Annotated in this window: 114 protein-coding genes and 7 pseudogenes (3 of these 121 running past the window's edge); 31 read left to right on the top strand and 90 right to left on the bottom strand. The window is 53.2% G+C overall.

What is annotated here, in order from left to right; all coding sequences use genetic code 11:
• A protein-coding gene (locus ADH66_RS07840; RefSeq protein ID WP_066533755.1) for a recombinase family protein crosses the window boundary here: on the bottom strand, positions 1-28 show its beginning. Its footprint begins 1,616 nt before the window's first position; only the first 28 of its 1,644 coding nucleotides appear in the window; it begins with the start codon at positions 26-28; its stop codon lies beyond the left edge, outside the window.
• Positions 1-887, bottom strand: partial view of a recombinase family protein gene (locus ADH66_RS07835; RefSeq protein ID WP_066533759.1) — the 5' portion only. Its footprint begins 40 nt before the window's first position; 887 of the gene's 927 nt are visible here — the first part of the coding sequence; its start codon is at positions 885-887; the stop codon falls past the left edge of the window. Before ADH66_RS07835 ends, ADH66_RS07840 begins: the two co-directional genes overlap by 68 nt.
• Positions 884-2,437: a recombinase family protein gene (locus ADH66_RS07830; protein ID WP_066541560.1), complete on the bottom strand. Its 1,554-nt coding sequence runs from the start codon at positions 2,435-2,437 to the stop codon at positions 884-886. The genes ADH66_RS07835 and ADH66_RS07830 overlap by 4 nt, the downstream gene beginning before the upstream one ends.
• Positions 2,438-3,019: 582 nt before the next feature.
• Positions 3,020-3,523: a sigma factor-like helix-turn-helix DNA-binding protein gene (locus ADH66_RS07825; protein ID WP_066533761.1), complete on the bottom strand. Its 504-nt coding sequence runs from the start codon at positions 3,521-3,523 to the stop codon at positions 3,020-3,022.
• Between the two features lie 324 nt (positions 3,524-3,847).
• Between ADH66_RS07825 and ADH66_RS07820 the strand changes: the two genes are divergently transcribed.
• Positions 3,848-4,195: a helix-turn-helix transcriptional regulator gene (locus ADH66_RS07820; RefSeq protein WP_066533763.1), complete on the top strand. Its 348-nt coding sequence runs from the start codon at positions 3,848-3,850 to the stop codon at positions 4,193-4,195.
• On the opposite strand, the gene ADH66_RS07815 is transcribed toward ADH66_RS07820, so the two are convergent.
• The 8 genes from ADH66_RS07815 to ADH66_RS07780 all read right to left on the bottom strand — a co-directional run bounded on the left by ADH66_RS07815 (position 4,192) and on the right by ADH66_RS07780 (position 11,731).
• Complete coding sequence (locus tag ADH66_RS07815) at positions 4,192-4,383, bottom strand: cysteine-rich KTR domain-containing protein (RefSeq protein WP_066533764.1); 192 nt, start codon at positions 4,381-4,383, stop codon at positions 4,192-4,194. The two genes, ADH66_RS07820 and ADH66_RS07815, sit on opposite strands and share 4 nt — an antisense overlap.
• A gap of 71 nt (positions 4,384-4,454) precedes the next feature.
• A complete protein-coding gene (locus ADH66_RS07810) occupies positions 4,455-5,093 on the bottom strand; it encodes an ABC transporter ATP-binding protein (RefSeq protein WP_066533767.1) in 639 nt (212 codons plus the stop codon).
• 14 nt (positions 5,094-5,107) lie between these two features.
• Positions 5,108-6,496, bottom strand: a complete 1,389-nt coding sequence (locus ADH66_RS07805; RefSeq protein WP_066533768.1) for an ABC transporter permease — start codon at positions 6,494-6,496, stop codon at positions 5,108-5,110.
• Positions 6,497-6,507: 11 nt separating this feature from the next.
• Entirely contained in the window at positions 6,508-7,671 is a 1,164-nt protein-coding gene (locus ADH66_RS07800) for an ABC transporter permease (protein ID WP_066533770.1), read from the bottom strand.
• 93 nt (positions 7,672-7,764) lie between these two features.
• Positions 7,765-9,135: a sensor histidine kinase gene (locus tag ADH66_RS07795; RefSeq protein ID WP_066533772.1), complete on the bottom strand. Its 1,371-nt coding sequence runs from the start codon at positions 9,133-9,135 to the stop codon at positions 7,765-7,767.
• Entirely contained in the window at positions 9,132-9,797 is a 666-nt protein-coding gene (locus ADH66_RS07790) for a response regulator transcription factor (RefSeq protein ID WP_066533774.1), read from the bottom strand. The genes ADH66_RS07795 and ADH66_RS07790 overlap by 4 nt, the downstream gene beginning before the upstream one ends.
• Positions 9,798-9,940: 143 nt before the next feature.
• A complete protein-coding gene (locus ADH66_RS07785; RefSeq protein WP_066533776.1) occupies positions 9,941-10,819 on the bottom strand; it encodes a radical SAM protein in 879 nt (292 codons plus the stop codon).
• Between the two features lie 12 nt (positions 10,820-10,831).
• On the bottom strand, positions 10,832-11,731 hold the full coding sequence (locus tag ADH66_RS07780) for a radical SAM protein (RefSeq protein ID WP_066533779.1): 900 nt from the start codon (positions 11,729-11,731) through the stop codon (positions 10,832-10,834).
• A gap of 128 nt (positions 11,732-11,859) precedes the next feature.
• Here ADH66_RS07780 and ADH66_RS07775 point away from each other — a divergent pair, with 128 nt between their 5' ends.
• Both ADH66_RS07775 and ADH66_RS07770 read left to right on the top strand, forming a co-directional pair.
• Positions 11,860-12,195 (top strand): winged helix-turn-helix transcriptional regulator, encoded by a 336-nt coding sequence (locus ADH66_RS07775; RefSeq protein WP_066533780.1) that lies wholly within the window; start codon positions 11,860-11,862, stop codon positions 12,193-12,195.
• A 15-nt stretch (positions 12,196-12,210) separates the two neighbouring features.
• Entirely contained in the window at positions 12,211-12,531 is a 321-nt protein-coding gene (locus ADH66_RS07770; RefSeq protein ID WP_066533782.1) for a multidrug transporter, read from the top strand.
• 558 nt (positions 12,532-13,089) lie between these two features.
• On the opposite strand, the gene ADH66_RS07765 is transcribed toward ADH66_RS07770, so the two are convergent.
• The 4 genes and pseudogenes from ADH66_RS07765 to ADH66_RS07735 form a co-directional block, all read right to left on the bottom strand.
• Positions 13,090-13,788 (bottom strand): hypothetical protein, encoded by a 699-nt coding sequence (locus ADH66_RS07765; protein ID WP_157130560.1) that lies wholly within the window; start codon positions 13,786-13,788, stop codon positions 13,090-13,092.
• 455 nt (positions 13,789-14,243) lie between these two features.
• Positions 14,244-14,459, bottom strand: a pseudogene (locus ADH66_RS21980) (transposase domain-containing protein); the annotation flags it as partial.
• Positions 14,460-14,477: 18 nt separating this feature from the next.
• Positions 14,478-15,498: pseudogene (gene tnpC, locus ADH66_RS07750) on the bottom strand (IS66 family transposase).
• Between the two features lie 86 nt (positions 15,499-15,584).
• Complete coding sequence (locus tag ADH66_RS07735; protein ID WP_088364396.1) at positions 15,585-15,818, bottom strand: hypothetical protein; 234 nt, start codon at positions 15,816-15,818, stop codon at positions 15,585-15,587.
• 110 nt (positions 15,819-15,928) lie between these two features.
• Here ADH66_RS07735 and ADH66_RS07730 point away from each other — a divergent pair, with 110 nt between their 5' ends.
• Entirely contained in the window at positions 15,929-16,252 is a 324-nt protein-coding gene (locus ADH66_RS07730; protein ID WP_066533798.1) for a DUF4314 domain-containing protein, read from the top strand.
• A gap of 100 nt (positions 16,253-16,352) precedes the next feature.
• Positions 16,353-16,778, top strand: a complete 426-nt coding sequence (locus tag ADH66_RS21975) for a DNA cytosine methyltransferase (RefSeq protein ID WP_066533800.1) — start codon at positions 16,353-16,355, stop codon at positions 16,776-16,778.
• A gap of 6 nt (positions 16,779-16,784) precedes the next feature.
• Here ADH66_RS21975 and ADH66_RS07715 read toward each other — a convergent pair whose 3' ends face one another.
• Complete coding sequence (locus tag ADH66_RS07715) at positions 16,785-17,420, bottom strand: hypothetical protein (protein WP_066533802.1); 636 nt, start codon at positions 17,418-17,420, stop codon at positions 16,785-16,787.
• 182 nt (positions 17,421-17,602) lie between these two features.
• Here ADH66_RS07715 and ADH66_RS07710 point away from each other — a divergent pair, with 182 nt between their 5' ends.
• Genes ADH66_RS07710 through ADH66_RS07700 form a run of 3 tightly spaced genes read left to right on the top strand, consistent with a single transcriptional unit; the run spans position 17,603 to position 20,199 of the window.
• On the top strand, positions 17,603-18,331 hold the full coding sequence (locus ADH66_RS07710; protein WP_066533805.1) for a dihydrofolate reductase family protein: 729 nt from the start codon (positions 17,603-17,605) through the stop codon (positions 18,329-18,331).
• A gap of 12 nt (positions 18,332-18,343) precedes the next feature.
• Entirely contained in the window at positions 18,344-18,997 is a 654-nt protein-coding gene (locus ADH66_RS07705) for a hypothetical protein (protein ID WP_066533809.1), read from the top strand.
• Positions 18,998-19,017: 20 nt separating this feature from the next.
• Entirely contained in the window at positions 19,018-20,199 is a 1,182-nt protein-coding gene (locus ADH66_RS07700) for an MFS transporter (RefSeq protein ID WP_066533811.1), read from the top strand.
• 66 nt (positions 20,200-20,265) lie between these two features.
• On the opposite strand, the gene ADH66_RS07695 is transcribed toward ADH66_RS07700, so the two are convergent.
• From ADH66_RS07695 to ADH66_RS07670, 6 genes are all read right to left on the bottom strand, one after another.
• A complete protein-coding gene (locus tag ADH66_RS07695; protein WP_066533813.1) occupies positions 20,266-21,618 on the bottom strand; it encodes an MATE family efflux transporter in 1,353 nt (450 codons plus the stop codon).
• A gap of 77 nt (positions 21,619-21,695) precedes the next feature.
• Positions 21,696-22,817, bottom strand: a complete 1,122-nt coding sequence (locus ADH66_RS07690) for an aldo/keto reductase (RefSeq protein WP_066533815.1) — start codon at positions 22,815-22,817, stop codon at positions 21,696-21,698.
• A 63-nt stretch (positions 22,818-22,880) separates the two neighbouring features.
• On the bottom strand, positions 22,881-23,975 hold the full coding sequence (locus ADH66_RS07685) for an aldo/keto reductase (protein WP_066533817.1): 1,095 nt from the start codon (positions 23,973-23,975) through the stop codon (positions 22,881-22,883).
• 15 nt (positions 23,976-23,990) lie between these two features.
• Complete coding sequence (locus ADH66_RS07680) at positions 23,991-24,512, bottom strand: flavodoxin family protein (protein ID WP_066533818.1); 522 nt, start codon at positions 24,510-24,512, stop codon at positions 23,991-23,993.
• Between the two features lie 215 nt (positions 24,513-24,727).
• Entirely contained in the window at positions 24,728-25,468 is a 741-nt protein-coding gene (locus ADH66_RS07675) for an alpha/beta hydrolase family protein (RefSeq protein WP_201448071.1), read from the bottom strand.
• A gap of 179 nt (positions 25,469-25,647) precedes the next feature.
• Positions 25,648-26,526 (bottom strand): LysR family transcriptional regulator, encoded by an 879-nt coding sequence (locus ADH66_RS07670; RefSeq protein WP_066533820.1) that lies wholly within the window; start codon positions 26,524-26,526, stop codon positions 25,648-25,650.
• 227 nt (positions 26,527-26,753) lie between these two features.
• On the opposite strand from ADH66_RS07670, the gene ADH66_RS07665 reads away from it, so the two are divergent.
• The 10 genes from ADH66_RS07665 to ADH66_RS21695 all read left to right on the top strand — a co-directional run bounded on the left by ADH66_RS07665 (position 26,754) and on the right by ADH66_RS21695 (position 34,988).
• Positions 26,754-26,984: a hypothetical protein gene (locus ADH66_RS07665; protein WP_066533821.1), complete on the top strand. Its 231-nt coding sequence runs from the start codon at positions 26,754-26,756 to the stop codon at positions 26,982-26,984.
• Between the two features lie 21 nt (positions 26,985-27,005).
• Complete coding sequence (locus ADH66_RS07660) at positions 27,006-27,860, top strand: DUF3737 family protein (protein ID WP_066533822.1); 855 nt, start codon at positions 27,006-27,008, stop codon at positions 27,858-27,860.
• 1 nt (position 27,861) lies between these two features.
• On the top strand, positions 27,862-28,473 hold the full coding sequence (locus ADH66_RS07655; protein WP_066533823.1) for a LysE family translocator: 612 nt from the start codon (positions 27,862-27,864) through the stop codon (positions 28,471-28,473).
• A gap of 17 nt (positions 28,474-28,490) precedes the next feature.
• Complete coding sequence (locus tag ADH66_RS07650; RefSeq protein ID WP_066533825.1) at positions 28,491-29,495, top strand: cyclophilin-like fold protein; 1,005 nt, start codon at positions 28,491-28,493, stop codon at positions 29,493-29,495.
• A gap of 8 nt (positions 29,496-29,503) precedes the next feature.
• Positions 29,504-30,598, top strand: a complete 1,095-nt coding sequence (locus ADH66_RS07645; protein WP_084384166.1) for a carcinine hydrolase/isopenicillin-N N-acyltransferase family protein — start codon at positions 29,504-29,506, stop codon at positions 30,596-30,598.
• Positions 30,599-30,611: 13 nt separating this feature from the next.
• Complete coding sequence (locus tag ADH66_RS07640) at positions 30,612-31,973, top strand: phenylacetate--CoA ligase family protein (protein ID WP_088364395.1); 1,362 nt, start codon at positions 30,612-30,614, stop codon at positions 31,971-31,973.
• Positions 31,970-32,707, top strand: a complete 738-nt coding sequence (locus ADH66_RS07635) for an ABC transporter ATP-binding protein (protein WP_066533828.1) — start codon at positions 31,970-31,972, stop codon at positions 32,705-32,707. Before ADH66_RS07640 ends, ADH66_RS07635 begins: the two co-directional genes overlap by 4 nt.
• A gap of 2 nt (positions 32,708-32,709) precedes the next feature.
• Complete coding sequence (locus tag ADH66_RS07630; protein WP_066533832.1) at positions 32,710-33,477, top strand: hypothetical protein; 768 nt, start codon at positions 32,710-32,712, stop codon at positions 33,475-33,477.
• 23 nt (positions 33,478-33,500) lie between these two features.
• Positions 33,501-34,496 carry a cyclophilin-like fold protein gene (locus ADH66_RS20960; RefSeq protein ID WP_236757216.1) on the top strand — a complete coding sequence of 332 codons (996 nt, stop codon included), beginning with the start codon at positions 33,501-33,503 and terminating at the stop codon, positions 34,494-34,496.
• Positions 34,497-34,610: 114 nt separating this feature from the next.
• Complete coding sequence (locus ADH66_RS21695) at positions 34,611-34,988, top strand: hypothetical protein (protein ID WP_066533833.1); 378 nt, start codon at positions 34,611-34,613, stop codon at positions 34,986-34,988.
• 512 nt (positions 34,989-35,500) lie between these two features.
• On the opposite strand, the gene ADH66_RS21690 is transcribed toward ADH66_RS21695, so the two are convergent.
• The 6 genes and pseudogenes from ADH66_RS21690 to ADH66_RS07590 form a co-directional block, all read right to left on the bottom strand.
• Positions 35,501-36,391: a hypothetical protein gene (locus tag ADH66_RS21690; protein ID WP_066533834.1), complete on the bottom strand. Its 891-nt coding sequence runs from the start codon at positions 36,389-36,391 to the stop codon at positions 35,501-35,503.
• A 550-nt stretch (positions 36,392-36,941) separates the two neighbouring features.
• Positions 36,942-38,303, bottom strand: a pseudogene (locus ADH66_RS07610) (VirD4-like conjugal transfer protein, CD1115 family); the annotation flags it as partial.
• 228 nt (positions 38,304-38,531) lie between these two features.
• Positions 38,532-38,699: pseudogene (locus ADH66_RS21475) on the bottom strand (helix-turn-helix domain-containing protein); the annotation flags it as partial.
• 413 nt (positions 38,700-39,112) lie between these two features.
• Complete coding sequence (locus tag ADH66_RS07600; RefSeq protein ID WP_066533836.1) at positions 39,113-39,892, bottom strand: MBL fold metallo-hydrolase; 780 nt, start codon at positions 39,890-39,892, stop codon at positions 39,113-39,115.
• Between the two features lie 94 nt (positions 39,893-39,986).
• Positions 39,987-41,660, bottom strand: a complete 1,674-nt coding sequence (locus ADH66_RS07595) for a type 2 periplasmic-binding domain-containing protein (protein ID WP_066533838.1) — start codon at positions 41,658-41,660, stop codon at positions 39,987-39,989.
• Positions 41,661-41,727: 67 nt separating this feature from the next.
• On the bottom strand, positions 41,728-42,030 hold the full coding sequence (locus ADH66_RS07590) for an ABC transporter permease family protein (RefSeq protein WP_157130561.1): 303 nt from the start codon (positions 42,028-42,030) through the stop codon (positions 41,728-41,730).
• Between the two features lie 21 nt (positions 42,031-42,051).
• Here ADH66_RS07590 and ADH66_RS07585 point away from each other — a divergent pair, with 21 nt between their 5' ends.
• On the top strand, positions 42,052-43,311 hold the full coding sequence (locus tag ADH66_RS07585) for a sensor histidine kinase (RefSeq protein ID WP_066533842.1): 1,260 nt from the start codon (positions 42,052-42,054) through the stop codon (positions 43,309-43,311).
• Positions 43,312-43,357: 46 nt separating this feature from the next.
• A complete protein-coding gene (locus tag ADH66_RS07580; protein WP_066533846.1) occupies positions 43,358-44,401 on the top strand; it encodes a response regulator in 1,044 nt (347 codons plus the stop codon).
• Between the two features lie 107 nt (positions 44,402-44,508).
• Here ADH66_RS07580 and ADH66_RS07575 read toward each other — a convergent pair whose 3' ends face one another.
• Both ADH66_RS07575 and ADH66_RS07570 read right to left on the bottom strand, forming a co-directional pair.
• On the bottom strand, positions 44,509-45,666 hold the full coding sequence (locus ADH66_RS07575; RefSeq protein WP_066533849.1) for an iron-containing alcohol dehydrogenase: 1,158 nt from the start codon (positions 45,664-45,666) through the stop codon (positions 44,509-44,511).
• Between the two features lie 81 nt (positions 45,667-45,747).
• On the bottom strand, positions 45,748-46,617 hold the full coding sequence (locus ADH66_RS07570; RefSeq protein WP_066533851.1) for a LysR family transcriptional regulator: 870 nt from the start codon (positions 46,615-46,617) through the stop codon (positions 45,748-45,750).
• A gap of 142 nt (positions 46,618-46,759) precedes the next feature.
• Here ADH66_RS07570 and ADH66_RS21685 point away from each other — a divergent pair.
• From ADH66_RS21685 to ADH66_RS07550, 4 genes and pseudogenes are all read left to right on the top strand, one after another.
• Positions 46,760-47,020, top strand: a pseudogene (locus ADH66_RS21685) (IS110 family transposase); the annotation flags it as partial.
• Positions 47,021-47,078: 58 nt separating this feature from the next.
• The gene (locus tag ADH66_RS07560) at positions 47,079-47,531 is read left to right on the top strand and encodes a winged helix-turn-helix domain-containing protein (protein WP_084384168.1); all 453 of its coding nucleotides are present in this window, start codon (positions 47,079-47,081) and stop codon (positions 47,529-47,531) included.
• Positions 47,532-47,546: 15 nt separating this feature from the next.
• Positions 47,547-48,122, top strand: a pseudogene (locus ADH66_RS07555) (IS630 family transposase); the annotation flags it as partial.
• Between the two features lie 22 nt (positions 48,123-48,144).
• Positions 48,145-48,645, top strand: coding sequence for a transposase (locus ADH66_RS07550; RefSeq protein ID WP_157130562.1), 501 nt, complete (start codon positions 48,145-48,147; stop codon positions 48,643-48,645).
• Here the strand turns inward: ADH66_RS07550 and ADH66_RS07545 are convergent.
• The 14 genes from ADH66_RS07545 to ADH66_RS07480 all read right to left on the bottom strand — a co-directional run bounded on the left by ADH66_RS07545 (position 48,640) and on the right by ADH66_RS07480 (position 59,957).
• A complete protein-coding gene (locus ADH66_RS07545) occupies positions 48,640-48,945 on the bottom strand; it encodes a S41 family peptidase (protein ID WP_066533856.1) in 306 nt (101 codons plus the stop codon). The genes ADH66_RS07550 and ADH66_RS07545 overlap by 6 nt on opposite strands.
• Before the next feature lie 180 nt (positions 48,946-49,125).
• Positions 49,126-51,837: a DNA translocase FtsK 4TM domain-containing protein gene (locus tag ADH66_RS07540; RefSeq protein WP_066533858.1), complete on the bottom strand. Its 2,712-nt coding sequence runs from the start codon at positions 51,835-51,837 to the stop codon at positions 49,126-49,128.
• Positions 51,838-51,887: 50 nt separating this feature from the next.
• The gene (locus ADH66_RS07535) at positions 51,888-52,829 is read right to left on the bottom strand and encodes an undecaprenyl-diphosphate phosphatase (protein ID WP_066533860.1); all 942 of its coding nucleotides are present in this window, start codon (positions 52,827-52,829) and stop codon (positions 51,888-51,890) included.
• Positions 52,830-52,894: 65 nt separating this feature from the next.
• Entirely contained in the window at positions 52,895-53,671 is a 777-nt protein-coding gene (locus tag ADH66_RS07530) for a ClpP family protease (RefSeq protein ID WP_066533862.1), read from the bottom strand.
• A gap of 178 nt (positions 53,672-53,849) precedes the next feature.
• Positions 53,850-54,422, bottom strand: a complete 573-nt coding sequence (locus tag ADH66_RS07525) for a SpoIIIAH-like family protein (RefSeq protein ID WP_084384170.1) — start codon at positions 54,420-54,422, stop codon at positions 53,850-53,852.
• Positions 54,423-54,477: 55 nt separating this feature from the next.
• Positions 54,478-55,035, bottom strand: a complete 558-nt coding sequence (locus tag ADH66_RS07520; protein ID WP_066533866.1) for a hypothetical protein — start codon at positions 55,033-55,035, stop codon at positions 54,478-54,480.
• On the bottom strand, positions 55,025-55,489 hold the full coding sequence (locus tag ADH66_RS07515; protein ID WP_066533869.1) for a hypothetical protein: 465 nt from the start codon (positions 55,487-55,489) through the stop codon (positions 55,025-55,027). The genes ADH66_RS07520 and ADH66_RS07515 overlap by 11 nt, the downstream gene beginning before the upstream one ends.
• Positions 55,490-55,507: 18 nt before the next feature.
• Entirely contained in the window at positions 55,508-56,614 is a 1,107-nt protein-coding gene (locus tag ADH66_RS07510) for a stage III sporulation protein AE (protein WP_066533872.1), read from the bottom strand.
• Positions 56,611-56,829 (bottom strand): stage III sporulation AC/AD family protein, encoded by a 219-nt coding sequence (locus ADH66_RS07505; RefSeq protein ID WP_066533873.1) that lies wholly within the window; start codon positions 56,827-56,829, stop codon positions 56,611-56,613. The genes ADH66_RS07510 and ADH66_RS07505 overlap by 4 nt, the downstream gene beginning before the upstream one ends.
• Complete coding sequence (spoIIIAC, locus tag ADH66_RS07500; protein ID WP_066533875.1) at positions 56,826-57,020, bottom strand: stage III sporulation protein AC; 195 nt, start codon at positions 57,018-57,020, stop codon at positions 56,826-56,828. The genes ADH66_RS07505 and spoIIIAC overlap by 4 nt, the downstream gene beginning before the upstream one ends.
• Positions 57,021-57,040: 20 nt before the next feature.
• A complete protein-coding gene (locus tag ADH66_RS07495; protein WP_066533877.1) occupies positions 57,041-57,517 on the bottom strand; it encodes a stage III sporulation protein AB in 477 nt (158 codons plus the stop codon).
• Positions 57,514-58,437, bottom strand: a complete 924-nt coding sequence (locus ADH66_RS07490) for a hypothetical protein (protein WP_066533879.1) — start codon at positions 58,435-58,437, stop codon at positions 57,514-57,516. Before ADH66_RS07490 ends, ADH66_RS07495 begins: the two co-directional genes overlap by 4 nt.
• 255 nt (positions 58,438-58,692) lie before the next feature.
• Positions 58,693-59,256: a hypothetical protein gene (locus tag ADH66_RS07485; RefSeq protein ID WP_066533880.1), complete on the bottom strand. Its 564-nt coding sequence runs from the start codon at positions 59,254-59,256 to the stop codon at positions 58,693-58,695.
• The gene (locus tag ADH66_RS07480) at positions 59,253-59,957 is read right to left on the bottom strand and encodes a hypothetical protein (protein ID WP_066533883.1); all 705 of its coding nucleotides are present in this window, start codon (positions 59,955-59,957) and stop codon (positions 59,253-59,255) included. The genes ADH66_RS07485 and ADH66_RS07480 overlap by 4 nt, the downstream gene beginning before the upstream one ends.
• A gap of 220 nt (positions 59,958-60,177) precedes the next feature.
• On the opposite strand from ADH66_RS07480, the gene ADH66_RS07475 reads away from it, so the two are divergent.
• The gene (locus ADH66_RS07475) at positions 60,178-61,782 is read left to right on the top strand and encodes a peptide chain release factor 3 (protein WP_066533886.1); all 1,605 of its coding nucleotides are present in this window, start codon (positions 60,178-60,180) and stop codon (positions 61,780-61,782) included.
• Between the two features lie 58 nt (positions 61,783-61,840).
• Here ADH66_RS07475 and ADH66_RS07470 read toward each other — a convergent pair whose 3' ends face one another.
• From ADH66_RS07470 to ADH66_RS07455, 4 genes are all read right to left on the bottom strand, one after another.
• Positions 61,841-63,754, bottom strand: coding sequence for a hypothetical protein (locus ADH66_RS07470; protein ID WP_157130563.1), 1,914 nt, complete (start codon positions 63,752-63,754; stop codon positions 61,841-61,843).
• Positions 63,729-64,631, bottom strand: a complete 903-nt coding sequence (locus ADH66_RS07465; RefSeq protein WP_066533889.1) for an ABC transporter ATP-binding protein — start codon at positions 64,629-64,631, stop codon at positions 63,729-63,731. Before ADH66_RS07465 ends, ADH66_RS07470 begins: the two co-directional genes overlap by 26 nt.
• Positions 64,628-65,008, bottom strand: coding sequence for a GntR family transcriptional regulator (locus tag ADH66_RS07460; RefSeq protein WP_066533891.1), 381 nt, complete (start codon positions 65,006-65,008; stop codon positions 64,628-64,630). The genes ADH66_RS07465 and ADH66_RS07460 overlap by 4 nt, the downstream gene beginning before the upstream one ends.
• A gap of 166 nt (positions 65,009-65,174) precedes the next feature.
• Complete coding sequence (locus ADH66_RS07455; RefSeq protein ID WP_066533894.1) at positions 65,175-66,638, bottom strand: sulfatase; 1,464 nt, start codon at positions 66,636-66,638, stop codon at positions 65,175-65,177.
• 112 nt (positions 66,639-66,750) lie between these two features.
• On the opposite strand from ADH66_RS07455, the gene ADH66_RS07450 reads away from it, so the two are divergent.
• Positions 66,751-67,842, top strand: coding sequence for an anaerobic sulfatase maturase (locus ADH66_RS07450; protein WP_066533896.1), 1,092 nt, complete (start codon positions 66,751-66,753; stop codon positions 67,840-67,842).
• Positions 67,843-67,855: 13 nt separating this feature from the next.
• On the opposite strand, the gene ADH66_RS07445 is transcribed toward ADH66_RS07450, so the two are convergent.
• The 39 genes from ADH66_RS07445 to ADH66_RS07255 form a co-directional block, all read right to left on the bottom strand.
• Positions 67,856-68,893, bottom strand: coding sequence for a lipid II:glycine glycyltransferase FemX (locus tag ADH66_RS07445; protein ID WP_066533897.1), 1,038 nt, complete (start codon positions 68,891-68,893; stop codon positions 67,856-67,858).
• 138 nt (positions 68,894-69,031) lie between these two features.
• Positions 69,032-70,459 (bottom strand): glycogen synthase GlgA, encoded by a 1,428-nt coding sequence (gene glgA, locus ADH66_RS07440; protein WP_066533898.1) that lies wholly within the window; start codon positions 70,457-70,459, stop codon positions 69,032-69,034.
• Positions 70,460-70,507: 48 nt separating this feature from the next.
• The gene (glgD, locus tag ADH66_RS07435; protein ID WP_236757215.1) at positions 70,508-71,623 is read right to left on the bottom strand and encodes a glucose-1-phosphate adenylyltransferase subunit GlgD; all 1,116 of its coding nucleotides are present in this window, start codon (positions 71,621-71,623) and stop codon (positions 70,508-70,510) included.
• Positions 71,624-71,669: 46 nt separating this feature from the next.
• Entirely contained in the window at positions 71,670-72,881 is a 1,212-nt protein-coding gene (locus ADH66_RS07430; protein WP_066533899.1) for a glucose-1-phosphate adenylyltransferase, read from the bottom strand.
• 85 nt (positions 72,882-72,966) lie between these two features.
• Positions 72,967-74,997 carry a 1,4-alpha-glucan branching protein GlgB gene (glgB, locus tag ADH66_RS07425; protein WP_084384171.1) on the bottom strand — a complete coding sequence of 677 codons (2,031 nt, stop codon included), beginning with the start codon at positions 74,995-74,997 and terminating at the stop codon, positions 72,967-72,969.
• A 437-nt stretch (positions 74,998-75,434) separates the two neighbouring features.
• Complete coding sequence (locus ADH66_RS07420; RefSeq protein WP_066533901.1) at positions 75,435-76,910, bottom strand: B12-binding domain-containing radical SAM protein; 1,476 nt, start codon at positions 76,908-76,910, stop codon at positions 75,435-75,437.
• Between the two features lie 46 nt (positions 76,911-76,956).
• Entirely contained in the window at positions 76,957-77,895 is a 939-nt protein-coding gene (locus tag ADH66_RS07415; RefSeq protein WP_157130564.1) for an FkbM family methyltransferase, read from the bottom strand.
• Positions 77,896-78,118: 223 nt separating this feature from the next.
• Positions 78,119-79,324, bottom strand: coding sequence for an HAD-IIIA family hydrolase (locus tag ADH66_RS07405; protein WP_084384173.1), 1,206 nt, complete (start codon positions 79,322-79,324; stop codon positions 78,119-78,121).
• Between the two features lie 2 nt (positions 79,325-79,326).
• Positions 79,327-79,974, bottom strand: coding sequence for a D-sedoheptulose-7-phosphate isomerase (locus ADH66_RS07400; protein WP_066533906.1), 648 nt, complete (start codon positions 79,972-79,974; stop codon positions 79,327-79,329).
• A complete protein-coding gene (locus ADH66_RS07395; protein WP_066533910.1) occupies positions 79,968-80,975 on the bottom strand; it encodes a GHMP family kinase ATP-binding protein in 1,008 nt (335 codons plus the stop codon). Before ADH66_RS07395 ends, ADH66_RS07400 begins: the two co-directional genes overlap by 7 nt.
• A 22-nt stretch (positions 80,976-80,997) precedes the next feature.
• The gene (locus tag ADH66_RS07390) at positions 80,998-81,936 is read right to left on the bottom strand and encodes an NAD-dependent epimerase/dehydratase family protein (RefSeq protein WP_066533916.1); all 939 of its coding nucleotides are present in this window, start codon (positions 81,934-81,936) and stop codon (positions 80,998-81,000) included.
• Positions 81,937-81,952: 16 nt separating this feature from the next.
• Positions 81,953-83,119, bottom strand: a complete 1,167-nt coding sequence (locus ADH66_RS07385; protein WP_066533918.1) for a DegT/DnrJ/EryC1/StrS family aminotransferase — start codon at positions 83,117-83,119, stop codon at positions 81,953-81,955.
• Positions 83,120-83,121: 2 nt separating this feature from the next.
• Positions 83,122-84,069, bottom strand: coding sequence for a GDP-L-fucose synthase family protein (locus tag ADH66_RS07380; protein WP_066533920.1), 948 nt, complete (start codon positions 84,067-84,069; stop codon positions 83,122-83,124).
• A complete protein-coding gene (locus tag ADH66_RS07375) occupies positions 84,053-84,868 on the bottom strand; it encodes a thiamine pyrophosphate-dependent enzyme (RefSeq protein ID WP_066533922.1) in 816 nt (271 codons plus the stop codon). Before ADH66_RS07375 ends, ADH66_RS07380 begins: the two co-directional genes overlap by 17 nt.
• Before the next feature lie 30 nt (positions 84,869-84,898).
• Positions 84,899-85,828 carry a transketolase family protein gene (locus ADH66_RS07370; protein WP_066533929.1) on the bottom strand — a complete coding sequence of 310 codons (930 nt, stop codon included), beginning with the start codon at positions 85,826-85,828 and terminating at the stop codon, positions 84,899-84,901.
• A gap of 48 nt (positions 85,829-85,876) precedes the next feature.
• A complete protein-coding gene (locus ADH66_RS07365; protein ID WP_066533931.1) occupies positions 85,877-86,866 on the bottom strand; it encodes an alpha-1,2-fucosyltransferase in 990 nt (329 codons plus the stop codon).
• A gap of 5 nt (positions 86,867-86,871) precedes the next feature.
• Positions 86,872-88,272 (bottom strand): radical SAM/SPASM domain-containing protein, encoded by a 1,401-nt coding sequence (locus ADH66_RS07360; RefSeq protein ID WP_066533933.1) that lies wholly within the window; start codon positions 88,270-88,272, stop codon positions 86,872-86,874.
• Between the two features lie 48 nt (positions 88,273-88,320).
• A complete protein-coding gene (locus ADH66_RS07355) occupies positions 88,321-88,872 on the bottom strand; it encodes a hypothetical protein (protein ID WP_066533934.1) in 552 nt (183 codons plus the stop codon).
• A gap of 4 nt (positions 88,873-88,876) precedes the next feature.
• Entirely contained in the window at positions 88,877-89,845 is a 969-nt protein-coding gene (locus ADH66_RS07350) for a glycosyltransferase (protein ID WP_066533935.1), read from the bottom strand.
• Positions 89,832-90,866, bottom strand: coding sequence for a dTDP-glucose 4,6-dehydratase (gene rfbB, locus ADH66_RS07345; protein WP_066533938.1), 1,035 nt, complete (start codon positions 90,864-90,866; stop codon positions 89,832-89,834). Before rfbB ends, ADH66_RS07350 begins: the two co-directional genes overlap by 14 nt.
• Before the next feature lie 40 nt (positions 90,867-90,906).
• On the bottom strand, positions 90,907-92,004 hold the full coding sequence (locus tag ADH66_RS07340) for a class I SAM-dependent methyltransferase (protein WP_066533939.1): 1,098 nt from the start codon (positions 92,002-92,004) through the stop codon (positions 90,907-90,909).
• Positions 92,001-92,723 (bottom strand): WbqC family protein, encoded by a 723-nt coding sequence (locus tag ADH66_RS07335; RefSeq protein WP_066533940.1) that lies wholly within the window; start codon positions 92,721-92,723, stop codon positions 92,001-92,003. The genes ADH66_RS07340 and ADH66_RS07335 overlap by 4 nt, the downstream gene beginning before the upstream one ends.
• A 57-nt stretch (positions 92,724-92,780) precedes the next feature.
• Positions 92,781-93,665: a glucose-1-phosphate thymidylyltransferase RfbA gene (gene rfbA / locus ADH66_RS07330; protein ID WP_066533941.1), complete on the bottom strand. Its 885-nt coding sequence runs from the start codon at positions 93,663-93,665 to the stop codon at positions 92,781-92,783.
• A gap of 10 nt (positions 93,666-93,675) precedes the next feature.
• On the bottom strand, positions 93,676-94,782 hold the full coding sequence (locus tag ADH66_RS07325) for a DegT/DnrJ/EryC1/StrS family aminotransferase (RefSeq protein WP_066533942.1): 1,107 nt from the start codon (positions 94,780-94,782) through the stop codon (positions 93,676-93,678).
• Complete coding sequence (locus ADH66_RS07320; RefSeq protein WP_236757214.1) at positions 94,775-95,863, bottom strand: NAD-dependent epimerase/dehydratase family protein; 1,089 nt, start codon at positions 95,861-95,863, stop codon at positions 94,775-94,777. The genes ADH66_RS07325 and ADH66_RS07320 overlap by 8 nt, the downstream gene beginning before the upstream one ends.
• The gene (locus ADH66_RS07315) at positions 95,851-96,567 is read right to left on the bottom strand and encodes an IspD/TarI family cytidylyltransferase (RefSeq protein ID WP_066533944.1); all 717 of its coding nucleotides are present in this window, start codon (positions 96,565-96,567) and stop codon (positions 95,851-95,853) included. The genes ADH66_RS07320 and ADH66_RS07315 overlap by 13 nt, the downstream gene beginning before the upstream one ends.
• Positions 96,564-97,076, bottom strand: a complete 513-nt coding sequence (locus tag ADH66_RS07310) for an adenylyl-sulfate kinase (protein WP_066533946.1) — start codon at positions 97,074-97,076, stop codon at positions 96,564-96,566. Before ADH66_RS07310 ends, ADH66_RS07315 begins: the two co-directional genes overlap by 4 nt.
• Positions 97,077-97,868: 792 nt before the next feature.
• Positions 97,869-97,976 carry a transposase gene (locus ADH66_RS21680; protein ID WP_084384175.1) on the bottom strand — a complete coding sequence of 36 codons (108 nt, stop codon included), beginning with the start codon at positions 97,974-97,976 and terminating at the stop codon, positions 97,869-97,871.
• 442 nt (positions 97,977-98,418) lie between these two features.
• On the bottom strand, positions 98,419-98,607 hold the full coding sequence (locus ADH66_RS20525) for a hypothetical protein (RefSeq protein ID WP_201448070.1): 189 nt from the start codon (positions 98,605-98,607) through the stop codon (positions 98,419-98,421).
• 177 nt (positions 98,608-98,784) lie between these two features.
• Positions 98,785-100,746, bottom strand: coding sequence for an ABC-2 transporter permease (locus tag ADH66_RS07295; protein ID WP_207653050.1), 1,962 nt, complete (start codon positions 100,744-100,746; stop codon positions 98,785-98,787).
• Positions 100,747-100,775: 29 nt separating this feature from the next.
• Positions 100,776-101,996, bottom strand: a complete 1,221-nt coding sequence (locus ADH66_RS07290; protein ID WP_066533948.1) for a hypothetical protein — start codon at positions 101,994-101,996, stop codon at positions 100,776-100,778.
• The gene (locus ADH66_RS07285) at positions 101,974-102,861 is read right to left on the bottom strand and encodes an ABC transporter ATP-binding protein (protein WP_066533951.1); all 888 of its coding nucleotides are present in this window, start codon (positions 102,859-102,861) and stop codon (positions 101,974-101,976) included. Before ADH66_RS07285 ends, ADH66_RS07290 begins: the two co-directional genes overlap by 23 nt.
• A 1-nt stretch (position 102,862) precedes the next feature.
• Positions 102,863-104,029, bottom strand: a complete 1,167-nt coding sequence (locus ADH66_RS07280) for a WD40 repeat domain-containing protein (RefSeq protein ID WP_066533955.1) — start codon at positions 104,027-104,029, stop codon at positions 102,863-102,865.
• A gap of 2 nt (positions 104,030-104,031) precedes the next feature.
• Positions 104,032-105,060 carry a hypothetical protein gene (locus tag ADH66_RS07275; protein ID WP_066533957.1) on the bottom strand — a complete coding sequence of 343 codons (1,029 nt, stop codon included), beginning with the start codon at positions 105,058-105,060 and terminating at the stop codon, positions 104,032-104,034.
• Between the two features lie 149 nt (positions 105,061-105,209).
• Positions 105,210-105,731: a VanZ family protein gene (locus ADH66_RS07270; RefSeq protein WP_066533959.1), complete on the bottom strand. Its 522-nt coding sequence runs from the start codon at positions 105,729-105,731 to the stop codon at positions 105,210-105,212.
• 85 nt (positions 105,732-105,816) lie between these two features.
• Complete coding sequence (locus ADH66_RS21675) at positions 105,817-106,011, bottom strand: ATP-binding protein (protein ID WP_157130565.1); 195 nt, start codon at positions 106,009-106,011, stop codon at positions 105,817-105,819.
• The gene (locus tag ADH66_RS07265) at positions 105,948-106,490 is read right to left on the bottom strand and encodes a DUF6609 family protein (RefSeq protein ID WP_066533961.1); all 543 of its coding nucleotides are present in this window, start codon (positions 106,488-106,490) and stop codon (positions 105,948-105,950) included. Before ADH66_RS07265 ends, ADH66_RS21675 begins: the two co-directional genes overlap by 64 nt.
• Before the next feature lie 95 nt (positions 106,491-106,585).
• On the bottom strand, positions 106,586-107,818 hold the full coding sequence (locus tag ADH66_RS07260) for a HAMP domain-containing sensor histidine kinase (RefSeq protein WP_236757213.1): 1,233 nt from the start codon (positions 107,816-107,818) through the stop codon (positions 106,586-106,588).
• Between the two features lie 26 nt (positions 107,819-107,844).
• On the bottom strand, positions 107,845-108,519 hold the full coding sequence (locus ADH66_RS07255) for a response regulator transcription factor (RefSeq protein ID WP_066533964.1): 675 nt from the start codon (positions 108,517-108,519) through the stop codon (positions 107,845-107,847).
• 441 nt (positions 108,520-108,960) lie between these two features.
• On the opposite strand from ADH66_RS07255, the gene ADH66_RS07250 reads away from it, so the two are divergent.
• Positions 108,961-109,671 (top strand): DUF3991 and toprim domain-containing protein, encoded by a 711-nt coding sequence (locus ADH66_RS07250; RefSeq protein ID WP_157130566.1) that lies wholly within the window; start codon positions 108,961-108,963, stop codon positions 109,669-109,671.
• Between the two features lie 7 nt (positions 109,672-109,678).
• On the opposite strand, the gene ADH66_RS07245 is transcribed toward ADH66_RS07250, so the two are convergent.
• A complete protein-coding gene (locus tag ADH66_RS07245; protein WP_066533968.1) occupies positions 109,679-110,644 on the bottom strand; it encodes a uroporphyrinogen decarboxylase family protein in 966 nt (321 codons plus the stop codon).
• A gap of 100 nt (positions 110,645-110,744) precedes the next feature.
• On the opposite strand from ADH66_RS07245, the gene ADH66_RS07240 reads away from it, so the two are divergent.
• Positions 110,745-112,493, top strand: coding sequence for a type IV secretory system conjugative DNA transfer family protein (locus tag ADH66_RS07240; RefSeq protein WP_084384176.1), 1,749 nt, complete (start codon positions 110,745-110,747; stop codon positions 112,491-112,493).
• A 100-nt stretch (positions 112,494-112,593) separates the two neighbouring features.
• On the opposite strand, the pseudogene ADH66_RS07235 reads toward ADH66_RS07240, so the two are convergent.
• A pseudogene (locus tag ADH66_RS07235) lies at positions 112,594-112,965 on the bottom strand (transposase); the annotation flags it as partial.
• A 42-nt stretch (positions 112,966-113,007) separates the two neighbouring features.
• Here ADH66_RS07235 and ADH66_RS07230 point away from each other — a divergent pair.
• From ADH66_RS07230 to ADH66_RS07220, 3 genes are all read left to right on the top strand, one after another.
• Complete coding sequence (locus ADH66_RS07230) at positions 113,008-113,118, top strand: winged helix-turn-helix domain-containing protein (protein WP_407922914.1); 111 nt, start codon at positions 113,008-113,010, stop codon at positions 113,116-113,118.
• Positions 113,119-113,700, top strand: coding sequence for a hypothetical protein (locus ADH66_RS07225; RefSeq protein WP_066533972.1), 582 nt, complete (start codon positions 113,119-113,121; stop codon positions 113,698-113,700).
• A gap of 12 nt (positions 113,701-113,712) precedes the next feature.
• Positions 113,713-114,324 (top strand): IS5 family transposase gene (locus tag ADH66_RS07220; RefSeq protein ID WP_088364387.1). Its coding sequence is split into 2 segments (ribosomal slippage): positions 113,713-114,034 and positions 114,034-114,324, totalling 759 coding nucleotides (it continues 146 nt past the right edge of the window); the frame shifts between segments, so codons are not numbered across the junction.

The raw sequence follows: 114,324 nt of genomic DNA, 5'->3' as shown, positions 1-114,324 counted from the left end.
TCTGCGGAGTAGCTGTCGTTGGTTGCATCTTCATCTTCCTTTCTGATGGTTTGATTGTTTATTAAGGTGATACTTACTGTGCCGTCTTTTTCGAGGCGGAAGGTCTGAACTGTCCTCTTAAAAAGTGCCAGTGAAAAAGCTGAAAGCGGCTCCGCATCGGCAAGAGTCGCTTTCAACCTATGGGCTATATATGGAGCGGAATCAATGTCTGTATATTTCAAGGACACACATTCCAACATCTTTTCTCTCAAGGTGTTTTTATCGTAATCGAGCGTGTCTAATGTCCGCGCAATCTCATTTCCAGCTTTTAGAGTCTGCACACTTATGGACTCGTCTACAAGTGGAATTTGCACCAACCCAGGATTGACAATCACCCGGTTTAGCAGTACAGTTATATCATCCAGCAGGTCGCTGTCTGCCTTGTAAATTGCCATGTGGCACTCCGCATTTGAACATATCCATCGCTGCTGGCACTTCTTGAACCGGCTGTCATGCCTACGGTTCATTTTGGAACCGCAAACCGGGCAAATCACCGACACATCTATATGGAAAATTTCAGAGCTGCGGTCGGTACCGTGCTGGGTGTTCTTGTGGGCTTTCATCTCGACTATGGCCTGGTGCGTTCCCTTATCAATAATTGCTGGAAAATTGTCCTTGCCGGTGTATCGCTCATCCTCGATCAGGCGCATGATGCGGGATTTGTTCCAGCCGGTAACGCCGGGCTGGTACTCGATATTTTCATCGTTCAGTTGGTTAGCGATATCCAGCAGAGACAAGCCTTTTTGGTACTCACTAAAAATGCGATTCAGCACAGCAACCTCTTGCGGATGGGTAGTTATCATGCCGTTCTGATACTGATACCCGAACGGAATATTCCTCTTTTTCATGCAGTGCGACACCTCGCATTCTCTGGAATCTGCTCGGTGAGTGCCAGCCCGCCAATGAGATGAAAGTTCAGTTTTGAGTTGTCCACAACCGTGATGCTCTGCACGATTTTCTCGAACAAGGCTTGGCTAAAAACTGCGCCCGGTACGTATCCTGCCAGGGTATCATCCAACGATTTCATCGTGTATATCAACTCATCGTCCTCATCTTCAGCTAATGCCTTTTTGCGGTCGAGCCGCAGGGCGTTGATTTTATTGCTGATTACCGAGGATTGTGCGGCAAAGTCGGTAGCGTTCAGAACTCCATTGGTATGGAGCCGGGCAACTACCAGATTCTGTGCGCTCAAATCCGCTATCTGTTTGTCAATCTGGCGTATTCTCTCCTGGTTTTCGCTGCCACGATTCTGCATCACCTCCAGTTGATGGATAATCGTGCCCAGCAGGTCTTGCCGGTGGGAGGCCAGCTTGTCCACCATCAAGCAGAAGGTGTCGTAAACGGCGTTTTCTCGCACACGCCTGCTTTGGCAGTTTGTCGCACCTGCTGCTTTATCACTGCACATCCAGTACATGGTTCCGCGCAGTAGCTGTCGGCGGAAGGTGCTCCCGCAGTCGGGGCAGCGCAGGATACCAGACAAAATTGAGTTGTTTTCGCGACTTGTGGTCGTAATTCTGGATTCCTGCAACCTTTGTGCTGCTTGGAAAACTTCCCGGCTGACGATGGCGGGATTACTGTTTTCCACGTAGTATTGAACTTTTTCTCCATGATTGCGCTTTTTGCGGAAGGGCACCGTATCCGTAGTGTACTCCTTTTGCAGGAGTGCATCGCCCATATACCGTTCGTTTTTGACCACATAGTCAACCGTAGTGTGGTGCCATTTTTTCTGTCCATATCGCCGTGGAACTCCTTCTGCATTGAGGATATTCGCAATGTTTTGCTTTCCCACGCCTTGCAGGTAAAGGTCAAAAATGCGGCGAATCACAGCCGCCTCATCCTCTTTGACAACCATCTGACCATCCACTATCTCGAAGCCATAAGCAGGAGCATTACAGTTAAACTCCCCGGACTCCATGCGCATTTGATAACTCCTTCGAAGGTGGTCGGAAATGTTCACGCTTTCTTGCTGGGCAGCCATGCCGGGGAAAGTCACCAGCATTTCCATGTTCATCTTGTCGCTGTCGATGCCTTGTTCCTCGAAGTAGATGCTCACGCCCAACTCCTTGAGGGTGCGCAGGGCCACCAGTAACTCCTGCGTGTTCCGGGCGAACCGCGATACCGATTTTGTGATTATCCGGTCGATTTTTCCCAGCTTACAGTCACGGATGAGCCGGTTCTGTTCATCGCGCTTTTTCATGTCCGTGCCGCTCAAGCCCTCGTCAGCGTACACGTCCACTAGCTTGTATTGCGGATTCTTGCACTCGTAATCCTTGTAGTAGCGAATCTGAGCGGCAAAGGAGTGTAGTTGGTCGGCAGACTTACTGGATACCCGGCAGTAAGCTGCAAACCGGATAATTTCAGGTTTCTGCGGTTCACGGCTGATGTCGGTTACAGTCATTTGCACCATCCCTTTCTTTAAATTTTTGCCTTTCGGCACCACCAACAATACCACAAGAGTTCAGATACATCCAGCGAAAATGGCCAGAGTTTTCACTTCAGACATATCTTTTTGCTCCATCCTGCAACGCTGATCTGACAAATTAAACTTTTATATAATGAAGTGGCCGCCCAAAACGGACGGCCACGTTATCCTATCAATCGTTTTGCTTGTCCATATTTGTTCTCAACTTCCCTGGACAGGGAACACACCTCCCGGCTATGCATTTAACCTCATTGGAATCTCACCACCTGCGGGATCTCCGCAGGGCGCCCTCCTTTGCTGCGACGGGTCACGCTCGGCTTTAGGACTGGACGCAAGTATCATTATCCCTTCTGCTGGTCATCGCCGTTGATGGATGTGCGTTCCATCGTCTGAGCCTGGAGGCCAAACTAGTGGCGTCCGCTCATGTAGCTTGCCGCTCCTCACGGCGGCAGAAGGAAAGTAAAAGATGCGCTGAATATTCAATTTTCAAAGAGCAACGGAGGGCAGAAAAAAGTCCTCTCGCTTTCCATGCCGAAAAACGAAAGGGCTGACAACCAATTATTTCAAATTTTTGGCTTTCCGTAGCTTCGCCAGAATCTGTACTTTGCGCCGGTGGATGGCGTTCTGGGATACATGAAAACGCTCCGCGACAGCCCGTTCACTAAGCCGTTGACCATAGATGAGATATAGGATTTTCTGCTCATCCTCAGACAACCTCTTGACCTCAAGCCGGAGGTTGTCCAACATGATTTCATTTTCTACGTCACCAGCCGTATCGGATGCCATGTCAACCAGAATATCCTCACCATTGAACTCATCCGTGGTGAGCATATCGTAGGAAAAATCGCCGTTCTTTGCAGAGCGCTCGTCCAGATATTTCTGGCGGCGTTTGTCTTTGTAGAATGCTTTATAGTCACCCTCAGACACTTCCATCAGCATACCGTGCAGGGGTATGAATCGCCTGCCTTGGTATGTATCTTCTCGCTGTCGGAACTCGATATAGCTGAGCTCCTCATACACTCCATCTTCTAAAACAAATACTTTTCTTGGTGGGTATTTCACCGTTGATTCCTCCAATCAATCTGTTTTGGGTTTGGCAAAACGATTGATTGGGGTGGGCTACGACAGCCTACAAAAGAACAAAAAGCAAGGCCAAAAACGGCGTTCTTGCGGGAAATCAAACCCGTAAGAACGCCGTTAGTGTACTGTGATGCGTATTTAGATGTGTGGAACCTTACAGCATGGAGACGAAATGTACTTCAATAGCACAAATATGCAAGAGTGATTTCCCTTCCTTCGTAGTGAATTAAAATACACTATTAAGCGTATTTACAAACATTCCATGTTAGCATAGTGTATTGTAAAATGCATATGAGGTGAATTTTAATGCCAGAGTATGCAAAACCATTAGGAGATACTATCAGACAGGCCCGTGTCAGCCACGGATTTTCCCAGCGAGGTTTAGCGGAGCAACTCGCTATTGACTCCCGCACGATTCTGAACATAGAAAACTATAACGGAAATCCAAAGATGACAATTCTCTATCCCTTAGTTCGGGAGTTGGGGATAGATCCATGGGACATCTTTTATCCCGAACTAAAGCAGGACGAGTCAGCTTTCCGGAAGATGCAAATTCTGCTGAAAGAGTGCAGCGATGACGAGATCGCCGCACTGATTCCAGTCGTTGAGGCTGCGCTCAACATTGTAAAGGCCAAGCGGGGTCAAAAGGTCTAATCCACGTTCTTGCCCGGTTCATTATTTACAACCATTTTAAGGTTAATCACGCCAATTCGGATACTTCTCTTGCATTTGGAGCAGTAGAGCGGGAAGTTCAGCAGAACTGTATCCGGGTCAACTTTGGTATGCGTTTTTGCTCTACAGATGGGGCAATGAATCCAATGTTCCTCTTTCTTTTTGTCCATATTCACACCTCCTGCGGCGCTGGCTCTGTATCTGGTAACTGGCTCGGGCCGCAATCTAGAAGAGCGCCTCATCAGGCTATTTCTAGAATATCTAAAATACCTTTCTTCAGCCGCATAACCACATCCGCTTGCTTTGCCAATTCTCTGGAGTGCGTCACAATCACCACGCATTTGCCGGATTTATGCGCGCTTTCTTTTAGAATAGCAGTAATTTCAGCGGCGGTGTCCTCGTCCAGATTTCCAGTCGGCTCATCGGCAAGAATAACCTGTGCGTTGCTGGCCAGGGCGCGGGCAATGGCTACACGTTGCTGTTGACCCCCGGACAGTTTCAGCACATTACGTTTGCTTTCCTCTGCGGTCAATCCTAACTGCTCCAGGATGGGCAATGGCGGCTGTTTGGAAGTCAGTGCTACATTTTCCATCGGCGTAAGGTAATCGATCAGGTTGTAACTCTGGAAGATAAACGCCACATGACTGCGCCGGTGGTCGGCAAGGCCTGTGCTTGCAATGTCCTCTCCCTGGTACAAAATCTGCCCATCAGAGGGGCTGTCCAGCCCGCCCAACAAAGACAGTAAGGTTGTCTTGCCGCACCCGGAGGGGCCAAGGATAGCGTACATCTTGCCCTGCTCCATCTTCGCGTTGATCCCCCGTAGCACAGGCTTATTGTTTTCGTAGGAATACTTGAGGTCTTTAACTTCCAAAATGCTCATTCGATTGTCCTCCTTTAGCTCATTTGTGATAGGATATTTTTCGGCTGCATTTTTATCACTGGCAGAGATGCCAGCGTGACAGCGGCTGTGCATATGACGATTCCCAGTAGGGTGACCCATAGCAGGCTGGCTGGCGTGACATGGACTTCCACATTGTCAGGCGTTACCATATCAGATGTGTCATAAGGGATATACTGGCCCGTAATGTCCAGATATTCCGTCCCATCATCGGGCAGATCAATTTCTACTTCCGGCTGGTTCTGTATTGCCTGTGCGAACAGCAGATTGCTTGTGCCCTGCGCAATTGTTCCACTGGTAAAGTTGGATAATCCGAAGGCGATTATGGCAATCATCAGCGTTTCAAGGATATACTGCGCCACGATTTTGACCTTGCTCACGCCAATAGAAAGCAGTATGCCGGTTTCGTGAGTACGTTGCTTAATCCACATATTGAGTATCAGCGCTAATATGCCAATGCTGACAATCACAATCCCGATAATCAGCCCTGCCACCATGCTCTGCATAGCCGTTAAAGGGGACGCGACCGCCTCATACGCCGTATTGTCCACCGTCAGTTTGAAACAGTTCCAGCCCAAATCTAATTTGCGTATTTCAGCGGCTATTGTGTCGATGTTCTTAGGGTCGTCCACAAAAAACTCCACGCCGTTGTCGTACTGTATACTGTCGCGCTGCATGATTTCCTGCATGGCCTTGTGGTCGATAATCAGGCGATTCCGTTTGTCTGTTGACGTGGTGTTAAATTGTCCATCGCCCATAGTAACTTCATATATACCGACAATTTTCAGTGACACGTCAGGATAGCCGCCTGCGTCATAGCTGCATTGCACCGTGATGGTATCACCCAGCTTCAAGCCGTTTCTTTTAGCAAGTGCGGTGCTGATCAGGACGACGTGATTGTCCTCCGGGGTGATGTGACGGCCCTCGACCAGTTGGAAAGCCCCTCGCCGGAAGTAGTTGAAATACTCGGAATTAGAAACGGAGGGGAGGCGGCTGTAATCTCTCGTTTGTCCGAAGTTAATGCCTGGAATAAACGAAAAATCCATTGCAAAGACGCTGCCATCACCTATACCGTTATAGTCACGGATGCCTTTGACGCTCATAACCTTTTCAATATCTGCGTCAGTGATCGGCGCACCTGTGTAGTCTACCAGCACACCGCCAACGCCCTGCTGGTATGTCCAGTTCGGGCTGTTTTCGTCCAGCTCCAGCTTGATACTCCCGCCAACAGACTGCCGTAGGCTCAAGGCGGATTGCTCTGCCGCTGTCAGTATAGACAGCCCGGTGAGGACAAAGGTAGAGATAACCAGCAGTGTGAGAAGTAGGATTAGTGATTTTCCACGCTTTCGGAATATGTACAGAAATGCTCGTTTTGTGATGTTCATGGCATGACCTCCTAACTCATTTTTGATAAGATTTCTTTGGGTTGCAGCCGCATGATAGGATAGCCAGTTACCAGTATTGCCACCACTACAACTGCCATTTCGACTGCATATTGCAGCAGGATATTTCCCGCCGGAATTGCTACGGTGACTGCTCCTATCATCTCCCGCAAGTATACTTGAAACTGTGCTGTTGCGGCGTAACTGACCGGGCAGGACACCAGCATAGCCACTGCTAAAAGCAACATGGTTTCCATGATCAATTGTGCGAGAATCTGGCTTTTGCCGATTCCAATGGCTATCAAGATTCCCACCTCATGGGTGCGGCCACGGACACGCATAGCTAGTATCAGTAGCAGTACCGTGGCGCTGACCGCGATGGCGGCAATTATCAGTACTGTGGTAAGCCGCCCTATGGTGGCAAGCTGTGTGGAGATAGCGTCATACTCTGTTGTGTTCGCTTGCAGAGTGTAGTTATCACTCTCAATTCGGGCCATGACGGTTTCCAGTTCGGCGGGGTCAGTGACGAAAAAATCTACTCGCTCTATGCTGCCACCAGCCCATTCGAGGTCTGTAAAAATCGTGTCAGTATCAAATTCCATGCTGGGGTCGCTCTCATAGATGCCGATGATTTTTACGTTTGTTGACGGCTCAGCAAATGACAGTTCATCACCCAAGTACAAGCCATTTTCTTCTGCAAGTTCCCGGCTAATGAGGGCTGCATCTTCATCTTTTCGATTGATGTGCCGCCCCTCTGCCAGCGTCAGAATGCTGCTGGTAAAACCTTGATTCCATGCGGATTCTGTGTTCCCGGAAACCGGGCCGGAGGGCATACCCGATGGATAAATAAACCCATCCGCCGTTGCCAAAGTAGTGCCCTGGGCATTGCAAGCCTTGATTTCGGGATTACTTGCAATCTGCTGAACATCCTGTAGGGAGATTTTTGCAAACTCCATGGAATAGCCGTTGTCGTCCGCGTCAATCTCTAATGGCTTTCCCCGCAAGGTAAAGGATGCGCCCGCGGTTTCCCGCAAGCTGCCGGCGGCGTTCTGCACTGCGTCCAGCACGGCAAAACTCATGGTGCAGAATAGCGTTATCAGCAGAAAAAGCAGGAACAGGGTCAGGCTTTTACTGGGCTTGCGTATGTCGTACAAAATGGCTCGTCTGAGTACGTTCAAAAAAAGATACCTCCAATCTTTTGGGTTGAAGGTATCATATCACGCCAATATGGAACGATTATGGAGCAAATGTGGAGCTAATATGGAGTTGGCTCAGAAGTTGATTTCAAATGACATTCCGGTCATGTTTTCAGATGGGGAAAATGTGAATGGAATGTCTAGCGATTTCAATATTGTTGCGACGAGATATAGTCCTAAACCGTTCCCGCCGGTTGCACGGTTGCGGCCATAATCAGGGCGGTAGAACGGCTCAAAAATGTGGGCAAGATGTTCCGGCGGGATGGGCGTACATTCATTTTCTACCACAAGTTTTTGCCCACTGCAAGATACGATGATGATACCATTAGGCTTTGTATAGGACACCGCATTGGCCAGAATATTGGAGATGACTTTTTCAATCATTCCCCGCGGCAAGTGCACGGTATCAGTTTCATCCAGATTCACATTCATGGTAAGCCCTTTGGCTTTTGCAATGATTTGATACGGTTCAATCACTGCCCTAATCGCCTCTGCTATGGGAAAATCTGTGCATTCCTGGTTCCCGGCAAATTCAGCTTTGGAAGCGTCGAGAATCTCCTTTATCATCAGCGCCAGACGGTCAGTCAAATCCTTGCATTTAGCGAGATAGGTATCCCTATCCTTGTACTTGCCCACATTAAGAATCATATTTTCCAACATGGCGCTGACGGCGGTAACCGGCGTTTTCAGCTCATGGGACGCGGCCCGGAGGAATTTGATCTGTTGGGCGAAGGCGGCTAACAAACTCTGATACAGATTGTTGACGTTTTCAGCCAGCATACCAATTTCGTCCTGAGTATCTGTTTTACAGCGCACGTCTGGTTTTAGGCTCTGCATTTGCTCTGTTGTAGCGCTGATTTGCTTGATTGGTCTAGTGAACATTTTTGAGTAAGCCAGAGCGAACGCGACAGAAATCACAACACAGAGGACAGCAGTAAACGGCAGTATCATCAGCACTGCGCCAACGGCATCTTCAATATGCTGGCGGGAAACGGTGGCGGTAAGGCTCCCGGTTCCACCTGCAAAAACCTGTTCAACCCTAAAGAAGTCTGCCCCACCGTAGGGGTTGTTAGCAAGAGTAATTTTTAGCCCATCTTCCGTAGTGTCGGCTATAATGGTAAAGTCAGATTTACCATTTGAATTTGGAGGAGCACCGGGTTCTGCTTTCAGCAAATCCACAGTAAATGAAAAATCGTCATAGGTAATGGTGACATTGGAGTTCCATTTTGCGGCGAAATCTGTGACACAGGTTACCCTCTCGTCTGGCGTAGCAGATATGATTTTATCAGCCAGCGCATTTGCGTCTGCCTCCAACGTCTTTTCCTGCTGGTAGTTATAGGCGCGCGGCATGAGAAAGTATATCAGCGCGTGGGACAGCAGCACAATAATCAGCATGAGCCCCAGCGTATAGAGGAATGTTTTCGGGAAAATCTTTAGCTTTTTCATGGGTCGACCTCCAGCTTGTACCCGATTCCCTTGACTGTTTTGATGCAATCCAGGTGCAGTTTCTTCCGCAAATTTTTGATATAAGTGTCCACAAGCCTGTCCAGGACTTCTGCGTTATCTCCCCACAGATTGTCCAGGATTTGCGAGCGCGACAGCACAAGCCCTTGATGCTCCACCAATAGCTTGAGCAGGTCGATTTCTTTTGCGGTGACCTCCAGTTCGCCGGTAGAATCATGAGCAGAGTAGCCGGAGAAATTGACGGTCAGGTCGCCGTGCGTCCATACGTTTACTGGCGCTTGTGGACTGCTCCGGCGTAACAGAGCGGCAATGCGTTTCCCCAAAATCACCATGGAAAAAGGCTTTGTCATGTAATCGTCCACTTGGCTGTCAAAGCTGGTAACTTGTGTATATTCGTCCTCCAGGGCTGTCAGCATGAGCACCGGGACTTGGCTCGCTTTGCGGATGGAGTTCAGCACCACCAGTCCGGTAACGGTGGGGAGCATGATGTCCAGCACAACAAGGTCTATTTTCTGCGCGGCAAATAAGGTGATGGCTTCGTCCCCGTCAAGGGCGGGAATTGTGGTATGACCGGCCTCTTGCAGGTATTCGCAGATGGCTTCGTTGGTGTCGATATCGTCCTCGACGATCAGTATGGTTGCCATTGGCGCACCTCCTTTTTACGTAGTATAACATGGCAATGTGGAGCCTGTATGAAATTTCTCGATTTTTACAAGGATTATAGCCGCAGGCGGGTAATAAATCAAGTGGCTAGATGTTAACAAAGGGATAAATACTTACTGATTTTTCAAAGCGACCGAAGCCCCTGCCGGTATCCCAGCATTTCATCTTCCTCCGTACCGTCGAGTACATCTTGCAATTCGCCAATCGCCTTTTCTCTCTCATATGGCAGACGTGCCGTAAAGGGAAAGTAATTGGACACGGAGTTTGCAAAGAGATGGGTGCGAATGTGCAAATTTTCAATCAGCGTTTGCAGTTCTTCGATGCGCTCTTTTTCATCTGCCGGTGTAAACTTACCCTGCTTTGCCAACTGGTACAGCTGCGTATCCGGAAAAAGCGTCAATGAATCTACCGAGATAAAATATGGGTTAAGCTGACTGAACACCTTTGCAGAATTGACAGCGTTGCGCCGCCCATTACCTTTCCCAGCCAGCCCGGTCATATAGACAAAATAATACTCGATGCCAGCCTCGTCCAGCTTGCGGCACTGCTCCAAAATATCATCGGCGGTATAGCCTTTGTTTGCCAGCGCAAGGGTGGCCTCATCGCCGCTCTCCGTGCCGATACTCAGCCCATTGATACCCATGGCCCGGAGCTTTTTGAGTTGCCAGACCTCCTTGTTCTTGATGTCCCGGATACTTGCAAACATGGCGATGGACTGACACTTAATGAGATACTCGCGAACGGTCAGGGCGCGCAGCTTGAGGTTCTCATAGGTCATAGCAAAGGGGTTCGCGCCAGTGAGAAACACCCGCCGGGCGTTGGGCTGATAGCTCTTGACCTCCGCTAAATCCTCCTCAAACTCATCCATCGGGGACATCCGAAACTTCTCGTCTTTGTAGAGGCTGCAAAAGGTGCATTTGTTGTGGGTACAGCCGGAGGTTGCCTGCAAAATGACAGACTGTGATTTATACGGCGGCCGCCATGTTCTTCCTGTGAAATGCACGAGAATACCTCCTTACAGATGTCGAAGATTTTTGCGGTAATCCCGCAGCTTTTCTTCGCCTACTCTATCAATAATTTGGTCGATTGCCGCTACCAAAGCGGCTTTATCTTGGGGCAAAGTGCCGTGAAGTTGAAACGCATTGGAGGCTCCCAGCGCGGCAAATTCTGTTGTAATATCCAAACTTTCAATCAACGTGCGGATTTCATGGTACTTCTCCACTTCGCTTTCCTCCTGCCAGTTGCCCCGCTGGATCTCCTGATAGAGTTCAGAGTCTGGATAGATGGTAAGCATATTGGCACCGATGAGTTGTGGGTGCAGCTGATTGCACACAGCGGCGGTAGCTTTCGCGCTGATCTCGCCCCGTCCCATACCGGAAATGCCCACCAGATAGAAGAAATTGTAGTGAATACCAGCTTTATCCAGCCGGGTGCACTGTTCCACAATGTCGACAGCAGCGTAGCCCTTGGTCATAAAGCGCAGAGCCTCGTCATCGCCGGTTTCGATACCGATGGTCAGGCCGTCAAATCCCGCCTGTGCCAGCGCGTTCAGGTCGCTGTCAGACTTTAAGGTTACATCGGCAATCCGCGCAAAACAGCCTATGGTCTGCACCGTGGGTACATATTTGCGGATAAGTTCTGTGATTGCCAGCAGACGCTCGGTTTTCAGCACAAATGGGTTCGCTCCGGTGAGGAAGGCCCGGTCAAACCGAAAGCCGTGCCACTGTTTCAGCGTGTCGGCAACCTCCTGTAAATCGCACTCGATATCCTCCATTGGTGACATTCTAAACTTGAACGGCAGGTCGTTGTATAGCGTACAGAATTTGCACTTGTGATGGGTACAGCCTGCCGTGACTTCCAACAGCATCGAGGACGCTTCATAGGGTGGACGCCAAATAGTGCCGGTAAATTTCATTGTGAAAACCTCCCTTGTTTTCACCCATTATAGCCTGATACAGAATTAATTCAAGTACGGTACTTTTTTGTAGTACCTTGATTCATGCGGCCCTATGCGTTATAATGTTAGCAAAGAGGTGTTGTCCTATGAGAAAAACCGAGCAAGCGGTTGAACGCTGCAAGACCATGTCCACGCTGCAAAAAATTCTTGGCGGCAAGTGGAAGTTGGAGATTCTCTATTATATTGCCTTTCATGATATCCGGCGCTTCGGCGCGTTGCGGCGGCAGTTGGGGGAGATTACGGAATCCTCGCTGACGAAGCAGCTGCGGGAGTTGGAGGCGGATGGGTTCCTTGTCCGCCATGACTTCCATGAGGTACCGCCGCGTGTGGAATACACATTGACGGAGTTGGGCAGGAGCTTTATGGATGTGATAGCCTATATGAAAACATGGGGCGATGAGAATTTGCCAGAGAACAAATGATAGGGGGATATTGTTGTGGAGGATGGGAGATTCACAAAACAGGACTGGAAACTTTTCAAGGAAAAATTATCCGGTTGGCAGGAAGCCTACATGGACAAGCTCAACCGAGAGTACATGGAGATTTTGAACGGAGAAGGTAATCCGTCCGATAAATTTTGGCACTTGGAAAAGCGCATAAAAACGGATAAACGGAGCCCGGGTGTCCAACTACAGTTGACCCGGACTGATATGGTTTGGAATATTATTGCGCTGATAAACAATGAGGTTATTTCCTTGGAAGATTTGAATGGGTTTAGTGATACGCTCAAGGAAACTGTTGACCGCATTTTAGCTTGATAGCGAATGCTTAATCAGGTTGATTGTATGTGGTTTTTCTTTTCTGCAGTATACCTTCTTCTATTGGGTAGTTCACTAGACCTATCATGGTGACAGGTACCACCTTCCACCGAGAGGGCGCACTCCACTCTTGGCGGGAGGTGTTTTTTTCACAATTTATATAGCAACCCTATTTTATTTTGCAATCCCGAAAGCCCGGAATCCCCTGAAACGACCGGCGTTGCCGGACGTTGTGACCCGGAGGTGGGGAGCATAGCAACCCCACCTCCTTTCTCCTGCTTGCTTTTCGGCCTTGCCCAAAGCCGGTCAAATCCCCTCGAAATCAGTGCCTTTCCAAACCGGGCCGACATTGCCCCGACACGGCCCTCGCCGGTGCAGGGCCGTGTGTTTTCCCGACCCAGCCCTGCAAGCCCCGACACGGGGCCACGCAGGGGCCGACAGGTGGCGATGAGTAGCAAAGAAAAAGTGCACCGCGATTTGCGATGCACTCAGGGCTGGCATTCATTTTTCTGTCAAGCGTACCCGATATAGATGTCGTAGCAGTTCCCATCAGTGGACTCATACAGAGCAAATCTTCGATTTGCTCTTATCCACAACATCGGTGATGTCCTGGTCGTTGGCATACCGGTTCAGTCTGCTGGCGATGTCCCTCTCAAGACAGGTGCTGTGCGGCCCGGCCCCTATGGGGTTGTCCCAGCAATCTACCGCGCTGCTCTCCAGCCGCAGGCCAAGGCCCTGGGCATAGCTTTGTGCGTAGCCTATCCAGTAGCCAATGTCGAAGGAGGGCTCCTCTATGACCGGCTCCGGGGTTGGAGCGGGAGGTATAGGAGTGGGTGCTGGTGGCTCGGGTGTGGGCGTAGGAGTGGGTGTAGCTACTGGCGTGGGAGTTGCTCTCACGGTAACTGTCAGGGTGGCATCAGGCTCGGTGTCTGGCTGCTTTGGCGCAGGCGTTGGGTCTATTGTCTTTGGTTTTGTGCCCTGCGTATCGGTGTCTTCTACGCTGGAGGTGGATGCGTGTGCGCTTTCTTGTTTCGTGTGTGGAGAGGTGGTTTGACTATTGTTTTCATCTTTGCTGACGAATTTTCTGCGTACGGATACCGTCGGTTTGAAATTTATTCCAGCGATGATCTGCTCAAGGGTGGCAGCTATATTGATAGCAGCTTGGTCAGATTCCGTGGTTGATTCTGACTTTACTATGAGGGTCTGCTGTGCAGGCTCATAGTCTGGAGGTGCTGTCTTGCACCCATTAACGCTCACTAAGAGGGCTGTGGTCAGGAGGCAAGTTAGGATTTTCTTCATGGATCACATCCTTTCTTGGATTTTTTCTTGACCACAAGGATACCACAAGATTTTGAGAAGTCCAGACCGAACTCAAAGAAATACCCACTAAAGATGCTTTTGAATCTCTTGTCCGAATTGGGCAGAGCGCGGGCAGGGAACAGACAATGCTTTGCGGTTATCTTGATTTTTATCAACGCCTTTCTCTTGAAAATGAAAAAGCTGATCGCTTATTTGTGAGAGCTAACTCCCAGCGTCCGACTATGTATTTCTCGCCCTATTCTGTCATTGTGAGGGTTCGAATCTATTTTTTGCTGACTTACATCCGTAAGCGAAAAATAGATACGAACCCTCGTAAAAAAGGAAAAAAGCAAGAGCGGTTCCCATAAGGAGCCGCTCTTTGAAAGAATTAATGCATTAAATTGGCCAACTGGTTATCGGCACAAGTCTTGTGCCGCATCATTCCAAGGCGCGCAATCGTCAGCAGAGGTTCCTACCGGCAGCCGTTCCAATAAGAATTGGAAGTACCGGAAAGGCCGCAGGCCGTTGGCTTTAGCAGTCTCCACAATAGAATAAGCGACTGCACTGGCGCTGGCTCCTCTGGGCGTGTTGGAAAACAGCCAATTCTTCCGGCCCACGGCAAAGGGCCGATAGTAACCGCAAGGTTACTATTCAGCCCGCTCCGCACGGTTGTTGGACAGTTCCAAGCGCCCATCCAGGAACACGTGCATCAACCACTCTTTTTGCTTTACGGTATAAGTCAGCGCCGCGCCATAGGCAGACTTTGGCACGGGGTTGCGGTCATATTCATTTTTAGCCCAGGCAAAAAACTCCTCTGCTATGGGTACAGAATACTCTTTCCTTGCCTGGAACCGCTTGTGGAAGGAGAGCCTTTTCTCCGTGTATCCAGCTTCCAGCTCAAACAATTTGTTGCAGTAACGCAATCCAGTCTGTGCCGGATGCTTTTCCCTCGCGTCTTTGGGCAGAGTTTTGAGAGTATCTGTGAATTTTCTCCTCATGTGGGCCCAACACCCAACCGCGGTTATGTCCGGCGGCAGCTTACAATGGTAGGCCTCATACCCATCGGTGTGGAGAAATCCTGAGAAACCCGTCAAGAAAGCCTTGGCGTGTTCCCCGGTCCGGCTGGGCTGGTAGTCATACAACACCACCGGCCTTTCACTGTCCCCAGAGGTCCGGTAGACCCACACATAGCTTTTTTGTGTAGCTTTCCTGCCATCCTCCCGCAGCACGGTCAGTGTGGTCTCGTCCGCGTGGAGTATCTCGTTAGAGAGCAGTTCACTGCGCAAACGCTGGAAGAAATCCTCAAACCATCTCTCGTGGGTGGCGATCACCCAGTTTGCCATTGTCTGCCGGCACACCGATCCGCTGAAATTCCTGTTCCTGCCGGTACAACGGCAATGCCAGCGCATATTTGTTGTTCAAAATGTGCGCAAGCAGGCTGGGCGAAACGATCCCGCTGCCAGGGAGGAGCCCCGCTGGGACTTCGCTCTTTTTCATGGGCGTGGCTAACGCGTTTTTCTCGCAATTCCGGCAGCTGTAGGCCGTCTGGACGTGCTCCACTACCTTATACTGCGCCGGGACATACCGCAGTTCCCTCCGAACAACCTCGTGGCCGCAGGCGTGCATCTCCCCGCCGCATACCGGGCAGACACGTTCTTCCTCTGGCAGCTCGTGAACAATTTGCTCTGTTGGCAGCTTAGAAAAGTCCAGTTCCCGTTTCCCAGCCTGCTTTTTCCTCTTGTATACGATCTGCTCTAAATCAGGCTCCCCCGTCTTGGGGGTGGGGATTTTTTGCTGGCCTCATGCAGCTGTTCCTTCCAATCCTCCGCACTGGTGTACCGGATGCGCCTCATGCCCCGTTTGTGGCCAGGGTCATGCCGGGCTGCTGCCGCGCATTCCCGGCTGCAGTATTTCTGCTCTGACTTGACAAACGTGCTGAATCCCTCTCCGCACCAGCCGCAGACCCTATCCTCCCTCGTCTGTGCCATGGCCTGCAAATAACACTCCCGGCTGCAGTATTCGCCACCCTGCCATCTATCGCTGCTAAACTCTTTTCCACAAAACGCGCATGGGCGGTATGTAAAAGGAGGTTTTCAAGATGAACGAATGGGATAGACTGCACAGGATGGCAGAGTATTACAAGGCCGAATACCCCATCGGTACCAGGATCATGCTGAAAGTTAAACAAAGTTTAACTTTTGAGTATCTGGGAGAGGATATGCACCGGGTCGATGACAACACCCGCGGTACAGTGCTTACCGTGGATGACACCGGCACTCTGCACTGCAAGTTTGACAATGGCCGGTCGCTGGGGCTTATCCCCAGCGAGGATTCTTTCCACAAGCTGACGGAGGAAGAACTGGCAGAGGAACAGGAGCCGGACATGGATGAGGACGAAGATGAAGATTTCGGCATGAGATGATGTGAAAAAGATTGAAAAGCTGCGCTTTTCAACTTTCCAAGTTTTATCTCCACTCTTTGCAGAGTGAAGATAAAACTTTTTGGCGCAAAAGGAAGTGGATATGATAATTCGATTTTTTGATATGTTCGCGGGGATCGGCGGTTTCCGCTCCGGCCTGGAGGCTGTAGGCGGCTTTGAGTGCGTCGGTCACTGCGAGATAGATAAGTATGCAAACCAGGCATGGCGAGTGCTGGCCTGCCATTCCTACTATTGCCAGGGAACTAAAGCTATCGCAGTCTACGGTGCGCAGGGCATTGCAGGATTTGAGGAAAGCAGAACTGTTAGACACGGAGCAGCGTTACCGAACAAAGGGCGGCAAAAGCAGTTTGCTTTTTCGACTGAAGAAGATATGACAGAAAACACCTGCCGCCAAGGGGGTACTATACTCTCTCGGTGGCAGGTACCTCCTGTCATGGTGGCGGGTGTAGGAAACTATCCAATTGAAGAATGGAATACAGCAGAAAGAATAGGAAAGCTCACAAGATGACTCTGCTCACGTCATCTCCAACCTTCCATCCCGCATGGCCAGATCAATCATTCGGGAATCCAACTCCAGCCGTTCTAACTCCTTCGCGTCTGCATAGCAGATTTCAGACGTGACCTCCAACCCTAACAACGTGTGCCCGATCACCGCCGCCGAAAGGGAAGCTCCTAATACAGAGCTGTGTTCGCCATCGGCAAAGTAAAGTTCCTCGTCCGGATGGGCGCTTGCCACCTGCCACCAGATGCGCCCCACCGGGCAGACAGCCGCGCCTATCTTCTCTGCCAGGGCCTCGTAAGCCTCGCTCATAACTGCTTGGCCCTGGGGGTTATTCTTCTCACTCCAGGTCATGTACAGATAAATTCTTGTGCCTTCCGGTGCCAACGCAGCCATTTTCTCCCCGGCTTCCAGCAGGGAATCTTTTCCGGGAAACGGGTGGGCGTTGTGCTGCAAAATCATAGCATCATAACCGCCGCACATAAGGTTAAAGTAAGTCTGGGACTGCTCCAGGTGCCAGTCCAGGCCAATGCCGGGGTGGGTGAGCATCACCGGCTTGATGGGCTGGCCGTGGCTTTCACAAAACGCCTTCACCCGGGCGGGTACATAGTGTACAAAGGTGTGGCTGTTGCCAATAAATAACACTTTCATAAGCGGCTCCTTTTTAAGTAGATGAGTTCCGCCTGCATCATAACACATGAAGCCCACTCCATGTCAAGGATTTTCTCAAAGACTTCATATACTTTTGAGGCATACCGTGCTATAGAAACTAAGTATTTGATTTTCCCCAACTCCGTTGTTATAATGAGGAAAACAGAGGACAGGAAGGATGGATGGATACCATGACAAGGCCCTACACCATCTGCTATCTGAATGTCAGCGCCGAATGCCACATCGACGGCGATTTTGGGCGACTGCCGGAAGCTGCCCCAGCTACGGAAATTTTCCGGCAGCGTTGGTTGGATATGTACGCGGACGCCACCATCTACGGCGCGGTAACGATGGCGCTGTTCACAGCCGGTCGGGTAGTCGAGCTGCCTAAAGCAAAGCATACTTATTCCTGCGAGGACTATGCCGCCCCCTGTGAAACATGCCGCTACTATGTCTGCATCAGCCCGGACGGCGGCATTGCCTACGACAGCCCTACTATCGAAGTGCGGAGTCGGGGCGTGCATGGCATTATCCATGTGCTTACCGAGGACATCTCCGATGATTACCTGGAGTACCTGCGGGAGCAAGGCATCTCCTACATTTTCTGCGGGAAGGAAAAGCTCGACCCGGTGCTGATGATGGAAAAACTCTACAGCAAATTTGGTATCAAAAAAGCCATTATTTCGGGCGGCGCTTATGCCGATTGGACGCTTTTGCCCCACGGCTTGATTGACGAAATCAAGACTATGCTGGTGCCCGTTGTGGACGGTGATCCCCACTCCAACACTCTGTTCAAGAGGTTCGAGGGTGATGAATCCCAGCCTGTGGCACTGTCCCTGGCGGATGTGGAGAGAGTGGAGGGCGACGGCCTGATGATCACCTACAAGCCCAAAAACGTGCGTGAAAACTGAGGAGGATGCATTATGAAAATCGGCATTATCCAAACCGCCCCCAACAACTGTGCAGCGCTGGACAAGATTGCAAAGAAGCACCCTGGCCTGGAGATCGTCCACTATGTAGACGGCTGCCTGTGGGAGCACTTCGAGGCGGCGGGGAATACGGTAAATGACAAGGTAAATGAAATTCTGGCAGGCGACTTCAACAAACTGATAGATGCAGGATGCGGGAGCATCGGCCTGCTATGCAACCAAATCAAAGGCGGTATCGAAAAAGTGCAGGAGAGCGTGGCGCTGCCCATTTTGGTCTATGATGATGTGCTGGCCCGGCGCGCCGTGGCGGTCACCCCAGAGGGAGGCGAAATTGCAGTGGCGGCCATGAATACCGCAGCTCTTGGCCCCACCAAGTTGGCAGTAGAATTTGCCGCCCGGCAGGTAGGAAAGAACATAGAAGTTGAACCCGTCTGCGTAGAAGCTGCTAAAAACTGCCTTGCGGAAACCGGTAGTACCGAGCTGGCAGACCAATATTTCGAGCGCTGGCTGCGGACGAACCAGCAGAAATATAGCGCCTTCCTGTTGCCCCAGGTGCCGCTGACCCGGCTCATGCCCCGCCTGCGCGACATGGCAACGCCAGTGTTTGACAGCATGGAACCGTTTGTGGACGAATTGGCAAAGATGTGATATTATTTTGGAGGGGTATTGTGTTCGCAAAAATGTTTTCCCGGCGCTTGTGGAACCGAGACTTTATCCTGGTGCTGCTGGTCTGTTCCATTGCGTCCTACACCAACAGCATCTTCATTTCACTGCTGCCGGTCTATGTACTGGACTTGGGCGGCACCAACGCCCTTACCGGCATGATGATGACCGGCCTGACCCTGCTGGGCATGGCCACCCGTGTGGTGGTCGCTCCGCTTATCGACAAGATAGGCCGCAAGAAACTGCTGGTCATCGGCAGCGGGCTTTACGCGCTGAACGCCCTGGCCTTCTGCTTCACTAAAGATTTGAACGTCCTGTTCGCCCTGCGGGTAATCCACGGCTTTACCCAGGGCATCTTCTTCCCGGTGCCGCCCACCATGATAGCCGACATCTCCCCGGAGGATCTGCTGGTGGACGCCATGGGATTCTTCGGCATCAGCAGCTCCCTGGTGTTTGCGGTGACGCCTACAATCGGCCTTGCGATTTATAACAACCTCGGCCCGGAGGCCATGTTCTGGTCGGCGGTGGTGATGGGGGTTCTCTCCTTCGCTCTGACCCTGCCCATCAAAGAACACTACCAGCGCCCCGTTCAGCCCGAGAAGGGCGAATCCAAGCCCAAAATTGGCCTGCGCTTGGATAAGGTTTTCCTGACCTTGGTGCTGCTGCCCTCCATGATAAGCCTGTTCATTTACATAGGCAATTCCTCCATCATGAGCTTCCTCACCCCCTGCGGCCTGGAGAGAGGCATTGAACAAATCAGTCTCTATTTTCTGGTGAACAACCTGGCGGTCATCGTCTCCCGCTTGACCGTAGGCCGGGCAATCACTTACATACCCAAGCGCACCTGCATCCTGTTCGGCATTATCCTGTGCGGGCTGGGCACAGGGCTGATTGCAGTGGCCTACAACCTGGCGCTGATGATGCTCTCTGCCGTGCTGGTGGGCGTGGGTATCACGGCGGTCACCCAACTTTTGCAGGTGGAAGTCATGCTTGCCGTGCCCAGCGAGCGCCGGGGACTGGCCAGCACCATCTTCATGCTCATGGGCGACATCGGCAACGGCGCAGGCGCGGCCATTTGGGGCGCGGTCTCCGCCGGGGCGGGGTATGTGCTGACCTACGCGCTGGCGGGGGCGTCTACTTTGATGGGGTGCTTGTTCCATGGGGTGTACTGGAAGAAACGGGGATAAAGAGGCAAAAAGAAAGAAGCTGGCGGTTATGAAATCTTTTAACCGCCAGCTTCTTTCTGTTCTCACCTAAAATACTCCACGCCAGGCTTTTTTCCACAAAACCAGCGCCAAGGGAATCCCCGCTAATTCCGCCAGAATGAACCCAAGCCAGATCAGATTCAAGTTCCCGAAAAACTGCAAAAGCAGCGCGAACGCCACCGGCAGTATGGCCTGGCGGGTCATGGTCAGCACCATGCTGTAGGTGCCCAGGGAGAATCCCTGGAAGGACGCCGCCAGCACCAGGCTCGGGATGGACGCCAGCCAGGACACGGTCAAAATGCGCAGGGCGGGGACGGCGATCTGGCGCATATGCTCAGAGGTTTCAAAAATTTGCAGTACCAGCGCGGGGGCAATTTCCAGCACCGCAAAGAACAACAGAAAGAATAACGCGGAGTAGATCATCGCCCACTTTACCGCCTGGGAGATGCGCTCTTTTTTGCCCGCGCCATAATTGTAGGCCACGATGGGGATCAGGCCGTTGTCGATGCCATGCACCCCCACAGTCGATATGCCGAAAATGCGTATGCACACGCCGTATACCGCCACTGCCGTGGAGGAAAACCCCAGCAAGATCGTGTTCATCACCATGCTGACGAAGGAGGTCAGTACCTGCACCAAGGTAGATGGTACCCCCACCTTCAAGATGGCTTTCACACTGCCAAAATCCGGGCGCAAAGTGAAACCAAAGGATATTTCCGGGTTCCACCGGCGGTTGATGAAAATCCCCGCCAGCATCCCCATGCACTGGCCTATCACGGTGGCGATGGCCGCCCCCATGGTCTCCATCCGCGGCAGGCCGAAATAACCAAAGATAAAGATGGGGTCCAGAATCAGGTTGGTGACGGACGCCGCCGAAAGGGTGAACAGGAACAGGCTGGAACGCCCGCTGGCAATGACGTACCGGTCAAATACCCACTGGCCCATCTGCCCGAAGGAGAACAGCATACAGATGGTCAGGTAGTCCCTCCCATATTTCGCAATGGCCTCGTTGCCGCCGGACTGCCATTCGAAGTAAGGCCCCACCAGCGCCAGGCACATCACCACGATCACGCCCCAGGAACACAGCGCAATGAAAATAGCGGCGTCTGCGGCCCTGCGTACCTTTTCCGGACGGCGTTCGCCCAGGGCTTTGGAGATAACGGCGTTTAATCCTACCGCGTTCCCCAGCCCCAGGGCTGACACCAGCGTTTGGATGGGCGCCGCCAGAGAGAGGGCGGTCAACGCATCCTCAGACACCCGTGAAACGAAAACGGAATCCACAAAATTGTAGAGGGAATTGATGAGCAGGCTGAGCATTAGTGGGATGCCCGTGGTCAGGATAAGTTTGGCCATGGGGGCGTATCCCATGGGGTTTTCTTTTGCCGCAGAGGGCTGGTTCATAGCTGAACCTCCTTATCTTGAAAAATAGAGCGGGACAGGTATGGTCCGCCTGTTCCGCCCCGTTGAATACATGGCTTTCAGTGGTCAAAATGCGCCGAAACTTCTTTCAGCTTTTCGATGATTGGCAGGTGCTGGGGGCACATCTCCTCGCACTGACCGCAGGCTACGCAGTCTGCCGCCTTGCCGAATTTCTCCGTCAGGTTGGCATAGTTGCTGAAATTTACCGTCCAGCCCTTCTCCTCCAGATGCTCCCGCATATCCTCGTTGTACAAGGAGAAATACTGGGGGATGGCGATCTTCTGGGGACAGCCCTCTGTGCAGTAGGAGCATCCGGTGCAGGGCACGGCAATCTGGCTGTTTATGATGTCTGCCGCCTTGAACACCATGGCCTTCTCCTCCCCGGTCAGCGGCTGGAAGTTCTCCATAAAGCTGAGATTATCCTCCATCTGCTGGAGATTGCTCATGCCGGAAAGCACCATCATCACACCGGGCAGGCTGGCGGCAAACCGCACGGCCCAGGACGCGGGCGACGCGTCAGGCGCGTACTCCTTAAAGAGCTTCTCCACATCCTCCGGCACCCTTGCCAACGTACCGCCCTTGACCGGCTCCATAACGATGACAGGCTTATTGTGCTTGACCGCCACCTCATAGCAGGCCCTGGACTGTATCCACTGGCTGTCCCAGTCCAGATAGTTGATTTGAAGCTGGACAAACTCCATCTCCGGGTGCTTTGTCAGGATTTCGTCCAGCAGCGGGGCGTCGCCATGGAAGGAGAAGCCAGGGCTTTTTATCAGGCCATGGGCCTTTTTCTCCACCATCCAGTGAAAGCAGTCAAACTTCTCGAATTTGGGATAGGAATTTCCGTCGATGCCGTGGAGCAGGTAATAGTCGAAATAGCCCGCACCGGTCTTTTCCAGCTGCTGGTTGAAAACCTCGTCCCTGCCCTCCAGGGAATCAAAAAAGGCGGCGTTCAGCTTTGTCGCCAGAGTGAACTTGTTTCTAGGGTGGCGGCTGGTGAGCACCTCCTTTACCGTGGGCTCGCTCTGGAAGCCGCAGTACATCCAGGCGGTGTCGAAGTAGGTGAAGCCTTTTTCGATGAAAAGGTCTACCATCTTCTTGACCTGCTCCACGTCAATAGCAGCGGCATTGGCCGGGTCGGTGGTGGGCAGGCGCATCAGGCCGAAGCCAAAATTTTTCATAGTGTGTACTTCCTTTCCAAATTTTCTCAATTATACAAATTAGAGCCTACTCCATGTCAAGGCTTATTTCCCAAAATATCCGTCAATTCCCTCCATCCTCGCCTCCTGCTTCACATGGAAGGGGCACCGGCTCTCACAGTGTCCGCACTTTACGCAGTCGCTGGCATGGAGGGGCAGCTTCTCATAGTGGCCCTTTGCCAGCTCGTCACCAGCCAGAGCCAGGTCGTAATATTTGTTGATAAGCCCCACATTCAAGCCCTTGGGACAGGGCTGGCAGTGGTTGCAGTAGACGCAGATACCCTCGGCACTCTTGGGCGTGAACTCACCGATGACGGAGTAATCCCGCTCTTCGGAGGTAGAATCAACATACTTCAGCGCCACCTGCAAATCCTCCACGCTGCGCACGCCGGGCAGCACTGTCAGCACGGCGGGCCGGTCAAGGGCGTACTGGAGGCACTGGGTATGGGTAAGCGTCCGCCCAAAGAGTGACGTTTTCTCGTCCAGCAGTTGGCCCCCGGCAAAAGGCTTCATGACGGTGATGCCCACGCCCTCTTTCTCGCAGTCCCGATAAAGCTCCAGCCGCTCGGCAACTTCGCCCTTTGCATACTCCCCTTTTTGGTAGTCGTAGGCCGGGTTGATGCTGAACATGAACAGGTCAACAAGGCCCGTGTCCAGCAGGCGGCGGGCGATCCCCGGCTCGTGGGAAGAAAAGCCCAGGTGGCGGATTTTGCCCTCTGCCTTCAGAGTTTTCATGTACTCCCACACCCCGCCGGGTGCCAGGGCCTTGTCCAAGTCCTCGTGGGTATCGATACAGTGCAGGTAGCCGAAGTCCGTGTAGTCGGTGCCGATGGTCTTAAAATTCCAGGCAATCTGCTCCTTGATTTTGTCCAAGTCCTGCGTCCAGCCGTACTTGCCATTGCCGTACACCGCGCCGAAATGCATTTGGGTCAGCACCTTGTCCCTGCGACCGGCAAAGGCGTTGGCGAATGCGTAGAACGGTGGCTGGTAGGACGGGGCCAAGTCAAAGAAGTTGATGCCGTTGTCGATGGCGGCGCTGACGATCTCCGCCGCCTTGTCGATGTCCTCGGGCAGACTGCCGCCGCCCAGACCGATGACGCTGATTCGCTCGTTTCCGTGGGGCAATTTTCTGTATTCCATTTGAAACCCTCCTGTTTATTGCAATTTCCGTCCGGCTTCCCGCAATTCTGCCAGCTTTTCGTCGGACTTGTTCTCTTTCCCGTAGGCAGTAAAAATGCCCATATCCTCCAAATGCAGATAGTTGAGAAAGGACTGTTGGTACTCATAGAACGCGCCGCAATACACATGATTGCTACCGGAGCTTAAAATCAATGCCGCTTTTTTGAGGTTTTTCGGCTTATCCAGGGCATAAATGCGGTGGATAGCGCACTGTAACTGCCCGGTAAAGCTGTGATAATAGACCGGCGAGGCCAGCACGAGCATTTCCGCTTCTTCCAGCAGGGGGTAGACCTCCTGCATATCGTCCTGCTGAACACATTTGCCTTCGCCTTTCGTGTGGCAGTATTCACAAGCCAGACACCCGGCGATTCTCTTTTTGCACACGTCAATGACGGTGACCTCGTGGCCTGCCTCCCGGGCACCATCGGCGTAGGCGGCAACCATAGCCGCGGTGTTGCCCTTGGGCCGCGGGCTACCGTTCAGTATCAAAATCTTCATGAATAATCCCTCCCTGGTATGAATAGTTAACGCAGTTCAAAAGAGACATTCTGCCTTTTTTAACCAGGCGACAAAGTCACCCAGCTTGAAAATCGGTACATACCGATTTTCAAGTGCATTTACTATAATAAAACCATTCTATCACCAGAGAGGGAATAAATCAAATACCTATGCGCTATACCAAGATATACTCAAAAGGCATATATCTGTTTTCCCTACTGTATGCTCTTTTTTACAAAATCCAACGACAACTGGATTGCCCTCTCCTCGTCCACGCCGGAAAAACCATGCCCCGCGCCCTCAATCTCCACCAGTTCCGCCGAGGGGAACACCTCCGCCGCCCGGCGGGAATAGTCGATGGACACCAGCTGGTCGGCAGTTCCGTGGATGAGCAGTACCGGGCCGGGGTAATCCTTTATCACCTCGTAGATGTCAAAGGACAGAGCGTCCTCGGCATAGATACGCCCCAGCAGCAGACCCATGATCTCCTCGGTCTCCGGCAGCTCCCGGCCCTCCATGCGCTTTCTCGCGTCGTCCTGCAAAACGTAGGCCGGGAAAATGGCCACCAGTCCCCGCACCCTATCCGGCTGGGTGCCAGCCAGATAGGACGCCACAAAGCCGCCCTGGCTTTGTCCAGCTAGGAAGATATTCCGGCTGTCGATCTCACCCATAGCCGCCAGGCCGTCCAGCACCACCGCCATGTCCGCCGCCTCGGTGAGCACGGACATCTCTGTGGCCTTGCCATCGCTCTGTATGTCATTGCCCCCGCCGATGAAATCAAAAATGTAGGCGGCAATGCCGTTTTGGGCAAAGACCTCCGCATAGGGCCGGTTGTGGGCACAATGCCCGCCGAAGCCGTGGGCCATGATCACGGCAGGAAACGGCCCTTCGCCCGCTGGCAAATACAGTTCACCGTAGATTTTCTTGCCGTCACGCTCAAAAGTCATAATTTCCATTTTGCGTTCTCCCTCCATTTGTGTTTTTTCTGGCTCGGATGATTCTATCACAGCGGGTATTTGTGTGGAAGAAACAGGCGCTGGGCTGGACTCCGGCCGTGATTCGGGTGGGGCTTTTGGCTCTGTGCAGCCGCCCAAGCTGAACAGGCAGAATACCGCCAGCGCTGCAAAAATCCGTCTCATTCCTCCATCCCCCGCAGCTTCACCAAAAACTTCTCCGCCGCCTTCGTAAACACCTGATACTTCTTCCACAGCACGAACATAGGTGACTCATTCTGCCTGGACAGCGGTCGGAAGCACAGCTTGCTGTCCCCGCTGGTGTTGACGATCTTGTCGAAGGACAGCGCATACCCCATGCCCTCCTCCACCATCAACGAGCCGTTATAGAGCAGGTTGAACGTGCCCACCACATTCAGCTTTTTCTGGTCGCGGCCCAGCCACTCTTTCGTATCCTGGTCGCACATGGCCTGGCGGGAGAGGATAAGCGGCTTGTTCCACAGCTCTTTGGGGTCGATGGCTTCCTTCTCTGCCAAGGGGTCGTCCCGGCGCATGAGCACGCCGTAATGCTCCGGGCAGGGTATCTGGATAGATTCATATTTCGACGTGTCGAAGTCGCCGAATACCACGCCGAAGTCAAGAAGCCCGCCATCCAGCTGCTCAATGACGGAGCACTTGTCCCCGCTGACCACATGGAGGTGCACCTCCGGCCATTCCTCCCGCAAAGCCTGCACCGCCCGCACCAGCACCCGCAGGCCGTCCGTCTCCCCGGCTCCTACGGTGATATTCCCGGAAACCGGCTCCTCTGCCAAAGCGATCTCATCCTCGGCCTTTTTCACCAGTTCCATGATCTCCTCGGCTCGCTTGCGTAAGATCATGCCCTCTTCCGTGAGGGTGATGCTCCTGCTTCCCCGGATGAAAAGCTGCTTGCCCAGTTCCGCCTCCATGTCCCGTATCTGGCGGGATAAAGTTGGCTGGGAGAGGTTCAGAGACTCCGCCGCCCGCAGGATATTCTGCTCCCGGGTGACGGCTAAAAAGTATTGCAAAACCCGCAATTCCATTGAATTTTCCTCCTTTATATTGATTCATAAGAGTTTTTCCTGAAGTTTTCGGAGAAAAGCGAACCGTTTCACGGTTCGGGGAAAAACTTGGAATGCACACCCCATGTGCATTATATCATAGCAGAAAATAATATAGCTGTCAAGCATACCATGGTATAACTTCAAAGTATTTGCTTTTTCAATTTCGATGGGTTATAATAGGCCCATCAAGCAAGGGGGGTGGCAAAATGGGAGCCTATCAGACGAAAGAAGCCCTTGAACAGAACCTGCGGGACGCAGGCTGTGAGGAAAGGTGCGTCCGAGAATTCATGCAGGACCTGGAGCAGGACAGGATGCAGGCCGGGCTGCGGCTTTTGAACCAGCACCGCCGGTCGCTGCTGGACGCTATGCACCGGGAGCAGAAGCGTATCGACTGCCTGGACTATCTGCTCTATCAGATCAGAAAAAACAATATTTGACTCAGAAAGGAAGAACCTGACATGAGAGAAATCATTGAAAACAAGACATTTGACGAGGAGCGCGCCCTTTACAATTCTGACGGCTTGCTGCTGAAAAGCTGCCGTTTCGACGGTCCCGCCGATGGGGAAAGCGCCCTGAAAGAGAGCCGCAATGTGGAGTTGGAGAACTGCTTCTTCAACCTGCGCTACCCCTTCTGGCACGATGACGGTGTGAAGATCACCGATGCCGAAATGACCGAGATGTGCCGCGCCGCCATCTGGTACTCCCGGAACATGGAAATTGCCCACTCGAAGCTCTATGGCATCAAGGCCCTGCGGGAGTGTGCCAATATCAAAATGCGGGGCTGTGATGTGGTATCCCCGGAGTTCGGATGGTCTGTCCACGGCATGGAAATGCTGGACACCACCGTGCAGGGCGAATATTTCATGATGCGCTCAGACAATCTGCGGTTTGACAATGTGACGCTGAAGGGCAAATATTCCTTCCAGTACATCGAAAATTCCGAGTTCGACAACTGCAATTTTGACACCAAAGACGCTTTCTGGCACGCGAAAAACGTCACTGTCCGCAACAGCACCGTCAAGGGCGAGTACCTGGCTTGGTACAGTGAAAATATCACATTTATCAACTGCAAAATTATCGGCACCCAACCCCTTTGCTACTGTAAGGGCCTGAAACTCATTGACTGCGAGATGATCGACACAGACCTGAGCTTTGAGAAGTCTGAGGTGGAGGCCACGCTGACCGCACCCATCGTCAGCATCAAGAACCCGCTGTCAGGACACATCTATGTGCCCTGTGTGGATAAGATCATTCGGGACGATAAGGACTCCCATGGGGAGATCATCGTACAGTGCCAATGCCATTGTGCCTGATATGGGTTACCTGTTTCGCGGTATTTTGATCGGCCTGTTATTCGGCGTACCAGCCGGGGCTGTGGGTGCCATGACCGCCCAACGGGCGTACAGCTCCGGGCTGCGGGCCGGGCTGCTTACCGGGCTGGGCTCTTCGGTGGCAGACTGCATATACGCCTGTGTTGGAGCATTCGGGCTTTCGCTTATTTCCGACTTTCTGCTGGCACATCAGACTATTATCAACCTGCTGGGCGGGGCGCTCATCCTTACGATGGGCCTGGGGCTGTTGTTGAAGAAGAACCGCGCTGACACGCCTGAAACCCCAAATGGACAGAGGATAAAGCTGTTCCTGTCCTCCTTCGCGGTGGGCATCACCAACCCGGCGGCGATACTGACGTTCCTGTTTACGTTCTCATGGTTCGGGCTGGGCGGTGGGATGGCTCCGCTAGATGGGTTCCTGTTGGTAACCGGGGTGTTTACCGGGACGTATATCTGGTGGACAGCGCTATCTGCCGGGGTTGTCGCAATAAAAAAGCGAATGAAAAGATACAGCCTGCGGACGATAGAAAAGTGCTTTGGTGTGGTGCTGCTGGGGTTCAGTTTGGTGGTATTTGCCCGCGGTTTTTTATCTTAATAAGGAAGGGGAACGGCATGAAAAGACACATTCAAAAGCTGGTCAGTTTTATTCTGATTTTATCCATAATATGTGGCTTAGGACAGACTGCCTTTGCCGCGGCTTTTACAGATGTCAGCTTGTCTGCTTGGTACGCCCAGGCGGTGGAGTATGTTTTTGAAAACGGCTTGATGTCCGGCACCGGCGGCGGTAAATTCTCCCCTGGTGTACCCATGACCCGCGCCATGCTGGTAACGGTTTTATATCGGATGGACGGCTCTCCTGCCCCGGCTAAACCCCACGGTTTCTCGGATGTACCGAGCGGCGCTTACTATGAGCGGGCCGTGGCTTGGGCGGCGGAGAACGGGATCGTCAGCGGCATAGGCGGCGGGCGGTTTGGCTCGGAAAGCCATATCACACGGCAGGACTTGACTGTGATGCTCTACCGCTACAGCAATTTCAAGGGTTATGATATCTCCGCCGCTGACAGTTTAGCTGACTTTTCAGACAGCAGCCGGGTGGCGGGATACGCACGGCAAGCCATACAGTGGGCTGTAGGCGCTGGCATTATGCACGGCGATTCCGGCAGGCTGATGCCTTCCGGGGACGCAACCCGGGCACAGGTCGCTGTCATGCTCATGCAGTTTGCACAGAACGTGGTGAATGCAGAGCCTGCACCGGCCCCAGAGCGGAATCAACTGCAAATCACTGTGAATGGTCAGAGTTTCCACGGCGAACTTTACGATAACGAAACCGCAAAAGCATTCGCCTCTATGCTGCCCATGACCCTCAGTATGCAAGAGTTAAACGGAAATGAGAAATATCACTATTTCGACTCCTCCTTCCCTGCCAATCCATCCCGGCCCTCGGGCATCCATACCGGCAACCTGATGCTTTACGGCAACAACTGCCTGGTGCTGTTCTATGAGGATTTTACTACTTCCTATAGCTACACGCCCATCGGGCGGCTGGATAACCCCACTGGGTTGGAAAGGGCTTTAGGCTCTGACGGCGCACAAATCACTTTTTCAAGCGAAAGGTAATAATTTTCATGAAGCAAAAGATAAAAAAGCTTTCCACCCTTGTGCTGGCCTGCCTGCTATTATCCGGCTGCACAGGGCCAGACAGAACGGGGAATGGCACCCCACAGGAAGCCAGTTCCATGATTTCCGCCAGTGCAGCCGCGCCGGAAGATACTGTAAAGCCCACATTGGAAGTCGCTGAATTGAAGAATGGCCTCTCCGCCATCCGCTTCGAGGGCGATTCCGGCTTTGATACGTTTTTGGAGCAGGGCGGCGCGGCCTCCGACCAGGAGGCGGCCCAATACCTGACCGGGTTGATCAAGGAGAACATCTCCATGGGCGACCTGCTGTTCGGGTGCAGCACGATTTCTGTTCAGAATACTGAGGGCGGCTACTTCTTCGGACGAAACTTTGACTGGGAGCCCTGCAATGCCATGATCGTCCAGTCCGCCCCGGAGAGCGGGTACAAATCCATCTCCACGGTCAACACAGATGTCATCACCATGAGCGGCGTGGACTTATCCCAACTTCCTGACAAGTATCAGGCGCTCATCTGCTTATATGCGCCCCTGGACGGCATGAACGAAAAGGGCCTTGCTGTGTCCGTCAACATGATCCAGGACAGCGCCACCATCGCCCAAAACACCGGCAAACCGGGCCTGACTACTACCACTGCCATCCGTTTGCTGCTGGACAAAGCTGCCACCGTGGACGAAGCCCTCGGCCTGCTGGAACAGTACGATATACACGCCTCCATGGGCTACATGATGCACCTGGCCATTGCCGACAACGCGGGCCGGAGCGTGGTGGTGGAATATATTGATAATGAGATGGTTGTCGTGGAAACGCCGGTTGTCACAAACTTTTACTTGGCAGAAGGGAAAAAGAACGGCATCGGTACAAGCCAGTCCCATGAGAGGTATGACATCTTGATGGATGCCCTTCGTAATCATGAAACTATGAATGATGAAGAAGTCCGGGACACGCTGGACAGCGTGAGCAAAGATAACTTTAACGAGTTCGAGGCCACCGAGTGGAGCGTGGTCTTTGATTTGGGGAATTTGACCGCCCGGTACTACCATCGGGAAAATTATGCAGAAAGCTATACCTTTCAGTTAGATTAGGAGGATTTATATATTGATCAGGCCGAAATTATTGATAGAGCTGGCAAGGCTCAAGAGCCATGAGCACATGAAACCAGCCCGAATAAAGCGATATCAGGAAAAAAAGCTGCGGAAAATTCTGGTCTATGCGTTCCGGCACTCCAGTTATTATCACCGGGCTTTCGTAAGGGCTGGCATCGACGAGAGCATTATCCGCACCGCTCCTCTGTCTGCGTTTCCTGTTATAGATAAGCAAACCCTCCTGCACAACTTCGACCAGCTTATCACCGTACCCGACCTGACCCAAGACGAGCTGCGCCGCTTTGACGCGGAAACCGCCGCCGACAGGAGAGCTTACAAAGGCAAGTACCATGTGGTTCACTCCTCCGGCAGCACCGGAAAGCCCGGCTATTTTGTGTATGGCGAGGCGGCATGGAGAACTATGCTGTTGGGCATCATCCGGGCAGCGCTGTGGGGGATGCCCATGAAAGAGATCATAAAACTGCTGGGAGCAGGGCCGCGCATCGCCTATATTGCCGCCACAGATGGGCGCTACGGCGGGGCTATGGCGGTTGGAAATGGCATCGATGGAGTAGGGGCCGCTCAGATACACCTGGACATCAAGCAGCCTTTGGAGCAGTGGGTGGCGGAGCTGAACAAGTTCAAGCCCGACATCATCATCGGCTACCCATCAGCAATCAAGATTTTATGCGAACTGGTGGAGCAGGGCCGGGTGAAACTGTCCGCCATGCGGGTGATCTCCTGCGGAGAGCCTCTGGGCGCGGGCCTGCGCCGATATCTGGAGAAAGTGCTGGGCGGGGCGGTCATCAATGTGTACGGCGCCAGCGAATCCCTGGCCCTGGGGGTGGACGATGGCAACTGGATGCTCCTGTTTGACGACCTGAACGTGGTGGAGGTAATAGACGGCGAAATGTATCTGACCAGCCTCTATAACTTTGCCCAGCCGCTTATTCGCTATAGGATTTCCGATTCTTTGACATTGGCTGAACGGGTGAAAGGCAGCCCCTTCACCCGCGCCGTTGGGCTATTGGGCCGCTGTGAGGATATGCTCTGGTTTGAAGATGGCTTCGGCCACCGGGATTTCCTCCATCCCCTCGCCATCGAGGGCTTCTGCGTGGAAGGCCCGCGGGATTATCAGTTCTTGCAGACCAGTAGGGACAGCTTTGTCATGATAGCGGAGAAAACCTCTCAGGGGACGGAAAGCGTGATTCAAACGGAACTAACCGCGCAGATGCGGGGGATTCTGGAAGAAAAGGGGCTGGAATATGTTCGGTTCCAGGTGACATTTGTGGAGGAAATTCTCCCTGACCCGCGCACCGGCAAGAAACAGCTTATCGTGAAAAAAGACGCAGAAAGGTGGCGGGTCGCAGGATGAAGGATACGATTCTCAGGGGCAAGAGCCTGACAAAAAATTTTGGCGGCACTTCGGTTTTGCAAGGAATCGACGTGGATATTTACGCCGGAGATTTCACCGTAATCATGGACAGTTCCGGCGCTGGAAAATCTACCCTGCTGTACTGCTTAAGCGGTATGGACAGCCTGACCGGCGGCGAAGTGTTCTTCAGGAATCAGCCCATTACCGGTCTGAGCGAGAAGAAGATGGCGGAGCTGCGGGCCAAGGAGTTCGGCTTCGTGTTCCAGCAGACCCACCTGGTAAGCAATCTGACCCTCTTTGAGAATGTGGCGGTTGCCGGGTACGCAGGAAAATCTGCTGATGTAAACACCCGCACCCATGCCCTGCTGGAGCAGATGCACGTTGGGGACGCGGAAAGCCGCCTGCCCAACCAGGTCTCCGGTGGCGAGGCCCAGCGGGCCGCCATAGCCCGGGCTATGATAAACAGCCCCAGCCTGCTCTTTGCCGACGAGCCCACCGGGGCGCTGAACAAGGCGAACGGCCAGGAGGTCATGAACCTGCTGACCGAATTGAACGCCCAGGGACAGAGCGTCCTCATGGTCACCCACGACCTGCGGGCGGCGCTGCGGGGAAACCGTCTGCTCTATTTGGAGGATGGGAAAATCTTGGACGAATTAGTGCTTCCCCGCTACCGCACAGAAGAAAAAGAACGCGAAAACCAAGTCAGCAGTTGGCTTTCGGAGTTGGGGTGGTAAGCATGGAGAAACAGATTCTGATATGCGCCGGGCTGAAACGCCACCGTGGCGCACTTTTGGGGATATTCCTGCTTATTACGCTGACTGCAACTGTTACCGGCACAGTGTTGACCCTATGGGCCAACGCTGCCCACCATGAAGAAACCGGGCTGACCCAGGCGGGCTTTGGTGAGTTGACTGCCTGGGTATCCGGCGAAGCCGATACAGAAAGCCTGACAGAAGAAATAACCAATCTTGACGAGATAGACAGAGCGGAAACCCAAATGTTAGTGTTCACCAATTACACCGCCCTGGGGCAGGAATCTGACAGCGAGGGACAGCTCCTCCTCTATGAGCCGGAGCGTGAGCGCTACCTCTTTTTCACCGATGATTTGTCCGGCTACCAGCACGCACCTGAGAATATCCCGCCTGGGGAAGTGTATGTTTCCCCCTCGCTGGTGTCCATGTTCGGCCTGGGTATCGGAGATGAGATCACCTTCCCCATCGCCCGCTCCGGACGGGACATGGTACTGAAGGTGGCGGGATTTTTTGAAGACCCGGTGATGGGCAGCAGCATGATTGGCATGAAGGGCTTTCTCGTAAGTGAGCCGGACTATCGCGCCGCGCTGGATATCATCGAAAGCTCTGGTATTGCCATCTATAAAGCCATAGGCTTTGCCGATTCTGTCCAGAGGCTGGCCTTTGCCCTACGTTTCGGGGTGACGGCGCTGATAGGCTCGCTGGCAGGGAAAATCAAGCGCACTCAGCTGACAAGCCTGATAAACGAATAATTTATTTGGAAAGGAAAATCAACATGAAAAAAGTCCTTGTCTTTATTTGCCTGACCCTCTGTGCTTTAATTGCGGCAGGGTGTTCACAAACAGGGGACACAAGCTCCGCTCCTACCTCGACTACGGCTACGGCCTCCTCCACAGCGGAGAGCCAGCCGGAGAGCGGCCCGGAATCTGCCCCGGAGACCGCAAGCGCCGCTACGCTCACCGTCCGTTTTGGCGACCAGGGTGCTCCCTTCACCCTGCACCTCTACGATAACGACACCGCCGCGGCTATTGCCCGACACGTGGGTACTGCCGACTGGAGGCTGCCTATCTATCACTACGATGACTTTGAAAACAGCGAGGTCATGCAGTATTACGATATCCCCAGCCGCTATGAGATTCCCTCAAATCCGGAGAAAATCGCCAGCGAAAAGGTCGGGGAGGTCTACTACTCCGAGCCGAACCGCATCGTGCTGTTTTACAGCGAAGCACAGGTAAGCGGGGAGTATACCCCGGTTGGGTACTTTGACGCTACGGAGGATTTTGTCCGGGCGGTGGAGGAAAACCCGGTGCTGGAGGGCTGGGGGAACAAGATCGTGCAGATCGCGCCCGGTTCGAACGAGCCGGAGGTATCGCAAACATCCGTGATTACAACAGAAGAACAGGAGGAAAGCAACATGATAAACTTGCAGATTGGGGAACGGAATCTGACGGCGGAGTTGGAGGGCAATTCTTCGGCGCAGGCTTTCTTGGAGCTGCTTCAGGAGGGGCCGGTGACTGTGCAGATGCACGACTATGGCAATTTTGAAAAGGTTGGCCCGCTGCCCACCAGCCTACCGGAGAATAACCAGCAGATCACTACCGAACCGGGGGATATTATTTTGTATCAGGGCAACTCCATCACTGTGTACTATGATGTGAATACCTGGAATTTTACCCGGCTGGGGAGGGTGCAGGGGGTTACTCAGCAGGAGCTCAAGGATATTCTGGGAGAGGGGGATGTGGCGATCACGTTTACCCTTTCCAATTCATAACAAGGTGGGATTCTTTTGCAAAAACTGTTTCACACTATTTTCGCTTTTTGCTAATTGGTTTGTTGCTTACAGGTTTCGGGCAGTCTGCTCAACCCACAGCTAATTATTTACAGCATGGCCCTGGGGCCGACTGCCCTTGTTGTGCGCATCGTGTCTTGCTTCTTGTGCGGGATAGCTGCCGGGTTGCTGGTACGGTTCTTCTACAAGGACAAGGGGTTCTTTAACTTTACCGGGTTCGCCGAGCCTATACTTCTTGATTGGTATCATCCTGTCCGCCATATTCTAGCGGTATGTTCCCCAGGAGGCCATGACAATCTCGATATTGATACTTCGTATTATCTCAATAATGATGAAGTGGGAATGTTGAATGTTTTTGAAGAATATATGGTGCGTGTACTTACAGATGCGATTGTCAGTGGTAATGTTCCCGAAACCTTGGAGGTGTTTTTTGATCAAGAGATAAATCAATTCATGCGAACACCGCAAGTTTAACAGGTTGTCCAATGAACGCAATACACTGAGTACAAAACGTAGACTTGTGCGCGGGGTGTATTTCGCTCTCAAACGTCGAGAGCTTATTACCCGCCGAAAATGGTCCGACATTCTGATGAATAGTTTCCCTTGTTTCGGCTCATAAGGGCAAAAACAAGGGAATATATATCAGATTTGCACATTTAACAGGAAAAGCGCCCTGAAAACACAGGGCTTTCGGAGGATAACTAAGATAAATTAGAATTTGTAGAATTGCAGCCAGTTAAAAACTGAATAACCGCCGCTACATAGGACGGCACACCAAGACAGAAAATCAAGAGAAGGTTTCCTGTGTTTTTTGCGCCCATTTTTGGCATTTTTAAAAATCGCCAGTATTATGCCGTGCAAAGGGGATAGAAAGAAATTCCCTCTCCTGTTTGGCAAATACGCAAGTTATTTGTGGAGGGCGGGCGAAAAGAAATTTTCAAAAATTCCCGCCTATTCCGGCTTGTCCGACACAGCCCTCACAGGGGTTACAAGCGCTTATCTCGATAACAGGCACTCGTTGTGTTACTCAATTGCCCCTTGAATAGGGAGAATCGTAAAAACCAGATTGCAGTAGAGGAATTATCCCGCTGCCGCAGGCGTAGAGCGCTACTCCGATAGTCGCGGCCATCAGCACGCCAAAGGCTTCGTTGCCGCCGAACAAGGTTGGTAAAATTGCAACACAGAATTTCATCTTTCCGGTTCTCAACAATAGGGTGTACTATATGATGTATAAATTCGTGTATTACAGCTTCTTCTCTTAATGAACCTGAACAAAAAATAAAATTATTATCTTTTAAGTGATAATCTGCGGAATATACGCACTTTATTGGATTAAGAACAACTTGTATATTCTGAATAGGCGACTTAAACTTTTCCTTGCAAAGTGCGAGGATATTCCTAATTCTCTCTAATTCTTTCTTGTACTTTAGGTTCTGTTCTACTATCCAATCGTTTTCCCATTTTAGATAACGACTAAAGCTATTACTTTGCAAAACGAGTTTTAAGGCTTTCGGAAATTGAATAATCCAATCCCAAAACAAATGATTTCTTTCTATATCTGATATGTTTTTTGCTGACATAATACTGTTTTTATACGCATTAAAATCAACGAATTGTTCATGAGGTAAATCAATATAGAAGGTCGCTGTTTCCAACATAGCTGCTCTTGGCCAATATGGGTAAACTTCACACGTATTTTGTTTCACGTCAAGAAAGAAGTCACATTCCCTGCAATCAGATATGATAAAACTGCGCAGTTTATCTATCAGTAAAGTATCTCGTTCAATAGAATAAAAATCATATTTACATTGTAGCAGAGAAAAATAAACAGCTGAAATAGCCGGAATATTTGTAATAGAGAGTTCTTTATACTCCATTTGATAATCCCCCTTTTGAATTTTGCTTCCCTTGTTTTTGCCCTTATAAGGTGAGAGAGCAAGGGTAAACTTGTGTGAAATTGTATAATGTGATAAGGTGGCCAAACTGCGATAAATCCTTTGTCTTCAAGGTCTTTGGAGGATTTTAATATCACCTTATAACGGGCGGTGACAGCCTAAGATTTTAACGGGTTCAAATTCCGATTTGTCGATGGCTTTATTATAGCACTTCATTCCCCAAAATAAAATAGCTTTCTTTGCACTTGATAAAACAAAATTAAATAGATATGTGAGTGAGATTCCATAGCAGTCGGCATTCGTGGGAATGTGTATAACTGGTTGTCTTATGGAATTGTGAATAGAGTTATCCATGATTCCATAGCCTGTTATGCACATTTCCACAATGCTTGTCTTTTGGTCTCCAGCTACTTCGGTCCCGTCAGGCGACACAGGACCTCCACCTTCGTGCCCCTGCGGGCGATGCTGCGCACTCTCAGGCCCGAGCCCTCTCCAAAGGCAAAGCGTATCCTTCGGTCCACATTGCGCATCCCATGATGTCGGCGGCGTCCTTGTAGATGCTTTTCAACTGCGATTGACTTTGCAAAATAATAGAAGCCGAGATTTCCCGGCTTCGGATGGTGGCGATCAGCTTGTCAAAGTTGGGTATCTGCCCGATGTTGGCAAACTCGTCCAGTATCAGACGCACATGGACGGGAAGCCTCCCGCCGTACACGTCGTCGGCCCGGTCGCACAGCAGATTGATAAGCTGGCTTTGCAGCATCGCCAGTATGAAATTGAATGTCGTGTCTGTGTCGCTCATAATCAGGAACAGCGCCGTTTTGCGGTCGCCCAGGGTGTCCAGCTCCATTTCGTCGGTTTCCATCAGCTCACGGACTTCCCGGATGTCAAAGGGCGCTAATCTCGCCCCGCAGGAAATAAGGATAGAACTCCGTGTTTTGCCAGCGGAAAGCAGAAATTTTTGATATTGCCGGACGGCGAAATGCTCCGGCTCCTTTTCCGCAAGCCGGGCGAACATTTCATCCACGGGGCTTTGAAATTCGGCGTCGTCCTCCCTCACTTCGCTGGCATTTATCATTTCAAGCAGGGTGGTGAAATTCTTTTCGTTCTCCGGGGCCTCGTACCAGATGTAGCCGATCAGGGCGGTGTAAAATAGCCGTTCGGACTTCACCCAAAAATCCTCTGCGGATTTATCGCCGTCGCCCTTGGTGTTGGCGATGATGGTATTTACCAGCTTCAAGATGTCCTTTTCGCTGTGCAGATAGGCAAACGGGTTATACCGCATGGACTTGGAAAAATTGATGGTATTCAGCACTTTTATCCTATATCCGCCCCGTTTTAGGAGCTGTCCCACCTCAATCAAGAGGCTGCCTTTTGGGTCAGTGATGCAATAGCTACTGTGCATTTGCATCAGGTTGGGCTTGACAAAAAATCTCGTCTTGCCGCTGCCGCTCCCGCCGATCACCAGCACATTCTTGTTCCGGGCGGTCTTGGGGTCTTTGGGCCTGCCGTTCATCGTCAGCCGTTCGGTCTGCGTGAGCAGGATGTTGTTTTCAAACACGGGGGCGATATACGGCGCTATGTCTTTTGGCCCGCCCCATCTGGCCGAACCATATTCCATCCCGTGGCGGTATTTCTTGGCATTCTTGCCTTTCAGGTACACCGCCAGCCGCACCAGCACAGCGCCCCCGATGCCGATGCACAGGTCAAAGGGGTGGAAGCTGGGCAGGCCGTTGGCGAACGCCGCCGCCAGGCTGTCCATGAAGTGGAGCATCTTTTGGGAGGCGTCCGCCCCCGCCGCCCGCCGCCACGCCTCACCCACCTTGCCGAACAGCCACACGAACAGCAGATAGGGCAGGTTGGTGATGATGATTTTCTTTACATCCGGCTTCACAGCTCCATCCCCCTTTCCCTGATCTTCTCCTTGGCCCGCTGGACACTCCGGCCAGCCGCTTCCCGCAGGACGGACAGCGCCTTGCGGATGGAGGGCTTGGCCTCCTGCGACAGCTTCTTGGCGGTGAACTCCTTGAAAGCCTGTTCCAGGCTGTTCGTGGATGATGTACTCGTTGCTGCTGAACTTGCCACCCTCGTCCGTGGTCTGGTGGCGCTCGATGTACCCGGCCCGCTCCAATTCGTTGACAGCGGAACGAATGGCGTCCTTGCTCTCCCGGTTGATGTAGCACAGGCCGGACAGGGTGTAGTCCCAATCTTCCGGGAGTGAGAGAATTTGCGACAGCAGGCCCTTGGCTTTCAGGGACAGGGACTTGTCCCGCAGGTGGTAGTTAGACATGACCGTGTAGCCCTTGTTCCTCTCCACGCGGAATACTGGCATGGCTTTCCGCTCCTTTCGGTATCTGGACATGAAAAAACGCCGCAGACTTTTTTCAAAATCTGCGGCGTCTGCCGGGGCGCAGAAACGGGCGATGCCTTGCCGACATCGCCCGCTTTCTGTGCTGTTGTTCACTTGTTTGCGCCGCCCCGTTTTCCGCTGCCCTTAAAAAACATTGATTTTACTTGGTTTTCTCATGTTTTCTTATGTCAACGCCCTTAAGCCGGAGGCTTTTTTTGCTAAAGCCACAATCAAAAGGCCCGGATAAGCGCGGGCCTTTCAGCCTGCCCTCCTATCCGAGCCTCACACTTCCTGTGAGCGTTTGCCCTTCGATATTCGTGTGTATTTGTTGATTGCGGCGTGGGTGCGGTAGCTCAGCCCTCGATTTTCTCCGGTGAGTAGAAGAGGCCCAGCATCTTGCCGTGGCTCACGATTGCGAAGGGGAAGGATATGCCGTGCATCTCCATCTCCTTTGTCTCGCCGCTTAGAGAGCCGTCCCTCACGCCGCGCACAGCGGCAAGCAGGTCGCAAAGGTAGTCCATGTGCAGGGGCTCCGGAGACTGGTTCCGGTGACCTGTGAGCAGTAACAGCTCTGGGAGCTCCTTCAGTTTAGCGATGGCCCGCTCGAGATTTTCCTGATATTTGCTAAGGGACAGGCTGTCCGGAAGCTGGAGCCAAATGGGGCCGGAGCCGAAGCTGTCGCCGGAGCAGGCAACACCTGCGGCACGGTCAAGGAGGAGGGCACTGCCGGGGGTGTGGCCCGGAACCATTATGGTCTCAAGGACTCGGCCGCCAAGGTCGAAGGTCTGTCCGTCCGCAAGGTCGGTGAAGATGTCCTTCGGGAAGCTCCGCCCGCTGTAGCCAGTGAGCACGGGGTAGTCGGCCATGGCCATGTAAATTTTGCACCCGGCGTCGGCAAACTCCTGTGTCGAGGCCCCGGCATGGTCAAAGTGGCCGTGGGTCAGGATAAGATCAAGTGGCAGATCGGTGAGCTCCCGGGCCTTGGCGTAGAGACCGGTGACCTCCTGGAGGGCGTCTATCATCACCGCACGCTGGGAGCCGATCACAAGGTATGCGTCCACAGCGGTGCCGGGGGCGTGCTCGGTGAAATTCCAGATGTTGTCTTGGAGCTGGGTTATGGTAAGTTCGTTCATTCTAGTCTCTCCTTATGGGTATTTTTCTAATTATATCATACTTAATTATAAATTGAAAGGGCCGCGTTTTTACGGCCCTTTCGTGTTTATAGGCTTAGCCCAGCTTTTCGTTCAGCTCGTCCAGAACTGGCTGGATGGTGGGCATTTTCTCGTTGACCCACGCCTGCCAGTTGGCCTCGATGTCCCCAGCCTTAACGATGAGGGCCGCGTACTCGTCGCCGTACTCCATGGAGGCCAGGTTCAGAGCCTGGGAGTCGTGCAGTTCCACGTTCCAATCGGGCTCCATGGGGAAGGTCTTGTCCGTGGAGTTCTCCTGATGGTCAATATGTATCTGCTTTACCTTATCCCTGATTTCCTGCTTATAGGAGGGGTTCTGGAACATGAAATCGTCAGAGAGCACCATCATGTTTACATATACGGGCATCAGCGCGTACTTATCCCAGAGGTTCTCGTCGGGACCCAGGTTGGAATAGAGCTCGCCCTTCTCGTCGAAGTCCCAGTCAACGCCCTTTATACCGCAGCGTATCTCAAGCTGGCCCTCGTCGGTACAGGAATAGTCCAGCATGGAGAGGATACGGTCAAGCTTCGCGTCGTCGATATGGGGTGAGAAGATGTTTGCGCCCCAGAAGTTTGTGAGGGGAGTGCCGTGGAAGTTGCCGTCCTCGTCGGCGATGGTGACGATTTCAGCTACATCTAAAAACTCCACACCCAGGTCGGCGCGCATATGCTGTTCAAACTCAGCCAAGGTGGACACCATGCCGCCCGCAATGGTAGCCGCGGAGGTGCCGGTGGTGTAGAAGGTGCCGTGGTCATCAGGCTCCTGGAAGGTATAGAACTCAGGGTGGAGGAGCCCATCGGTGTACGCCTTGTTGAGCACCTTCAGAGCTTCGAGGGTCTCAGGGTCTGCCGCGTTCCAGTGATACTGGCCGTCCTCGCCAAGATAGAAGGGCAGGCTGGAGCCGTGGTAGTTGTATGCGCCAACAAACTGTGCAAGGTTGCCGGAGGTTGTAACCAGTGGGTAGAAGTCGCCGCTGACATTACCCGGATTCTTCTCCTTCACCTTCGCAAGATAGTCCATGATCTCGCTTACCTTCATAACACGGCTTATCTCCACGTCAGCCGCCTCTGCCCAGTCCTTGCGAAGGAACAGGGACATATGTGTGGCAAGCTTCTCAGTGGGACGGTTGTTGGAGTAGATGGGGCGGAAAAGGTAGAAGTCGCCGCCGAAGTTCTCCTCGGCCATCTCGCTCATGGGGCAGTCGCTGTTGGCCTTGGCAAGGTTCGGGTACTTGTCCTTCCAGCCGTCGGGCAGCTGCTTGACAAGGCCCTGGCTGGCGTAGTTGGCGGCCTCGCCGTTGACGTAGTTCCATACGGCCATCTCCGGCATATCGTCGGAGTTAATCCAGATGCGCAGGCGCTCGGCCCAGTTGTCCCAGGTGAGGGGAATGATGTCCCACTCCACGTTGAAGCGGTCAGTCCAGGACTTGACCCAGTCGTCTCCGGCGGTGTAGTCATAGCCGTCTTCTATCTGCACGGAGGCTAGGGTGATGGTCATTTTTTCACTGAAATCCTTGCCCTCGAACCAGTCGCCGCCCTCGGTGGAGGTGCCGCTCTCCTCGAGAGCACTGCTGTCTTCGGCAGAGGAGCTCTCCGAGGAGGACTCCTCGGTTTTCGAGGAGGTTGAGGACTCGTTGTTTCCGCCGCATGCCGCCAGTGAAAGTACCAACGCCAAGCACAGCAGCAGAGCTGTCAGTTTCTTTAGCTTCATACTGATTTTCATCCTTTCTTTAATGTCTTGATTATATCTGCCAGGCCGGTCTCCCGGCCCTCCGGCCTTATGCCTTGATGGCTCCCACCATGACTCCCGCCGCAAAATGCTTTTGCAGGAATGGGTATATACACATTATGGGTACCATGGTTACCACCACCGCCGCCATCTTTATGCCGCTGGTGAAGGGCCTGTCCTCAATGGACACCAGAGCGCTGGCCTCGCCCATGGCCTGGGAGTCCACTATCATGGAGCGAAGCACATTCTGCAGGGGCTGTATATCCGCGCTTCTGATAAAGACCATGGCGTTGAACCACTCGTTCCACTTGTCCACCGAATAGAACAGCAGCACCGTGGTGATTATGGGCATGGAAAGAGGCAACACTACTGTGTGCCAATTTTCAGCACCTCCCCGCCCTACACCTCCAACAGGATAATCGCCGGGGTGCTCTGTGACATGAGCGCCCTCACCCGCTACGCGGCGGCTATTGAGGGTGAGGGCCAAGCCGCCACCGCTCTCTTGTACGGCGGTAGCATCATTTCATCCACAAGAGAGCTTGACGAAAACGAGCTGGATATGCTCCCGGAGATACCACAGGGGCATGGCTCGGTGAGCAGGCGCGGCGGGCGCTACCTTACCACTCGCGTATCCATGCCTGAGAGGCACTGGGAGTTTATACACTTCGTGCCGGAAAAGGAGATAATCTCAAAGCTTTTCCACTCCCTCACTCCCTGGCTCATCCCGATTTTTGCTATGGTACTGCTCATGTCCCTGTTGCTTATCTTCCTTCTGCAGTCAGTGAACAAGAGCATCGGGCAGATCACCATGGATCTGAACTGCCTCGCCTGGGAGCAGGGGCTCACTGAACATATACATGAGCCGCCCTTGGTGGAGCTGCAGCTCATTGCCCGCTCCGCAAACCGTATGCTTGACCGCATCGACCAATCCTTCCGGCAGGAGCAGGAGACCCAGGCCAAGCTCTATCAAGCCATTAACGCCCAGAGCCAGGCCGAGTTCATGGGCTACCGCAACCAGATAAACCCACACTTCCTGTTCAACACGCTGGAGTGTATGCGCTCCATGGCCCACAGCCGTGGAGAAAGGGAGCTGGAAACCCTGGTCTCGGCCATGGCCCTCACCTTCCGCTACTCCCTCTACTCGGACAGCATGACAAGGCTCGCCCAGGAGCTAAACCATGTGCAAAGCTACTTCCAGGTGGTGAACATCCGCTTTCCGGGGCGGTACTCCCTTAAAATATCCGCCGCCCCGGAGACCCTGGAGCACGCCACTCTCTCAATGGTGCTACAGCCCATTGTGGAGAATGCAATAAGCCACGCCTTTTCCAGTCGGGAGTCCGGCTGCCGGGTAGCCATACAAGCCCGCCGCCAAGAGAACGGCTTCCTGCTTTTGAGGGTGGCGGACAACGGCCAGGGCATGAGCCCTGAGGAGCTCCGTCAGCTGGACAGGCAGATGCGGCACAGCGAGCCTCAGGGCGGGCGCTCCAGCATCGGGCTTCACAATATCTACCAGCGGATGAAGCTGACCTTCGGCAGTCATTTCCACATCCGCTTTCACTCAAGGGAGGGCTTCTATACGGTGGTGGAGCTGGTAATACCCCCATCGCCCCAGGTACCGCCCTTTCAAACCTGAAGCCCGCACACAAAGAAGGGTCGGTCATATTGAGAAAGGAGGAGCTATGTACCGTGTAATTTTGGTAGACGACGAGCCTTGGGCCCTTACGGGCCTTGAGGAGATACTTGATTGGGAGAAATACGGCTTCACAATATGCGCCCGCTGTACAAGCGCTACTCAGGCTTTGGAGGAGATAGCGCGGCAGAAGCCGGATGTAGTCTGCACAGACATCCGTATGCCGCGCCTTAGCGGGATAGAGCTCATATCCCAGGTGAGAAGTCAGCCGGAGCAGGACGTGGAGTTTATAATCATCAGCGCCTACAGCGACTTTGAGGTGGCGCGGAAGGCCATAAATTACGGCGCGGCCGGGTACATCCTGAAGCCCCTGGAGCAGAGCGAGGTGTCCGCAACCGTCCTCCGACTGAAGGAGCGCCTGGACAGAAAGCGCACAAACGGTCCCGTCGCTCTGGATCTTGGGGACTCAAAGTCCGTGCTTACTGCCGCCGCCGGACTGCCCTCCAGCCCCGGGGGTGAGCGACAGTGCTTTATCATTGTCACGGAAAAAGCCCGTCCCCACTCCTGGGAACCGCCCCGGGAGTGGGCGCCGATTCCCATTGAGCTTGCGGGAGTAGACCGCTCAATCTGGTTCTGCATAACCGAACCCCAGGCGCTGAAGGGGCTTACAGGCAGGGTCGGCTGGAGCCTGCCACGTCAAAGCGCCCAGGAGCTCCCCGATATGCTCCACGAGGCGCTGGCGGCCTTTAACGGAGGGTTTACCTATTCGCCCCATCCCATTACCGCCGGAGTTCAGGCGTATCTCGGGGAAAACTTCGCCCAGAACATCTCTCTCGGCCGCCTGGCGACCCATTTCTTCCTGTCGGAAACCTATCTGTGCGAGCTCTTCAAAAAGCACACCGGCTGTACGGTGCTGAATTTCCTGATCCAAATACGCCTCTCCAATGCCTGTTTGCTTCTGGAGGAGAGCCATATGAGCATAAAGGAGATCGCCGCGGCGGTGGGGTTCAACGACTACAGCTATTTCGGAAGGATATTCCGGCGAAAGATCGGGCGGACACCAGATCAGTTCAGGTCTGGCGGGCAGGGGTAAGGAGGGGTGGCTTATAAGGCCAACTTTTTTACATTGAAATAGGCTCCGGAGGGATTTGGCCCGCCTTTGGGGAACCGTGTGCCGCTCATGGTTCTTCCTCCTTTTGGTTACATGACTTCCCTCAACATCTGGAAAATCTCCTCCCTGGGCAGCACCCTGGGCATACTCTCGTTCACGCCGCAATTCTCCGCGACCTTGCGCAGAATATCCTCGTCCACCTTCAGCCCAAGCTCCGTAAAGCTGCTGTCCAATCCCAGCTCCTTTACAAAATCCGCCACAGCCTCAACAGCCTCGTCCGCCAGCTGCTGAGTGGTCTTCCCGGCAGGGTCTAAGTCGAACACCCTCTGCCCGAACCGGGCGAACTTCTCGGGCATATCCTTCACGATGTGCCGGTAGTAGCTGGGGTGGATAACGGCAAGGGCCATGCCGTGGTTGCTCCCTGTGTAGGCGCAGAGCTGGGCCTCGATGGGGTGGCACTGGAAGCCGCCCTCTTTGCCACAGTTGAAGAGGAAAGTCTGAGGGAGGGACGAATCCCACATAAGGTTGCCGAGGATGTCAATATTTGTGGGGTCCTTGCGCCAGGCCCGGGCATTCTCAATAATATCGTGCATGACGGCCTCGTTCATGGCATCGGACACGCACTCTCCGGGGCCGAAGTAGGTCTCCATGCAGTGGCTGAGATTGTCGAAAATTCCGGAGGCCAGCTGCTTTTGCGGTACTGTCAGCAGATAGGTGGGGTCACAGATGGCGAAGCTTGCGGGGCTGCCCGGCAAGGTGGCCTTTGTATTCAACGCCTTATTGCTGATGCCGCCCAGTCCGTTCATTTCTGAACCTGTACCGGAGAGGGTTACAATCGCGCCCCAGGGGGTGCCGCTCATGGGGTAGTAATGGTCTTCAAAAATCAGCTTCCAGTAGTCGCCGGAGGCCTTTGCCGCCGTGGAAATGACCTTTACGCAGTCCATAACAGAGCCGCCGCCCACAGCCAAAATGAAGTCCACCTTCTCCCGTCTGACGGTCTCGACGCCCTTCAGCACCATATCATAAGTGGGATTCGAGGTGATGCCGCCAAAGTCAATGACGGTCTTGCCAGCCTGCTCCAGAATGCCGGTGAGCTGGTCATAGAGCCCGCTCCGCTTCACGGAGCCGCCGCCATAAGCCAGCATGATATTTTTGCCGTAAGCCCGCAGTTCCATACCTAAATGCCGCTCTACGCCGCCCTCGCCGAACAGTACCTTTACCGGTGCGTGATAGAAAAAGTTTTTCATAAAAATAACCTCCTGTTTTTGTGTTGACTACATTATAACAGAAGGTCATTAAAATGTGAAATATCTATTTTGAATGAGTTATCATTCAGAAACCGCATGAGTGATGTGCTCAAGGAACGCCTCCAGCGCTGGACTCTGCACGGGCTTTTTCTTCCAGATAAACGAGGCCGAGGCAGTCTTTTTCCTGCTGAATGGCAGGAAAACTCTCCCCTCCTGACGTTCCCCCGGCACACCCAGACAGACTATCAGCGCGCCCGAGGCCCGGGCCAGGGGGAAGGCGTTGAAGATGAGGTTGTAGGTGGCCCCCACCCGGCTCTCAGCCCCCGCTCCCAGCCACTGCAACAGTTCCTGCTTGAACACAGTGTTTTCCGGTAGAATCAGCCTCTCCTGCCGGAGTAGCTTGCTCGAGACCTCCGGCTCCTTCGCAAGAGGATGGCCCTCTGGCACCAGCACGCCCCAGGTCTCCGTCAGGCCCAACTCCAGTATCTCAAAGGTGGACGGATTCACATTGCGCATGACAAGCCCCGCGTCCAGCAGCCCCTTCTCGATATCCTCGCATATGCGGTCGGCGTTCTCGGAGATCAGATGGAAATGCACGCCCGGGTATAGCTTCTGAAAAGCGGCAATCTCCTGGGCCAGGAACTGCACCGAGCCGGTCTCGCCCATGCCCAGGTACAGCTCGCCGGAGAGCTCCGCGGCGCCGGTGTCTTCCCGCACGGCCTTCTGGTAGAGGGCGAGAATTTCCCGGGCGGTCTCACGAAAGAGGAGGCCGTCCTTTGTGAGGCTGACGTTCTTTTTTGTGCGGATGAAAAGTGTCTTGCCAAGCTCACGCTCCAGGTCCATCAGCTGACGGGAGACCGTGGGCTGGGAGACGTGGAGGAGCTCGGCGGCGTGGGTGATGCTGCCTTCTTCGGCGGTCATCAGGAAGTATTCGAGAACGCGTAAATCCACTATGTTTCTCCTTTTCGAAAAGATGGTATACCGCAGGAGTAGCTACCTGCAGTATAATCAGGTAAGCACTGCGGATTTGTTTCTAAAATATTACAGCGAGACTGTTCAGGAGTGACTCAAACCGCAGTGCCTTGAGTCCACCGGTCACTATGGGCAAAATCTGAAACTGTTCCTTGAATCCAACGGTTTCACGTTTATGGAGTTCAACCCGCTCCTGATTTTCCGATTCGTTCACAGCAAATCACTCAGGAACACAACGAATGATTCCATCTCCGCACAGAACATCGCCCGCTATGTGATGGCGGTAGAGTACAAACCCTATCCGCCATCATTTTACCACATGGACAAGCTTAAGTCACTAACAAGATCAGCCTGGTCCGCCAGCGCAGCCGCTTCACCATGAGTATTATTCCTGAAAAACGACCTAGAAAAAAGCAGTAGAAAGTGGTAAAATAGAGAGTATGGAATACATAGATTTACGAAAACTGAAAAGTGGAGAACTCAAGCAGATACGCCGGCAGGTCGTACGCCTCAAAAAGATGGGGAAAACCGGGAAAGAAATAGAGGAATTAACCGGAGTACGGCAGTGTCGCGCCAGCGAAATATGGACGGCGTATCAGCGGGAGGGCGAAAGTTCCTTAGAACCGAAGAAACGGGGGTTCCGGAAAGGAACCCACATGTTGCTGACATCGGAGGAACAGGAGGAAATACGGGAAACGATTGTTACCCGCCGCCCAGAGGAATTCGGTATTCCCGGGAGTTTGTGGACGCTGAAGAAGGTGTGCGCATACGTCTGGAAAAAGTATCGGAAGAAGATGTCGGACGGCAGTGTGTCGGACTATATGCGGCGCTGGGGCTTGACTTGCCAGCGTCCGGTCAAGCGCGCCCGGAAGCAGGATCCTTCGCGTGTCTAAAAGTGGCGCGAGGAGGAATATCCGGCCATCGCCCAGCGGGCCAGGGAAGAAAACGCTGTGATTTACTGGGGAGACGAGACCGGGATCGACAACGGCTCGAATTGTGAGCGTGGGTTTGCGCCCAAAGGGCAGCCTCCGGTCCTGCCGGTGGAGACGAAAAGAGAGCGGCTGAATATGCTTTCCGCCTTGAGCAGGCAGGGGGACATTCGCTTTATGCTGTATGAGGCTTCCATGAACCAGCAGCGGCTGATCCAATTTATGGACCGGCTGGTTCGAACCTCCAAACGAAAAGTTTTCCTGATTTTGGACAACTTAAAGGTGCACCATGGGAAGAAAGCTGCAGTCTGGCTGGACAAGCATCGGGACAAAATAGAGCTGTTCTTTTTGCCGCCCTATGCCCCAGAGAGCAATCCGGACGAATATCTCAATCACGCGCTGAAGCTCTCCGTCCATTCCGGCGACTTACCTCGAACCCAATGCGATATCCGCCATAAAACCGCTTCCTTCATGCGAGCCTTACAACATTCTCCCGATAAGGTCTCCGCTTTCTTTCAACATAATCAGATTTCCTATATTCTTGTTCGGGGGTAATAACTTTATTCAACTCAAGGCCTTGGCAAAAAACACGGTCGGCTCCTCCTGCGATTACCTGATCGATCTGATGCTGATCCTGCTGGAGCTGTATGACCAGTTCAACTCCAAGGTGGATCATCTGGACAATCAAATCAAAGAGTGTATTCGGGGTATCGATCCGCCCTGCCTTTCCCTGCCCGGCATCGGCGAACTGTCCGCCGCTATCCTCCTCTCGGAGTCTGGGGATTTCAGCAAGCTCCAGAACCCCTCAAAAATGCTCTCCTTTGCCGGTTTGGAGCCTGGACACTTCCAGTCAGGACAATCTGAGTCTACAGGCCATAGGGTTAAACACGGCTCTTATCCGTTAAACCTTCTTTTTTCTCTGCTTTCCATTAGTCCTCTTACGAGGGCTTGCTTTGCTGTGCTTTTTCTTCTCTTCAAAATTTCCTGCATTTTCCTATTGACTTTTTATAGTTGGTCACTCCGACAAGAAATTGGCACCCGGTTTCTATCCAGGAAATGCTGCGGAATACCCTCATAACCCCCGCCTCCAAACCCACTCCATCAGACTGTCCTTCCCAAGGCGCAGGTCCTCTATATCCTGCTCCACAAACACGTCCGGCAGCACTGTGTTCTCCCGTTCATAGAGTTTCCCCTCGTCATCATAGACAGGCTCCATGAGCCCCTCTACCTCGTGCCAAGTGCCAGATACCTGGACGGTTATCTGTGAGTTTGGCAGAACTATATCGGTATTCATTCCTCTGGGGCAGAAAAACTTTGTAAATTGGCCCGTGGGCGCGCCCACGACTGTGGCCCCTAACTCTGCCTTGAACACAGACATACAGAAAATCGCCGCCGAGGCCGTTATCCGGCCGGTGAGGACATAGGCCTCGCTATAGCCGCACCCGGCCCAGTCTAAGAGGGAGGGGCAAAGTAGAATAGATAAAAGTTCTCTATGATAGCCATAAGGCCGACACTCCGTAAAGAAGTTTCGGCCTCCTTTGGCATATTCTTTTAACGTCTACTCCTCGCTGTCGTCAGGCTGGTCGGGCTTCTGCATATTGCGCTCCAGCCACTGGGTATAGGTCATAAGCACCTGGCGGGGCTTGGAACCCTCGTGGGGGCCCACTATGCCCAGCTGCTCCATCTCGTCGATAAGCCGCCCGGCCCGGGCATAGCCCAGGCGCAGCCGCCGCTGTAACAGTGACGTGCTGGCCTGGCCTGCCTCCACCACCACCTTGATGGCCTCGTCCATCATGGGGTCGGTCTCGCCGGAGCGCTCGCCGTCGTCCTCCTTCTGGTCGCCGGTGTTGGCGGCGTTGCGCTCAATCTCCTCGATGATCTCAGTATCGTACTCCATCTGCTTGGTCTTCTTCACAAACTCCACTATGGAGGAGATCTCCTCGTCCGACACATAGCAGCCCTGGACCCGGAGGGGCTTGTTGCTGCCCACCGGGGCGAAGAGCATATCCCCCTGGCCCAGCAGCTTGTCCGCGCCCACGGTATCGATAATGGTGCGGGAGTCCACCGCCGTGGAGACGGTCAGGGCTATGCGGCTGGGGATATTGGCCTTGATAAGGCCGGTGACCACGTCCACCGAGGGACGCTGTGTGGCCACCACCAGGTGCATACCGGCGGCCCGGGCCAGCTGGGCCAGACGGCAGATGGAGTCCTCCACCTCCTTGGGGGTGGCCATCATCAGGTCCGCCAGCTCGTCGATTATAATAACTATCTGGGGCATGGCGGGCATGGGCTGGCCGTTCCCGTCCTCATAGTTCTGGGCCTCGGCCAGGTTATTATAGCCCTGGAGGTTACGGACGTTGTTCTCTGAGAATATCTTATAGCGCTTCATCATCTCGTTCACTGCCCAGCCCAGGGCTCCCGCCGCTTTATGGGGGTCGGTGACCACGGGCACCAGCATATGGGGCAGGCCGTTATAGCCGGTGAGCTCCACCGCCTTGGGGTCTATCATCAGGAAACGCACCTCGTCGGGACTGGCCTTATAGAGCATACTGATTATCATGGAGTTGGTACATACAGACTTACCGGAACCCGTAGTGCCCGCTATAAGTATATGGGGCATCCGGGCAAGGTCGGCCACCACCGGCTGGCCGGCTATGTCCCGGCCAAGGGCCACGGAGAGCTTGCTCTTTGAGGTCTGGAAGGCGTTGGACTGCACCAGGTCCCTCATGCGCACCGAGCTGCGGGAGCGGTTGGGCACTTCTATGCCCACCGCCGCCTTGCCGGGTATTGGGGCCTCTATCCTGACGCCTGTGGCCGCAAGGTTCAGGGCCAGGTCGTCGGAGAGGGAGGTTATCTTGCTTATCTTCACCCCCGCTGCAGGCTGTATCTCATACCGGGTGACCGACGGGCCCCGGCAGATATCCATTATCTTTGTGCTGACCCCGAAGCTGTTTAAGGTGTCCACCAGTATCTTCCCGTTTGTTTGGAGCTCCTCGGTCTCCTTGGCCCGGTCGGCCTGGGGGCTCATGGCCAGCATTGTAATGGGCGGGAAACAGTAGCTTCCCGGGGTCTGGAGCTGGTCCAGGGCCTGATACAGGGCGTTCTCCTGTGGGGTGGCCTGGCGGGGCTCGGGCTCCTGCATACGCGGCTTCGGCATGGGGATATCGAGCTCTGGCTCCTTCTCGGGTTCGGGCGCGCTCTCCTCCTGCTTTGGGGAAACCTCCTCTGGCTGGGGCTCCGGCTCGTCTATAATTGGCGCGGGCGGGTTCGGGGAGAATACCGGGTTTGCCGGGAGACGGTCCTCGGGGGCCTCCTCGGGTTCGGGCTTCTCCTCCGGCACGGGCTGAAGCTCGGGCCGGGGTGCTTCTATACCAAACACCTTCTCCAGCTTATCCAGCTTCTCGCTGCGCTTTTGCTTTTTCCTGGGCTCCACCGGCGGGAACAGGGCGTTGGAGCCGCTGGCGGCGGACCCCATGGGTATAGAGGGCTCTAAAGGCACATCGATGGCGGAGCGGGCCTCCCAGTCCTCCTGAAGTATCACCCGCTCCTCCTCCCGGCGCTGGCGGGCGGTCTGGAGGCCCTCGTTCACCACTTCAACCGGCTTCTTGATGGTTCGGAACAGGCCGATAAGGGTGGTGCCGGTGAGTATCATCACGCTGACGAACAGCAGCAGCAGGATTATTATTTTCGCGCCGGTCTTCCCCGCCGCGCTTATGAGCAGCTGGCCCAGAAGCCCGCCCATCACGCCGCCGCCGACGCCCGCGTTGGTGCGGTATAGGGCGGTTATGTAATCGAAGACGGAGAGGCCGTCGGATATCTTTGCCCCGCCGAAGATGAAGCCTGTGGCGCAGAACAGCAGTATCACCACCGCCGTCAGCCATACCTTCCCGCTTATAGAGCCCATGGGCCGGTCCAGTGTGGTTATAACCGCCACGTATATCATCAAAATAGGCCAAAGCATGGCCCAGCCGCCGAAAAGCCCCAAAATAGCGTTATGGGCCCATTCCCAAAGACTGTCGCCCTCAAATATTGTCAGGCACCCGATAAAGATGGCGCAGGCAAACAGCACCACCGCCCGCACCTGATTCTTCTGCCGGATCTCCTCGGCGGTGGGCTTCGGCGGAGCGTGTTTCCTGGCCCCGGCTTTCTTATTCCCGGCCGGCTTGCTCTGCGCGGTTGTAGCAGGCGCGCGTTTCTTGGCTGTGCTTCGTGCACCCCCGCCGCGTTTAGCCTGGGTGCTCCCGGTTGATGGCTTTTTTTGTTCGGACAACTGACCTTCCTCCCTATCCCTCGGTTTTTAACGTCTCTTAATTTATGGTTCTAAAGCGGCTTGCCGGTAAAAAGGTTCTGCCCTGTGCTCATCTCGTACAGCGCAATGCCTGTCACCGCCAGCCCCGCGATAAGTGTGTAAACAGCAAAGATACTCAGCTTATTCGTGGTGACTATCCATTTGAGAAGCTTAATGGCCAAAAAGCCCACGATAGCCGCGGTTATCACTCCCACTATCAGCGTCACCGTGCCGATGGCCTCCCCCTCTGCGCCCGCGTCCTTTATGGACAGCAGGGCCGCTGCGGCTATTGACGGTATACCCAGCACAAAGGAGTAGTCAAGAGCCGTCTGCTGGTCTATGCCCCGCATGAGCCCCACGGACATAGTGGAGCCCGAGCGGGAGAGCCCCGGGAACACCGCCGCCAGACATTGGGTCACGCCGGTTATAACGGCGTCCGCCACAGTGTACTGGGTGCGCCCGGCCTTTGCCCCCCTGGCCCAGTGCTTTCCGGGGGCCCTGGAGGCGGCTGTGCGGCGGCTGGCAAGTATACCCAGGAACAGCATTAAGCTTGTGGCCAGGAGGGCCAGGCCCTCTACTAAAATACTGCTGTCCGAGGCAAGCTGCTCCGACAGGTCCTTTATCTTCATATCCGTGCCCGGTATGGGCAAAAACAGCAGGAACAGAGGCAATAGGCCTATCACCAGCATGAATATCAGCCGCCTGTCACCGTTCATCTCGCCCCATTTAAATCGGCCCCGGAACAGGTCGGCTATGAGCAGCCCAAATTCTTTAAGCAGCCGCCAGATAAGCTTGCGGTACACGAATACCACCGCTATCAGCGTGCCCAAATGCAGCATAACGTCAAACAGTATCCCCGGCAGCTCTATGCCGAAGATATGCTGGGAAATGGACAGATGGCCGGAGCTTGAGACCGGCAGAAATTCCGTGGCGCCCTGTATAACGCCCTGGAGTATCGCGTCAAATATTGTCATGGTTTCTCCTTATGTAGGCGGACATAGTTAACGCGGTCCCGCGTTTACTATAACGCCGCCTTATTTCAGTCTTGTTTCTTTTTGGGCCGCCCGGGCCTGCGCTTCTTTTTCTCCTTGTCTATCATGGAGTTCAGACAGTCCATGGCGTCCGAGAGGGAGCCAAGGGAATCGATAAGCCCCTCCTCCACCGCGTCCGGGCCGTCTAAGACCGTGCCCACATCCATCACCAACTCCTGGGTGTTCATGGAGAGGGTGGTGAAGCGCTCCTTGGTGATGTTGGAGTTCTGGGTGACGAAGTTAGTAATGCGGTCCTGCATACGCTGGAAATATTCCAGGGTCTGGGGTATGCCCAGCACCAGGCCGTTCATACGCACCGGGTGTATGGTCATGGACGCGGACTCGGCGATAAAGGACTTCTTCGCCGCCACAGCCAGGGGCACCCCGATGGAGTGGCCGCCCCCCAGCACCAGGGAGACAGTGGGCTTCTTCATGCCCGCCACCAGCTCCGCCAGGGCAAGCCCCGCCTCCACGTCGCCGCCCACGGTGTTCAGGAGCATTAAAAGGCCGTCTATCTCCGGGTCCTCCTCCACGGCCACTATCTGAGGTATCACGTGCTCATACTTGGTGGTCTTGTTCTGGGAGGGGGAAATATAGTGTCCCTCTATCTGGCCGATGATGGTAAGGCAGTGTATGGTATGCCCATGGTTGTGGGTCACCACCGAGCCGCTCTCGTTTATCTGCTTCTGCTGGTCGTTCCAGCCGTCCTGGACCGGGGCCTCCTGCTCCTCGCCGGAGTTCTTCACGGCCTTTACACTGGTCTTCTTTGATACGTCTTTTTTCATAGCGCAGCACTCTCCTTTGTATCAGAAAGTGTGCCCATTTTGCCGCTAAACATACCGCCGTACTAGGCCACAGCGAATATTATACCACTTTTTTCCCTATTGGGCAAGTCCGTGGAGCCATGAAAAATAAATGAAAAAAATTCGTAAGAAAAATGAGGGGCCGAAGCCCCCCACCAGCTTATTTCCCTCCGCCGATAATTTTGATTTTGTCCGCAGAGAGCCCGGTCTGCTCCATAACGGCCTCCTGGATAATGAGCATATCGCTGTCCCCCAGGTCCCCGGAGACCAAAACGCTGCACTGCTCCTGTGCTATGTACGCCACGCATTCCTCATAGCCCTTTGCCTTTAGGACCCCCTCCACGTTGGTCTCCTTCAGGATGCTCTGGGCCATGGCGGACGCTTCGTCCACGGCGGCCTTCTTGGCTTCAGAGTCGGCCTCTACGTCCTCGAGCACCTTATCAAGAAGCTCCAGCGCCTCGTCCCGGGAGGCCTGGCGGTTCATGCGGGCCTCGGCAAAGCTGTCGGCGGAGGCGTTGGCCTGCTCCGAGCCCAGAAGGTCGTCGGAGACCGTCTCCACATAGGCGTTGTTCACCAGCTGGGCCGCCCCCAGCTGGCTGCTTGTGTCCCCGGCGCCATCGCCCACAGGCAGCTTGTTTGTCCCGGCGAACTGCCAGTTCAGATACACCGCTGCCCCCAGCGCCAGCACCAGAGACGCCAAAACTAACTGCTTTCTTCCTAGCTTCTTCATCATTGAATGACCCACCTTTTACTTTGATAATTTCGCCATAGTTAACACAAAGTGTTAACTATTCTGCTCCGTCTACCACGCAGACCCGCCCCGCTGAGACCCCCAGCAGGGCCCGGGCGGCATTGACCAGCTTTTCCCGCACAGCGGGGTCTCCCGCCGCCCGGCTGACTATCACCGCCCCCTGTACCCGGGGCTGCCGCTGTTCGAGGGCCAGGCCGTGCTCAGAACCGCCGTTGTCCTTGATGATGACGTAAGAGCTCTCCCGCTGGCCACCGCCCTCCCGGCTGTCGGCGGCATATACGCCGCTGCCGGAATCCTCAAGGGTTATCATCACCTGGGGGTTCTGCTCGCCGGTCACCGCCCGGACTATGCGGCACAGGTCCTCCTCCAGTTCCTGCCGGTACTGAGAGCCTGTAACCTGCGGGGAGGAGCTCTCCGGGGCCTCCGCAGCGGGCTCCTCTCGGGGCGACAGGCTTGAAAGCCATATGAGCACAATGCCGGCCATGCCCAGGATAACGGCAGCCCTCACCAGCCTTCGGTCCTTCGCGGCGTTCTGGAGCCAGCCCTTGAGTTTTCCAAGCTCCGGCGTTTTAAACCCAAGCTTATCAAGCCCCATCCGCCGTCACCTCCAGAGGTACGCCCTCCAGCACGCTTTCCAGCAGGGCCCGGGCGCGCCTGGCCTCGCTGTCAAAGGCGAAAGTCAAGCTGGCCTTTGTACATGATATGCTGTTATCCTCAGTTATATGGATATCCGCGCGGATTTTTTTCGCCTCGATCCCGGCCGAAGCCAAAAGCCCCTTTATATAACTTTCTACCTCCTCCCGGGCAGCGGCGATGTATTGGTCCTCCATATACTCGTTAAGCTCTTGGTTTTCTCCCATTTCATCAGGAGCCACAGGCCACTCCCAGTCCACCGATATCACCGCCGCGCAGAGCGAAGCTATCAGCGCCAGCGCCACAAGCCCACGGACAAAGCCCAGCATCTTATCCTTCGGACATAGCCTGGAAACCAGCCCGGCGGCAATGAGCACGCCGCACATCGCGCCCGCCGCCCGCAAAGTGTCTGCCATAACGGTACCTCCTTTCTATTATCCGCCGGCCAGCAGCACAGCCGCCGCGCTGGCAACGCATGCGGCGCATATACTGCCCAAAAGGGCCAGCACCATTTTCACCGTGGAAACCGCCGCCTCCATAAGAGCGCTTATGGCTTTAACCCGGAACAGCTCTCCAAATCCCTTGCCTATCATGCACACCCCCGCCCACAGGGCGCACTCAGCCATGGCCGGGGCAAAGATGCACATCGCGGCCAGTATGCCAAAAGCCCCCGTCCCGGATTTTACGATATGTACGCTGTTCTGTATGGCGGCCACCGCGTCCCCAAGGGCCCCGCCCACTATGGGTACTCCAGCGGACAGGGCCAGCTTCGCGGCCTTTCCTGCGGCCGCGTCCACCTGGGCGTTCACAGCGGTCTGTACAGAGAGTATGGCGGCGAAAAGGGTCACAAGGACTGTCAGCGCCCATTTGCCCAGTCTGTACAGCGCCTCGGCCAGCCCGCCCAGCTCTGTGCCGGAGACCGCCCCAGCCACTGATAATCCCAGATAGATTTGCAGCAGAGGAAGAAACACGCCTCCCGCCAGAACGGGCACCGCCGCCCCCGCCAGCATCGTGAGGAAACTGTAGCCGCCGCCTGTGGCAAGATTCCCGCCGGCCACAAGAAGCCCGGCGTACACCGGCACCGCCGCCGTCAAAAACGCCGACGCGGCCCCCGCCACCCGCTGGCACCCAGTGAGCAGTCCCAGCACCGGCGCGGATAGTATCAGCCCGCAGGCCGCGGCTCCCACCAGCGGGGCAATGCCTTCGCCCTCTGAAATGCCGTCCGCCAGCCTGCAAAGCGCCGCCACCCCCAGAATTGCCGCAAGAGCTTTAAGGGGCGCTGAAAGCTTGTCCCGCAGAAGGGTGGATACCATCCCAAATATCCTCTCTCCCGATAGCCCGCCGGTCACCTGGCCGCCGTCCACCCCAAGACCCCGGAGCAGTTCCTTGGTCTCGTCGTCCAGGCTGTCGAAAAGCCCCGGGGCCCCGCTTTTTTCATATATCTCGCCGCCCTGGGCCCGGGCCGGCGATGGGCACAACACCATAAACGCCGCAAACGCCAGCACAAAAATTAAAAGCTTTTTTACCTTTCCTGCTCTCATAGGCTCATGATCTCTCCCAGAAATTCAAACAGCTTCGAGAGAACCGGCATTGCCGCCCCCAGCACCGCTGCCCGCGTTCCCAGCTGTACAGCATAGGCCAGGGCGCTCTCCCCCGCGTCCTTGCACAGCCGGACGGCAAGCTCTCCCACCACCGTCAGTCCCACGGCCTTCAGCATTACCGACATACAAAGCTCAAAAATTCCCTCCATATTCATAGCTGGAAGGTGGTCTTGATGGCCTGGAACAGGGCGTCTATCTCGTTTATTATCATCATCAGCACCACGATAAGCCCCGCCAGCGTGGTCATAAGGGCCTGCTCCTCCCTACCCGAGCGGATAAGCAGCTGGTTTAAGACCGCCACGATTATGCCTATGGCGGCTATCTTGAAGATGAGCTCCACTTCCATTGCTTTCGGCCTCCCGTGTCTTATATTAGGAGCACCCACGCCCCCAGCCCAAAGAGCACCCCCAGCCCTATATAAAGCCGCGAACGCTCCCTTTGGGCCTCCCGGGCCTCTGTAAGGTGCTGCCGGGCCCGGGCCATGCACAGCCGCAGATGTCCCAGCTGCCCCTCGGTGCCGCTGGCCCCAAGACCGGCGGCAAAGTCCCGGAACAGTTCCCTGTCCTTTTGGACCCGCAGGAGCCTTGCCCCCGCCCCAGCCAGCGCGCCGCAGGGGTCCGTACAGAACCCGGGCTCCTCTGCCGCCTCCCGGCAGAAGGGGCTGTTGCTGGCCCTTATCAGCTCCGGAAGCGGGCGGGCGGAATAGGGTATCTCCGTCATGAGCCATTGCATAAGCGCCTCAAGCTGTGTCAAGAGGCCCACCCGCGTATGCAGCTCCCATGAGCGCCCAATGCCCCAGATAACTCCGGCTGATATCAACAGTACAGAACCTGCCAGTCTCATTCTCCCGCACGGCTCTCCACTGGCAGGGCATTCCCTATGATCTCCACCGCCGCCGTCTCACAGGGGCTCTCGCGGCCCCTTAGGGTGACAAGCGTGCCGAAGGCCCCGGTGGAGAGCAGCTCCTGACAGATATAACGCCCGCGTGGATTTTTGCCGCTGTGCACAGTAGCTATAAGCCCAACCCCCGCCCGGGCCGCGCTTTTCACCGCATCGATGTCGCCCGGGGCCAGCTCATCACAGAGGAGGATCTCCGGGGACAGGCTCCTGACGGCCATTTCAAAGCCCGCCGCTTTCGGGCAGTTTTTCAGCACGTCCGCCAGGGGTCCCAGGTCAAAGGCCGAGAGTTCCCCCCGGCTGTCCAGCACCGCCACGCGTCTACCCGGCCCGAAGCGGCCCATGGAGAGGGAGCGGGCAATATCCCGCAAAATTGTGGTCTTGCCGCTGCCGGGCTCCCCGGCAATGAGGACCCCGTCTCTGAAATCCACGCCGGAGAGAAAAAGCCTGTCCCCACAGCCGGGGCTGTCCCGGGGTATGCGGAACACTATGGAGGTGATGTCCCGCAGGGCCTTGACCCTGCTCCCCTCCAGCACCGCCGTCCCACAGACCCCGGCCCTGCACAGCCCGTCCACCTGGACATAGCCCTCCCGTATCTCCTCCTCGTGGCTGAACACGGACTGGCCGCAGATATGGAAGAACAGCTCCTGAAGCTCAGCAGCGCTTACAGACAGCAGGCCGGGAGACGGAGCTCTGTCCGCTCCGCCCCGCTTCAGGAAAAAGGCCCCCTCCCGGCCGCAGACGGATATAGGCTGTCCGGCCTTGAAACGGAGGTCCTGGGCCTGGGCTTTTATTCGGTCCGACAGCGCCAGAAGGTCGTCCCTATAAAGGGGTATATGACTGGCAATACGGTCAAATGCTTTCATTCGTGATACCCGCTTTCTCGTTTTATATAACTAGTCCATATGTATGGGGCAGGAGGAAAAAATAGAACAGGCCCCGCCAAAAGCAGGAGCCTGCCATGTATCAGCTTTACTATGTCATTTCTTTTTGCGGCGATACCAGTCCACAAAGACCGCAAGCCCCGCCGACGCAATTACAGCGACGGCCACAAAGCCCCAAAGCATATAAAAGAATCCCACACCCTCCCCCTTATGCCGGAGAGGAGCATTTGACGCGGTTTAAAACGCGTCTACTACCGTCTCCTGCCAGGGGCCCTCCCCCTCGTCCCGGGCCTGGGCAAGCACATACAGCTGCTGCTGGGGGCTGATGTCCCTCAGCGCTGTCAAAGCCTCCTGGCCGATAAGGGGGTTTAGGCGCACCGCCGTATAAAGAGGCGGGGTCTCCTTGCCCGGGGGCAGAAAATCTCCGGTCCGGCTGTTTTTATAGTATAGGTATGCGCCCTTGGCTGTCCAGTATTCCCCGCTGTCCTCCGTAAAGCCGCCAGAACTCACAAATCCCCCCGGGGTCATGTGCCCTGCCTCAAGCACCGGCTCGCCCTCCACCGACGGGACGCATACCCTGACCCGCAGCTTGCAGCCGGCCAGGCTCTGGTTCCTAAAGCTCAGGCTTGAATCGGTACATTCCCCCGGCCGCAGTACGGGCGCGGCTTCGCCGTCCTCCGAGCCTACTGCCACCGCTTGTATAGCGGCAGGCTCCTGACTGGGGCCAAGGGTGGAGCAGAGCCCCCACACTCCGGCCAGCAGGGCCAGCGCTATGGCTGTGAGCCATTTCCCGGTCCTCATACGTCCGCCCCCAATCTGAAGCTGCCGCCCGCCGCGATGTTGGGGGAGCCGCCCAGGGTGAAGCGCAGGGTCTCGCCGCTGCGGGAGGGGTCGACGGTGTCGTTCTCCTCACAAAGTCCAAGGCGACAGACCTCCTGCTCCTCCTGCCCCACGGCGGTGACAGTATAGGTACCAAAAGGCAGGCCGGTGAATTCGGCCAAAAGACAGGGCGGCCCGCCCTGGGGGTCCGGGTCCGGCCGGGCCTCGGCATACATACTCAGCCCCCTGCCCTGAAGCTCAAGGAGCACCGTGCCGGTCTCCACACAGGGGCCCTCTGCCCGGACACGGATAGTCCCGCTCTTTACCCGCACGCGGTATATGAGCTCCAGCCAGGCGTCCCTGCCGTCCTCCCTGTGGAGCACGGCGGAGATGTGGTAGTCCGTGTCCTGGCGGGGCCTTTCCCCGGCAAGCTCCTCCAGGTTTCTCTGACCCTCCGGGCTTATCCACCAGCACTCTATCTCTCCGGGCTCGTCCCCGAAGGCCCTTGCCGCCTGCTCCTCCAAGGGGATACCGTTCACCCGAAGGGGCACCGCCTCGCCCAGGAACAGGGTCTCCTCCAGCCACACCGCGTCCATGGCGGAGCTTTTGGGGGATATGTATAGGAGCGCCGCACACGCCGCCAGTGGCAGAAGCCTTATAAATCGCTTGATGTTTGCCTGCATACATACTTCTCCTCTCTGGGAATATTTTATAGTAAAATACCATGCCTTGCCCGGGAAAACTGTCAAACTTTGGCCCAAGCGCCGCCCAAGCCGGAAAAAGCTTGCAACCGGGCGGGTTTTGGGCTATAATATGTCAGATACTGGTATAAGAGGTGCTACCCATGTAGTTATTGAGTTACTATAATTATTATATTATTTGAAATAGAATGGAGAGTATATCATGCCTGATAATAGAGCCGAAATAGAAAAGCGCCGCACCTTTGCCATAATCTCCCACCCGGACGCGGGCAAAACCACCCTTACGGAAAAATTCCTGCTCTACGGCGGGGCCATCGCCCTGGCGGGAATGGTCAAGGGCAAGCGCAACTCCCGCCACGCCGTGTCCGACTGGATGGAGATAGAGAAGCAGCGCGGCATATCCGTCACCTCCTCCGTAATGCAGTTCCAGTATGACGGCTTCTGCATAAATATCCTGGACACCCCCGGCCATCAGGACTTCTCAGAGGACACCTACCGCACCCTGATGGCGGCGGACTCCGCCGTGATGGTCATAGATGCGGGCAAGGGCGTGGAGGCCCAGACCAGAAAGCTCTTTAAGGTCTGCGTCCTGCGGGACATACCCATCTTCACCTTCATAAACAAGATGGACCGGGACTCACGCAGCCCCTATGACCTCTTGGACGAGATAGAGAAGGAACTGGGCATAGGCACCTATCCCATGAACTGGCCCATAGGCTCCGGGGTGGACTTTAAGGGGGTCTATGACCGGGAGAAGGACAAGGTGCTGAGATTTATTCCCGAGGAGAGCGGCGCGGGCCGCCGGGAGGTCCAGGAGCAGGACTTCTCTCTGGACGACCCGGCGCTGCCCGGGGCCATTGGCGAATATCTTTATGATGCCCTTAAAGACGACGTGGAGCTCCTGGACGGGGCGGGCTACGAGTTCGACCTGGAACGGGTGCGCCACGGAAAGCTCTCGCCGGTGTTCTTCGGGTCGGCGCTGACGAACTTCGGGGTGGAGCCCTTTCTGGAGCAGTTTTTAAAGCTCACGCCCCCGCCCCTCTCGCGCCAGGCCGAGGGGAGGACTGTCGACCCCTTTGCAGAGGATTTCTCCGCCTTCGTCTTTAAGATACAGGCCAACATGAACAAGGCCCACCGGGACCGCATAGCCTTTATACGCATATGCAGCGGCAAGTTCGAGAAGGGCATGGAGGTCGAGCACGTCCAGGGCGGGCGGCGCATGAAGCTGAGCCAGCCCCAGCAGCTTATGGCACAGAGCCGTGAGATAATCGACGAGGCCTATGCCGGGGACATCATCGGCGTATTCGACCCTGGAGTGTTCTCCATAGGCGACACCCTGTGCGCGCCGGGGAAGAAGCTAAAATTCCAGGGCATACCCACCTTCGCGCCGGAGCTCTTCAGCCTTGTGCGGCAGAAGGACACCATGAAGCGCAAGCAGTTCGTCAAGGGCGCAAACCAGATCGCCCAGGAGGGCGCTATCCAGATCTTCCAGGAGATAAACTCCGGCATGGAGGAGATCATCGTGGGCGTTGTGGGCAGCTTACAGTTCGACGTGTTCCAGTACCGCATGGAGAACGAGTATAACGTGGAGGTCCATATGCAGACCCTCCCCTACTCCTTCATACGCTGGATAGACAACGAGGGGCTGGACGAGGCAGCGCTTAGAAAGCTTAACCTGACCTCTGATACCAAAAAGGTGCAGGACCTTAAGGGGCGGTATCTTCTGCTGTTCTCCAATCAGTGGAGCATCAACTGGGCGCTGGAGAGGAATGAGGGATTGCTGCTTTCCGAATTCAGTGAAAACTAAAAACTTAAAAACTGCCCCCTCCGGCCAACGCCGAAGGGGGCAGTTTTTCGCTATACTCTCACTTATACACCTCATTAAGATACCCATACGTCGCGGGCATCTCCTTGGTGACGTGTAGCGCGTTGTGCTGCTGCATATGGCTGCCGCGCTCATACTCCGCCAGCGTCAGCCGCTTGCCCGCCGCCGGGACAAATTCGCCGCTATCCGGGTCCAGGAAAAAGCCGCCCCGGGCGGTGAACTCGCCGCTGTATCCAAGCTGGTATATGGGATAGTCCGCGTCCAGCATACCATCCTGGGTGGTGAAGCGGCCGTTTTTGAAGTCCTCGCGCATGGCCTCCTCAAGGCGCTCCCGAAAGTCTTTTGGCAGCTCCTCTACCGGGCGGGGGTCCTTAACCTCCGCCTTGTCCTCCGAGTCCATCACTCTATAGTAGCCCGCTTTCGGCTCCACCCAGCCCAGCGACGACACCGCGTCTATGGCGCACATCGGCTCAAGGCTGTTTACAAACTCATCGCTGGAGATTATCTCCCGGCGAAGGTTCCGGACCTCCTCAAGGATGGGCTCCGTCTTGGAGTTCACCGGGCCTCTATAGAGCACCGACACGCTCTCATATTCCGGCAGGGCATCGCCGTCATTGTCATTGATACAGTAGCTGATATAGATATACTCCTGCAAGCGGTAGGCCCCCCGCCCGGGCAGGTATGGGTACTGGGCGGCGCGCTCCAGCTCTAAATACTTCTCATGGAGCTTGCGCACCTTTTCCAGCATCTCGGGGCTGGTAAAGCCATCCCTTAGATAACTGGATTTATTCTCCGGCGAAGCTCCGGGCACCTCCAGATACCAGGGGCCGTTCATATCTATGTTGTTTATCGGGTACAGAAACTGCAGATCTACCAGCTCTATCTCCGACGTCTCAGGGATGTCTGTTTCCACGCCCATGCCGGTGCCCGTCAGCACCAGCAGCACCGCCAGCAGCGCCCCGGAAATGATAATGGACATGGAGCTGCGGCCCAGGGCCTTCAGCTTTCGGTGCCAGACAAGCTCCAGTATCAGGTGCGCCCCGAAGACCGCCAGCACCATGGACCCCAGGGTAAGCGGGATGCCAAGGCCGCCCAGCTCAAAGCCTACGGCCGTGGCCGTCATAACGCTCAGCGCTCCCACACCTGCGGCCAGGGTCATCTCCGTGCGCAGGACCCGCTCTAAGATCTTGCACCGTCCGAAGTTCCCGGCCCACTCGCTTTGGCGGCGCTTATAGAGATGATAGCCCGCAGCGGCGCATAGGGCCCCGAAGATGGGCAGCCAGATATATATGGCGATCATGAAGGGCGGGGATAAGTTTTGGCTGGTTATGACAAAGGGCGAGCCAAAAAACATTAGAAAACTGCTTAACTCATGGAGTTTGACGTTTGCCACGGGTATGGTGGTGAACATTGTATAATATCCGCCAGAAGTGATGATCCGCCAGCATACCAGATGGGCCATGGACGCCAGTATATATCCGTGCCAGGTGCCTGTAAGCGCCGCCATCATAAACGCAAATCCCACCAGGGCCACGGCTATGAGTGTAAAATCGCGGATATTGTACTCGATATACATTAAGTGTGCCAAACGCTGTGCGTACCCTGTAAACAGCCGGCAGGGTATTATGGGCAGCAGTATCTGCCAGAAGACATTCAGCACCGCCGCCAGGTACATCTGTCCCCGGGGAACAGGCAGGGCGTGGATAAAGTCCGCCTGCCGCCGGGAGAAGCAGTCGCCCAGGTATATAAAAGGCGCAAGGAAAGCGAAGCCGGTGATTACCGCCTCCATGATATACCTATCCTCTCCGTAGCCATGGCCCAAAATGTAATTCCAGACCGTCAGCCCCACCATCAGTGCCCAGTACAGCAGGGCGGCGGGCAGGCCGCGCCGGAGCTGCCAGAGGAACACGGCTATAAAGCCGCCGCGCTTATCCAAGGATCTTGTCAATGTCATAACCAGCCGCCTCCATTTCGCTGATAAATACCTCCTCAAGAGACAGTGGCACCGTCTCCTTAAAGGTAGGTTCGAACTCGTCCAGGGTCTTTAAAACGTCCTCCCTGGTGCCCCGGGCCACGAAGGTGATAAGTGAGCCTGTCTGCTCAAAGGTCGTGATGCAGAGCCTTTGCTTTAGCTGCTCTATGGGCGGCGCTTGGGTAAACACTGCCTGTACCCGCTGTAAATGCAGGGAGAGCTCGTCCAGCTCCTTTTCAAGTATCAGCCCGCCCTTGTGCAATAGGGCCAGGGTGTCGCAGAAATCCTCCATCTCCCGAAGGTTATGGGAGGCCAGCACCACCGTCATCTGCCGGTCGGCCACCTCCTGGGCGATAAGCTGCTTCACAAGCTTGCGCACCACCGGGTCGAGGCCGTCGAATATTTCGTCCAGGAGAAGCACCTCCGGGCGGCTTGCCAGGGCCAGTATCAGCCCCGCCTGGCGCTTGTTGCCCTTGCTCAAGGTCTGGAAGCGGGCCTTCTCGTTCACCGGGAACCGCATACAGAGTTCCGTAAACCAGGCCTCGTCCCAGGCTGGGTACAGCCCCGAGAGCTGCCTGCCCATAGAGAGCAGCGTGCACCCCCGGGGCAGTCTCAACTCGTCCGGCACAAAGCGGAGCTTTGACTTTATCTCCCGGTTCTCAAAGACCTGCTGGCTGTTGACGGTGGCCTCTCCACCGTCCGGGCGGTACACCCCCGCAAGGGTGCGCAGCAGTGTGGACTTGCCCGCTCCGTTGGAGCCCACCAGCCCGAAGATGCTGCCGGTCTGTACGCTGAGATCCACGCTGTTAAGAGCAGCAAACTCACCGAAGCGCTTAGTAAGCTGTTTGCATTTGATCATGAATTCCCCTCCTTTTCTGGGTCTGTCAGGCCTGAAAGCAGCTCTATGAGCTCCTCCCGGGTTATGCCGCAGGATATGGCTTCCCTCATGGCATTAGCCGCCATATCCAGCGCGTTACTCCTGCGCTTATCCATCGCCGCCTGGGGCTTTGAGAGAAACGAGCCCTTCCCCGGCAGGGAGTGTATAAGGCCGTCCCGCTCCAGCATCGAATAGGCCTTCTGGACCGTGTTTGGGTTCACGCCCAGCTCCTTTGCCACGGCCCGGACCGACGGCAGCTGGCCGCTGTCCCCGAAGGCCCCGGCAGCCCCCAGGGTGATGACGCTGCGGTATATCTGCTCAAAGATAGGCAGGCCGCATTTGTAGTCGATGACAAACATTTTGACACCTCCATCTGTACTAGTTCGATTAGTACAGTTAAATCATACACCCATACACAGGATTTGTCAAGGGGTAAATAGATAAAAATTCCAGGCCCCTGGTTTTTGTAATCAGGAGTCTGGAATTTACAAAATTATGTAAATCAAATATGGTTGCGGTAAACTCTCAGCCCTTAGGGTACATCTCCCGAAGGAGCGGTATCTGTGAAGCTCTTGGCGTACCCTCAAGGCGCTTGATATAGCTCTCCAGCATACCCCGGGCGTGCTCGGGGCCACCCTGGCGCATTACCGTCCACATGGGGTCCGTGTCAAACTCGGATTTCTTCATCTGCTCGTCCACCCAATCGAGGATAAGCCGCGCGCCCTTATCGCAGAGGTCCGGGCGCTCCCCGGCCAGATTGTGGAGCTGGTGTGGGTCCTTCTCCACATCGTAAAGCTGCTCTCTGGGGAAGAGATGGTAGCCGCCATGGACCGTGCGTATATAGAGGTAGTTGTCAAAGCGCGCACTCCGCTGGCAGACATGGGCGCACTGGGTGAGCACCAGATGGTCCTTGCCGCAGTCCTCCCCCTTGGTGACGGTCTTGGCGTAAGATACGCCGTCATAGTCATATTCGCCCACAAATCTTGTGCCCAGAAGCTCCTGGATCGTGGGAGCCAGGTCCACGTTGTCGTGGAGGCCCGGGGCCTTCTTACCCTTCGCCCCGCCGGGCCACTTGATTATCATAGGTATATGGCAGGTGGGCTCGTCGGCAGTGCCGTGCTCGGCATAGAGCCCCTGCTCGCCCAGGTTCTCGCCGTGGTCGGAGGTGATAATTATGGCCGCGTCCTCATACAGCCCCTTCTCCTTCAGCCAGTCCAGAATCTGCCGGATATTGTCATCGGCATAGCGTATACCGCAATCGTAGCTGTCTATAAAGTCCCGCATATCCTGCATGGTCCGGACCGCGCCGGGATGGCGTGGGTACTGCTCAAAGTGGGTATCATCCCACATATTGATCTCATTGGCGCCGTGGGGCCCAACATGCAGAAGGTGCTGGGCGAATATCTGGTCGTCAATCCAGTCGTCAGGCAAGGGCGCGTCTTTAAAGGGGTTGCCGAACTCCTCCGGGGCCCTATAGGGGGTGTGGGGATCCCAGTAGTTCACGTGCATGAACCAGTTGTCCTCCTCTCCCCTGCGCTCCAGCCAGTCCAGCACCCGGGGGGTTATCTCCCCGGCCAGCTCGTTGCCGCATTTGCCGAAGTTCATACACTCGTTAAAGCCGGCGTTGAACCACCAGGATGAGTGGCGCTCGGCAAAGGAGGAGAAGCTGACCGTGTGCAGCCCCGCCCGCCTAAACTGCATGAACAGGCCGTTCTCGCTGACAGCGTCCCTAAAGTGCCGGGACTCCCCTTGCAGACGCATATCCGCAGCCGTGCCGCCGTGGCCCACCACCCCGGTGCGTATGCCGTAGCGCCCGGAGATAAGGGAGGCCCGGCTGGGCAGGCAGGGGGCGTTTGGGCAGTAGTAGTTGTCAAAACGCAGACCGTCGGCGGCCACGCTGTCAATGGCCGGTGAGGTATCCCTCAAATAGCCGTAGCAGCCCAGGTGGTCCGGGCGCAGGGTATCGATGTCGAACATGATTATACGCATAGGCGCACGCTCCTTCTGGGAAATTCCCCTTTTCTTCATAAAGTATAGCATATTTAATTAAAAAACGCTATAATAAATGGAGAATTTTCCCAAAAAGAAAGGAGCCACCCCCATGCCCCCACTCTCTTTGCTCATAAAGCCCGCCTCTGGCGGGTGCAATATGCGCTGTGTCTATTGCTTCTACCACGACGAGGCCCAAAACCGCGCCGTTACCTCCTACGGTATGATGTCCGAAGATACCCTGGAGACCCTTATACGGAAAGCCCTGGACTACGCCGGCGGTCAATGCACCTTCGGGTTCCAGGGCGGCGAGCCCACCCTTCGTGGGCTGGACTTCTTCCGGCGGGCCGTAGAGTACCAGCAGAAATATAACGTGCATAACGTGCGCATATATAACGCTCTACAGACCAACGGCCTCCTGCTTGACAGCCACTGGGCCAGGTTCTTTAAGGAGAACGGCTTTCTTGTCGGCCTATCCCTGGACGGCGGCAAGGCCCTGCACGACTCCCTGCGCCGGGACTCTCAGGGCCGTGGGACCTTCAGCAGAACCATGCGGGCCGCCCGGCTGCTGGAGAGCCACGAAGTTGACTTTAACCTGCTGACGGTGGTGACCCGGCAGGCGGCGGAGAACATCACCCAGGTGTACCGCTTCCTCCGCCGCGAGGGCTTACTGTACCAGCAGTATATCCCCTGCCTGGACCCCCTGGGGGAGCCCAGAGGCAGCTCCCCCTACTCCCTTACGCCCAAGGTCTTCGGTGGATTCCTAAAGACCCTCTTTGACCTTTGGTACCAGGACGTAAGGGCCGGCCGCTTTATTTACATACGGTATTTTGAGAACCTGCTGGGTATGCTTTTGGGCCGGCCCCCGGAGCACTGCGGACTGTCGGGCCGCTGCGCCCTACAGCACGTTATCGAGGCCGACGGTTCGGTGTACCCCTGTGACTTCTACTGTCTGGACCAGTGGCGGCTGGGGAATATACTTGAGGAGGATTTTGCCGCCCTGGACAGCGCCGCGACCGCTCAGAGATTCCTGGAGGAATCCCTGGCCGCGCCGGAGTACTGCGGGGGCTGCGAATACCGTTTTATCTGCCGGGGCGGCTGCCGCCGGGACAGGGAGGGCCTGGGGCTCAACTACTTCTGCCAGGCCTATAAAGAATTCTTCTCCTATGCCCTTCCCCGGCTGAGGGAGCTGGCGGGGATGTAGAACTCAGCGCCCTCTATATCATCTTCACATACCCCGCCCACTCCAGGGCCCTGTCCATAGCCTTTTTATATCGCCGGGCGTATACCTGAGTGAATTCTCCGGCGTAGATCTCCAACCGGCCGTTGAAGCCGGTCTTAAATCTATACACGCCGTTATTGGGGTGGTCCGGGTCATACCAGTGGGGCACGCCGCCAAAGTCATAGATGCGGCAGCCGCCCTCCACAGCCCACCGTATCATCTCCCACTGCATAAGGTAGTTTGGCATGACCTCCCGGTGCACAGAGGTGGACGCGCCGTACAGATAGGTGGTCCTGCCGCCGTACTGCACGCATATGGCCCCGGACAGAGCCTGTCCTTGATACTCGCAGAGGTACAGCCTGCAATGCTCCCCCAGGGAGTCCATCATCCTGGCAAAATACCCCTCTGTACGCATATCAAAGCCGTCACGCTCCTTGGTCTCCTCCATCAGGCTGCAAAAATCCGAGAGCCGCTCCTTGCCGTAGACCTTGCAGGTGACCCCCTTTCGGTTTGCCAGCCTGATATTATACCGGCACTTGCTTTTGAAGGAGCCTAAGAGTTCCTCCTCAGAGCGTCCGTCTATATCCAGCACGTAGTTGTTCCTGCACTGTATCGTCACGTCGTCCGGCTGCCAGGGGGTAAAGCCCAGGCCCGCAGCCCTCAGCGCGTACACCGCCCTACTGTCCGTTTCGTCAATGGGCGGGTCCAGCTTGCAGGTGTAGGCGTGATACCTGTGGGCAAGCTCCTCTAATCCCTGAAGGAGGTCCTTCAGGGATTCATGGTCTGTGGGGTCACAGACCGGCCCCCGTGGGCAGTAGAGAAAAGGCTTGAAGGGCGGCGGGAACCGCTTTATCAGCACCAACGCCGTGGCGCGTATACTCCCCTCCCCGTCCCGGGAGATTATCGCCTGATGCTTCCACCTGTGCTTTACCCCGGCCCATAGGGTAGACTGTAAAAAATGGGCCCCGCGTTCCATTAAAAAGGCCTCGTACTCCCGCACTGCGGCCACATTATCAAAGTCAAGAAACTCCATCACTTACCACTCCTTTCACCTATTAGACGCAAGGGGTGCAAAGATGGTAAGCCGCGGTATGTAAACAAGTTGTAATACTTCTATATTCAAAATATAAGAGCCCGGGCAACCTGCCCGGACTCCAAAATACTAAAGATGTCAGCTCTCAATTATTTGCTTATACAGCTTGATGTACTCGCCCGCCGAGCGGCCCCAGCTGTTGTCGCAGCCCATGGCCCGGTCCACCAGCACGCCCCAGCCCTCCTTATCGGAATTATAGGCGTATATGGCCCGGTGCAGGCTGTGGAGCATATCCCCGGCATTGTAGGTCATGAAGGTGAAGCCGTTGCCCTCGCCGTCGCCGCTGTCGGTGATGGAGTCCTTCAACCCGCCGGTCTCCCGGACCACCGGGATGGTGCCGTAGCGCAATGCTATCATCTGGGACAGGCCGCAGGGCTCGGACTTGCTGGGCATAAGGAAGATGTCGGCCCCGGCGTATATCTTCCTTGAGAGCTCGGGCACAAAGCCCAGGCACAGCACAAACCGTCCGGGATACTTCTCCTGCATCCACTTGAAGTAGTTTTCATACTCCAAATCACCGCTGCCCAATATGACTATCTGGGCGTTAGAGTATTCCATAACATTGTCCACGGCCTCCTTCACCAGGTCCAGGCCCTTATGGGACACAAGGCGGGTGACCATGCCCACCAGCGGCAGATCCGGGTCCACCTCTATGCACAGGCGCTCCTGGAGCTTTTTCTTGTTCACGGCCTTATTGGCCTTGTCCGCCCGGCTGTAGTTGGCGAAGAGGTCCTTGTCTGTTTCGGGGTCGTAGCCCACGGTATCTATGCCGTTCAAAATGCCCGACAATTTCCAGGAGCGCTCTCGGAGAATCGGGTCCAGCTTGTGGGAGAACCAGGGGTCCAGTATCTCCTGGGCATAGGTGGGGCTGACGGTGGAGACCCAGTTGGCGCACTCGATGGCGCCCTTCATCAGGTTCACGTCCCGGTTGAACTCCAAAAGCTGGCTCTCATAGGCCGGGATTCCAAACACGTCCTCCAAGATATCCTTGCCGTACTGGCCCTGGTACTGGATATTGTGGATGGTAAACAGGGTCTTAATGCCGGAGTACCAGTCGTTATTGGCATAGAACAGCCTGTAGTACACCGGCACCAATGCGCACTGCCAGTCGTTGGCGTGGATAACGTCCGGCTTATAGTCGATATAGGGCAGCATCTCCAAAACGGCCCGGGAGAAGAAGGCGAAGCGCTCCGCGTCGTCGAAGTGGCCGTAGAGACTGCCACGCTTGAAGTAATACTGGTTGTCTATAAGGTAATAGGTCACAGCGCCTATCTTCGCCTCAAAGATGCCGCAATACTGCCGCCGCCAGGCCACCGGCACGGAGATGCTGGTGACGAACTTCATCTTGTCTCGAAGCTCCTGGGACACGTTGTCATACAGCGGCACCACCACCCGGCAGCCGACCATGCGGGCGCGCAGGGCCTGGGGCAGCGAGCCGGAAACGTCCGCCAGACCGCCCGTGGCGGAGAAGGGCAGAGCCTCACTTGCACAGTACAAAATCTTCATAATCAGCAGTTCCTTTCTGTCTTAAAGGTTTTTCGATAGGTCCGGCGCTCAGACCCTGCTCCCTTTGGAAACGTATACAGGATAGCTGGAGGAGCCGGCCATATTGCGGTTCATATCAAACTCCACATTCTTGTCGGCCACCACATAGTCGAGCTTTGTGCCCTCGCCGATAACACAGTCCTGCATGATGACGCAGTTTTTAAGCTTCGCGCCCTTCTTTACCCGCACGCCGCGGAACAGCACGCAGTTTTCCACCTCGCCGTCTATGACGCAGCCATCGGCCACTATAGAGTTCTCCACCGAGGAGCCAAGGCCGTACTTTGCGGGCATATCGTCCCTGACCTTGGTGTAGATGGGATGGGCCGCCGGGAACAGCTGAGCACGAACCTTGGGGTCCATCAGGGCCATATTGGCCTCAAAGTAGTCCTTGAAGGACGTGATAGTATATGCCGCCCCGGTGTACTCATAGCCGTAGACCTTCATATCCTTTAGGTTGCGCTGCATAATGTCCCTGTCAAAGTCATACAAGTTGCGGCTCATGGCCTCGTCCACCAGGTCCATAAGCTTCTGTCGGCGGATTATGCATTTGCCGATGCCGTAGTTGCAGTTCTGGTCGCTGCCGCGCTTGATGAGCATATCCCGAACATACCCCTCGGGGTCCACGGTATAGACCACGTTCTTGTCAGTATCAGGAGAGGTGCCGTGGCGGTAGATAACGGTGATATCCGCGTTCTTCTCAGAGTGGAAACGGAAAACGTCTCTATAGTCGATATTGGACACCGTGTCACAGTTGGAGATGAGCACATACTCCTCCTTGGAATTCCTTAAGAAGCGGTGGATAGACGCAAGGCTGGAAACAAGGCCGTCCGTGCGGCTTATCTCCGCGCCAAAGGGCGGCAGAAGGAACAGGCCCTCGCGCTTTCTCGACAGGTTCCAGGTCTTGCCCGAGCCCAGATGATCCATCAGGGACTGGTAGTTCTGCTCGGTGATAACGCCCACCTTGTTCACCCCGGAGTTCACCAGGTTGGAAAGGGCAAAATCCACCAGCCTGTAGCGCCCGCCATAGGGTATGGAGGCCATCACCCGGTTCTCCGTCAGTTCTCTTACACGCTCCTCGTGCACATATGCAAAGAGGATGCCGATAACTTCATTGCCGCGCATCATATGGACCATCTCCCTTTCGTTTCAGTCATAGTATTCAGCAGTTTACTCATTTAGCGGCCTCCTCAGCGTCCAGCATTTCCTTGGGGGCTACGCTGCCGCCGGGGGGCACCTTGCAGCCGGGGCCGACTACCGCCACGCCCCACTCGTCCTTGTTCTCCACGTCCTCGGGCTTCTGGCCCACCACGGCCCCTGCGCCCACCACGGCGTCCTCGGCCACTATGGCATACTGGACTCTTGCGCCCTCCTCAATCCGGGCTCCCGGCATGATGATAGAGGAGTGCACCTCAGCGCCCGGGGCAACATACACTCCCGCAAAGAGCACGGAGAATTCCAGGTTGCCGTACACGTTGCAGCCCTCGGCTATGGTGGAATTCTGAACGTGGGCTCCCTTGGCTATGTAGTGTGGGGGCATGACGGGATTGCGGCTGTAGATACGCCAGTCGGGGTCACTGAGGTCCAGGGGCACGTTGGGGTCTAATATATCCATATTGGACTCCCAAAGGCTGTCTATAGTGCCCACGTCCTTCCAGTAGCCGTTGAAGCGGTAGGCGTACATACGCTCACCAGCGTTCAGCATGGCGGGCAGCACGTTCTTGCCGAAGTCGTTGGAGCTCTTGGGGTCCTCCTCGTCGGCCAGCAGGAACTTTCTGAGCTTCTCCCAGCTGAACACGTAGATGCCCATGTTGGCAAGGTCGTTCTTGGGCTTCTTGGGTTTCTCGTCGAACTCATAGATAGAGTCGTCCTCGTTGGTGTTAAGGATGCCGAAGCGGCTGGCCTCGGCCATGGGCACCTGCTGCACGGCGATGGTGACGGCGGCCTCCTTCTCTTTGTGGAAGGCTATCATCTTAGAGTAGTCCATCTTATAGATATGGTCGCCGGAGAGCACCAGCACATAGTCGGGGTTATATCGGTCGATAAAGGGGATATTCTGGGTGATGGCATTGGCTGTACCCTTGTACCAGTCGGTCTTTTTGCGCTTCTCATAGGGCGACAGTACGTGAACGCCGCCGTTCATGCTGTCCAGGTCCCAGGGCTGGCCGGAGCCGATGTACTCGTTGAGCTCCAGGGGCTGATACTGTGTAAGCACGCCCACCGTCTCAACGCCGGAATTGACGCAGTTGGAGAGAGGGAAATCGATGATGCGGTACTTCCCCCCGAAGGGCACCGCAGGCTTGGCGATGTTCTTTGTGAGCACGCCCAGCCGGCTGCCCTGGCCGCCCGCAAGCAGCATGGCTACGACCTCTTGTTTGGGTAACATTGTTCGTCCTCCTGTATTATCGTTTTTGGATATGATATCATGAAAAGCCTCCGCAATGGGAAACGGCGCTTTTTTGCCTGGATATTTACGCGCTGACAGTAGCCGCGCGCCTGCCGGTCTCGGTGACCACCACCGGCTCTGGCTTCTCCTTTTTCATCTCCTTGGGCTTTGGCTTTACTCCGGGCTTTGTACACTCAAGGAAGAACACAGTGTTGGCCGGAAGGGTCAGCTCGACACACTGTTCGCAGCCGTGCATGGGCTCGTCGATGGTCTTTATAATCTTGCCGTTTGTCACGCCGCCGCCGCCGAAGCTCTCGTCGTCGGAGGTGAACACCTCGCTCCAGATACCCCACTGGGGGATGCCTATCTTGTAATGCTCCCGCTGGACGGGCACGAAGTTGCAGACGCACACCAGCTCTTTACCCTTCTTGGACTTGCGCCTGAAGGCTATGACGCTCTGGGTATAGTCGTCGTTAGATATCCACTCGAAGCCCTCCCAGGAGAAGTCCACCTCCCAGAGCTCGGGGCGGCTGAGGTAAAAGTGGTTCACAGCCTTAAAGAAGTCCTGGGCGTCCTTATGCTCCTTGTACTGCAAGAGATACCACTCCAGCTCCTTCTCATAGTTCCACTCGTCCTTCTGCGCGAACTCCGTGCCCATGAACTGGAGCTTTTTGCCGGGATGGCCCATCATATAGGTAACGAAGCATCTCATGCCCGCGGCCTTCTGCTCGTCGGTGCCGGGCATCTTATTTATCAGCGAGCCCTTGCCATATACCACCTCGTCATGGGATATGGGCAGGATAAAGTTCTCGGAGAAGGCATAGAAGAAGGAGAAGGTCAGGCTCTGATGGTTGCCGCTTCTAAAGAGGGGGTCCATGGACATATATCTGAGCATATCGTTCATCCAGCCCATGTTCCACTTGTAGTTGAAGCCAAGGCCACCCATAAAGGTGGGCTTTGACACCATGGGCCAGGAGGTGCTCTCCTCGGCTATCATCATGGGGTCCAGGACCTCGGCGAAGGCCGCCTCGTTTAATGCCTGTAAGAAGGCCACGGCCTCCAGGTTCTCCTTGCCGCCGTCCTTATTGGGGACCCATTCCCCGTCCCGGCGGTTATAGTCCAGGTACAGCATAGAGGCCACCGCGTCCACCCTCAGGCCGTCCACATGGTACTCCTTGAGCCAGAACACCGCGCTTGAGACCAGGAAGCTTATGACCTCCGGCTTGCCGTAATCAAACACCAGGGTCCCCCACTCCTTATGCTCGCCCTTTCTTGGGTCCTCGTACTCATAGCAGGTGGTGCCGTCGAACTTGGCAAGGCCCGCCGCGTCCCTGGGGAAGTGGGCCGGGACCCAGTCCATGATAACGCCTATGCCCGCCTGATGGCAGCGGTCCACAAACCTCATGAAGTCCTTGGGCTGGCCATAGCGGGAGGTGGGGGCGAAGTAGCCCATCACCTGATAGCCCCAGGAGCCGTCATAGGGGTACTCCGTCAGTGGCATGAACTCGATATGTGTGAAGCCCATCTCTTTTACGTAGGGTATGAGCTCGTCCCCCAGCTTATCGTAGGAGAACACCGAACCGTCCTGATACTTGCGCCAGGAGCCCGCGTGCATCTCATATATGTTTACAGGCTGATTGTAGTGCTTCTCGGTCTCCTTCTTCTTCTGCCAGGCGGAGTCCCCCCAGCTGTAACCCTCCAGTTCATACCAGCGGGAGGCCGTGCCCGGGCGGGTCTCCGTGTGCCAGGCGAAGGGGTCGGCCTTATAAGTGTCCTCGCCCGAGGCCGTCTTAATATAGAACTTATACATCTCATATGGCTGAAACTCAAAATCAGTATAGCATTCCCAAACACTGTCGTCCACCTTTTTCAAGGGGTACTTGGCGCTGTCCCAGTTGCAGAAATTGCCCACCAAGGATACCGCCCGGGCCTTTGGAGCCCATACCCTTGCCACCATGCACTTCTTTCCCTTATGGGTGGCCTTGTGCACGCCCATGTATTCATATAGGCGGCGGTTCTTTCCACTGTGGAACAAAAATAGAGGCACCCGTGCCGGATCGTCCTTCTTCTGTGCGCCGGCGGCTAGCTTTTTCTCACCGGTCAGTTCAGTGTTCATATCACCGATCACATTCCTTTCTTTGGCTGGCAGCGGCTGATCTTACAGCCAGCCGTACTAAAGGGTAGATTTCCCTGCTCTTATAATACCATATATAAAAAAAATTTCAAGTGGTTTTTAGTTATTTCTTGGAAAGTTTGAGAATTTATACCCTAAACTTTGTAAAAGTTCACAAAATCCGACCAGATTCTATGTATAATACGCGGGGTGTGCTTTTGCCGAAAGCATGAAACCGTCACGGCCTCTAGCGTATCAAAACAATAAGAACCTGTATTCATAACCGAAAAAACCGCTTAGACGGTGCTTGCAGCTTGTGAATACGGGTTCTTAACTTATCGGGGAAAATGTCGATTTGTGTCAGTGGAACTAAAAAGATAGCTCCCCAGCAGGGCGAAGGAGGGCCAAAAAAAGTGGGGCGTAAAGGGGCGTGTCCTTTCTCAATTATTTCTTCTTAAAGGACGGCTCGTCATTTCTTTAATCACTTCAACCGTTTCCAAGCCAAATATATTCTCCATACGTTTCAAATATCTTGGATTGGTAAAATATGCCTTGAAAGCATAATCGCGAAACGCCACAACCTCCTCTGCAGATAGGTATTCTGTATCCATAGGCAGACAATCTGCCGCATACTGCGAATAGCCCTGCCATGTTTCCGGCAATCTGCTGCCACTTTTAACGGCATCCACATATAAACCTGAGCCCGGATATGCCATAACGGAGTTAAAATTCGCCCATTCAGCATTTATATCAAAGGCCATCTGTAACGTCTGCTGCATAGAGTCATAATTGTCTTTCGGCAGGCCAAACATAAAATTGGCAGCGATATGCATACCAGCGCCATAGGTCATTTTTACAACAGCGTCCACCGTATTAAAATCATACCCCTTTGATACCTCCTCCAGCACCGTCTTATTTCCAGATTCAAAGCCATAAGCTATCCAGTTTATTCCGGCTTTCTTCATTATTTCGAGCATAGCCGGCGTAACGGTATCAACTCTGCCATACGTCCAGATATTTAAATGGTAATTACGCTCGATCAGCCCCTGACAGATTTCCGCGACCCTCTGCTCCTTCATAGCAAATAGTTCATCTGCTATCTTAAAATTATGAATTCCATAGGTATTCACAAGATAATCTATCTCTTCCAGTACCTTCTTCGGGCTGCGGAACCTGATACCGGGGCGGCTATTAAACATTGTGTTTATACAGCAAAAATGGCAGTGGAACGGGCACCCCAGCGCAGTCCAAATAAGGCCATACGGCTGTCTGTGATCGATATCGCCAAAGCAGTGCCAGTTATGGGCCCTATACTTTTCCATAGGCAGCAGATCCCATGCCGCCATAGGAAGCTCATCTAAATTTTTGTACAGCGGCGCCGCTTCTGTTTTAACCGGCTTATCCTGGGTCCTAAAACATAATCCCGGTATATTCCGCAATTCCTCTGCTGAAACCGCGCTTCGCTTTATTGCCTCGACTAACGGTGTTATAGTATAGAAGCCCTCTCCACAACACACAAAATCAAGCTTTTCCTCCGCCAGGGTGCGCTCAGGTAGCGCAGAAACGTGGATGCCCTGCGCCGCAATATACTTATGTGTATGTTCCAGCTCCCTGCATTTATTCACAATTTTTCGTAACGCAAGCATATTTTGCGTTGATGCCGACGGGTTTGTCCCCGACACGGAAATTACCGTCAGCCGCGGATCCAGCTCTATGATACGTTTCGCGGCCTCCTCCGCAGAAAGCTTTTCAACCTCCACATCCAGCAATTTCACGCTGTAGCCGGCGCCGCGTATATGCCCTGCCAATAGAGCCGTCCACAGCGGCGGCTCATATGCGGTCAACGAAAAGGCGTCCAGTCCTCCATACACATTTTTCTGGTCTGCGGGCTTTACAATTAACACGTCACATTCCATTTATAGTATCACTTCTTTCAGCTATTGTTTTAATTTTTTGCACCGTTTATGGAATAACCGCATATAGCACCGTCTCCTCCGGAACATTAGAGTGGTGCCGCACATACAGCTTGTATTCTGGCACAAGCCCTTTAATGTAAAGTGGCAGCGTGATCAAATCCTCAGGTTTATGGTATAAACAAACTGCCAATTTGGGCTTATATTTTTGAATTGTAATTCTTGCTCCCTCCAAAGACTCCAATTCCGCCCCCTCTACGTCAAGCTTAATATAAGTAATCCTATCTTCTGGCATAACGGTTTCATCTATCGTTACAACGGGTACGGAAATTTCACCTGTTTTTGCCAAAGACGAGCCCCCGTCGTTACCTATCTCAAAAGAAAGCGTCGTCTTGCTATTCCACGTACCTGCTTGTATCATCTTTACCTGCTCAAACCCTGTTTCTTGCTGTACAGCAAGACAATGCTTATAGCTTATCGGATCTGGTTCAAATGCGTAAACCTTCTTCAAATTTTTACAATGACGGCGCATTTCCAGCGCAGAATCCAGATTATAGCATCCCCCATCTATCAATATCTCCTCCTCCTGATACTTTATGAAATCTGGAGCAAAATATTGGCTTGGGTCATAGCGCTGTATCCCCTCTTTTCTTTTGTCAAATTCATAAATCTGCTCCCCGGGATATCCGCCGTCGAGTAATATCCTCCTTATCTCTGTCCGGTTCCTCCTCTTTCCACAATCATCGGCACTAATTACCACGTTAAAGCTTTTTTGTTTCAATAATTCTTCAGGGGCCATGACCGGATACCCTAAAAAGCCATATTTCTGCTTTTCTTTGTTACGGCTGCAAAAGCCAATAAATCGCTTATCATCTTTATAAACTGAATGGAATAATAATCTCCCTACATCGCCGGTTCCATATAGCACAATCTTGCGCCCATCTGCCGCTGGGGGGGGTGAGAAGGAGCTCATCAAATGCTGTTCCATTTATCGGCGGTACATCTGCCAAGTATTTGTGTATAATCCGCCGGTAATACCCGAAATCGCCGGTAATAAGATAATGAATACGCGCCATATACGTTTCCCGGGACTCTTGGTCCTCTAAAAAGTTGTATATCTGCCCAAACTTATCAATAAACTCTTTCGCACAAATCATATCGCAACTCTCCCAAAAAAGTAATGTGTACTATTGTAAGGTTTCGCTTTTAATTCATCTAACATTGATTACTCTTTTCACATGGCACCCAGCCCTTCTCCCCGCCTCCATATCACTCTCACTATCCCCCACCATCCAGCTCTCGGAAAGATCAATATTATACCTCTCGGCAGCCCTTAGCAGCATCCCGGGCTTCGGTTTCCGGCAGTCGCAGTCGACTTTATACTCGGCTACCTCCCCGGGGAACCCCCTGTCTGGATGATGGGGGCACACAAAGATATCCTCCACATAGGCGCCCTTTTCGCCCAGTAAGGTCTCCATCTTGTCGTGTATCTCCCGAAGCTGCGCCCAAGTCACCTCGCCGCGGGCAATGACGGGCTGATTTGTAACCACAATAGCCAAATAGCCGCTCTGATTGATTTTACGAATCCTCTCGGCCACGCCGTCAATCAACTCAAAATCATCAATATTTCGTAAAAAGCCGACGTACTTGTTAATGGTCCCGTCCCTGTCCAGAAAGACCGCTCTCTGCTTACGGCAAAGGTTTTTCCTTGCCACCAGCCCGGACCGCAAATCCTTTTCCACCTGGGCTATGCGCTCCGGCGTTCCCATATCCTTCACGTATTCGGGAGAACGGTAGGCATATACCTCGCCGGAACGAATCCTCGGCTTTAGCAAATCCCTGTCCAAGTCCGTCTTTTGGGGCGCGTCCAGCTTATCCAGCAGCCGCGGAGAGAGAATATGTATCCCCGCGTTGGCGCAGTTTTGATACCAGCCGCGCTTGTCCTCCTTTGAGAGCCAGCCGTTCACTTGCCCGGTCTCACCCGCGGCTATCAAGCCGCTGTCATACGGGTGGTCGTTAGGGTGTACCAGCAAAGTCGCCGCCGCGTGACGCTCTTTATGAAAGTCCATCATGCGGTGCAAATCCACATCAAAAATCAGATCGCCGTTGATCAGGAGGAAATCCTCCTTCACTCTATCCTTTAAATAGTACAGCGCCCCCGCCGTACCCAGTGGCTCCTTCTCCTCAATATAATCAATTTGTACGCCGAACAGACTCCCGTCTCCAAAAAAGTCGCGAATCTGCCCGCCTTTATAGCCAATAGTAAAGATTATCCGATCTATTCCCTGCCGCCGCAAACCCTCCACCTGGCGCTTTAATACCGGCTTTCCCGCAACCGGCAGCATAGGCTTTGGCACACTACCGTCCACACTGGCAATGCGCGTCCCCCTGCCTCCGGCAGTTATTACAGCCACCATGATCAGTCACCCCAAAGCTCATATTCTACCGCCGCGCAAACCGCGTGGTACAGCTTTGAATGCAGATCCTGTACGTCCTCTGTACAGCCGGCGCCGGCACATAAAATCAAATCAAATTCCTCCGCCATTTCTCCGCCGGTCCTTCCCGTCAAAGCAAGGGTTTTCAGGCCCTTAGCCTTGGCGGTTTTTCCCGCCAGCAAAACATTCCTGGAATTTCCTGACGTACTGATTCCAAGGAAAACGTCCTCCGCCTGCCCATAGGCCGCTACCTGCTGGGCGAATACATACTCGCTGCCCACATCATTATCCATCGCTGTCATGAGGGCGGTATGGCTGCCCAAATTGATGGCCGGCAAGCCCCCCTGCAGCTTTTGGGCAAGCAATTTGCCGTCTGCCCCCAATCTCTCCAGCGACGCCGCAAACGATGAATCCAGCGGGCGCTCTATGCGGAAGGCCTTTACCAATTCGCCTACAATATGGTCGGCGTCCGCACAGCTGCCGCCGTTGCCGCATACCAGCAGCTTGCCGCCCCTTTGAAAGGTTTCAACCAGCACCACAACGGCCTGCGTCAGCGATTTATGTATTGCCGCAATAGCAGGCTCATTTTCACAGTACCTATTAACGATAGCCTCTGTACCCGGCTTTAACATACTTTGCCGCCTCCCTTTATGAAATCCTCGGGCAAATAATAGAGCACTCTGGCGCCGCCGCTCTCAAACTTAAACGGTATCTCCTTTAGCTGTTCCAGCGCCTTTCTCACGTCTGCCTGCCTGTCCGGCTGGACATAGAACAGCAGGAACCCGCCGCCCCCTGCCCCCAGAAGCTTTCCGCCCAGAGCGCCGGCCTCCCTTGCGGCGTTATATATGCTGTCTATCGTGTCATTGGACACGGCCGCGTTTACTCCGCGCTTGAGCCGCCAAGTATAATCCAGCAGCCGGCCAAACTCATCTAAATCTCCTCCCACAAGGGCCGCCTCGGCCTCATCTACCAACGCCAACATTTCCAACAGCTGTTCCTCCTTTGACCGGAGCGCCTGCTCATGCTTTTCCTGGATTTGAGAGGAAAATCTTGACACACCGGTAAAGAACAGCAGTAAATTATCGTTGAGACATTCCTTCTTCTCATTTGAAATTACCACCGGGTTTACCTGAAACCCCTCCGCGCTAAAGTCTATCCTGTTAAACCCGCCATAAGCCGCCGCAATCTGGTCCTGCACACCGCCGCTCTCCCTGCACAGCTCCCGCTCCAAGTATATGGCCTCCTCAGCCAAACGGCGCTTATCCGCATATTTGCCCTTCAAGGCATAGAAGCCCATAAGCAGCGCCACCGCAAAGGCGCTGCTTGTCCCCAACCCGGTCCGGGCTGGAAGGTCCGCGTCATAGCTAAGGGACAAATCGTGCATATCCAAAAATTTCATGGCCTCACGAATCGCCGGGTGCTTGATTTCCTCCACGGAATTCACCTGTTCGCGCAGGGAGTAGGTGATATTATTGGTGTACTCGAAAAAGGGCGGCAAATGGCGGACATTTACATAGCAATACTTATCAATAGTTGTAGACAGCACTTTGCCGCCGTGCTTTTCGTAAAATCCGGGAAAGTCCGTGCCGCCGCCGAAGAAGGACATTCGAAAGGGGGCTTGCGTGATAATCATAGTTTATATTCCTTTTTAAATTTTAGATGTTAGAATAGGTCTTGTTCTTAATAATGGTAAAAACCTTCTTTAGCTCTTCAATTCCGTCATCTAACGTATATTGGGGCCGCCAGCCAGTGGCCTCCAGGCGCTCGTTTGAAACGATATAGTCGCGCTTATCGATATCCTCCCCAATCGGCGCCTCCAGGAATACAAAGCCAGGTATATGCTCCTTAATTTTTGCGCATAGCTCCAGCTTAGACAAATTCGCGCTGGACAGCCCGCAGTTATATGGCCGCCCCTTCATTTCATCAAAATGCTGGATACCCCACAAGAACGCCCCTGCCGCATCGCGGACATGGATATAGTTTCGCTTGAAATTCCCTTCAAAGACAACCGCCGTCCGATCATATACGGCGCGATACACAAAATCGTTCACCAACAGATCCAGCCGCATTCTTGGGGACGCCCCGAATACCGTAGCGAAGCGGAACGAGAAAGAGTTTTCTGTTTCCAGCACCGCCTTCTCAGCCGCAACCTTGCTGGAACCGTACAGCGAAATCGGCCTTAAAGGGGAATCCTCTGTGCAGAAATCATCTCCCTCTCCTACCCCATAGCCGCTGTTTGTGCACGGGAAAATTATTTTTTGCTCCGGCTGGCGCAGGCGAAGCAAAAGTTTTATCGCCTCTAAGTTTGTTGTGCGGGCCGCCGTTTCATCGCGGTCGCACAGGGGGAAACCCACCATAGCAGCCAAAGGAAGGATAAATTCCTTCCCCTGCATCGCTTTCTTTAAGACCTCTTCCTTGCGGCAGTCGCCATTGATAATGTGAAAGTTCGGGTCCGCACAGCAGTCCAGAAGAGTCGCTTGGTTGAAATACATAAAATCGAGGACGGTAACATCATAGCCCTCCTTCAACAGCATGGGTGTCAAAATAGAGCCGATATAGCCGGCGCCGCCTGTTATTAATACTTTTGCTTTCATGATTTTTCTCCTTCCATCAAATGGCGTTTAATAGTTTGCATAAACTCAATATTTTTTCCTCGGACAGGTCGGGGTAATTTCCCGTGTAAAATCCATAGGAATGAACAAATTCCGCATTTTTAAGTGACGCCGGGTCAAATCCAGGCAGTCGTTCCCGCACAAAAGGCTGCCGCGCCAAATTTCCCCCGCCGGCAGTCCCACGGCGGAACTCCACTCCATTTTCCCGCAGGGCCTCCGTTACCCTTTGGAACATCGCATCATCAGGTTCGCGCAGCAGGAGCACAAAGGCATAGTTGACCGCGCCCTCTATATCAAAATCCGTAAAATATTTTTTGGGGTCCAGGTTATCTAAAAATAGCTTGAAATTTTCGGCACGGCGCTTATTATTGGCGTCCAACCGCTTAATTTGATTAAGGCCAATAACCGCGTTTAATTCCGTGCTGCGCATATTGTATCCCGGCACCAAAAATAGGAATTCCGGGCGCAAATCCGGGTACTGCCGCGCAATATCCGCCTTGAAATTTTCGTCTGTGCTCTCTCTCACCATGCCATGGCTGCGGTATAAACGGCAATATTGGTAAAAGCGGTCATCATTCGTGCATATCATGCCGCCTTCGATCGTGCTCATGTGGTGGGCGTAATAAAAGGAGAAGTTGGAGGCAAGTCCAAAGGTTCCGCACTTTTGGCCGTCCATCATCGCGCCGTGTGACTCGCATACATCCTCAATAAGGGGAATATCTCTTTCCCGCAGCGCTTTCAACAGCGGCCCGCTCAGCCCCTTGAACCCAAGAACATGGGTTAAGAATACGGCGCGGGTTTTATCCGTAATATGCGAGAGTATCTCCTTTTCCTGCATCGCCAGATTCTTTTTCTCTATGTCAACGAAAACCGGCGTATGGCCTGCCGCAAAAACAGAGGCTATATCGCTGCTCCAGGCAATAGGCGGCACAATTACTTCTCCCTCGCCATACAAATCACGTAAAACTGCCATCGTAATATAATTTGCGGAGGAACCGGAGTTGACAAATAAACTGTGCTTCACACCCAGCCATTCACTCCAAACCTGCTCAAATTCCCGAACCTTGGGCCCTTGGGTGAACCGATTGGTTTCTTTAAGGAAAGATATAAGCGCGTTTACATCCTCCTTCTGTATATTGTCGCTCATTAGGGGTATGTTTAGCATTTCTATTTACTCCTTTCCACATTTTCCAAATACCATTCATACTCTCTTTTCAACCCCTCCTCTAATTGGATAGACGGGCCCCAACCCAAAGCGGTGATTTTAGAACTGTCCAATAAGCGGCGCGGCATCCCGTCCGGCTTTGAGGTATCATAGCGAATTTCCCCCTGGTAGCCGACAATACGGCATATTGCTTGTGCCAACGCGCGAATAGATGTGGTTTGACCCATGCCGATATTGATCGTGCCTGCCCCATCAAACTTTTCCATCAAAAATATACATGCAGCCGCAGCGTCATCAATGTGCATAAACTCCCGCTCTGCACCTCCCGTCCCCCAAATCTCCACATAAGGCAGTTGGTTTACTTTAGCCCGGTGAAATCGCTGTATAAGCGAGGGGATCACATGGTTTGTGTTTTCATCAAAGTTATCGTTTTCACCATACACATTTGCCGGAATGCAGCTAATGAAATTGTCGCCATACTGCCGCCTGTAATAATCACATAAGCGCACACCCGCTATCTTTGCAAGGGCATAGCCCTCATTGGTGGGCTCGGGCAGCCCCGTGAGCAGGTAGTCTTCTTTCACCGGCTGGGCAGCCTCCCTGGGGTAGATACAAGATGACCCAAGGTAAAGCAGTTTTTTTACCCGGGCCTTGTGCGCGGCTTTCAGCACGTTGCAAGTAATAAGCAAATTCTCCATAGCAAAGTCTGCCATATAGGCTTTATTTGCCTGTATTCCGCCCACCTTCGCCGCGGCGACATAAACATAGTCTGGGCGTTCCTCCAAAAAGAAGCTTTCTGTTTTTGCTCCGTCGGTCAAATCAAGGTCCTGGTGAGAGACAGTTAGTATATTTTCGTGCCCTCTCTGTCTTAAGGAACGTACCAGGGCAGAACCGAATAAGCCGCTGTGTCCTGCAACATAAATTTTGGCATTTTTACCGTAGGGATTCATACGCTCGTTTTACCTCCTCTCCTTTCGGCATATATCCATGCATAAGCGGTTTGTCCACCAGGTACTCCAGCCCCTTCCCTTTTTTCGTGTTGGCAATGATACACTGGGGTTTTTCATGCTTACGCTCAGAGGCCTCTGTAAGTGTCTCATATATCTGCTCTACGTCATGTCCGTCTATCTCATAAACGTCCCAGTTGCAGCTTAGCCACTTGTCCTTAAAAGGTTCCAATTTCAGCATATGCTCTGTGAAATCCGAGCACCCCAGTGAATTCCTGTCCACAAGGGTAATCAAGTTGTCCAGTTCATTATGGCCCGCAAAATTCATGGCCTCCCAAATAGAGCCCTCATAGCACTCCGCATCGCCAACGACACAGTAGACTTTCCAATCTGCCCCCTGCAACTTGGCTCCCTTTGCCATACCTGCGGCCAACCCTAGCCCTATACCCAGAGAACCGCCATAAAAATCAAACCCCGGGTAATACAATCTGCGAAGCTTTTGATTTGATTCCCCCACCCGGATCGTTTTTTCCAATTCTCCTTTTGAAAAGTAGCCCAAATCCTCAAAGATTGGAAACAGCATCCCCACGCCGTGGCCTTTGCTCACCACCATCTTGTCAAAGTCCTCCGACTCTTCCCCGGCCGGGGCAACGCGCATAATTTCATTGTAGAGCACCGCCGCAATTTCTGTCCAGGAAAACGCAGTCGTTAAGTGTCCGTACCCTAACCCGGTAAAAATTTCTAAAAACCTTTTTCTGTATTGATATGCTTTTTCCTCAAGTGCCTCTATGCTATGCTTCATAATGGTTATCCTTATTAAAATTTGTTTCCGTTAACCGACCATTTCTCGAATTGCTTTTTCTATACTCGCTTCAGATAAGCCCTGTTCCTCCCGAACATATTCCCTGCTGATAAATTTGTCATAATAACCATTTTTAAACTGAAGGCCCAGCCGTTTTACCGGCTTAACCATTTGATTATCAGATAGCAGTTCCAGTATATATGAACCCATTCCTCCGGCAAGTACATTTTCTTCAATCGTTATAATCTTTTTGGCCGCCTGCAAATGCGTTACCAGCTGGGCGGTCTCCGCCGGTAAAGAAAACAGGTCAATAAGCTGTATCTTTCCCTCCTCCTGTGTAAACTTGTCTATCCTCCTTCGTATAGTTGAAACAAAGCCTCCAAAGGTCACGATACACAAATTCCCAGGTTCTCCATATGTGGTAAAGCCCCGGTCAAAATCAAGGTCCCGTTCAGCATAAAATCTCTCCTTGACCGCCTTATCAAAACGGATATACCGTGGATAGGCGCATACAGAAACCTCTTTTGCCAATTTTTCAGCCATACACACGTCGGACGGATTAAACAGCCGGATATTTGACAGCGTCCTTACCATGCCCATATCTTCAATGGGCATATGAGTATAGCCCGCCACGGCAGAACACAGCCCCGCGTTAAGGCCGCAGAGTGTTACCGGGATTTTCAGCTCTGCAAGCAGAGAACGTATTTGGTCAAAGGCCCGTGTAATGGGAAACGGATTCAAGCCATAGGCAACAACCCTAACTCCAGTTAACGAGAGGCCGGCCGCAACAGATATCAGGCTCTGCTCCGCTATGCCAACGCTAATATATCTCTCCGGGTAATACTTACGAAAATCGTCCAGGCTCGGCGCGCCCAGATCAGAGGTGATTACGATGATGTTTTCGCCTTGGGTGACCTGCTGAAAAATTTGGTTGAAAAAGGCGTCCCTAGCTGAAAGCATAATTTTTCCCTCCACAAAGTTTCCGCTGTTTTGAACCGCAAAATATGTTCATGGTACGAGTCGTTTTCCCAGACTGTTATACATTGAAAAAAACTGTTGGGCCTGAGTAGTTAAGGTACTGATTTTATAATCGCATAATGGGTCTGAGCTGTTGCACTTAGGGCAAATCTTGTAATCAAATTCCAGCTTCGGGTCAAGCCAGCCAGCCACCTGAGAAAAAGAACTTTCCGCATTACGAATCATTCCATTGCACATACTTAACAGCTGCATATCAATGTAATTATTCGGCTCAACATTACCGGTGACATAGGTCGTTGACGCCGCCAAATTAAATCCACATAATTCGGCGTTCTCTTTGCACCAAGCTATATCATCTGAAAAAATGAAGAAATTTGCGTCCGGATACCCCTCCAATACCTGCCTGCAGGCTGTTTGGTATTGATCCGCTGATATATCCCAGCTTGTGTCCAAGAAGCCTGTTCTTCGAACATGGATACCCACGGAATAGGAATTGTTAATCATATCCGCGTATTCGATATTTTGCTGCTCCTGCAGGGGTGGGAAGCGGAGCTCCTGCCGATTCTCTTCAGCATAGGCGTCAAACCATTTTCTACTGGCCCATTCCGCGTGGTAGTAAACATTCTCATAAGGCAAATCAATGTATTCGGGATGAAAGCCCAGGTGCTCTCCCTCGGCCAAAATCGTTTTGCCGGAGAACCTGGCCTGGTCAATGTACAAACGTCCCTCAAAAAGCACTATTGGCGTTCCCATATCTAACAAGGTCTGCGGTAGTATTACCCCACGCTTTCTCTGTTCAACAATCTTTTCCCAAGTCCTTCCGTCGAAAAAGTCGCTTAACAAATTCAGACGAGCGCCAAAGAGCCTCTCCATTTCATAGCCATTGTGGTCCTTGTGCGTATAGAAATAGGAATCGTCGAACCACCATTCCGAGCCTGGGCGGTACCTTTCGGCAAACCTCACAAAAAGGTAATGGCGAATTTGGTTTGCCAGTCCTCCGGCCAATATTTGTATTTTCACTTCATTTATCCCCTTTTCTCAAAGCCCTTCACAAATTCCTCCACCGTCAGGAGGGGTTTCTCAAAGCCTAACGCTTTCAAGTCCTTAAACCAATACCCGCCCTTGAAGAAGTCAATAATGACCATGGCGTCCGCCATATCCGGCCTGAACTCCTGCTTTGCAACCTTTGTGAACTCCCCGTCGCAATCCTCCGGCACCCAAGTCAGCTGGAAAACCTCCGCTCCTGTCTTCTTCAGCAGCCTTGCAAAGTCCAGAGAAAATTCATTCTTTCCATAAAATCCAATCCGCTTCGCACCTAAAGCGTCTACACACTTTTTCAGGTATTCTACCGGCGAAAGCCCCTCTTTATTGTTATAAATTTTGGACAGAATCTTTCGGTAAATTTCCTCCTGCTTTAAGGGGTGCGGCATAGCCTCCCTGATATTGTGACAACCCCAGTCGTAAACCTTGGGGTCGTTCCAGCAATCGTCCGCCAGAATTTTGAGATACTCCTTGTGATAAGGGTGCATGGGATTGAGAATGTTCTTAAACCAGTAGGTTTCCTCCTCCATCTTCCACCATTTATACAAGGGCTTCATCACGATTCTATCCACCGCGTATTCATCAGACTTTGCAAACGCATGGATGTAATCCGGCACCTCCCAGAAATTGCACTCCTGCACCACCATGGTCACATCAAGTTGATCAATTTCCCCGCTTCGACGCAAATCGCTGAGAAATCGCAGGTTTTTCTTGACGCGCTCCATATGGTCAAATCCGCCTGACAGATACCTATATACTTCTCTCCGTAAGCTGTTCAAAGTCACTGTAACTGAAATATGGTATCTCCCTAAATGCGAAAATTTCCTCCAATGCTCCTCGTCAAACAGAATACCGTTCGTTTCAAATTCAAGCTTGAAGTCCTCACGCTCCGGCCGCAAATCCTTCAAAAATTCAATGAAGCTTGGGTTCGCCAAAAATTCCCCGCCGCCATTCATGCTTATTGTTTGCAGCTTATTTGCAAAAGGCAGGAAACGCTTGAGTGCGCCGTCAATTTTCTCCCTTTCCCCCTTCTCTGGACAATAGATAGTTTTACGGCAGCTGGTACAGGCAATATTGCAAATGTGATCATTCGCAATATTCACCTCCAACGGAAGTTCTGTAGGCACAGCTTGCCGCGCTATCTCCTCCTCCGACAAATCTAGCAGCTCTCCCCTTTCGCAATAAGGGCAGGACGTTTCCCTGCAAAACGCAAAAGAGCCGTTTGTAATTGACTGCCGCGCCTTGTCGGCCGCCTCGCTATGCCATATCTCGTCAATATCCTGCTCATATAAATTGCCGATCGTATAATGCATCCATCCGCAGGGCCACACCTCACCCTTATCCCCAAAATAGGCATACGTAAACGGTTTATTACAAAATTTCATGTTATATCACTCCTCTAATCAAAATATCAAGCAAGTCTCCTGCCGCATTTATTTCGCCGGTCTGCCGGACGTGGACTGCCCCCGCCATTTTCGGATTCCATGCCTGTCCATCAGCCAATCTATAACCTCCTCCAAGGTAACAATGGTCCCCGCAAATTCCTTTTGGGCTATGGCGGCCTTCTCGGCGGTTTCATTTAAATCGCATACTGCCAGGCAGTCCGCCGGCGGCAGCTTATCTTCTCCCAGCCGGTAGACAAGCAGACTTTCATGCACAGAACCCAGGTAGTCTGCCTCCACGCCATAGACTGCTGAAATTTCCTTCTCTTCTATCAATTCCTCCAACAGATAGCGTCCTTCCCGTCCCATTCCGAGTACCGCCGCCGATTGTAAGTTGTGCCCGGTGAAATATTCGCTGAGCCGAACGCCCTCCTGCTTCAGTTTCAACAGATTATAAAGAAGTTCGCCCTCATGACGGGAGGCCGCACCCTCCTTCTTCTGTTTCCGACATTTTTCCAGCCAGACCTTTTTGACAAGCTTTCCGCCTGTTACAGCGCCAATCGCCGCTCCGAACAGCAGTGCCGCCAGATTTAATTTTCTCATACCGTCACTCCATTTCTATCAGGGCCTTCAGCACATACCAGCTATATTTTAGGGGCTGATGGCTCTTACCTATCATCTCGGCTAAATACTGTAACCTCTGCAGGCTGGGCTCACGCACGCACTCCTCCACAAACCGGGCAAACCGAAAGGCATTGCGCTTACCAAGGTGCTTTCCCCTGGGCAGCTTCATATGTTTGCGCGCCCAAGTCTCTAAGTTGCAGGGGTACATGAACATATCGTAGTTTCGGTAAATATTTGCGTGGTGAATAGAAAACCAGTTATTTTCTCCCTTTTTATCCACAAAGCGATAGGCGGATAAAACTTCGTTGCTGCAATAATACGGGCCTCTGTGAAGGAGCAGCAGGGCTTCCGTCTTGTCAGTCACCATCGGGTGGACCTTGTATAGAATGTCGTACTCCTCCGGCTTCATCTCCCGATAGATATTGCGGGCCATAACGGTCCCCTCCTGCCCGGGGAGCTGCCAACTGTCCAGCAGATCCTCCAGCGTAAAGGTCCTTTTGTTCCATGCGATATGACAGCTGCGCTCATAATCAGGCTTACCGTTCTCATCTACGATCAGACACTTACTGCAATGGGCCGCATACTCCGGGTGGCTCTCCAAAAAATCAAACTGCTTTTGCAGCTTATGGCTGTCCAGCCAGAAATCGTCGCCCTCTAAAACAGCAATATATTTCCCTTTGGAACGTCGGAGCAGATCAAAAAAATTGTAGCTGGCGCCAACATTCTTTTCTCTTAATATCAACTGGAGGACCTCCGGATTTTCCTTCGCGTAGCTTTTGAGAATATCCGGCGTACCGTCCGTTGAGGCATCATCTCCCGCCAAAATCTCATACTTCAGATTCGTTTCCTGCATAAGGATACTGTCTATTGCCTGGGAAACATAATTCTCTTGACAATATGTCAGGACAATTATACTTACATCTATTTGCCGCTCTGATTTAAGCTTCTGCATCTTGTCTGCCCCCATACATCTTAGCGTAATACTCCTGATATTCCCCGGAAACGATGTCCCTCCACCACTCCCGGTTGTCCAGATACCACCGAAGCGTTTGCCGCATACCCTCCTCAAACTTTGTCTGCGGCAGCCACCCCAATTCCCGGTGAATCTTTGCCGGATCAATCGCATACCGCTGGTCATGGCCTTTGCGGTCGGCCACATAAGAAATCAATTCCTCCGATTTATCCAGCTCTGTAAGAATCCACCTGACAACGTCTATATTTCGCCGCTCGTTATGCCCGCCCACATTATATATTTCGCCGGCCTTGCCTTCCTGCAAAATCAGCTCAATGGCCCGGCAGTGGTCCTCTACATACAGCCAGTCCCGCACGTTGCAGCCATCGCCATAAACAGGCAGCGGCTCGTCCTTCAGCGCGTTAATAATCATCAACGGGATAAACTTTTCCGGGAACTGATACGGTCCAAAATTATTAGAGCAGCGGGATATCGTGGCCGGCAGACGGTACGTTCGCACATAGGATTGTACAAGCAGGTCCGCCGCAGCCTTTGACGCGCTGTACGGCGAACTGGTATGCAGCGGCGTCTCCTCCGTAAAGAACAGCTCCGGCCTGTCCCGCGGCAAATCGCCATAGACCTCGTCGGTTGACACCTGATGATACCGCTTTACGCCAAATTCACGGCACGCGTCCAACAGCGTTGCCGTGCCAAGAAAATTAGTGTGCAAAAACGCCTCCGGACCTGTGATAGAACGGTCCACATGGGACTCTGCGGCAAAGTTTACTACATAGCTCGGAGACTCTGCCCGGAACAGGTCAAATACCGTCTTTTTGTCGCAGATATCACCCTTTACAAAGTGAAAATTTGGTTTGTCCATCACTGATTTCAGGGTGGATAAATTCCCGGCATAGGTTAATTTATCCAGGCAAACAATCCTGTCGTCACAATGGTTTTTCCTCCAATAAAAGATAAAATTTGCTCCGATGAATCCGGCGCCGCCTGTCACCAAAATGGTCATATATTTCTCCCCTTTAATTTGTTTTCAGAATAAATCCGTCCTATACCGCAAAAAGAGTTAATCCCTGAGGAATACCGATTGTATATCGAAAAAACAATTTATAGTCCCCCCGCATTTCACGAAGTTTAAATATCACCGCGCGCATCACTTTTTCATCAAAACCGATCCGAATGATGAGCTTGGGCTTTTCCGTATCAATAAGGTTTGTCATACCTTCTAAAACCTCAATAACAGAGAAGGGGAAATTGATCTTTACAATGCTTACCGGCGTTTCCAGCTGAAGCTCCCTGAGCAGGCTATCAATACGTACAGCGGGATATTCTATAAAGCTGTCCGCCTCGTCAACCACTCCGCCCATCTCGCCTGTTCCGCTGAATTTGACCGTCCTGTCCTCATTAAACGCGCAGACAGCTTGTGCATATACCTTTTCCCACCCGTTTTCCGCAATGGTCTTGCAAAGCTCACGATAATTATCCTCCTCCGGCTCCAATGCAATAATATTACCGTATCTGCCCTGCACCGCCTCAACAAATTCTTCTATGGTCTTTCCTTCGCAGGTCCCGACGTCCAGGAGAGTTTCCTTGTCCTGCAGCTTAAGTAAATCATTGCGGTAAAACCCCTCCCCCAGGTAATGGGGAAACATAAAATCCGCACAATCGTTTATTCTACAATTCAAATATGAGATCAGGCACTGCCGGGAAAACTCGTCCGCCAGCAGATGAAATATATTCATATATTCCTCCGAATGTTCCTCCACATACTCGGCGGGAAGCACCTCCCAGTTGCCATAGGCGCAGCTACCAAGGCAATAAATATTAGCAACACTGCAATCTGCCTTTAGCTTTGCAACGCCGTCCGGATAATTGGCATAGCCTAAAATCACACTGAAGCGTCCGTATTTTCTTTCCGCCTCCTCAATTTGATAAACAGGCTTTTCACAGAAGCTTGACGCTTCGGCTTGGATATTTATCAGGAAGCCCTCCACTTCAATGTTATAATTATCGCAGTACAAAAGAACGTCCAGAGCATGTGCTCCGGCCCCAAAGATAAAAATAGGATTGGGGTCGGCCTTAATCTTTAAAAACTGCGGTTCGATATTACGGTTAAGAGCCAATTTCTGCAAAAATTCTTCCTTCATGCCTGCCCCTCCGAGTTTATCACTGTATAATCTCCCAGCATTTTTTTAATTTCCTCCGGCGAATTGAACATCATTACATCGATTATAGATAGATTTGGAACAAATTCGTTGTTAAATTGCGGATATACAATCTCCTTCATTTTCAAATACCTGAGAACAATTCCATTGGCCAAAAATTCCGCCCGATGCGGCTCGTATAAGTCAAATCCTCCAAAGGAGTTGAGGTATTCGGTTCCGCCTAACACTTTGCTAATCTCAATTACCTTCTTATAGCCCTTTAAAGAATTGTCTTTTGCAATCTGCGAGGAAAGCATCAGCTCTGTATGTATTTGAAGATATGCCGCCACAGCCTTAATAGACTCAAAGAGATATCTTGCCAAGTTAGGCTCCTGAGAAAAAATTATTTTTTCCAGAATCGGTTTGACCTGGGCGTAAAAAGGCGCTTTGCTATAATATTCCGATATTGTCTTAAACAGTTTTTTCTGCACTCTTTCATCTGTATTGACACAAATTTGATTTATAAGCTTATTAGGACTTGCCGCAATCAAAATCACGTTAATATTGTGCCTTTTCCCCTTTACCAAAACTGCGTTGCGGTTGATCCAGCCTGATTTAATATAATTAACATCATCATAAACCACATACTTATCAACTGCCTTCATCAACTGCCAATAGCCTAAGTATGGAAAAAAATATGGCTGCATTATCCCAATTTTCATTAAAGTGATCCGTCCTTCTCTATCGGTGCCGACCGGTTACAGTAATTGATATCCTCTTCAGCATATGAACATATCTCTTGCTACTCCACGCAGATGCTCCCCATACGCCGACTTTCCGTACAGCTCCGCGCCCTCAAGCAGCTCTTTTTTGCCAATCCACCTGGCGTAATAAGCAATCTCCTCCGGCGCAGAGATAACTACGCCCTGGCGTTCCTGCACAGCCTGCACAAACACCGCGGCCTCCATTAAACTGCCCACCGTGCCTGTATCCATCCAAGCAAATCCCCTGCCCAAAACCTGGGCCTTCAACCGGTCTCTTTCCAAATAGAGCCGGTTTAAATCTGTAATTTCCAGTTCACCGCGCTCAGAGGGTTTTAACTGTTTTGCCAGACCGCAAACCTGGCTGTCATAGAAGTACAGCCCCGTAATTGCATAGTGTGATTTAGGGTTATCCGGCTTCTCCTCCACGGAGATTACCTGTTGTTCCGGGCCAAGCTCCATCACTCCAAACCGCTTTGGGTCCCGGACATAACAGCCAAAAATTGTGGCGCAGCCTGACTCGGCATTGCTTATCGCCTTTTGCAGATTCGAGGAAAACCACCCGCCATAGAAAATATTATCCCCCAAAATCAGCGCGCAAGGCTCGCCGCCAATAAACTCCTCACCAATAAGAAACGCCTGGGCGATCCCCTCCGGCTTCAACTGCTCGGCATACGAGAGTTGGAGGCCAAACTGACTGCCATCGCCTAAAAGCTCTCTGAACCTGGGCAGGTCCTCCGGCGTTGAAATAAGCAGAATTTCGCGTATCCCTGCCAGCATTAAAGTAGACAGAGGATAATAAATCATCGGCTTATCGTACACCGGCAGCAGCTGTTTTGAAACTACCTTTGTCAGCGGATAAAGCCGTGTGCCAGAGCCACCTGCCAAAATGATTCCCCGCATTTCGCTCGCCTCACTTTTCACATGATACAATAATGTCACAAATCTTATCTGCCGCCTCTACCGGCAAATCCGGGTATAAGGGCAAGGTTATCACCCGCTGGCTGATCCACTTTGCCAGCGGCGTCCGATCAAGGTTAAAACGCCCCTGATAACAGGAAAGCTCACTGGTCAACGGGTAAAAATACTTACGCGCATGGATATCTTCATTTTCCAGTGCCGACAGGATTTTGTCCCGGCCCGCGCCAAAAATTCCCTCATCAAACACGACCGGAAAATATGCGAAATTGGGTGTTACTTCCGGCTGAATCGGGCCTAACTGAACGCCGGGAATGTTTTCTAATCTCTCCCGATAACGTTCTGCAACGCGCCTGCGCTTTGCAATCACCTCATCAATGTGCCGCAGATTGCACAACCCCATAGCCGCCCTAAACTCATCCAGTTTAGCGTTGCTGCCGACTTCGACAGCGTCCTCCTGCCCCTCCAGCCCAAAGTTGCGGAGCCTTGCAAGCTCCCGGCCTAAAAATGCGTCCTTATACGCAACTGCGCCGCCCTCAATCGTGTGGAAAACCTTAGTGGCATGGAAGCTAAAGCAGCTGGCGTCACCGAAATTTCCGATTCCCCGGCCCTTGTACTTTACGCCGAAGGTATGGGCAGCGTCATAGATTACTTTTAGATTGTACTTATTAGCAATTTCCTGAATAGCCTCCACCTCGCAAATATTCCCATACACATGCACCGGCAGGAGCGCCGAAGTCTTCTCAGTAATCAGCGGCTCGATTTTGCTTGCGTCCATAGTAAAATCGGCCGGGTCCACGTCACAGAAAACCGGCTCCAGGCCGCAGCGCACAAGGGCGTGGGTCGTGGAGGCGAAGGTAAAGGGCGTGGTAATAACCTCGCCGGAAAGCTTGAGCGCCTGCAGTGTAAGCTCCAGCGCCATATGGCCATTTGTAAGCAGCTCTATATTGTCTACGTCAAGATATCCGGCAAGCTCCGCCTGAAAGCCCCTATGCTTTTCGCCCATGTTGGTAAGCCAGCGATTATCCCACATATCCCGAATCTCCGCGCAATATTCCTCATATGGCGGCAGACTCGAGCGCGTTACATTGATTTTATCCATTGGCGCACTTCCTCAAAATTGTTATTGTTTCTGCCACTCCAGCCCTTATAGAATATGACGCTCTCCAACCTAAGCCCTTCAATTTTTCAGCGTCCAGCACCGCTCGCTGCGCCTTGGAAAAGCCCTTTTTCTCCATCTCCTCCGGCAGCTCAAACACAACCTCTGTCCCCGCGCTTTCCGCCGCTGTCCGAGCCAAATCTCTCAGCGTAATATCCGACTGCCCGTCCGCCAAATTATACGCCTCTCCCTTTTCCCCCACACACAGCGTCCACAGCATTCCCTTCACCGCGTCAGCCGCGTGCGCGTAGGAATAAAACTGTCTGCCCTCGCTTTTCAGCACGATATTCTCGCCCCGCACAGCCTTCTTAATAAACTGCGCAACCGCCTTCGAGTCCGTCATCTGCATGGTAGGGCCATAACAGCGCGGCAGACGCAGAATCACCGCGTCCACCCCGTGCTCCTCACTATATGCTTGGCACAAAGCCTCGCTGACCCTTTTAGCCTCCGGGTACCCGGCCCGCAGGGTATTACAGTCAATATAACCACAGTAATCCTCGCTGAAGCGCTCCGCATCGCCCCGGTTCCCGCCGTATACCTCCACGCTGGACAGCAGCAAAAACCGTCCGCCCAGCTCTGAAATCCTATCCAGCATATTTCTGGTACCGAGAACATTGGCCATAATCGTGTTGACTGGCTCAGTAGAATACGCTACCGGGTGGGTGGTACTGGCGGCGTGTATCCAAAAGTCAGGTCTCCCCGGAAGCTCCGGCAAGGGTTCGCATACATCGTGCTGTATATAGGTAAGCTCCGGTCTGCCGCTCCACGGCGCAAACCGAGCCTTCGCCCTTTCCAGATTTCGCACCACACCAATAATGGAGCAGCGCCCCTGGTCCGGCCTTTCTTCGTTCCATAGCATAACGGCGTCCACCAGCAGGCTGCCCAGCATACCGGACGCGCCGGTAATCAGTATGGTCTTGCCGGATAACCGGTGCCAAAAGGGAAAGTCCTCACGCAGCTTTTGAAGTATGGCCCGGTACTCGATGATTTCCAGAATACTCATCCTCTCACCTACTTCAGCCACGAGTCTTTATTCATCTTCATATACGCTTTGAAAAGCTCCAGATCGTCCTTGGTGGTCAGCTTAATATTCTTGTCCGAACCCGCCGCAAAATACAGCCGTTCGCCCAGCTCCACCATCAAAGTGTTGGTGTATGTAGACGCCTGAATCCCAATACCCTCGTCAAAAGCCTTCTCATACGCCCACAGCAGCTTCTCATACCGATATGCTTGAGGAGTGGATACCCGGCGGAGCGTGTCGCGGGGTACATACTGTGTCGAGGTTTCCCCGTCCTCCGTTACAAAAATCTGTTCATTATATGGCATGGCGGTCACCGCGTTGCCATGCTTTTTGCACTGGACCAGCACATCCGTCAGCACAAAGTCCTCTACCAGCGGGCGAATGCCGTCATGGATCACGATAATATCCTCCGGGCCGCACTCCTCCCGCAGATGGAACACTCCGTTTCGGAGGGATTCCTGGGCCGTTTCACCCCCGGATATCACCCATTTGAGCTTGTCTATGCCAAACTGCTTGGCATAGGCCCAAAGGATATCGTGCCAGCCCTCCAGGCAGACCACCTCAATAGCGCCTATTTCCGGGTGCTTCTGAAAGCATTCCATGGTGTAAATTATAATGGGTTTGTCGTTTACATTGAGGAATTGCTTGGGTATCTCCTGGCGCATACGATGACCTTTACCGCCGGCGATAATGAGCGCTATATTCATGCCCGTCCCCCCAAACCGAAGAAGGAAACTATTCTGTCAACAATGCTCTCAGGGGTTTCACCCTTATCATTCTCTATGACAATATCCGGCGTTTCCGGCTCGTCCCACGGTAAGTCGACGCCCACCACCTGCTTGACGCCGGTGGTGTAAAGCCCCTTCTGATCCCGCTGCCGCAGGGTATCCATGCTGACTTTTATGTAAACTTCCCTGTAATTTTCGATGTTCGCGCGGTTCCAGTCCCTGATCTCTTTATACATGGAGATACTGCAAACCACAACGTCCCTCCCTTGGTCCGCCAAGTCCCTACAGTCCTCGAACAGCCCCCACGCGCCCTTTTTGCGGGACTCCGTGGAATAATCCCTGTGCCCGGACATAGCGCGCAGTTTATCGCCATCCTTCAACACGGCATTAGGACTGATTTCATGGAGCTTTTGATAAAACAGCCCCCCGATTGTGGTCTTGCCGGCGCCGGCCAGCCCAGTAAAAAAGTAAACAGTTCCCTTCTCCATATTGTCCTCCTAGTAATACAGTGGCCGCTTCCATTTTCTTAATTCCACCGGCTATGACAAAACCGCCAAGGGCCAGTCTACACTCCCGGCATGTGTACCCTGTTTTCCCCATACCCGCCAATTCCTTTACGGGCTCTATCGGCGGCATATACTTCCTCATCTTACAACAAAAGGAATCGGGACGGGCGCATACCCGCCTCAACACCTTTTCGCTCACTGAATTCAGTTTTTATAGAAATGGGTTGGCGAAATTTTACAGAAAACAACTGCAAAATGTCCTAAGAAACAGGAGTAAGCCAGCATAATACGGACCAGCCACATCGCCCCGGTCCAAAGTACCCAATTTTATGCAAAACGACAAACACCTAGACTTTTTCTTCATCTTGCATAATATGTATCGGCTGTACACAAGTAAAAGATAAGGCTTTTTCCGAAAAAAATTACCGTCCGGTGTTAGGAGCCGTATTCATAAGCGTTTGAGCAAGGTGTGAAAATGAGAAATTTTGACCATAGCGTCCATGCGCTCGTTTCGCTACAAACATCCCGCCTTTTGTGTCATGAATATTGGCTGCATGGACTGCAACAGACAGCAAACAACCCAGCACCTCCACTACGATGTGCCGTTTCCTGCCTTTCGTTTTTTCCCACCGTCAATTCCACCTTCCTTACTTGCCGCTGCTGTTTTCACACTCTGGGAATCAATGATCGCGTAGCTTGGACTCTCCTTGCGCTCGGTATTTGTTCGCGTCTTTTTTACAAGATGCTCCGTATTTTATCCCACAACCCGCTGATTCAGACTTGGCGGTAAAAACTGTGTACTATTGAATACGGTGGAAAGTCTTGAGGCAGCTGCCTCCATTTACACCCTGAATCCACCAAATGCAGTACCGCATTTGTCAATTCTCTCTTGCTTCATATACAGTTGCGCACTCCCTCATACAGTGGCTCTATTTCTTACCACTGTTTATCTGGCAAGTCGCTAGGGTACGTCTTTCGCACTTCTTCCATATCCTTATTTTACCATAACTTTATCCTTTTGCGAATACAGGTTCTAAATCTTTGGTATCATCCATCGCCATAACTAACTTTTCTTTAACTTCGGCCTGGGTCTTGCCAAGCACGTTTTTGATAATGCGCTTGTCAGTAGCTGGGCATAGCCTGCGGTGTAACGGCCCTCGAGGTGGTTAGTCGCCGTAATATCCTGCCAAAATATCCTCCAAACTCACCTTACCGCGGGTGCGGCGCACATTATTTATAGCCTCGCGACGCATTTCCTCCACCTGTTCTTATTGCTTTGCCGATTTTTTATTCATCTTTTTTGCGTTTCTCTCTTGACAAAGTCTTAGCCGGCTGCTTGTCTTTCGGCAGGTTTTCTTGAGCCATTTCTGGCTGGATATTCTTCCATAACCTTGCATAATCCTGCGCTCTTCCTGGGAAGGTAGCTGCTCCCCCTCACAAACCGCCACGGTAGTAAGCAATCGCCTTGCCGTTCATATTTGCCGCCCAGTTCCTCAAAAATCGTCTTTGCCATTGTCTATTATCTCCACATTCTTTTTATTTTGAATGTCCGCAAAATCCGTCCTACATCATAAGGACAAGCATCAGAGCCAACAGAAGGACAACTGCACCACGCAAAGCATAGGCAGTCACCAGCCTTCCTCCACGTTTTTTCGCCTTGCTCTGACGGAGGCCTGGCGTTCCTGCACCTTCATGGATCAAAAACCACCTCCTTCCCGTCCGATTTCAGAATCATGGTAACTTTCTCGCCATCATAACCAACAGACAGGGCCGGGTCATTTGAAACCTTCAGACTGTGGGCGCCCTCCCTGCCGCATAGATAAACGCAGTCGGAATCCATGCGGTTGATAAAATACAGCCCCTGCTCTGTCAGGCAGAAGTCGGAGGCAACAACCTTCCGAAATGGCCTTTCCTTGCGGGTCTTGGTGTCATATGCTGTCAGCAAAGAATTTTCGTTGATAAAGTAGATCGTCCGCCCATCAAACGCTATATTCCCCCTGGTGGGAATGTCCAGCACTTGCGTTTGCTGGATCGTCCTGCTCACTTCCGTAATCCCATCATTCGTAATGAAAAAGAGGCTGTCGTTGTTCAAGAAAAAGCCATAGCAGTATTGTAGAAACCTCCAGGTATCCCCCACGTTATAGTCAATTCCCAGCAGAGATCGCCCGCTGTCAGTTATTTTCTCAAAAATAACCTGTTCCTCAAAGGTTTCTGTATCAAGCTGGACGATGGACACCTGGGTAGCTGTGCTGTTGTAGCTGCCGACCCGATCCACATACTGTTCTGTGCGGGAGGCCATATAATAAATGTACGGAGCCTCCATATAGACGGCTTTGACGGCTTCCCCCTCCGAAAAGGCCCCGAACAGCGGAGAGAGGGCCAAATCCGTCAAAATGCCGGTTGCCCGGTTTTCAAGAGCGTAGGTCCGCGTCTGGTCATCGTAGACCACACTGTAAGTCGCACTTTGCGAAGATGAATTGAATATCTCATTTGTGGATTCTGCGACAGAGCAGCCGGACAGCGAGAGCAGTACCAGCAGGCAGAGCGCGGCAGCCCCGCAGCCTCTGACGGATTTTCTTCCAGACTGCCAGCGATTTGTGTTTTGCCGCAGCACCCACCATACCATGAGGGCGCAGCACACAGCGGACAGGCCCAGCAGGGCCAGCAGTTCCTGGGGGGAACGCTCTGAAAAAGTCACGATGGGTTCTCCTGTCAACGAATCCTCCACAGAGGAGGCCCCCTCCAGAAAGCCGGTTGCCAGCAGGAAAGGCAGGGGCATCGGCAAGCGGTAGCAAATCTGTCTGGACAGTCCGATGTACGGTATCAAGGTGGAGGCCACTCCGATCACCACCGTCAAAGCATATTTCTTCACCAAAACGGAAGCAAAGAGCAGCAGGGCGGCGAGATACACCGAGCCAAAACAGCGCAGGACGGTCAGAATCAGATACGCAGCCAGCAAAGAGATATTTTTTGTACTGCCCCCGAAACTGGCGATACTCTGAACAGGGTACTCCCCGTGGGGCAGGCCGTATTTTATACCGAAGAAAGCAAAACGAATCAGGGCCAGCCCTCCGCAGAGAGCGAACACGGCGCAGAGGGTTATCACGACTTTGCTTCTGGCGCTCTTGCGGCTCTGGGGAGCCGTCCGCAAAAGCGCGTCCATCTGGCAGCTATACTCCGAGCAAAAAACCGTAGCTGCCAAAATCAAAATGACAAGGAACAGCGGAAAGTCCAGCGTTTGGGCGGAAAACAGCCCCGCCCAGCCGTTTGTGTTCAAAAAGTAACGATTTCCGGTGTTCTCGCAGATATATAAATACTGCTGATACACAGCTTCAAAGCCATGCTCATGGGCCAAAACCGTATTGACCTCCGCGGTCTGCCGCTCATACTGTTCCGCTGTGATCTGGCCGCTGTAATAGCTTTCCTGGGACCCGGAGCGGGCATAACGGGCCTTTGTGATGGCCTGGGCCTCCTGCTCCAGCCAAGCGGCTTTTTCCTCTGTGTACGCCCCGTCCAGCCGTTCCAGATACCACTCGTATTCCTCACGGTATTCTTCCATCGCGCCGTTCTGCGGCCTGTCGGCTGCGGCCAGCCAAACCGTACTGACCAGGAGCGCGGCCAGGATATAGAGCAGTCCACGCTGGTAAAGCATCAGTTTTTTCCATTCATAAGAGAAAACACTCATTTTGCCCTCCGAACACAGCGGTGACAGTTTTCCGCTGACAGAAAATAGATTGCAGCTGCAAGAACAAGACCCGTAATCAGAGCAAACCATATTGCGGCCTGCCAAGTCAGGACGGGGAATCCGCCCAGGTTTATAAACTCCGTTTTGCCCAGAAGAACACGGTTTGTCAGCAGAGAATAAGGATTCAGCACCTTTGTCCAGAAGAAATTGGAGTAGGCACAGGCGGCTCCGCTGACAATCAGCGCCATACAGAGGGCAAAATTGATGACAAAGGGGAGCAGGGCATTTTTCCAAAACATCGAAACCAACAGCCAGAGCATCCCCATCACCCATGCGCCGGCGCATTTGAGCGCCGCGGACAGGAGGACATACTGAAAAATGCTGAGATTGACGGAGCTTTCCGCAAAGCTCGGAATTGCGAATACCGGCAGGGCCAGCCCTTCCAAAGTCTGAAAGGAGGCCGCAAAGCCAATCAGGTCAAGGAGAGAAAACCACAGCGAGGTCAAGAGCAGAAACAGGGTAGCCGCAAGGATTTTCGCCAGGGCTGTTTTTCTGCCGCCGCCCGGACTTACCAGCAGCAGCATATCCATCTGTGTTTCCCTCTCGCTTACAAAGGTTCCGATGATTCCATATAGACAGAGCAGGAGGGTCAGGACGATGGAAAAATCATAGTTCAGATAGTAATTGCACATTTCCCGGTAGGCAAAGGCAGGGATGGTGCGGCCAGCATAAAGATTATAGATCGCGCCGCTCTCCCTCTGCTGATAGACTGCTCCCCGTTCCCCATAGAGCGCGGCGCTTTGCCGTGCTCTATTTGCCACTTGCTCTGACCGGCCGCTGTACTCATAGAAATACTGCATAGGCTGTACAAAATACTTGTCCAGCAGGTTTCTGTCGCTATACAGGTTCCCGGTCATGGTGTTGGGGTCATCGGTGGCTGTGCTTGCGGTCATATCCGATGTGGCCTCCACAAGAGGCGTATACACGGCCAGCAGGCGCTCCACCTTCTCCCGGGTGATTTTCCCCTGGTATTCCTTATAGAGCTGCCAATGGAGCGTGTGCCAGCAACCCTCTCCGTTCCCGTCTGCCAGATAGGAGTAGGATTTGTATTCGCCGTAGATTTTGAACAGGTTGGCAAGGCTGAACACCACAAAGAGCACCAGAAGGGAGCGTTTACAGAACTGCTTGATAAATTCATATCGTATCAGACGTATCATGGCGCTCCCCCCTGCAATAGTACAAGAACACATCCTCCAGGTTGGGCTGGATAGGCTGTGCGGTCTTAATTGGACCTCCCTCCTCAACAATGCGGAGGGCAAACTGTCCGTCCTCCTGTTTCATGTTGCTGACGCAGTACATATCGGTCAGCAGCGCGGCCTCCTCGGCCCCGGCGGTCACCTTCCACACCTTGCCCTCAATGTTCTGCTCCAGCGCGGCGGGCGTTCCCTGCATGAGCAGCGTCCCCTGTTTCAGCAGCAGGATTTCCCGCGCGATGCACTCAACATCGGAAACGATGTGGGTTGCCAGCAGGATTGTCCGGCCCTGGGCAAACCGGGAGATCAGGTTCCTAAACCGTATTCTCTCGCTGGGGTCAAGACCGGCGGTGGGCTCGTCCAGAATCAAAATTTTGGGGTCGGACAGCATGGCCTGTACAATGCCGACGCGCTGGCGCATACCGCCGGAGAGCGCGCCGATCTTCTTGTCCTGTGCGTCCGTCAGGTTTACCGTGGCCAGCAGCTCCGAAACTCGGGTCTGCGCTTCATGGGTCGAAATTTCTTTCAGCGCACACATATAGAACAGAAAACCCTTGACGGTAAAATCACGATAGAAGATAGGATACTGCGGCATATAGCCGATTTGGGACAGGAACGCTTTGCCCAGCGTCCTCACATCCTGGCCGTCCACCCGGATCGTGCCGCTGTCCCCGCGCAGGAGGCCCACAAAGGTATTGATGAGCGTGGTTTTTCCGGCCCCGTTTTCACCCAGCAGGCCGTACACGCCCTCGCTCAAGATGGCGGTAAAGTTTTTCAGGGCATACTTGTTTTTGTATCGCTTAGATACGCTTTCAAATGTGATTTCCATGTTATGCTCCAAACTCAAATGTGGATACCAGCGTGTCAACTTCACTGATACTGCCCCCAAGAACGACTACAGCAGTTTTGGCCTCGTCTAAAAGGTAGATTCTGGGGATGCGATTGAAATATGTGGAATCGGAGTCTTCCATCACTTCGGTGGCAAGCAATTCGCCGGAGGCCACGTCATAGACGCGAACGGTCAGACTGCCGTCCAAAACGGCGGTTGCTACATAGTTCCCCTGCTCCGAGCCGTACACGCCGTCTTTGCCCTCACCGCTGGCGGAGAAGGAAAGCGTATTGGCGCTGCCCGTTGCCCGGTCAATCCAAAGCAGCGTACCGTTGGCTTGGGTAAACGCCTGCGGGAAAAACAACCGGCTGACGCTGCTCTGCATTTCTTCCATTTCATAGTCGGACAGTTTTGTGAGCTTCAGACCGCTGCCCTCCACGGATATGCTGCCGTGGAGGGAAAAGCCCTCCTCGCCATCTACCACGGGAATTGAGTTGCCGCTGCCAAAGAACACGATCTGGCTGTTATCCTGGGCAAAGGCAGCGCCGTTCAGCATGGAAACACTGATGCTGGCCGTCCCGGCGTTTTGGGCCATGTCCAAGAGAGTCGTCAGATTCCCGCTTTCCAAGTCATACAAATACAGCCCGCCCATGGCGGCGAACGCCAGCTTCTTTCCATCTGTGGAGGCCGCTACGCCCCCGGTTTCGCTGACAACAAAATCTCCCTGCAAAAGCTCCTCCACCGCGATCTCCTTGTTCAGAGAAAGGGAGCTGTCGTAGATGTACGCCATCATGCCGCTGTCGCCCATGCCGGACAGGACGTAGCCGCCGTCAATGGCCTGCGCTTCAAAGTCGCGCAGGGGAGCCTCTGCGGTGGCCAGCACCGAGGAGGTCCCTGTGTCGTAGAGGTACAGCTTGTCCGCCAGCACAAGGAGCGTCCCATTCCCGGCATAGGCGCAGCTCTGGAGCTTGCCGCCAAACAGGGCAGGGTCGAAGGTGCAGGAGGAAGGGGACTGCCCCGGCTGTTCGTCAGGGGCCGGAACAGAAACCGCAGGAGTGTCAGAGGGGGCGTTTCCCGAAACCGCAGGAACCGGGGAATCCGTCTTGCCGCAGGCGGACAACGCCAGGGTAAAAAGCAGCGCCAATGTGATGCAGGATGTCTTTTTCATCTTCAGTTCTCCTTATACAATAGAATAGAATTGGTCTTAAAGAACGGGGCGGAGGCTCCGTCCTGGGGGACGGCCACACAGTAGAAGGTGTTAAACTGCCCCAGCTTGTCTGGGTCGATCACGGCCTCAAGCTCTATGACGCCCCCCTTGCTCAAGGTAATGGAGCGGCAGGTGCTCTCGTCAAGTTTCACCGGCTGATGATCCAGGAAAAAAGCGATGCTGTAACTTGTTCCGGCTGTGCCACACATGGTAAATTGCAGGGGAACGGGAGCGGAGACCCGCAGGTTGTCATAGGAGATGCCGCCGTCACAGGAGAAGGTATAATAGATTCCACTGTCCAGCGTGTCCATGCTCACACCACCCCAGCCGTATTTGGGAAGCTCGTTTTCCACATACTGGGCTGTGACCTTTTCCTCCCGCACATCGCTTTGTGAAAAGATTTCCCGGGCAGGCGGAAGGTCTGAAGGGGCGGCGGGGGCGTCCGCGTTGAACTGCAATTCAACACGGGAATCCAGCGTCTTATGATACCAGCCATAGCTGGAGGTGGATTCCATATCCGGCTGGAAATCCGGGTTGGTGATGCTCACCACGGTCAGGGCAAGCGTATCGCCGGCGCTGCCGGTCACAGGCTCAAAGAGGAAGGAAAAGGTCTGATCCTCCTCTGCGGGGAAGCTGTGACAATACTCATACTCCGCTGTGGTATCGTTCACCTTATAGGGCTGGGGCTGGCCGTCCAGAAACAGGAGAAATCCAACGGTATCCATCTTACCGGTGAGGGAAAATCGGTAGTCCAGCCGAAACTCGCCGCCGTCATAGTGTAAGGGCAGACGCTCCCCGCTCTCGGAGAAATCAGCCGAAGCAGCTTCGTGGGTGAGCATTGCCATAAATCCGGCGTCCTCCTCCGCCGCCTCAAAGGGGTTTTCGGCAACAGCCTGTGACGGCGGGGGCGTGCTGATGTCATAGTTCCCGCAGGCGGCGAGGGATAAAAGTGCGCCGCACATCAGAGGAACGGCAATCAATCGTTTTCGCATATATGGCCTCCTTTGCTTTGATGGACTAAGCATAGCGGGCAAAAGTCAAGATTCGGTCAAGAAAAGCGAAATGCCGCCCAAGTTTTTGGACGGCATCCGGGGGATTTTGCCAGAAAGCAAAAACTCTGTGAAACCAGGAATCTACATTTTTAAGTTTTCCTTTTCATATGATCTAAGATCCTAATGGTGACTGGTTTGAAAAGAACATAAAGAACATAACCGAGCATTCCGCCAATCACGTTCGTGATTAAATCTGTCACATCCGAAGACCTGAAGCCGCCAATGAGCGGCTGCAGCAGCTCAATGCCCAAACTCATCACAAAACAGAAAAATGCTGTTATAAAAAATCCGGCGCTTTTCTTCCGGGTCAGTGGAAACAGAAAACCAAATGGCATGGTCATGACAACGTTTAACACAACCTGCTTTACAAAGTCCCCTCTTTCCATCATAACATCAATAAATGGCACCATGTTCATGGGAGTGTAAGGGTGATTCAGAATAAACGGGAGTTCTACTATAATTGGCATAAGCGTGAAATAAAGCACAAAAGAAAGATATATATACATCAGCGTATTGACAAGCAGCACATCGCGGCCTCTGCTTTTCCATTTCTTCAAAAAAACGAACGCATATAAGAAGGCCAACGCCGTAAAATCGATCAAGTATTTCATAATATCCCTTCTTTCAAATTTCGGTTTATTGTTCCTGCATTATACACCTCTTTCTCCCAAAAAGCAAGCAGCCCCTTGCTCATTGTCACAGTGAGGGTTGTTCGATTTTTATGGACGCTTTCACACAGGCCCCGTGGGGCGGTTGGTTAGACACTTCTATGGTTCCCCCATGCTTCTGGCACAGCACCCGGCTCACCGCCAGCCCCAGCCCCAATGTTACTTCGTTGCGCTGGGAGTAAATTTTGATGGTCTTGAGAAGAAAAGCAAATATATCCCGCATATCAATTTAGCTGCTGCATCGGCAATGCAAATAACGGAAACCGATATAGCGGGGAATACATAGCCTATTGCTGCGATAATGATACATACAATCCCCAGCACAACCATGCTCCAACCATGTATAAAGAACCACAAGAAAAAATGTATGGCTGTTGCCATCAGTACACCCAACCATATTTGCCTCCAATGCCACCCGGGGATAAATGGGCCAGCAATGCAAAACATCAACAGGAACAAAGCAGCAATTGAAAAATAGATCATCTTTATCTGCTTTTGGGAAATAGCCCCCTGGGAGAGCCTTTCCCTGACTTTTTTGTTCGCGTTAACGCTAAGAAAACAAGCATAATAGCCTATTAGAAACACAAACGGGTTCACAAGGAATTTCCCGCCGAAAATAACAGCTATGATAAGTACAATTCCAATAAGGATCAGCCATAAACCACATTGCTTTTTATGATTGAACTCCAATGTCTCTTTCATTTTGCCCTCCTACAATAAGCAGAATTTGCTGTTGCTCTATTATATATCTGTCTTCCCCCAAAGTCAATTTCTTGCCTGCGCCGCCGTAATAGGGATTATTTGACCGCAATGGAGGCTTTCACACAAGCCCCGTGGAGTGGTTGGTTTGACAGCTCTATGGTTCCCCCATGCTTCTGGCACAGCACCCGGCTCACCGCCAGCCCCAGCCCCAAGTGCTGGCCGGAGGTATCCTCGGAGTAAAACAGGGCGGTTTTCTTTTGCAGCAGCTTGAAGCCCGGCCCGTCGTCGGTCACGGTGGCCGACAGAATTCCATGCTCCAGGCAAAAGGTGAGTCCGATTTCCCGCTCTGCAAAACGGAGGGCATTGGAGATCAGATTTTCCAGAACACGGTACAGCAGCTCCCCGTCAAGGACGGCCCTGCCCTTCGGCACATGGAACTCGTAGGAAAAATGCACCTGGGTATTCTGAAACAGGAGGGATAAGGAATCCGCCATGTGCTGTAAAAAATCATGAAGCTCCGCCTCTCTGCGGTGAACTTCTGTTTCTTCAATCGCGCCCAGGTCGCGCATGGTATCGGTATAGCGGCCCATGCGCTCTGCGGTGATGCCGAGATTGGAGAGCGCCTTTTCCAGTTTTTCCTCCGTCAAGGTTCCAGCCTTGTTGTTCTCCTGCAAATATTCCACATAGCCGGTCATAATGGCGATGGGGTTACGCAGATCGTGGGCCACAGATGCCTGCAATGTGCGGCGTTCCTCCAGCATACTCCACATCCGACGGTTGTTCTCATATAGGGTCTGTCGCATTTTCTCAAAGGCGGTACAGAGCTGGCCCAATTCATTCTGTCCACCAAAGGTGATCTGAAAGTTCAAATCCCGATCTTGAATATGGGCGGTGGCGTCCATCAGGACAGTGATCGGCGGCTCCAGTACCCTACGGTAAAACCACCACGCACACAAAGTAGTTCCAATAACTGCAAACAGGAACGGCAGCAACACCATACAAATTTGCGAGGCGCGGTAGGCCATTTTTGCTTTGGAGGAAAGCATGGAGTAGCTGGATTCAATACGCTCTATCATGTAGCTCGTCTGCCCCTGACTCTCGCCCCGTTCCTGACCGTCCGTTACCAGTTGGCCGAAGGGCTCTGGCGAGCCATCAAGGACATACCTCATCTTTGTCTCTGTGACCGTCCCCTCCGGGGCGGTCGTCTGCTGCGTCAGCCAGACCTCATTGGAATCAGGGAGGATATGTTTTTGGAAACGATAACAGCCGAAAACCGCAAGGCTACTGCACAGGAACACGATCAGCATCGTTACCGTCACAGCGTTCATAAAAGAGCGTTTCAATGACTGCCTTTTTATTTTTTCCATCGGTAGCCCATCCCCCAAACTGTTTCGATGTACTCGTTTCCGCTGGCCTGCATGAGCTTCGCGCGGATTTTGCGGATATGCTCTTTAATCACGCTGCTGTCGCCCTCGGCGTCATAGCCCCATATCGCCTCATAGATACGCTCTTTGTCAAAGACCTGATTGGGGTTAGAGGACAGAAATTCGATGATGTCAAATTCCCTCTTGGAAAAGGAGAGCTCCTGCTCGTTCCAAAATACTTTTCGGTCAGAAAGGTTGATAATCAGTCCCTGGGAGGTCACGACCTCCGGCGGGCGGTTATTTCGCTCGTCCCGGCGCAGATGGGCCTCAATGCGGGCAAGCAATTCCTGCAAGCCGAAAGGCTTGGTGATATAGTCGTCCCCTCCGGCCCGCAGGCCGTTGACCTTATCCTGCTCTGTGATCCGCGCCGTCAGAAACAGGATGGGGCATACGATATGATTCCGAATGACCTTGCACAGCTCCAACCCATCCCTCCCCGGCATATTGATGTCCAGAAGGATAAGGTTTGGCTTTGTATTCAGCTTTGCCAGAGCTTCATCGCTGCTGTTTGCTACGGAAACCGTATATCCGTGATCCTGCAAATGGGCGGAAAGCAATTCGGTCAGGATAAGTTCATCATCAACGATCAAAACTCTGTATGCCATGGGAACACCTCCAGTCTTTTTCATCATATGGGGAAAAAGTCAAAATTTGGTCAAGGTCATATACTATGCTTTGAGAATTAGCAGATTTTATTGATATAGCCCGCCCCTCGGATTGCGCAAAAATAGGATCGGTAAATTTTGTAGCTTCGGTAGAAATAAAAGAAACATTGTGTAGATTGTATCACGGTTGCAGAAGAATTGCAACTGGATTTATAGGCGTGATTTACACTTGACATCCCCTCTTTGTATATGGCATACTTAACGGAACTTCGATAGAATGGCAGAGAAAAATTATGTTGTGCCTGTGTCTGTAGGGAGAACTTTTCATTAGCTGCAAAAGCTTTCTTTGTTTAGCGGCACAACTTTTGAGGGGATTTTCTGATTTTCCCTGGTTCCCCTTTCTGATTGCCCCATACCCTGACACACACGGGGAAAAACTGTGTGGCTGAGCATTTAGGATGTACCGTCACGGAGCTGGACGATATGCCGGAGCGCATACGGCCCACTAGAAAGATGGCTCCACCCAAACAGGAGGAAAGGAAAATCGACCTGACCCCACCCGTCGCCAACGGAAATATGCGGCGGGTTTTTGCATACCTTTGCCAGACCAGGGGCATCGACCCGGAAGTGGTGTCGGCCTTCGCCCATGCCCATCTGCTCTATGAGAGCGCCGATAAGCACAATGCTGTGTTTGTTGGCAAGGACGAGCATGGACGGGTCAGACACATCCATATGCGGGGGACGCTCACCGGCTCTGGGTTCCGGCAGACCCTGGGCGGCAGCGAGAAGGCGTACAGCTTCCACCATACCGGGAGCGGTCGGCAGCTTTATGTATTCGAGGTGCCCATCGATATGCTGTCCTACATCAGCCTGCACCCGGAGAACTGGCAGGAGAATTCCTACGTTGCGCTATGCGGCGTGGGGAGCGCGCCTATCCAGCGATTCCTGGAGGAAGTACCCCAGTTAGAAGAAATAGTCCTCTGTCTGGACAATGACGAGGCCGGGCATACCGCCACCCAGCGAATTGCGTGGGAGCTGCTGGAGGAGTGGGAGGTGCAGGTCAGCGCTCATTTCCCCGAGCAGAAGGACTGGAATGAGGAACTGCTATCCCCTTTCCCCGAGGAAAGCCTGGAGCCGGTGATGGCTATGTAGGCAAATATTATAGTTCGATTCCCCTGGCGGCCTCCGCCAGCCACCTCACCCGCTCATAGGGCAGCTCCGTGGGCAGAGTACAGTCCGCGCCGAGAATAAAACGGGTGGGACCAAACTGCCGTATCAGCCTCTGGGCCTCCCCGACAAGCTGTTCTTTACTTCCCTCCGTCATCACGCTGCTCCGATTGGGGAGCCCGCCCATCAGCACCTTCCCCGGGAACAGCTTTTGACCCTCCTCCATCGACAGCGGAGCCTCATAGACGCCCCAATTCACCACATCGCACAGCTCTCCATAGCCCCGGTAGCGCTCCATCTGAAGCTGCTCCTTGCAGATATGAAGGAAAACGTCACACCCCGCCTTGCGTATCTCGGAGAGGATCAGCCGGTCAAAGGGCTCTATCCACCGGGCAAATTCTTCGTCGGTGAACCACCGGCTCTCGCCGCCCAAGGCCGCATAGTAGATACCGTCCACACCTGCCTCACGATATCCCCAGGCAAGCTGGCACATGCCCTCGGCGATGCGCTTCATGGCGTCCAGCACAGGAGTCTCGTTCTCCCGAAGGTGTTCCACCAGCAGGGTCCTGGAGCCTTCATACCCATATGCCTGCTCGATGGGGTGAATGGAAGAAGCGGTAATGCCGTGGAGGGTCCCGAGGGGATATCCGTCCCCATCGTATTGGTCCAAAATATTCTTGGTAAAGTCGAGTTGTTTCTTTATGAAAGGCGTTTCTTTATTGATGGGCGCGATGCAGCTCCAGTCATCCGGCCCGGAAATCGTCCCCTGGACAGGCACAAGATTCTCATTCATGATCTTCACCAAGTCGGCGTCCGTCTCCCGGAAAAACTCCAGATGAGCCAGAACACCGGCTTCCCCGGCGTTCTGGTCTGCCGGGAAATGCAGAGAAAAACCTACCGGGATATGGTCGGGCTTTTCACCGTGCAGCACCGCCAGGACCCTTTGCCTTTTCGTCATATGTATCGACCCCTTTGAAAAAGTATAATTGACAGTTCAATTATAGCACAAAAGGCTGCATGAAAACAGCCTTTTGTAAATTAAGAAAGGAGCTCTTTTTATGCCTCAAAACATATCCGGCCTGATTATTGCGGCGGGCGTCATGTTCGCCGTCCTGGCCGGAATCACTGTCCTGAGTAATTTCTACTCGCTGAATATAAAGGCCAAGACCGTGGGCCACGGTCAGCATGGCACAGCTCGCTGGGCTACCAGGGGTGAGATCGCCCGCACATACACCCATGTTCCGTTCACACCGGCCTTGTGGCGTGAGGGTAAGAATCTTCCCGACCAGCAGGGCATTGTGGTGGGGTGCCAGGGCGGTAAAAAAGGCACCACAGCCCTGGTAGATACCGGCGAGGTCCACGCCATTATGATAGGCGCGGCCGGCGTGGGAAAGACTGCCTACTGGTTATATCCCTGCCTGGAATATGCCTTGGCGAGTGGGATGTCATTCGCCTCAACGGATACAAAGGGCGACGTTTTTCGGAATTACGCAGGCATCGCCCGGGACTGCTACGGCTACCGGGTGTCGGTCATTGACCTTCGCAACCCCACCAAAAGCGATGGCTTCAACCTCCTGCACCTGGTCAACAAATACGCTGATTTGTACAAGCAAGAGCATACGCTGGCCTATAAAGCCCGCGCTGAGAAGTACGCCAAAATCATCTCCAAGACCATCATCATGTCCGGGGGCGACAGCGCAAGCTATGGTCAAAATGCCTTTTTCTACGATGCGGCGGAGGGTCTTCTGACGTTGGCTATCCTCTTGGTGGCAGAGTTCTGTGAGCCTGCGGAGCGCCACATTGTGTCCATTTTCAAAATCATCCAAGAACTGCTGGCTCCCAGCGGAGTCAAAGGGAAAACCCTGTTCCACCTCCTCATGGACAGTCTGCCTTCCGACCACAAAGCCCGCTGGTTCGCCGGGGCCGCGCTGTCCTCCAGCGAACAGGCCATGGCCTCGGTTATGTCCACGGCGCTGGCAAGGTTAAACAGTTTCCTTGACAGTGAAATGGAGCAGATTTTATGCTTTGGCACGGCGGTAGACGCGGAAACCTTCTGCAACAAAAAGTCCGCGCTGTTCCTGGTAATGCCAGAGGAAGACCCCAACAAATTTTTCATGATGTCGCTGGTAATCCAGCAGCTCTATCGGGAAATCCTCGCCGTAGCGGATGAGAACGGCGGCAAGCTGAAGAACCGGGCGGTGTTCTTTGCCGACGAGTTTGGCACGCTGCCAAAAATCGAGTCCGCTGAGATGATGTTCTCGGCCTCACGTTCCCGCCGCCTGAGTATCGTGCCGATCATACAATCGCTGGGCCAGCTTGAGAAGAACTACGGCAAGGAGGGCGCTGAAATTATCATAGACAACACGCAGCTCACGATTTTTGGCGGCTTTGCCCCCAACAGCGAGACCGCCCAGGTGATGAGCAAATCCCTGGGCAGCAGGACGGCGCTCTCGGGCTCTGTCAGCCGGGGGAAGAACGACCCCAGCCAATCCCTGCAAATGATCGAGCGCCCCCTCATGACCCCGGACGAGCTGAAGTCCATGCCCAAGGGACAGTTTGTGGTGATGAAAACCGGCACAAATCCCATGAAGGTAAAGCTCGAGCTGTTTTTCAAGTGGGGCATCGAGTTTGGAGAGCCGTACCATGTACCGGATCAGGGCAGCCGCCCGGTGCGCTACGCCAGCAGGCAAATGTTGATGGAGGCCATCCACGAAACCTATCCGCACTTGCGGCCCAAGACCCGTCCTGCGGCGCCGGCATCGGAACAGCCCGCAAAAGTAATTACGGAAAGAAAGACCAACTACTAAAAGTCAAGTAGATAATTGAAAAAAATCAAAAGAAATTTTTATAGAAAAAAGAGTACGACAACAAGACCTGCTGTCAGGCAGGCTGGAAAGGGAAAAAGATTTAAGCTTTTGGAACATAAGGCTGATTATTTTTCACAACAGCATAAATAATGTTGCACATTTTTCTTGCCACAGCACCAATACAGGTTAAATGATGCTTGCCTTCGGCCCTCTTTTTCTGGTAATAGGCACTTAATACAGGGTCTTTAAAGGCGGCGACCAGGGCGGCTTGAAAAATGGCTTTCCGCAGGTATGGTGATCCGCGTTTGCTCATTACATTGTGGGCTGCTTCAAATTCGCCGGACTGCGTGACCGTGGCGTCAAGTCCGGCAAAGGCCACCAGTTTTCTGGGACTGTCAAATTTAGAGATGTCACCTATTTCACTGATAATAGCAGCATCTGTGACATTACCGATCCCGGTAATGGTTGTAATAGAGGATGGGGAGAATACAGTTGCATTTGTGATAATACGATCATGGTACATATTCGCCATATCAGAGAAAAGATTGAGGATACTCCGTCTGCTCCAAAGCAACTGATTACGATAAAAGGCTTGGGCTACAAATTAAAGAAAAGGACTGATTAAATGAAGCAATCCGGCTACCGTACCACCTTTCATATTTATTTGATATTTTTCTTATCACTTTTAGGAACCCTCATTGCCGTGTGTTGCCTTTTTGCAATGCTGATTACTGCGACAAATCCAAACGGTAAAAATGTCCGTAGCGACCAGCCTAAAATTTTTACGCAGGATTTTTCAAAATACATTGTTTTCGTAAACGATACCCCTAAAATAAAACAGACAGGGCTTGAATTATTACAGGAAACCCATGTAGGGCTGCAAATTCTGGACGATGCCGGAAATGAAGTATATGCGTATCAAAAACCAAATAACGCACAGGACTATTATTCTAATACCGACCTTTTACAGCTTTATCAGACGGGACACTTTGACAATGCAAGCCCGGAAGATATGACTGCTTTTATTGGTGTCATAACAGGAAACGAAAAAGACTATGCCTATGTTCTGTATTTCCCTATGAACATTCAAAAAGTAACCATGTATTTAAACGGAGAACGGTTTGCAGGCGGGAAAAAGGTAATCATTTTCATTATCGGCATTTTATTAGATTCTGTTCTCACTATAGACAACTCAAGGAAAAAGTGATAAAATAGGAATATGGAAATCACAAAAGAGCAATACAGGAAAATAGAGAAATATCTGCCGAAACAGAGAGGAAACGTGAAAATTGAGAATCTCCAACTGATAAATGCGATCCTGTATGTGGCCGAAAATGGGTGCAAATGGAGGGCGCTGCCGGAACGGTATGGGAAATGGCATACAGTATATGAGCGGATGAACAGGTGGAGTAAAAACGGTGTGCTTCAGCGGGTGTTTGAAGGACTGCAGGCAGAAGGCATCATCAGGATCAAGATGGAAAACGTGTGCCTGGACAGCACTGCAGTGAAAGTGCACCCGGATGGGACGGGTGCTTTAAAGCAAGTGGCCGGCAATCTATCGGACGCTCCAGAGGGGGACTCACCACAAAAATTCATATGGTCACCGCGTCTGACCGGGCTGTAGTCGGCTTTTCCTTGTCTGGCGGCCAGGCCCACGATGCGCCGGAAGGAATAGCGTTGCTCTCGGAGATCAGTCGGGCAGAGGAGCAAAAATACTTACTGATGGATCGGGCCTATGAGGGCGAAAACGTGCGTGTGGCGGCGGTGGAGATGGGCTTTGTGCCTGTGGTTCCGCCGAAGAGAAACCGCAAGGACCCATGGGGCTACGATA

The sequence above is a fragment of the Acutalibacter muris genome, from assembly GCF_002201475.1.
In the GTDB taxonomy this organism is placed as follows: Bacteria; Bacillota; Clostridia; order Oscillospirales; family Acutalibacteraceae; genus Acutalibacter; species Acutalibacter muris.
The sequence above is the reverse complement of the archived record's forward strand: the minus strand, read 5'-3'. Positions and strand labels throughout refer to the sequence as shown.

Bases quoted from the DNA above. Each gene is read 5' to 3' on its own strand.
- ADH66_RS07830 (WP_066541560.1), bottom strand. From the start codon at position 2,437: ATGACTGTAACCGACATCAGCCGTGAACCGCAGAAACCTGAAATTATC.
- ADH66_RS07820 (WP_066533763.1), top strand. From the start codon at position 3,848: ATGCCAGAGTATGCAAAACCATTAGGAGATACTATCAGACAGGCCCGT.
- ADH66_RS07815 (WP_066533764.1), bottom strand. From the start codon at position 4,383: ATGGACAAAAAGAAAGAGGAACATTGGATTCATTGCCCCATCTGTAGA.
- ADH66_RS07810 (WP_066533767.1), bottom strand. From the start codon at position 5,093: ATGAGCATTTTGGAAGTTAAAGACCTCAAGTATTCCTACGAAAACAAT.
- ADH66_RS07805 (WP_066533768.1), bottom strand. From the start codon at position 6,496: ATGAACATCACAAAACGAGCATTTCTGTACATATTCCGAAAGCGTGGA.
- ADH66_RS07795 (WP_066533772.1), bottom strand. From the start codon at position 9,135: ATGAAAAAGCTAAAGATTTTCCCGAAAACATTCCTCTATACGCTGGGG.
- ADH66_RS07790 (WP_066533774.1), bottom strand. From the start codon at position 9,797: ATGGCAACCATACTGATCGTCGAGGACGATATCGACACCAACGAAGCC.
- ADH66_RS07780 (WP_066533779.1), bottom strand. From the start codon at position 11,731: ATGAAATTTACCGGCACTATTTGGCGTCCACCCTATGAAGCGTCCTCG.
- ADH66_RS07775 (WP_066533780.1), top strand. From the start codon at position 11,860: ATGAGAAAAACCGAGCAAGCGGTTGAACGCTGCAAGACCATGTCCACG.
- ADH66_RS07735 (WP_088364396.1), bottom strand. From the start codon at position 15,818: ATGGCACAGACGAGGGAGGATAGGGTCTGCGGCTGGTGCGGAGAGGGA.
- ADH66_RS07730 (WP_066533798.1), top strand. From the start codon at position 15,929: ATGAACGAATGGGATAGACTGCACAGGATGGCAGAGTATTACAAGGCC.
- ADH66_RS21975 (WP_066533800.1), top strand. From the start codon at position 16,353: ATGATAATTCGATTTTTTGATATGTTCGCGGGGATCGGCGGTTTCCGC.
- ADH66_RS07715 (WP_066533802.1), bottom strand. From the start codon at position 17,420: ATGAAAGTGTTATTTATTGGCAACAGCCACACCTTTGTACACTATGTA.
- ADH66_RS07710 (WP_066533805.1), top strand. From the start codon at position 17,603: ATGGATACCATGACAAGGCCCTACACCATCTGCTATCTGAATGTCAGC.
- ADH66_RS07705 (WP_066533809.1), top strand. From the start codon at position 18,344: ATGAAAATCGGCATTATCCAAACCGCCCCCAACAACTGTGCAGCGCTG.
- ADH66_RS07695 (WP_066533813.1), bottom strand. From the start codon at position 21,618: ATGAACCAGCCCTCTGCGGCAAAAGAAAACCCCATGGGATACGCCCCC.
- ADH66_RS07690 (WP_066533815.1), bottom strand. From the start codon at position 22,817: ATGAAAAATTTTGGCTTCGGCCTGATGCGCCTGCCCACCACCGACCCG.
- ADH66_RS07685 (WP_066533817.1), bottom strand. From the start codon at position 23,975: ATGGAATACAGAAAATTGCCCCACGGAAACGAGCGAATCAGCGTCATC.
- ADH66_RS07680 (WP_066533818.1), bottom strand. From the start codon at position 24,512: ATGAAGATTTTGATACTGAACGGTAGCCCGCGGCCCAAGGGCAACACC.
- ADH66_RS07675 (WP_201448071.1), bottom strand. From the start codon at position 25,468: ATGGAAATTATGACTTTTGAGCGTGACGGCAAGAAAATCTACGGTGAA.
- ADH66_RS07670 (WP_066533820.1), bottom strand. From the start codon at position 26,526: ATGGAATTGCGGGTTTTGCAATACTTTTTAGCCGTCACCCGGGAGCAG.
- ADH66_RS07665 (WP_066533821.1), top strand. From the start codon at position 26,754: ATGGGAGCCTATCAGACGAAAGAAGCCCTTGAACAGAACCTGCGGGAC.
- ADH66_RS07660 (WP_066533822.1), top strand. From the start codon at position 27,006: ATGAGAGAAATCATTGAAAACAAGACATTTGACGAGGAGCGCGCCCTT.
- ADH66_RS07655 (WP_066533823.1), top strand. From the start codon at position 27,862: ATGGGTTACCTGTTTCGCGGTATTTTGATCGGCCTGTTATTCGGCGTA.
- ADH66_RS07650 (WP_066533825.1), top strand. From the start codon at position 28,491: ATGAAAAGACACATTCAAAAGCTGGTCAGTTTTATTCTGATTTTATCC.
- ADH66_RS07645 (WP_084384166.1), top strand. From the start codon at position 29,504: ATGAAGCAAAAGATAAAAAAGCTTTCCACCCTTGTGCTGGCCTGCCTG.
- ADH66_RS07635 (WP_066533828.1), top strand. From the start codon at position 31,970: ATGAAGGATACGATTCTCAGGGGCAAGAGCCTGACAAAAAATTTTGGC.
- ADH66_RS07630 (WP_066533832.1), top strand. From the start codon at position 32,710: ATGGAGAAACAGATTCTGATATGCGCCGGGCTGAAACGCCACCGTGGC.
- ADH66_RS20960 (WP_236757216.1), top strand. From the start codon at position 33,501: ATGAAAAAAGTCCTTGTCTTTATTTGCCTGACCCTCTGTGCTTTAATT.
- ADH66_RS21695 (WP_066533833.1), top strand. From the start codon at position 34,611: ATGGCCCTGGGGCCGACTGCCCTTGTTGTGCGCATCGTGTCTTGCTTC.
- ADH66_RS21690 (WP_066533834.1), bottom strand. From the start codon at position 36,391: ATGGAGTATAAAGAACTCTCTATTACAAATATTCCGGCTATTTCAGCT.
- ADH66_RS07600 (WP_066533836.1), bottom strand. From the start codon at position 39,892: ATGAACGAACTTACCATAACCCAGCTCCAAGACAACATCTGGAATTTC.
- ADH66_RS07595 (WP_066533838.1), bottom strand. From the start codon at position 41,660: ATGAAGCTAAAGAAACTGACAGCTCTGCTGCTGTGCTTGGCGTTGGTA.
- ADH66_RS07590 (WP_157130561.1), bottom strand. From the start codon at position 42,030: ATGCCCATAATCACCACGGTGCTGCTGTTCTATTCGGTGGACAAGTGG.
- ADH66_RS07580 (WP_066533846.1), top strand. From the start codon at position 43,358: ATGTACCGTGTAATTTTGGTAGACGACGAGCCTTGGGCCCTTACGGGC.
- ADH66_RS07575 (WP_066533849.1), bottom strand. From the start codon at position 45,666: ATGAAAAACTTTTTCTATCACGCACCGGTAAAGGTACTGTTCGGCGAG.
- ADH66_RS07560 (WP_084384168.1), top strand. From the start codon at position 47,079: ATGGAATACATAGATTTACGAAAACTGAAAAGTGGAGAACTCAAGCAG.
- ADH66_RS07545 (WP_066533856.1), bottom strand. From the start codon at position 48,945: ATGTCTGTGTTCAAGGCAGAGTTAGGGGCCACAGTCGTGGGCGCGCCC.
- ADH66_RS07535 (WP_066533860.1), bottom strand. From the start codon at position 52,829: ATGACAATATTTGACGCGATACTCCAGGGCGTTATACAGGGCGCCACG.
- ADH66_RS07530 (WP_066533862.1), bottom strand. From the start codon at position 53,671: ATGAAAAAAGACGTATCAAAGAAGACCAGTGTAAAGGCCGTGAAGAAC.
- ADH66_RS07525 (WP_084384170.1), bottom strand. From the start codon at position 54,422: ATGATGAAGAAGCTAGGAAGAAAGCAGTTAGTTTTGGCGTCTCTGGTG.
- ADH66_RS07520 (WP_066533866.1), bottom strand. From the start codon at position 55,035: ATGGGGCTTGATAAGCTTGGGTTTAAAACGCCGGAGCTTGGAAAACTC.
- ADH66_RS07515 (WP_066533869.1), bottom strand. From the start codon at position 55,489: ATGGCAGACACTTTGCGGGCGGCGGGCGCGATGTGCGGCGTGCTCATT.
- ADH66_RS07510 (WP_066533872.1), bottom strand. From the start codon at position 56,614: ATGAGAGCAGGAAAGGTAAAAAAGCTTTTAATTTTTGTGCTGGCGTTT.
- ADH66_RS07505 (WP_066533873.1), bottom strand. From the start codon at position 56,829: ATGAATATGGAGGGAATTTTTGAGCTTTGTATGTCGGTAATGCTGAAG.
- spoIIIAC (WP_066533875.1), bottom strand. From the start codon at position 57,020: ATGGAAGTGGAGCTCATCTTCAAGATAGCCGCCATAGGCATAATCGTG.
- ADH66_RS07495 (WP_066533877.1), bottom strand. From the start codon at position 57,517: ATGAGACTGGCAGGTTCTGTACTGTTGATATCAGCCGGAGTTATCTGG.
- ADH66_RS07490 (WP_066533879.1), bottom strand. From the start codon at position 58,437: ATGAAAGCATTTGACCGTATTGCCAGTCATATACCCCTTTATAGGGAC.
- ADH66_RS07485 (WP_066533880.1), bottom strand. From the start codon at position 59,256: ATGAGGACCGGGAAATGGCTCACAGCCATAGCGCTGGCCCTGCTGGCC.
- ADH66_RS07480 (WP_066533883.1), bottom strand. From the start codon at position 59,957: ATGCAGGCAAACATCAAGCGATTTATAAGGCTTCTGCCACTGGCGGCG.
- ADH66_RS07475 (WP_066533886.1), top strand. From the start codon at position 60,178: ATGCCTGATAATAGAGCCGAAATAGAAAAGCGCCGCACCTTTGCCATA.
- ADH66_RS07470 (WP_157130563.1), bottom strand. From the start codon at position 63,754: ATGACATTGACAAGATCCTTGGATAAGCGCGGCGGCTTTATAGCCGTG.
- ADH66_RS07465 (WP_066533889.1), bottom strand. From the start codon at position 64,631: ATGATCAAATGCAAACAGCTTACTAAGCGCTTCGGTGAGTTTGCTGCT.
- ADH66_RS07460 (WP_066533891.1), bottom strand. From the start codon at position 65,008: ATGTTTGTCATCGACTACAAATGCGGCCTGCCTATCTTTGAGCAGATA.
- ADH66_RS07455 (WP_066533894.1), bottom strand. From the start codon at position 66,638: ATGCGTATAATCATGTTCGACATCGATACCCTGCGCCCGGACCACCTG.
- ADH66_RS07450 (WP_066533896.1), top strand. From the start codon at position 66,751: ATGCCCCCACTCTCTTTGCTCATAAAGCCCGCCTCTGGCGGGTGCAAT.
- ADH66_RS07445 (WP_066533897.1), bottom strand. From the start codon at position 68,893: ATGGAGTTTCTTGACTTTGATAATGTGGCCGCAGTGCGGGAGTACGAG.
- glgA (WP_066533898.1), bottom strand. From the start codon at position 70,459: ATGAAGATTTTGTACTGTGCAAGTGAGGCTCTGCCCTTCTCCGCCACG.
- glgD (WP_236757215.1), bottom strand. From the start codon at position 71,623: ATGATGCGCGGCAATGAAGTTATCGGCATCCTCTTTGCATATGTGCAC.
- ADH66_RS07430 (WP_066533899.1), bottom strand. From the start codon at position 72,881: ATGTTACCCAAACAAGAGGTCGTAGCCATGCTGCTTGCGGGCGGCCAG.
- glgB (WP_084384171.1), bottom strand. From the start codon at position 74,997: ATGAACACTGAACTGACCGGTGAGAAAAAGCTAGCCGCCGGCGCACAG.
- ADH66_RS07420 (WP_066533901.1), bottom strand. From the start codon at position 76,910: ATGGAATGTGACGTGTTAATTGTAAAGCCCGCAGACCAGAAAAATGTG.
- ADH66_RS07415 (WP_157130564.1), bottom strand. From the start codon at position 77,895: ATGGAACAGCATTTGATGAGCTCCTTCTCACCCCCCCCAGCGGCAGAT.
- ADH66_RS07405 (WP_084384173.1), bottom strand. From the start codon at position 79,324: ATGGTGGCTGTAATAACTGCCGGAGGCAGGGGGACGCGCATTGCCAGT.
- ADH66_RS07400 (WP_066533906.1), bottom strand. From the start codon at position 79,974: ATGTTAAAGCCGGGTACAGAGGCTATCGTTAATAGGTACTGTGAAAAT.
- ADH66_RS07395 (WP_066533910.1), bottom strand. From the start codon at position 80,975: ATGATTATCACGCAAGCCCCCTTTCGAATGTCCTTCTTCGGCGGCGGC.
- ADH66_RS07390 (WP_066533916.1), bottom strand. From the start codon at position 81,936: ATGAAAGCAAAAGTATTAATAACAGGCGGCGCCGGCTATATCGGCTCT.
- ADH66_RS07385 (WP_066533918.1), bottom strand. From the start codon at position 83,119: ATGCTAAACATACCCCTAATGAGCGACAATATACAGAAGGAGGATGTA.
- ADH66_RS07380 (WP_066533920.1), bottom strand. From the start codon at position 84,069: ATGAATCCCTACGGTAAAAATGCCAAAATTTATGTTGCAGGACACAGC.
- ADH66_RS07375 (WP_066533922.1), bottom strand. From the start codon at position 84,868: ATGAAGCATAGCATAGAGGCACTTGAGGAAAAAGCATATCAATACAGA.
- ADH66_RS07370 (WP_066533929.1), bottom strand. From the start codon at position 85,828: ATGCTTTCAGCTAGGGACGCCTTTTTCAACCAAATTTTTCAGCAGGTC.
- ADH66_RS07360 (WP_066533933.1), bottom strand. From the start codon at position 88,272: ATGAAATTTTGTAATAAACCGTTTACGTATGCCTATTTTGGGGATAAG.
- ADH66_RS07355 (WP_066533934.1), bottom strand. From the start codon at position 88,872: ATGAGAAAATTAAATCTGGCGGCACTGCTGTTCGGAGCGGCGATTGGC.
- ADH66_RS07350 (WP_066533935.1), bottom strand. From the start codon at position 89,845: ATGCAGAAGCTTAAATCAGAGCGGCAAATAGATGTAAGTATAATTGTC.
- rfbB (WP_066533938.1), bottom strand. From the start codon at position 90,866: ATGACCATTTTGGTGACAGGCGGCGCCGGATTCATCGGAGCAAATTTT.
- ADH66_RS07340 (WP_066533939.1), bottom strand. From the start codon at position 92,004: ATGAAGGAAGAATTTTTGCAGAAATTGGCTCTTAACCGTAATATCGAA.
- ADH66_RS07335 (WP_066533940.1), bottom strand. From the start codon at position 92,723: ATGAAAATTGGGATAATGCAGCCATATTTTTTTCCATACTTAGGCTAT.
- rfbA (WP_066533941.1), bottom strand. From the start codon at position 93,665: ATGCGGGGAATCATTTTGGCAGGTGGCTCTGGCACACGGCTTTATCCG.
- ADH66_RS07325 (WP_066533942.1), bottom strand. From the start codon at position 94,782: ATGGATAAAATCAATGTAACGCGCTCGAGTCTGCCGCCATATGAGGAA.
- ADH66_RS07315 (WP_066533944.1), bottom strand. From the start codon at position 96,567: ATGAATATAGCGCTCATTATCGCCGGCGGTAAAGGTCATCGTATGCGC.
- ADH66_RS07310 (WP_066533946.1), bottom strand. From the start codon at position 97,076: ATGGAGAAGGGAACTGTTTACTTTTTTACTGGGCTGGCCGGCGCCGGC.
- ADH66_RS20525 (WP_201448070.1), bottom strand. From the start codon at position 98,607: ATGGCAAAGACGATTTTTGAGGAACTGGGCGGCAAATATGAACGGCAA.
- ADH66_RS07295 (WP_207653050.1), bottom strand. From the start codon at position 100,746: ATGCTTTACCAGCGTGGACTGCTCTATATCCTGGCCGCGCTCCTGGTC.
- ADH66_RS07290 (WP_066533948.1), bottom strand. From the start codon at position 101,996: ATGATACGTCTGATACGATATGAATTTATCAAGCAGTTCTGTAAACGC.
- ADH66_RS07285 (WP_066533951.1), bottom strand. From the start codon at position 102,861: ATGGAAATCACATTTGAAAGCGTATCTAAGCGATACAAAAACAAGTAT.
- ADH66_RS07280 (WP_066533955.1), bottom strand. From the start codon at position 104,029: ATGAAAAAGACATCCTGCATCACATTGGCGCTGCTTTTTACCCTGGCG.
- ADH66_RS07275 (WP_066533957.1), bottom strand. From the start codon at position 105,060: ATGCGAAAACGATTGATTGCCGTTCCTCTGATGTGCGGCGCACTTTTA.
- ADH66_RS07270 (WP_066533959.1), bottom strand. From the start codon at position 105,731: ATGAAATACTTGATCGATTTTACGGCGTTGGCCTTCTTATATGCGTTC.
- ADH66_RS21675 (WP_157130565.1), bottom strand. From the start codon at position 106,011: ATGCGGGATATATTTGCTTTTCTTCTCAAGACCATCAAAATTTACTCC.
- ADH66_RS07265 (WP_066533961.1), bottom strand. From the start codon at position 106,490: ATGAAAGAGACATTGGAGTTCAATCATAAAAAGCAATGTGGTTTATGG.
- ADH66_RS07260 (WP_236757213.1), bottom strand. From the start codon at position 107,818: ATGAACGCTGTGACGGTAACGATGCTGATCGTGTTCCTGTGCAGTAGC.
- ADH66_RS07255 (WP_066533964.1), bottom strand. From the start codon at position 108,519: ATGGCATACAGAGTTTTGATCGTTGATGATGAACTTATCCTGACCGAA.
- ADH66_RS07245 (WP_066533968.1), bottom strand. From the start codon at position 110,644: ATGACGAAAAGGCAAAGGGTCCTGGCGGTGCTGCACGGTGAAAAGCCC.
- ADH66_RS07240 (WP_084384176.1), top strand. From the start codon at position 110,745: ATGCCTCAAAACATATCCGGCCTGATTATTGCGGCGGGCGTCATGTTC.
- ADH66_RS07230 (WP_407922914.1), top strand. From the start codon at position 113,008: ATGGTACATATTCGCCATATCAGAGAAAAGATTGAGGATACTCCGTCT.
- ADH66_RS07225 (WP_066533972.1), top strand. From the start codon at position 113,119: ATGAAGCAATCCGGCTACCGTACCACCTTTCATATTTATTTGATATTT.